The 115,343-nt window shown below is 63.6% G+C and carries 88 protein-coding genes and 15 pseudogenes (1 of these 103 running past the window's edge); 55 read left to right on the forward strand and 48 right to left on the reverse strand.

What is annotated here, in order from left to right; genetic code table 11:
• Window positions 1–151: 151 nt before the first annotated feature.
• The 6 genes and pseudogenes from E8P82_RS11395 to E8P82_RS11415 form a co-directional block, all read right to left on the reverse strand.
• Window positions 152–778: pseudogene (locus E8P82_RS11395) on the reverse strand (DDE-type integrase/transposase/recombinase); the annotation flags it as partial.
• Entirely contained in the window at window positions 775–1,077 is a 303-nt protein-coding gene (locus tag E8P82_RS11400; protein WP_136455011.1) for a transposase, read from the reverse strand. The pseudogene E8P82_RS11395 and the gene E8P82_RS11400, both read right to left, overlap by 4 nt.
• 31 nt (window positions 1,078–1,108) lie before the next feature.
• Window positions 1,109–2,044, reverse strand: a pseudogene (locus E8P82_RS11405) (IS1380 family transposase); the annotation flags it as partial.
• A gap of 122 nt (window positions 2,045–2,166) precedes the next feature.
• A pseudogene (locus E8P82_RS11410) lies at window positions 2,167–2,526 on the reverse strand (IS1380 family transposase); the annotation flags it as partial.
• Window positions 2,527–2,879: 353 nt separating this feature from the next.
• Window positions 2,880–3,024: pseudogene (locus E8P82_RS15505) on the reverse strand (IS256 family transposase); the annotation flags it as partial.
• Between the two features lie 6 nt (window positions 3,025–3,030).
• A pseudogene (locus E8P82_RS11415) lies at window positions 3,031–4,194 on the reverse strand (IS256 family transposase).
• A 372-nt stretch (window positions 4,195–4,566) separates the two neighbouring features.
• Between E8P82_RS11415 and E8P82_RS11420 the strand changes: the two are divergent.
• From E8P82_RS11420 to E8P82_RS11455, 8 genes are all read left to right on the forward strand, one after another.
• Entirely contained in the window at window positions 4,567–6,795 is a 2,229-nt protein-coding gene (locus tag E8P82_RS11420; RefSeq protein WP_211096865.1) for a bifunctional lysylphosphatidylglycerol flippase/synthetase MprF, read from the forward strand.
• Complete coding sequence (locus E8P82_RS11425) at window positions 6,792–8,099, forward strand: alpha/beta hydrolase (RefSeq protein WP_136455015.1); 1,308 nt, start codon at window positions 6,792–6,794, stop codon at window positions 8,097–8,099. The genes E8P82_RS11420 and E8P82_RS11425 overlap by 4 nt, the downstream gene beginning before the upstream one ends.
• 46 nt (window positions 8,100–8,145) lie before the next feature.
• Window positions 8,146–9,960 carry a bifunctional lysylphosphatidylglycerol flippase/synthetase MprF gene (locus E8P82_RS11430; RefSeq protein ID WP_168796559.1) on the forward strand — a complete coding sequence of 605 codons (1,815 nt, stop codon included), beginning with the start codon at window positions 8,146–8,148 and terminating at the stop codon, window positions 9,958–9,960.
• A gap of 61 nt (window positions 9,961–10,021) precedes the next feature.
• Window positions 10,022–10,840, forward strand: a complete 819-nt coding sequence (locus tag E8P82_RS11435; RefSeq protein WP_136455018.1) for a hypothetical protein — start codon at window positions 10,022–10,024, stop codon at window positions 10,838–10,840.
• Between the two features lie 745 nt (window positions 10,841–11,585).
• Window positions 11,586–12,350, forward strand: coding sequence for a PepSY domain-containing protein (locus tag E8P82_RS11440; RefSeq protein WP_136455020.1), 765 nt, complete (start codon window positions 11,586–11,588; stop codon window positions 12,348–12,350).
• Between the two features lie 591 nt (window positions 12,351–12,941).
• Window positions 12,942–13,568, forward strand: a complete 627-nt coding sequence (locus E8P82_RS11445; protein WP_246021294.1) for a DedA family protein — start codon at window positions 12,942–12,944, stop codon at window positions 13,566–13,568.
• Between the two features lie 164 nt (window positions 13,569–13,732).
• Window positions 13,733–14,359, forward strand: coding sequence for a phosphatase PAP2 family protein (locus E8P82_RS11450; RefSeq protein ID WP_136455023.1), 627 nt, complete (start codon window positions 13,733–13,735; stop codon window positions 14,357–14,359).
• Entirely contained in the window at window positions 14,359–15,036 is a 678-nt protein-coding gene (locus E8P82_RS11455; RefSeq protein WP_136455024.1) for a response regulator transcription factor, read from the forward strand. The genes E8P82_RS11450 and E8P82_RS11455 overlap by 1 nt, the downstream gene beginning before the upstream one ends.
• A gap of 175 nt (window positions 15,037–15,211) precedes the next feature.
• Here E8P82_RS11455 and E8P82_RS15045 read toward each other — a convergent pair whose 3' ends face one another.
• On the reverse strand, window positions 15,212–15,520 hold the full coding sequence (locus E8P82_RS15045) for a hypothetical protein (protein WP_168796560.1): 309 nt from the start codon (window positions 15,518–15,520) through the stop codon (window positions 15,212–15,214).
• A gap of 108 nt (window positions 15,521–15,628) precedes the next feature.
• Here E8P82_RS15045 and E8P82_RS15050 point away from each other — a divergent pair, with 108 nt between their 5' ends.
• The 3 genes and pseudogenes from E8P82_RS15050 (at window position 15,629) to E8P82_RS11470 (ending at window position 19,184) form a co-directional block, all read left to right on the forward strand.
• Entirely contained in the window at window positions 15,629–16,654 is a 1,026-nt protein-coding gene (locus tag E8P82_RS15050; RefSeq protein ID WP_281275797.1) for a sensor histidine kinase, read from the forward strand.
• Window positions 16,655–16,747: 93 nt separating this feature from the next.
• Window positions 16,748–18,002, forward strand: a pseudogene (locus E8P82_RS11465) (IS256 family transposase).
• 204 nt (window positions 18,003–18,206) lie between these two features.
• On the forward strand, window positions 18,207–19,184 hold the full coding sequence (locus E8P82_RS11470) for a cytochrome c oxidase assembly protein (protein ID WP_136455028.1): 978 nt from the start codon (window positions 18,207–18,209) through the stop codon (window positions 19,182–19,184).
• Window positions 19,185–19,278: 94 nt separating this feature from the next.
• On the opposite strand, the gene E8P82_RS15180 is transcribed toward E8P82_RS11470, so the two are convergent.
• Window positions 19,279–19,752: a DsbA family protein gene (locus E8P82_RS15180; RefSeq protein ID WP_187393387.1), complete on the reverse strand. Its 474-nt coding sequence runs from the start codon at window positions 19,750–19,752 to the stop codon at window positions 19,279–19,281.
• A 755-nt stretch (window positions 19,753–20,507) separates the two neighbouring features.
• Here E8P82_RS15180 and E8P82_RS15510 point away from each other — a divergent pair.
• Window positions 20,508–20,937: pseudogene (locus E8P82_RS15510) on the forward strand (IS1634 family transposase); the annotation flags it as partial.
• A gap of 107 nt (window positions 20,938–21,044) precedes the next feature.
• Here the strand turns inward: E8P82_RS15510 and E8P82_RS11485 are convergent.
• Genes E8P82_RS11485 through istA form a run of 3 tightly spaced genes read right to left on the reverse strand, consistent with a single transcriptional unit; the run spans window position 21,045 to window position 23,655 of the window.
• Window positions 21,045–21,326, reverse strand: coding sequence for a hypothetical protein (locus E8P82_RS11485; protein WP_136455031.1), 282 nt, complete (start codon window positions 21,324–21,326; stop codon window positions 21,045–21,047).
• The gene (istB, locus tag E8P82_RS11490; RefSeq protein ID WP_136455032.1) at window positions 21,323–22,108 is read right to left on the reverse strand and encodes an IS21-like element helper ATPase IstB; all 786 of its coding nucleotides are present in this window, start codon (window positions 22,106–22,108) and stop codon (window positions 21,323–21,325) included. The genes E8P82_RS11485 and istB overlap by 4 nt, the downstream gene beginning before the upstream one ends.
• Complete coding sequence (istA, locus tag E8P82_RS11495; protein ID WP_262364477.1) at window positions 22,105–23,655, reverse strand: IS21 family transposase; 1,551 nt, start codon at window positions 23,653–23,655, stop codon at window positions 22,105–22,107. Before istA ends, istB begins: the two co-directional genes overlap by 4 nt.
• 137 nt (window positions 23,656–23,792) lie before the next feature.
• Between istA and E8P82_RS11500 the strand changes: the two are divergent.
• From E8P82_RS11500 to E8P82_RS11520, 5 genes and pseudogenes are all read left to right on the forward strand, one after another.
• Window positions 23,793–24,160, forward strand: a pseudogene (locus tag E8P82_RS11500) (IS1634 family transposase); the annotation flags it as partial.
• Window positions 24,161–24,409: 249 nt separating this feature from the next.
• Window positions 24,410–25,993, forward strand: a complete 1,584-nt coding sequence (locus E8P82_RS11505) for a cytochrome ubiquinol oxidase subunit I (protein ID WP_136455139.1) — start codon at window positions 24,410–24,412, stop codon at window positions 25,991–25,993.
• Window positions 25,994–26,046: 53 nt separating this feature from the next.
• On the forward strand, window positions 26,047–27,066 hold the full coding sequence (gene cydB, locus E8P82_RS11510) for a cytochrome d ubiquinol oxidase subunit II (RefSeq protein WP_136455036.1): 1,020 nt from the start codon (window positions 26,047–26,049) through the stop codon (window positions 27,064–27,066).
• Window positions 27,063–30,392 (forward strand): thiol reductant ABC exporter subunit CydD, encoded by a 3,330-nt coding sequence (gene cydD / locus E8P82_RS11515; protein WP_246021297.1) that lies wholly within the window; start codon window positions 27,063–27,065, stop codon window positions 30,390–30,392. Before cydB ends, cydD begins: the two co-directional genes overlap by 4 nt.
• A 90-nt stretch (window positions 30,393–30,482) precedes the next feature.
• Window positions 30,483–31,791 (forward strand): annotated as a pseudogene (locus E8P82_RS11520) (IS256 family transposase).
• Window positions 31,792–32,297: 506 nt separating this feature from the next.
• Here the strand turns inward: E8P82_RS11520 and E8P82_RS15515 are convergent.
• From E8P82_RS15515 to E8P82_RS11550, 6 genes and pseudogenes are all read right to left on the reverse strand, one after another.
• Window positions 32,298–32,606: pseudogene (locus tag E8P82_RS15515) on the reverse strand (transposase); the annotation flags it as partial.
• A 237-nt stretch (window positions 32,607–32,843) separates the two neighbouring features.
• Window positions 32,844–33,722 (reverse strand): cation diffusion facilitator family transporter, encoded by an 879-nt coding sequence (locus tag E8P82_RS11530; protein ID WP_262364486.1) that lies wholly within the window; start codon window positions 33,720–33,722, stop codon window positions 32,844–32,846.
• Window positions 33,723–33,829: 107 nt separating this feature from the next.
• On the reverse strand, window positions 33,830–34,249 hold the full coding sequence (locus tag E8P82_RS11535; protein ID WP_136455039.1) for an ArsR/SmtB family transcription factor: 420 nt from the start codon (window positions 34,247–34,249) through the stop codon (window positions 33,830–33,832).
• 46 nt (window positions 34,250–34,295) lie between these two features.
• Window positions 34,296–35,066, reverse strand: coding sequence for a hypothetical protein (locus E8P82_RS11540; RefSeq protein WP_136455040.1), 771 nt, complete (start codon window positions 35,064–35,066; stop codon window positions 34,296–34,298).
• Between the two features lie 143 nt (window positions 35,067–35,209).
• The gene (locus E8P82_RS11545; RefSeq protein WP_136455042.1) at window positions 35,210–35,836 is read right to left on the reverse strand and encodes a copper resistance CopC family protein; all 627 of its coding nucleotides are present in this window, start codon (window positions 35,834–35,836) and stop codon (window positions 35,210–35,212) included.
• 69 nt (window positions 35,837–35,905) lie between these two features.
• The gene (locus E8P82_RS11550; RefSeq protein ID WP_136455044.1) at window positions 35,906–36,757 is read right to left on the reverse strand and encodes a YcnI family copper-binding membrane protein; all 852 of its coding nucleotides are present in this window, start codon (window positions 36,755–36,757) and stop codon (window positions 35,906–35,908) included.
• Between the two features lie 1,022 nt (window positions 36,758–37,779).
• Here E8P82_RS11550 and E8P82_RS11555 point away from each other — a divergent pair.
• From E8P82_RS11555 to E8P82_RS11570, 4 genes are all read left to right on the forward strand, one after another.
• Complete coding sequence (locus tag E8P82_RS11555; RefSeq protein WP_136455045.1) at window positions 37,780–38,124, forward strand: ArsR/SmtB family transcription factor; 345 nt, start codon at window positions 37,780–37,782, stop codon at window positions 38,122–38,124.
• The gene (locus E8P82_RS11560; RefSeq protein ID WP_211096866.1) at window positions 38,124–39,032 is read left to right on the forward strand and encodes a cation efflux transmembrane domain-containing protein; all 909 of its coding nucleotides are present in this window, start codon (window positions 38,124–38,126) and stop codon (window positions 39,030–39,032) included. Before E8P82_RS11555 ends, E8P82_RS11560 begins: the two co-directional genes overlap by 1 nt.
• Before the next feature lie 112 nt (window positions 39,033–39,144).
• Window positions 39,145–39,852, forward strand: coding sequence for a DsbA family protein (locus E8P82_RS11565; RefSeq protein ID WP_246021303.1), 708 nt, complete (start codon window positions 39,145–39,147; stop codon window positions 39,850–39,852).
• Between the two features lie 134 nt (window positions 39,853–39,986).
• Window positions 39,987–40,523, forward strand: a complete 537-nt coding sequence (locus E8P82_RS11570; protein WP_316245936.1) for a vitamin K epoxide reductase family protein — start codon at window positions 39,987–39,989, stop codon at window positions 40,521–40,523.
• A 20-nt stretch (window positions 40,524–40,543) separates the two neighbouring features.
• Here E8P82_RS11570 and E8P82_RS11575 read toward each other — a convergent pair whose 3' ends face one another.
• Complete coding sequence (locus E8P82_RS11575; protein ID WP_425456031.1) at window positions 40,544–41,830, reverse strand: ISL3 family transposase; 1,287 nt, start codon at window positions 41,828–41,830, stop codon at window positions 40,544–40,546.
• Window positions 41,831–43,178: 1,348 nt separating this feature from the next.
• Here E8P82_RS11575 and E8P82_RS11580 point away from each other — a divergent pair.
• The 4 genes from E8P82_RS11580 to E8P82_RS11595 all read left to right on the forward strand — a co-directional run bounded on the left by E8P82_RS11580 (window position 43,179) and on the right by E8P82_RS11595 (window position 47,184).
• Entirely contained in the window at window positions 43,179–43,928 is a 750-nt protein-coding gene (locus E8P82_RS11580; protein WP_136455048.1) for a cytochrome c biogenesis CcdA family protein, read from the forward strand.
• 175 nt (window positions 43,929–44,103) lie between these two features.
• Window positions 44,104–44,736 (forward strand): TlpA family protein disulfide reductase, encoded by a 633-nt coding sequence (locus E8P82_RS11585; protein WP_136455050.1) that lies wholly within the window; start codon window positions 44,104–44,106, stop codon window positions 44,734–44,736.
• A 139-nt stretch (window positions 44,737–44,875) separates the two neighbouring features.
• Window positions 44,876–46,480 carry a cytochrome c biogenesis protein ResB gene (gene resB, locus E8P82_RS11590; RefSeq protein WP_246021306.1) on the forward strand — a complete coding sequence of 535 codons (1,605 nt, stop codon included), beginning with the start codon at window positions 44,876–44,878 and terminating at the stop codon, window positions 46,478–46,480.
• 170 nt (window positions 46,481–46,650) lie between these two features.
• The gene (locus E8P82_RS11595; RefSeq protein WP_136455053.1) at window positions 46,651–47,184 is read left to right on the forward strand and encodes a DUF3093 domain-containing protein; all 534 of its coding nucleotides are present in this window, start codon (window positions 46,651–46,653) and stop codon (window positions 47,182–47,184) included.
• A gap of 21 nt (window positions 47,185–47,205) precedes the next feature.
• On the opposite strand, the pseudogene E8P82_RS11600 reads toward E8P82_RS11595, so the two are convergent.
• Together E8P82_RS11600 and E8P82_RS15310 are read right to left on the reverse strand one after the other, a co-directional pair.
• Window positions 47,206–47,779: pseudogene (locus E8P82_RS11600) on the reverse strand (IS256 family transposase); the annotation flags it as partial.
• A 50-nt stretch (window positions 47,780–47,829) separates the two neighbouring features.
• Window positions 47,830–48,225, reverse strand: a pseudogene (locus tag E8P82_RS15310) (class I SAM-dependent methyltransferase); the annotation flags it as partial.
• A 744-nt stretch (window positions 48,226–48,969) separates the two neighbouring features.
• Between E8P82_RS15310 and E8P82_RS11610 the strand changes: the two are divergent.
• From E8P82_RS11610 to E8P82_RS11625, 3 genes are all read left to right on the forward strand, one after another.
• A complete protein-coding gene (locus E8P82_RS11610) occupies window positions 48,970–50,226 on the forward strand; it encodes an IS256 family transposase (RefSeq protein WP_136455145.1) in 1,257 nt (418 codons plus the stop codon).
• A gap of 225 nt (window positions 50,227–50,451) precedes the next feature.
• Complete coding sequence (locus E8P82_RS11620) at window positions 50,452–51,678, forward strand: TniQ family protein (RefSeq protein WP_136455056.1); 1,227 nt, start codon at window positions 50,452–50,454, stop codon at window positions 51,676–51,678.
• 492 nt (window positions 51,679–52,170) lie between these two features.
• Complete coding sequence (locus E8P82_RS11625; protein WP_136455057.1) at window positions 52,171–52,764, forward strand: recombinase family protein; 594 nt, start codon at window positions 52,171–52,173, stop codon at window positions 52,762–52,764.
• Window positions 52,765–52,840: 76 nt separating this feature from the next.
• On the opposite strand, the gene E8P82_RS11630 is transcribed toward E8P82_RS11625, so the two are convergent.
• The gene (locus E8P82_RS11630; protein ID WP_136455058.1) at window positions 52,841–53,203 is read right to left on the reverse strand and encodes a hypothetical protein; all 363 of its coding nucleotides are present in this window, start codon (window positions 53,201–53,203) and stop codon (window positions 52,841–52,843) included.
• 239 nt (window positions 53,204–53,442) lie between these two features.
• Here E8P82_RS11630 and E8P82_RS11635 point away from each other — a divergent pair, with 239 nt between their 5' ends.
• The 12 genes from E8P82_RS11635 to E8P82_RS11690 all read left to right on the forward strand — a co-directional run bounded on the left by E8P82_RS11635 (window position 53,443) and on the right by E8P82_RS11690 (window position 62,927).
• Window positions 53,443–53,928, forward strand: a complete 486-nt coding sequence (locus E8P82_RS11635; protein WP_136455059.1) for a hypothetical protein — start codon at window positions 53,443–53,445, stop codon at window positions 53,926–53,928.
• 110 nt (window positions 53,929–54,038) lie between these two features.
• Complete coding sequence (locus E8P82_RS11640) at window positions 54,039–54,983, forward strand: oxygenase MpaB family protein (RefSeq protein ID WP_246021307.1); 945 nt, start codon at window positions 54,039–54,041, stop codon at window positions 54,981–54,983.
• Window positions 54,984–55,509: 526 nt separating this feature from the next.
• Window positions 55,510–55,980, forward strand: a complete 471-nt coding sequence (locus E8P82_RS11645) for a hypothetical protein (RefSeq protein ID WP_136455060.1) — start codon at window positions 55,510–55,512, stop codon at window positions 55,978–55,980.
• 229 nt (window positions 55,981–56,209) lie between these two features.
• Window positions 56,210–56,467 (forward strand): glutaredoxin family protein, encoded by a 258-nt coding sequence (locus E8P82_RS11650; RefSeq protein ID WP_136455061.1) that lies wholly within the window; start codon window positions 56,210–56,212, stop codon window positions 56,465–56,467.
• A gap of 70 nt (window positions 56,468–56,537) precedes the next feature.
• On the forward strand, window positions 56,538–57,077 hold the full coding sequence (locus tag E8P82_RS11655; RefSeq protein ID WP_136455148.1) for a single-stranded DNA-binding protein: 540 nt from the start codon (window positions 56,538–56,540) through the stop codon (window positions 57,075–57,077).
• 223 nt (window positions 57,078–57,300) lie between these two features.
• Window positions 57,301–57,867: a DNA-binding protein gene (locus E8P82_RS11660; RefSeq protein WP_246021308.1), complete on the forward strand. Its 567-nt coding sequence runs from the start codon at window positions 57,301–57,303 to the stop codon at window positions 57,865–57,867.
• A gap of 64 nt (window positions 57,868–57,931) precedes the next feature.
• On the forward strand, window positions 57,932–58,360 hold the full coding sequence (locus tag E8P82_RS11665; RefSeq protein WP_136455064.1) for a hypothetical protein: 429 nt from the start codon (window positions 57,932–57,934) through the stop codon (window positions 58,358–58,360).
• Window positions 58,357–58,614 (forward strand): ParB family protein, encoded by a 258-nt coding sequence (locus E8P82_RS11670; protein WP_136455066.1) that lies wholly within the window; start codon window positions 58,357–58,359, stop codon window positions 58,612–58,614. Before E8P82_RS11665 ends, E8P82_RS11670 begins: the two co-directional genes overlap by 4 nt.
• 494 nt (window positions 58,615–59,108) lie before the next feature.
• Window positions 59,109–60,194, forward strand: a complete 1,086-nt coding sequence (locus E8P82_RS11675; protein ID WP_168796564.1) for a DUF4192 domain-containing protein — start codon at window positions 59,109–59,111, stop codon at window positions 60,192–60,194.
• 356 nt (window positions 60,195–60,550) lie between these two features.
• Window positions 60,551–60,784 (forward strand): hypothetical protein, encoded by a 234-nt coding sequence (locus tag E8P82_RS11680; protein WP_136455069.1) that lies wholly within the window; start codon window positions 60,551–60,553, stop codon window positions 60,782–60,784.
• A 10-nt stretch (window positions 60,785–60,794) separates the two neighbouring features.
• The gene (locus E8P82_RS11685) at window positions 60,795–60,980 is read left to right on the forward strand and encodes a hypothetical protein (RefSeq protein WP_136455070.1); all 186 of its coding nucleotides are present in this window, start codon (window positions 60,795–60,797) and stop codon (window positions 60,978–60,980) included.
• A gap of 435 nt (window positions 60,981–61,415) precedes the next feature.
• Complete coding sequence (locus tag E8P82_RS11690; RefSeq protein WP_136455072.1) at window positions 61,416–62,927, forward strand: ParB/RepB/Spo0J family partition protein; 1,512 nt, start codon at window positions 61,416–61,418, stop codon at window positions 62,925–62,927.
• A gap of 276 nt (window positions 62,928–63,203) precedes the next feature.
• Here the strand turns inward: E8P82_RS11690 and E8P82_RS11695 are convergent, their stop codons facing one another.
• Complete coding sequence (locus E8P82_RS11695; RefSeq protein WP_136455073.1) at window positions 63,204–63,641, reverse strand: hypothetical protein; 438 nt, start codon at window positions 63,639–63,641, stop codon at window positions 63,204–63,206.
• A gap of 714 nt (window positions 63,642–64,355) precedes the next feature.
• Here E8P82_RS11695 and mobF point away from each other — a divergent pair.
• Together mobF and E8P82_RS11705 are read left to right on the forward strand one after the other, a co-directional pair.
• A complete protein-coding gene (gene mobF / locus E8P82_RS11700; RefSeq protein WP_168796565.1) occupies window positions 64,356–69,101 on the forward strand; it encodes a MobF family relaxase in 4,746 nt (1,581 codons plus the stop codon).
• A 160-nt stretch (window positions 69,102–69,261) separates the two neighbouring features.
• Window positions 69,262–71,616 (forward strand): AAA family ATPase, encoded by a 2,355-nt coding sequence (locus tag E8P82_RS11705; RefSeq protein ID WP_136455076.1) that lies wholly within the window; start codon window positions 69,262–69,264, stop codon window positions 71,614–71,616.
• 93 nt (window positions 71,617–71,709) lie between these two features.
• Here the strand turns inward: E8P82_RS11705 and E8P82_RS11710 are convergent, their stop codons facing one another.
• From E8P82_RS11710 to E8P82_RS11720, 3 genes are all read right to left on the reverse strand, one after another.
• Complete coding sequence (locus E8P82_RS11710; RefSeq protein ID WP_136455078.1) at window positions 71,710–72,612, reverse strand: hypothetical protein; 903 nt, start codon at window positions 72,610–72,612, stop codon at window positions 71,710–71,712.
• A 551-nt stretch (window positions 72,613–73,163) separates the two neighbouring features.
• Window positions 73,164–73,496 (reverse strand): helix-turn-helix domain-containing protein, encoded by a 333-nt coding sequence (locus E8P82_RS11715; protein ID WP_136455080.1) that lies wholly within the window; start codon window positions 73,494–73,496, stop codon window positions 73,164–73,166.
• A 1-nt stretch (window position 73,497) separates the two neighbouring features.
• Window positions 73,498–74,658 carry a tyrosine-type recombinase/integrase gene (locus E8P82_RS11720; protein ID WP_246021316.1) on the reverse strand — a complete coding sequence of 387 codons (1,161 nt, stop codon included), beginning with the start codon at window positions 74,656–74,658 and terminating at the stop codon, window positions 73,498–73,500.
• Between the two features lie 266 nt (window positions 74,659–74,924).
• On the opposite strand from E8P82_RS11720, the gene E8P82_RS11725 reads away from it, so the two are divergent.
• From E8P82_RS11725 to E8P82_RS11740, 4 genes are all read left to right on the forward strand, one after another.
• A complete protein-coding gene (locus E8P82_RS11725; protein ID WP_136455082.1) occupies window positions 74,925–75,317 on the forward strand; it encodes a hypothetical protein in 393 nt (130 codons plus the stop codon).
• Window positions 75,318–75,510: 193 nt separating this feature from the next.
• Window positions 75,511–75,894 carry a hypothetical protein gene (locus tag E8P82_RS11730; protein WP_136455084.1) on the forward strand — a complete coding sequence of 128 codons (384 nt, stop codon included), beginning with the start codon at window positions 75,511–75,513 and terminating at the stop codon, window positions 75,892–75,894.
• Complete coding sequence (locus E8P82_RS11735; protein WP_136455086.1) at window positions 75,891–76,667, forward strand: hypothetical protein; 777 nt, start codon at window positions 75,891–75,893, stop codon at window positions 76,665–76,667. Before E8P82_RS11730 ends, E8P82_RS11735 begins: the two co-directional genes overlap by 4 nt.
• A 185-nt stretch (window positions 76,668–76,852) precedes the next feature.
• Complete coding sequence (locus tag E8P82_RS11740; protein WP_246021309.1) at window positions 76,853–78,319, forward strand: plasmid pRiA4b ORF-3 family protein; 1,467 nt, start codon at window positions 76,853–76,855, stop codon at window positions 78,317–78,319.
• Window positions 78,320–78,940: 621 nt separating this feature from the next.
• On the opposite strand, the gene E8P82_RS11745 is transcribed toward E8P82_RS11740, so the two are convergent.
• From E8P82_RS11745 to E8P82_RS11805, 13 genes are all read right to left on the reverse strand, one after another.
• Entirely contained in the window at window positions 78,941–79,198 is a 258-nt protein-coding gene (locus E8P82_RS11745) for a hypothetical protein (RefSeq protein ID WP_136455089.1), read from the reverse strand.
• 152 nt (window positions 79,199–79,350) lie between these two features.
• Window positions 79,351–79,746 (reverse strand): DUF4913 domain-containing protein, encoded by a 396-nt coding sequence (locus tag E8P82_RS11750; protein WP_136455090.1) that lies wholly within the window; start codon window positions 79,744–79,746, stop codon window positions 79,351–79,353.
• Entirely contained in the window at window positions 79,743–81,431 is a 1,689-nt protein-coding gene (locus tag E8P82_RS11755; protein ID WP_136455092.1) for a type IV secretory system conjugative DNA transfer family protein, read from the reverse strand. Before E8P82_RS11755 ends, E8P82_RS11750 begins: the two co-directional genes overlap by 4 nt.
• Complete coding sequence (locus E8P82_RS11760) at window positions 81,428–82,969, reverse strand: hypothetical protein (protein ID WP_136455093.1); 1,542 nt, start codon at window positions 82,967–82,969, stop codon at window positions 81,428–81,430. Before E8P82_RS11760 ends, E8P82_RS11755 begins: the two co-directional genes overlap by 4 nt.
• Window positions 82,969–84,501: an SCO6880 family protein gene (locus E8P82_RS11765; protein WP_136455095.1), complete on the reverse strand. Its 1,533-nt coding sequence runs from the start codon at window positions 84,499–84,501 to the stop codon at window positions 82,969–82,971. Before E8P82_RS11765 ends, E8P82_RS11760 begins: the two co-directional genes overlap by 1 nt.
• Before the next feature lie 5 nt (window positions 84,502–84,506).
• On the reverse strand, window positions 84,507–86,285 hold the full coding sequence (locus E8P82_RS11770) for a hypothetical protein (RefSeq protein ID WP_136455097.1): 1,779 nt from the start codon (window positions 86,283–86,285) through the stop codon (window positions 84,507–84,509).
• Window positions 86,267–87,082 (reverse strand): DUF8175 domain-containg protein, encoded by an 816-nt coding sequence (locus tag E8P82_RS11775; protein WP_136455099.1) that lies wholly within the window; start codon window positions 87,080–87,082, stop codon window positions 86,267–86,269. Before E8P82_RS11775 ends, E8P82_RS11770 begins: the two co-directional genes overlap by 19 nt.
• Before the next feature lie 40 nt (window positions 87,083–87,122).
• Window positions 87,123–87,428: a hypothetical protein gene (locus tag E8P82_RS11780; protein ID WP_136455100.1), complete on the reverse strand. Its 306-nt coding sequence runs from the start codon at window positions 87,426–87,428 to the stop codon at window positions 87,123–87,125.
• Window positions 87,429–87,442: 14 nt separating this feature from the next.
• Window positions 87,443–88,051, reverse strand: a complete 609-nt coding sequence (locus tag E8P82_RS11785; protein ID WP_211096868.1) for a DUF6668 family protein — start codon at window positions 88,049–88,051, stop codon at window positions 87,443–87,445.
• On the reverse strand, window positions 88,048–89,490 hold the full coding sequence (locus tag E8P82_RS11790; RefSeq protein WP_136455104.1) for a MinD/ParA family ATP-binding protein: 1,443 nt from the start codon (window positions 89,488–89,490) through the stop codon (window positions 88,048–88,050). Before E8P82_RS11790 ends, E8P82_RS11785 begins: the two co-directional genes overlap by 4 nt.
• A complete protein-coding gene (locus E8P82_RS11795; RefSeq protein ID WP_136455105.1) occupies window positions 89,490–91,070 on the reverse strand; it encodes a hypothetical protein in 1,581 nt (526 codons plus the stop codon). The genes E8P82_RS11790 and E8P82_RS11795 overlap by 1 nt, the downstream gene beginning before the upstream one ends.
• A complete protein-coding gene (locus E8P82_RS11800; RefSeq protein WP_136455107.1) occupies window positions 91,067–91,723 on the reverse strand; it encodes a hypothetical protein in 657 nt (218 codons plus the stop codon). Before E8P82_RS11800 ends, E8P82_RS11795 begins: the two co-directional genes overlap by 4 nt.
• Window positions 91,720–92,838, reverse strand: a complete 1,119-nt coding sequence (locus tag E8P82_RS11805) for a transglycosylase SLT domain-containing protein (RefSeq protein WP_136455109.1) — start codon at window positions 92,836–92,838, stop codon at window positions 91,720–91,722. The genes E8P82_RS11800 and E8P82_RS11805 overlap by 4 nt, the downstream gene beginning before the upstream one ends.
• Before the next feature lie 174 nt (window positions 92,839–93,012).
• Between E8P82_RS11805 and E8P82_RS11810 the strand changes: the two genes are divergently transcribed.
• From E8P82_RS11810 to E8P82_RS11830, 5 genes are all read left to right on the forward strand, one after another.
• On the forward strand, window positions 93,013–93,741 hold the full coding sequence (locus tag E8P82_RS11810) for a hypothetical protein (RefSeq protein ID WP_136455110.1): 729 nt from the start codon (window positions 93,013–93,015) through the stop codon (window positions 93,739–93,741).
• On the forward strand, window positions 93,738–94,508 hold the full coding sequence (locus E8P82_RS11815; RefSeq protein WP_136455112.1) for a hypothetical protein: 771 nt from the start codon (window positions 93,738–93,740) through the stop codon (window positions 94,506–94,508). Before E8P82_RS11810 ends, E8P82_RS11815 begins: the two co-directional genes overlap by 4 nt.
• 10 nt (window positions 94,509–94,518) lie before the next feature.
• Window positions 94,519–94,827 carry a hypothetical protein gene (locus E8P82_RS11820; protein ID WP_136455114.1) on the forward strand — a complete coding sequence of 103 codons (309 nt, stop codon included), beginning with the start codon at window positions 94,519–94,521 and terminating at the stop codon, window positions 94,825–94,827.
• A gap of 333 nt (window positions 94,828–95,160) precedes the next feature.
• Window positions 95,161–95,400 carry a hypothetical protein gene (locus E8P82_RS11825; RefSeq protein ID WP_136455115.1) on the forward strand — a complete coding sequence of 80 codons (240 nt, stop codon included), beginning with the start codon at window positions 95,161–95,163 and terminating at the stop codon, window positions 95,398–95,400.
• Between the two features lie 268 nt (window positions 95,401–95,668).
• Window positions 95,669–97,417 (forward strand): MarR family transcriptional regulator, encoded by a 1,749-nt coding sequence (locus E8P82_RS11830; protein ID WP_246021310.1) that lies wholly within the window; start codon window positions 95,669–95,671, stop codon window positions 97,415–97,417.
• A 91-nt stretch (window positions 97,418–97,508) separates the two neighbouring features.
• On the opposite strand, the gene E8P82_RS15195 is transcribed toward E8P82_RS11830, so the two are convergent.
• From E8P82_RS15195 to E8P82_RS11855, 5 genes and pseudogenes are all read right to left on the reverse strand, one after another.
• Window positions 97,509–98,096 (reverse strand): hypothetical protein, encoded by a 588-nt coding sequence (locus tag E8P82_RS15195; protein ID WP_211096869.1) that lies wholly within the window; start codon window positions 98,094–98,096, stop codon window positions 97,509–97,511.
• A 3-nt stretch (window positions 98,097–98,099) separates the two neighbouring features.
• Window positions 98,100–98,759: a ParA family protein gene (locus E8P82_RS11840; RefSeq protein WP_136455117.1), complete on the reverse strand. Its 660-nt coding sequence runs from the start codon at window positions 98,757–98,759 to the stop codon at window positions 98,100–98,102.
• A 1,419-nt stretch (window positions 98,760–100,178) separates the two neighbouring features.
• Window positions 100,179–100,745 (reverse strand): annotated as a pseudogene (locus E8P82_RS11845) (DDE-type integrase/transposase/recombinase); the annotation flags it as partial.
• 50 nt (window positions 100,746–100,795) lie between these two features.
• Complete coding sequence (locus E8P82_RS11850; RefSeq protein WP_136455120.1) at window positions 100,796–102,043, reverse strand: IS256 family transposase; 1,248 nt, start codon at window positions 102,041–102,043, stop codon at window positions 100,796–100,798.
• Between the two features lie 120 nt (window positions 102,044–102,163).
• Window positions 102,164–102,546, reverse strand: a pseudogene (locus E8P82_RS11855) (transposase); the annotation flags it as partial.
• Between the two features lie 702 nt (window positions 102,547–103,248).
• Here E8P82_RS11855 and E8P82_RS11860 point away from each other — a divergent pair.
• Complete coding sequence (locus tag E8P82_RS11860; RefSeq protein ID WP_136455122.1) at window positions 103,249–103,959, forward strand: helicase associated domain-containing protein; 711 nt, start codon at window positions 103,249–103,251, stop codon at window positions 103,957–103,959.
• Between the two features lie 48 nt (window positions 103,960–104,007).
• Here E8P82_RS11860 and E8P82_RS11865 read toward each other — a convergent pair whose 3' ends face one another.
• The 4 genes from E8P82_RS11865 to E8P82_RS11880 form a co-directional block, all read right to left on the reverse strand.
• Entirely contained in the window at window positions 104,008–104,355 is a 348-nt protein-coding gene (locus tag E8P82_RS11865; RefSeq protein ID WP_136455123.1) for a histone-like nucleoid-structuring protein Lsr2, read from the reverse strand.
• A 204-nt stretch (window positions 104,356–104,559) separates the two neighbouring features.
• Window positions 104,560–105,021, reverse strand: coding sequence for an HD domain-containing protein (locus E8P82_RS11870; protein ID WP_136455125.1), 462 nt, complete (start codon window positions 105,019–105,021; stop codon window positions 104,560–104,562).
• Between the two features lie 264 nt (window positions 105,022–105,285).
• Entirely contained in the window at window positions 105,286–108,975 is a 3,690-nt protein-coding gene (locus tag E8P82_RS11875; protein ID WP_136455127.1) for an AAA family ATPase, read from the reverse strand.
• The gene (locus tag E8P82_RS11880) at window positions 108,975–110,195 is read right to left on the reverse strand and encodes a metallophosphoesterase family protein (RefSeq protein WP_136455128.1); all 1,221 of its coding nucleotides are present in this window, start codon (window positions 110,193–110,195) and stop codon (window positions 108,975–108,977) included. Before E8P82_RS11880 ends, E8P82_RS11875 begins: the two co-directional genes overlap by 1 nt.
• A 500-nt stretch (window positions 110,196–110,695) precedes the next feature.
• Here E8P82_RS11880 and E8P82_RS11885 point away from each other — a divergent pair, with 500 nt between their 5' ends.
• Window positions 110,696–111,019: a DUF6221 family protein gene (locus tag E8P82_RS11885; protein WP_136455130.1), complete on the forward strand. Its 324-nt coding sequence runs from the start codon at window positions 110,696–110,698 to the stop codon at window positions 111,017–111,019.
• An 88-nt stretch (window positions 111,020–111,107) separates the two neighbouring features.
• Entirely contained in the window at window positions 111,108–111,644 is a 537-nt protein-coding gene (locus tag E8P82_RS11890; RefSeq protein WP_168796566.1) for a helicase associated domain-containing protein, read from the forward strand.
• On the opposite strand, the pseudogene E8P82_RS11895 reads toward E8P82_RS11890, so the two are convergent.
• Window positions 111,561–112,762, reverse strand: a pseudogene (locus E8P82_RS11895) (IS110 family RNA-guided transposase). The gene E8P82_RS11890 and the pseudogene E8P82_RS11895 overlap by 84 nt on opposite strands.
• Window positions 112,763–113,409: 647 nt before the next feature.
• Between E8P82_RS11895 and E8P82_RS11900 the strand changes: the two are divergent.
• Window positions 113,410–115,343, forward strand: partial view of a tellurite resistance TerB family protein gene (locus tag E8P82_RS11900; RefSeq protein ID WP_168796567.1) — the 5' portion only. Its footprint extends 361 nt past the window's final position; 1,934 of the gene's 2,295 nt are visible here — the first part of the coding sequence; it begins with the start codon at window positions 113,410–113,412; the stop codon falls past the right edge of the window.

Consider the following 115,343-nt stretch of genomic DNA (forward strand, 5'->3'; position numbering starts at 1 on the left):
ACCCCACCGGCCAGGTGAACGCATCTTCGGACGCTGCGCACGATCTGCAGCTTGCTGTCGTCTTACCATCAAACACCTTCCGCTTGAGGTGTTGCGACAACCGATTGAATCCGCCTTGAGCGCCGCGATCCGAGTGAAACACCACGCCGGGCTTCTCGCTGCCTGGCTCTTCAATGTCCGCCTTCTGGCGGTCGGCGAGGTATCCGTGGTCCCGGGCCATGGTCAGGGCGCTGGTGCACAGGCTCGCGCGCATGTGCTCGGCCATGGCCCAGCCGATCACCATGCCCGTGCAGAGGTCGATCACGGTTGCCAGATACAGCCATCCTTCCCCGGTGCGCAGGTAGGTGATGTCCCCGACGAGCCGGGTCCCGGGCACCTTCGAGGTGAAGTCCCGGGCACCGTGGTCGTCGAGCATGTGGTTGCTGATATGCGCTGTCTTGGCCTGCGGGTCCTGCACGGTGGTCTTCTTCCACGCGGTGATGCGCACCGCGCGCAGCCCTTGTTGGCGCATGATCGCGCCCACCGTCGGGGCCGACACGGAGATGCCGGCAGTGTTGAGCATCAGCGTCAGCTGATCCCGGCCGGCACGGCCCTTCTCCTTGGTGTAGAGCTCGTTGATAGCGGTCGTGAGTTTGTCGTGGCGCACCATCCGCGGTGAAGGGCCGGCAGGGTTCCGCCACCGGTAGAACGAGGCCCGCGACACTTTCAGGACCCGGCACAGCCACGCGATCGGGTAGGTCGCCTTCTCTACTTCGATGAACGCGTAGAACTCTTCTATCGTTGCTTCGCTGCAAAGAAGGCGCTGACTTTTCCCAGGAACTCGACCTCAGCCTTGAGCTTCGCGTTCTCCGCCAACGCCTTCTGGTGCTCCTGCCACGACACCGGGTCACGGGCCCCGGCCGGGTCCGGTACGGCAGGATGCTTCGCCCGGTAGGTGCGCAACCAGTTCCCCAGGGTGCTTTCCTTCACCCCGATTTCCACCGCGATCTGCTTCACGGGTCGTCCTGAGGTCAGGACAAGCTGCACGGAATCTTCACGGAACGCGGGGGCGTACGTCTTCTTACTACGAGTAGTCATCTGAAACGGAGGCTCCAATCAAGCTGTCTCACAAAACCATACGGCCGCAGACGTGCTCGTTCTTCTTCCGGGAGGAGAACGCGGTGAACGGTGTTTCGGCGACCTCGGCCTTCGAGATCCAGGTGTCAGTAGTTTCGTCGAAGACCGCGTCGGTGTAGTCGATGGTCCTCCATTGTGTTTCCTCGATGCCAGCGATGGCGCGTTTGACTGCCGGGTTCATGCGCACCGTCACCGAGACCTCCGCCCCGCCAGCAAGAGCCGCGCTCACCGGGGCGTGACCGTAGTAGGCCGAATCGAACCGGCACAATACCGGCGAACCGGCATGAACCCGTCCCAGGGTTGCTAGGGAATCGGCGACCAGGCGTGTGGCGCCGCGCGCCGAGTTCGCCGCTCCCTTGCGTAGGCGTTGGGCAAGGATCACCGGAGCGGTGTCCTTCGTGGAAGCGATGGCCAGCAGGGCGTTGAGCCCACGGACCCCCGAATACCCGTACCCGGAGCCCTGCTTCTGATACCCATGGACCTCGATGATCGTGTCGTCGATATCCACGAACACGAACCCCTCCGCCCCGGGGCCACGCAGCAGGGGTGCCTGCTTGGCGAGGTTTCCTAAGAAGCGGGACGCGACGGCGTCGAGTTGGCGGACATGCCCGAAAGTGAAGGCTCGCAGGAACGACCCCAAGGTGGAGGGGGCGTAGCAGGAGGAGAAGAGCCGCTTCATCCCGCCGTGGCGCAACACTGCCATGTCATCAATCGAGTCCGCCCCGGCGGCCATTCCGGCAACCAGGGCTGCGATCTTCAACCCGGCGTTGGCACCCTTGTCAGTCGGTACGCTCAACCAGGAATCGGCCAGTTCACGCAAGCCAGCGGTGCGGGCAAGATCCATGATCGGGGCCAGCCCCGCGGAAGCGATCAGGTTGGGCTCATCGAACGAGACTGACATGGCTCTTGGACTGTGGGAAACTTGCATCTGCGAGATGCCCTCTCACCGAGTTGAATTTGAACCTTAGACAGTCCTATTCTTCCCGGTCAGGCGGGCATTTCGTCTTTAATGACGTGCTATCTCGCCGATACTCATCGGTGGATCAAGGCTAAGAAGCGGGACGCGACGGCGTCGAGTTGGCGGACATGCCCGAAAGTGAAGGCTCGCAGGAACGACCCCAAGGTGGAGGGGGCGTAGCAGGAGGAGAAGAGCCGCTTCATCCCGCCGTGGCGCAACACTGCCATGTCATCAATCGAGTCCGCCCCGGCGGCCATTCCGGCAACCAGGGCTGCGATCTTCAACCCGGCGTTGGCACCCTTGTCAGTCGGTACGCTCAACCAGGAATCGGCCAGTTCACGCAGGCCAGCGGTGCGGGCAAGATCCATGATCGGGGCCAGCCCCGCGGAAGCGATCAGGTTGGGCTCATCGAACGAGACTGACATGGCTCTTGGACTGTGGGAAACTTGCATCTGCGAGATGCCCTCTCACCGAGTTGAATTTGAACCTTAGACAGTCCTATTCTTCCCGGTCAGGCGGGCATTTCGTCTTTAATGACGTGCTATCTCGCCGATACTCATCGGTGGATCAAGGCTTAGGCCTCTAACGAGTCGAGTCAAAGACGTCCATATGGAACACTCGCACCGGGGCGTTCCAGGTAAGAACCTAAGGAACCTTCAACGCGGTGGTGCCTCCGGTTCCATTCAGGCCATGGATCGCCACGACATGGAATGATCGCAGCAGCAGGAATACCACACGTGCAGACGTGCGGACATGGCCATGTGAAAGGGGCCTGTCTCAGTAACGGTGTTTCTGGCGTTTTCATTTAGTAGGTCTCCGCGGCCGGCCAGCGGTCGGCGAAGGGGAAGAGCGAATGCGTTCAGCGCGGGCTTCCAGCGGATCGTCCATCGGGCTCATCCCACGCCCGTCGGGTTGAGGGATCTGGTGACAAGGTACAGGCATTTCAGCGCGGGCTTCTAGCGGATCGTCCATCGGGCTCGTCCCGCGCCTGTCGGGTTGAGGGATCTGGTGACAAGGTACAGGCATTTCAGCGCGGCCTGCTCTGTCGGGAAGTGTCCGCGCGCCCGGACGGCTCGGCGGTATCGGGCGTTCAACGACTCGATCGCGTTGGTGGAGCAAATCACTCTGCGGATCTCGAGGTCGTAGTCCAGGAACGGAATGAACTCCTCCCTCGCGATCTCCCACAGCCTCACGATCGCCCCGTATCTGGTGCCCCACAGCTCGGTGAACTCATCAAGGGCGGCCCTCGCGGCCGTCGGGTTAGGCGCCGAGTGGATCGGTTTGATCGCACGTTTAGTCCCGTCACAGTGTTGCTTGGAGGCAAGTTTGAAGGTGTTCCGGATCAGGTGGATCACACATGTCTGCACTGTTGCCAGCGACCAGACGTTCGACATCATCTCGGGCTGCCACTTCGGCCCGTCGCAGACCAGGAAGAGCGAGTCTTTCACCCCGCGATTACGAATGTCAGTGAGGACGCTCATCCAGAATTTCGCGCCCACACCACAGGTGCCGGCCCAGAGGCCCAGGACGTCCTGCTCGCCTGCCAAGCTGACCCCGATCGCCGCGTGAATGGGCGGGTTCGCGACCTGCCCATCACGGATCTTCACCACGATCGATTGGGGCACCTCCCACGAAGTGGGGACGATGAAGATCGCGGCGTACACCTCATTCAGGGGCCGCGCGGACCACTCGTTCATCTCCTCGACGACCTTGTCCGTGACGCGGGAGATCGTCTACTTCGACACGGATGCACCGTAGATCTGCGCGAAATGCGCGCTGATCTCACCCGTCGTCAAGCCGTTGGCATACAACGACAAAACGACTTCCGCGACCCCGTTCAAACGACGTTGTCGCTTCTTCACGATCTGCGGTTCGAAAGAGCCATCCCGATCCCGAGGGACCTCGATCGTGACCTCCCCAGTCGCTTCCGTCAACACAGTCTTCGGGCGCTTCCCGTTACGGACATTGCCCGACGTGCGGTCACGGTCGGGACGATGCTTTTTGTGCCCGAGATGCTCGGTGAGCTCCTCGCTCAGGGCTGTCTCGAGCACGTTCTTCGTGAACAGCTTCAGCAGGCCATCAGGGCCGGTCAGCGCCAGGCCCTGTTCCTTAGCCTTGATCCACCACCCGCGGGTCGGTGGATCAAGGCTTAGGTCCGGCGGTTATTCTGTGCTGAGGATCGCAAACTGTGTTCCGAAGGCGAGGTTTTACGTATGGTTCGACCTGAATGGCCTCGGACGTTCGGGCGCATTATTGTGAGTCGGCCGGTAACGGCTGGGTATGTGGTGTTGTTCTGGGTGGTGGGGTTGACGACGGGAAGTTTGTTGTCCGGGCCCGCCGAACCGTTGGCTTCCGCCGTCCGTCTCTCGGTAGACTCCGCGGTGTCGAGTCCCTGGACCATAGGAACAGCCCTGTTCTGGGCGGACTCCCTCGGCGGATATCTGGTAGCGACCGTTTTGTTGATGCTGACGGGGTGGGCGTTTGAACGACGGATGGGAAGCGGCAGGTTCCTACTCGCTGCCCTGGCGGCACACGTCGTCGGAGTCTTTCTGACTGTTGGCTTCACCGGGCTGACGAGTGCCTTGGTCGGTGACTGGACGGCAGCCCTGGTATCCGAGTCCTTCGTGGGGGTGACGGGCCTGGTGTGTGGTGCTGCAGCCGCCGGATCGGCAGCGCTCGGAACCCTGTGGAGGCGGCGCCTGCGGGTCGGCCTGTTCACCGTTGTGGTCTTGCTGGCGCTGTTCAGCGGGACCTTCCAGGACATGCTTAACCTGTTCGCTGCGGTGGTCGGCGCGATCATCGGTCCTTGGCTGAAGGGCCGCCGTATTCATCGGCCGCGTTTCGCCGTGAGCCGGAGGGAGGCGCGGGTCCTGATCGCGCTCCTGGTGGCGGCGTGTGCGGCCGGTCCGGTGATCGCCGCGCTGAATACGCAGGCGGCGGGTCCGCTGGCTGTCCTCGAGTATCTGTTCACCGAGGTCCAGCCCACCGATCCGGCGACTGTCACCGCGGTGTGTGCGGATTCGGCGCAGGTGGAGGACTGCGCAGCCGCGAGGCTGCAATTGCGTGCCGGCGCAGGTGCGGTATTCATGGCTGTCCTGCCGTCGTTCCTCCTGGTGGTCCTCGCCGACGGACTCCGCCGAGGTCGCAGATTCGCGTGGTGGGCGGCGCTGATCATCCAGACACTCGCAACGATCCGGGCGGCAGCAGAGGTTTTCTCGCTCTCTGCCGGTTCGTCAGGGATCGTCGGTCTGCCCTTGGTTGAAGCAGCGTACGCCGGCCGGCTCGTAAGCGTGGCCGTAGCGTTGATCGTGCCCTTGGTGGTGATCGTTGTCCTCCTGATGAGTAGATCTCTATTCACTGTTTCCGCCCCACCTGGCACTTACAGGCGGCTCGTCGTGGTGCTGGCTGTGGCAGGAATTATGTTGAGCGCGCTGTATGTGGTAATCGGTCTGTTGTTGAGTGACGGGTTCACTCCGGAGCCGGGATTCAGGCAGCTGTTGTTCGACGCGCCCGACCGTCTCCTCCCGCTGAGTCAGTTTCTTGAACAGGTTCCGGCGATCGTGCCGCAGAGCCCGGCTGCCGTGTTGCTCTACGAGGGTGTCGGCGTCGTGTTCTGGCTACTTGCCGCTGTCCTGATGATCCTGTCGTTCCTCCGTCCAGCTCATTACGGTGCCGGGACCGATGAGGACCGGGCCCGCGAGCTGTTGCACCTCCACGGTGGGAGCACGCTGGGCTGGATGACGACCTGGCCCGGTAATTCGTACTGGTTCTCCTCCTCCGGGTCCAGCTACGTCGCCTTTCGGGTCCTGTCAGGGGTGGCACTGACCCTCGGTGAGCCGGTTGGACCGCGTGAGGAGCTCGCGGCGACGATCGACGAGTTCAGCGAGTTCTGCTCGATGAACGGGTGGGCTCCGTGCCTGTACTCCGTGGGGGGCCGGGTCAGTGACCTGACCGACGCCACCGGGTGGAACAGCGTCCAAGTCGCGGAGGAGACGATCCTGCCGCTGGGCTCGATCGCCTTTACCGGTAAAAAGTTCCAGGACATCCGCACTGCTCTGAACAAGGCAGGGAAAGAGGGCATCCGGGCGGAGTGGGTGAGATATCCTTCTGCGCCACGAGCTGTGGTTGATCAGATCAACGCGATCTCCGAGGAGTGGGTGGCAGACAAAAGCATGCCGGAAATGGGGTTCACCCTTGGGTCGCTGGACCAGGTCGATGATCCGGAGGTGCGCTGTCTGATCGCCGTCGACGCTGATCGGACTGTTCACGCCGTGACCTCCTGGTTGCCGGTGTACGAAGATGGTCAAGTGGTCGGGTGGACCCTGGACTTCATGCGCCGACGTGGGACAGGGTTCCGGGCCTCGATCGAGTTCCTGATCGCCTCGGCCGCCCTGACCCTCGAGCAGGAGGGATTCGGGTTCATCAGCCTCTCGGGGGCGCCGCTGGCGCGCCTTGATCCCACCGACTCCCCGGACGCGGTGAAGGTCCTCGACCGGGTTCTTGCCGGGCTGGGCGCCCTGCTCGAACCGGTGTACGGCTTCAGATCCCTCCTGGCCTTCAAAGCCAAATTCCAACCGACATACGAGGCACTGCACATGGTGTATCCGGACGCTTCGGCGTTACCCGCGATAGCGAACGCCGTAGGCCGGGCCTATCTACCCGAAGTCTCCCTCGGACAGGGCCTGAACCTCGCCCGCAAGGTCCTGGTACGCAGCGCATGAGTACCATCTCCCTGATCTCCGGACCCGTCCCGGTCCTTGCCCTCGCCGCGGGCGCAGCAGGGCTCGGATGGTTGGTGGTGAAATCCCGCCGCTACCTGGTCCGCGTGGTGCCCGTGGCGCTGATCGCCGCAGGAGGACTCACCCTGGTCCTGGTATATGTCGCGGAGAACATCTTCCACTGGTGGGACGACACCCTCCCCCCGATCCTGTACATCCCGGCGGGCCTCACCTTCCTCGCCCTGCTCCTGATCGTCCCGCGGATCCGCGCCAGGTCGGGTTCGAGGCTGGTCGCGGTGGTGGCCGGGGTGGTAAGCGTGGTCCTGGTCGCCGTGGCCTCGGCATCATTCGTCAACGTGCATTTCGGGCAGTATCCGACCCTCGCCAGTGCCCTGGGAGATACCGGCGTGTCGGATCAACCCATCAGCTCCGTCGCCGCCGGACCCAACACCCCCGGAACACCGGCCACATCGCAGAGTACGTGGACCGCGCCGCCGACCATGCCCACCGGCGGGACGATCTACTCGGTGACTATTCCCGGCCCAGTCTCCGGATACGCATCAGCACCGGCACTGGTCTATCTACCGCCGGCCTACCTCGCCGCACCTAAAGCATCGAATCTGCCCGTCCTGGTCCTCTTCCACGGGCTGCCCGGAAGCCCCGTGGACTGGGTGAACGGGGGGCAGATCGCCCAGGTCATGGATACCTTCGCCGCCGCTCACGACGGCCTGGCACCGGTCGTGATCATCCCGGACATCACCAACAACGGTGCCAGTGACCCGCCCCTGTGCATGGATACCAAGGTCAGTAAATCCGACACGTACCTCTCCGTGGATCTACCGGCCTGGGTGGAATCCACCCTCGGCGCTGGAACCGCAAGCGCCCGGCAATGGGCTATCGCCGGATACTCCTACGGCGGAACCTGCACCATGCAGCTGGCCACCAATGACTCTGAGGTCTACCCGACATTCATCGACATCGCGGGTGAGACCGAGCCGACCGTGGAGGGCGGGCGCTCGGCAGTCATCAGCACCTACTTCGCAGGAGACGCGTCCGCGTTCACCGACCAGAACGCCCTCGACCGGCTGACCAACCACTCATTCCCGGACTCGGCCGGCATCGTCGTCGTCGGGGCCACGGACACCACCTACAGATCCCAGGGCCAGCAGGTGTTCGACGTCGCCCACGCCTCCGGCATGGACGTCACCGAGCAGGTACTGCCCGGCGGCCACTCCTGGCAGGTCTGGAAACCGGGCCTGGTCAACAACCTGGATTGGCTCGCGCAAAGGATGGGTCTCATCAAATAATCGACCGCGAAAAGCCTGGAAACATTGTGGAGTTCTGATGCCTGACATGAGCGACGACGTTGCCCCCATCGATCGTTCGTCCGCAGGTGGTGCCGGGCCAGGTAGTGAAGATTCCACATCTGCGGTCGGGGCTGATTATGAAGCGACGCCCGAGTCGAGGCCGGACGAGACAGACGAGGTATCAGCTCGAGCGCAGATGGTCGGGGTCCGCCGGAATCGGCGTATCCGGCGGTGGACGGCTGTGTTGACGGTGCTGTTGGCGGTGTTGACGGTGGCGTCTGCGCTGTCGCCGCCGTTACGTGTGCGGATGGAAGTGTTGCTGGAAGTACTACCATTTCCCGCTTTGCACACCGCTGCCGCATCGACGGTGTTCGTGGGCTTTGTACTGGGGCTGTGTGCTCGTGGGTTGTTGCACGGTCAGCGGATCGCGTGGGTGGTGGCGGTTGCTCTAATGGTGACGGCGGTTGTGCTCAACCTCATCAAGGGCCTCGATGTCGAGGAAGGAGTAATCAGTCTCGTCCTGGTCGGATGGTTGGTTCTGGTCCGGCGGGCTTTCACCGTGGTGCCTGCCCGGGCTCAGCTGCGGCGGGCTGTGAATGTGGCGGTGGGGGCCACAGTGTTCGTGATCGTGGTGTCGACGGTGCTCGCTCTGACACTGGGGCGCCGTCATCACCCGCGGGCCGGTGAGACGATCCGTGCCGCTGCGGAGCGGCTCGGAGGTGACACACGTCTGCCCATCGTGGGGTTGGGGCCAGCAGGTACACCGTTGTTGGCAGCGGCTGGGATTGCTGTGGTGGTGGCGGCACTGTGGATACTTCTGTCACCTCGGCGATCGTTGCCGCGCACACCGGCGGATCACCTCGTCGACCGCGAACGTGCCAGGGCTATCGTTGCTCTCTATGGTGGGGGAACGTTGGACTACTTCGCGCTACGCGATGACAAGGAATGGTTCTTCACGAACGACGCGGTAGTGGCCTACGCGGTGCGAGGCGGCGTCTGTTTGGTCTCACCGGATCCGATAGGCCCTCATGGAAGCCAGTACCAGGTGTGGGCAGATTTCATGGATTTTGCTGCCACACGTGGCTGGACGCCGATGGTTGTGGCAGCCTCCGCAGACCGCCTCGAGATGTATGGTCATGCGGGCCTGAAACCCATGTATCTCGGCGACGAAGCCGTCGTCGACGTGGCTTCCTTCACCCTGACCGGGCGGGCTGTGAAGGGGTTGCGGCAATCAGTGAACCGGGTCGAGCGTGCAGGAGTGAACGCCGTTTTCATCGATCCAGCCACGGCACCGGACGAAGTGCGGGAGAAGGTGCTCGCTATCGCCGATAAATCGCGTCAGGGTGAGACGGAGCGGGGCTTCTCGATGACGCTGTCCCGAATGTTCGATCCTGCCGATACCGGCTTGTTGATGGTGCTGGCCACCGATGAGAGGGGCCGTGTGCTCGGATTCATCCAGTGGGTTCCTGCCACCGATCTGCCCGGCTGGTCGCTGGACGTGATGCGCCGCGACACTGCCACGGATGTCCCCAACGGGTTGACCGACTTCATGATCGTCAAGACGATCGAGCGCATCGCCGCTGAGGGGGGCAAGGGTCTGGGCCTGAACTTCGCGGTCATGAGGGACTTCATGACGAAGCCGCCCGAGAGTGTCGCCGAGCAGATCCGACGTCGCATCCTCGACATCGTCGCCAAGCACTCGCAACTGGAATCGCTGGGCAAGTTCAACGAGAAGTACGACCCCACATGGGTTCCGCGGTACGTGATGCGCGGCAGCGGGGATGAACTCCTGAAACAGGGACTGGCGGTTGCCCAGGCTGAAGGAGTGATCGACACCCCGGGCAGGGCGGCGCGGTCATGACACCGGGCAGGAACTCCTCATCTGCTTCGTCCTCGTTCGATCGGGAAGCGAGGTTCTGCTGATGGGCGTTTCCCTGGCCGCGGCCGTGGTGGCTTCCGTGTTGATGGGAAGCGCCGCGATCTTGCAGTCACTGGCGACTCGCCGTGCAGTCGGCCTCCTGGTCTTGAAGCACCCGCTGTATGTAGCCGGGACGGTGTTGGACCTTATCGGGTGGGGACTGTCGGTAGTGGCGATGCGCCATCTGCCCCTCCTGGCGGTGCAGACGATTCTGGCCGCGTCGCTGGCGGTCACCGTGATCCTGGCAGCACGAATACTTCGGGTGAAGCCAAGTCGTAGTGTCTGGGTTGCCGTCATCGTGGTGTGTTTGGCGTGCGGTGTCGTTGTAGTCGCCGCACAGCCGGGCCCACCGGCACCCGCCCCTGCACAGTTCAGCCTGGTCCTCACCTTTTCGCTGATCCTGCTGGTAGCTGTGGCCGCGCTGTCCTACAGGCATCCGCGAACACCCGTATGCGCGGTAGTGGCCGGCATGGGGTACTCGGGTGCCGCTGTTGCGGCCCGGGCGATACATGGCTCCTCCATCGATGCGCTTTTGAAGGAGCCACTGGTATGGCTGATCGTAGGCTTCGCCATTGTGGGAGCCGTGATGTTTTCCCGGGCGCTGGAGACCCGCGCCGACGCAGTCAATGAAGCATCAGCCTGGTTGTGGGTGATCGAGATCGTCGTACCGTCCATCGTCGGTGTCATGGCTCTCGGGGACCAGGTACGTCCTGGATGGGCCATTCCCACCGTGGTGGCCATGATCGCCGCCATCGTGGCGACGATGAGGATCTCGACCTCCAACACCCTGCTCGAACACCTAGTCAGTCCCCAGGCGTCGTAGTACTCAGTAGTCCCGCTGCGCTGCCGGACCGAAAACGGACGATACCCAAGGTGGATGGACCACGACAAGCAAGGGCGTCCCGGGCCGTCACTGATCGGTTCCCTGCGAATGGCCTGTGCACTCCTCGCCGCAGCAATGACCGCTGGGGTGACTGACGGCTGGACCCGTTCGTGCTGGTGCTAGGTGACCCATGGAGTCCTGACGCTATCGACGCTGTGGACAATTGTTGTCGTGGGTGCTGCGGTCTGCGATGACGTGACGGTGCTGCCCACGGCCGCTGTCACCACCAGTAGTGCACCCAGCAGGAAACTCCCTCCTGCCATCATCGCCGCCCGACGTTGCTCGCGTCCTGTCCGGTACATGGTGTCCTCCTCAGAGCATCTAAGTCTGGTCAGAATCGGCCATCAGTAGGTGAAAGCTCGACAACCACAGTGTTCACCGAGGACCTTGAACAGATGCTGAGGATCTGCAGCCGGCGACACCGACCGAAGAACACCACCCAGCAACTTCGGGGCACCGCGCAAGGAAGCGATCAATGCGATTGACCAGCGATTCTGACCCTCGAAGACGAAGACGAAGACGAAGACGAAGACGAGGGCGAGGGCGGCCCCCTGCTCTCTCAGCATTCTCTAAGTGAACGGGGGTGAGAGTTGTATCAGGCAGCCAAAGCGGCGCCGGACCCGACGCACCAGCTAGAGAGCAGTATTCAAGGGTTCACATGCGTTGATTGAAAGGTAGTAGTGCCATGAACACCTCCCAGAAGAAGAAGGCCGTCGTCGGCTCGATCGCAGGTCTGGTTCTGGTCGGCGGAACCGCTCTCGGCGGTATCGCCGTCGCCAACGCCAACACCACCGGCACTGACTCGATGGGAACCAGTGACGTTGCACAGGATGAGAGGGGCGAATCGAACGAGGCGAAGGTGAAGGGGTCGATCTCGGTCCCGGAGTCCGCGACCGAAGTCTCCGACGCCGAGGAAAGCGCCCAGCTGGCCAAGCTCGCGACGATCGACACCAGCGCAGCCGAGAAGGCTGCCGCAGCGTCGGTGCCCGGCAGCACGGTCGTCAGTTCGGAACTCGGTGACGAGGACGGGTTCGTGGTGTACGAGGTGGACGTCAAGGATGATGCGGGAACGGTCACCGAAGTCACCGTCGACGCCGGCGACGCAAGCATCCTGGCCTCCGAAACCGGCGATGATGATGACGACCAGGAGGATGGCAATGAGGCGAAGGTGAAGGGGTCGATCTCGGTCCCGGAGTCCGCGACCGAGGTCTCCGACGCCGAGGAAAGCGCCCAGCTGGCCAAGCTCGCGACGATCGACGCCAGCGCAGCCGAGAAGGCTGCCACAGCGTCGGTGCCCGGCAGCACGGTCGTCAGTTCGGAACTCGATGAAGAAGACGGGTTCGTGGTGTACGAGGTGGACGTCAAGGATGGTGCGGGAACGGTCACCGAAGTCACCGTCGATGCCGGCGACGCCGGCATCCTGGCCTCCGAAACCGGCGATGACGACTAAGGAGCTGGAGGCCCCTGTATCGGGCTGACCATGACGGTGATCCTGACATCAACACCATCCAGGTAGCCTCCGGGTAATTCGCCAGCGACCGTCAACCGTACAAGAGCTCCTTCTGGCAGTTTCAGCGTGAGTGAGACCCCAGGACCCCGACCGCGTACCGCTCCCCACAGCGGTACGCGGTCGGTCCTGCGCCAAACCCGTACTCCGCGACTGGCTCACACCCAGGCACGCTGACGGAATTCATAGATGAGCCACGTGGCCCCTCGCCTGCAAGAAAAAGGTGGGCGGATACGCTCCGGAACCTTTCAGTTCCCGCTTGGGAGGGTGGCCAAGCAATCAAGTAGCTAATGCCCAAACGCTCGGTCGTGGTCGTCAGCGACTACACCGAGTACTCGGAGGCGTCAGTGGTTTCCAGTGGTTGGCACTACATAGGTTCTCCAGTGAAGTGACCGACCGGCTATCAGCACAAAGTGTGAGAGGGAAAAGTACATGATGCATCTTATGGCTGGGTCTCTACCGGCTGGACTATCCCTGGGGAGCGTTGCGGACCCGGCAGCGCTGCTCGATAGCGCCGGAGGATGGGTTTTGCTGGTGGTCGCCGCGATTGTCTTCATCGAATCCGGGGCACTGTTTCCCTTCCTGCCGGGGGACTCCCTGATCTTCACCGCGGGCCTTCTTCACGCTCAGCTAGGCATCAATCTGGTGGTCCTCATGGCGGTCATCGTGGGCGCTGCTATCGCAGGAGATCAGGCAGGATACTGGTTGGGTCGCCGCTTCGGACGGCGCCTGTTCACAGAGGATGCCCAGGTACTGAACACTCGATACTTGACCGGTGCGGAGAACTTCTTCACCCGGTACGGGGGACGATCGCTTTTCCTGGCACGGTTCGTGCCATTCGCCAGGACCTTCGTTCCACTGGCAGCCGGCACTGCGCAGTACCGCTACCGCTCGTTCCTCCTGTGGAATGTCATCGGGGCGGTCCTCTGGGGTGTCGGTCTGACCCTCGCGGGCTCGCTGCTGGGTGGGGTGCCCTTCGTCACTGATCATATCGATCTCATCGCCGTGGTCATCGTGACGTTGTCCGTCGTCCCCACTGTCGTCGAGATCATGCGTCACATCACGAAGAATAGAGCGAGCAGGGCAGCTCCTTCACCGCTGGTCGAAGAACAGAAGCATGATGAACCCGTGCTCCCTCATCGTGAGGTTGAAGTACCGTGACAGCGTCGTCGCAGCGAGACAGCTCGCACGCTGCCCGGTCATCGCAGGTCGGGCGTGGACCAGGAGCGGATACCAAGCAGCATGAGTCCGGACACGGCAGGGCTCGTCCCTCGTTCCTGCTACGGCACTGGGTGGTCGGTCCCTTCGTGGTCGGAGTTCTCGTCATGGCCGCCGGCCTAATCCTGAAGACCAATCTTTTCCTCGCCGCGTTCGATCTTCGGTTGTTGCAAGACGTCAGCCACCTCCATAGCGGAGTGGGAAACGCTGTCGCGCTGGCACTTCACGCCGGCCTTCGTGGGCTATCGGCAGTGGTGGTACTCGCCCTCGTGGTGGGTGCGATGATGGCTCTCACCCGGTCCGTCCGGAACGGGTTGACCATTTTCGTCCTGACCACGGGTGGGTGGGCTGCAACCGCGGTCATGAAAATACTTGTTAGCAGATCACGTCCTGATCAGTCGTTGTTGGCCGACTCGCTTCTCCCGGGCGTCCAAGGTGCGACGTCGTTCCCGTCCGGTCACACAGCGTTTGCTGCGTCCTTGGGGATCGCGGTAGCGCTCGTGATGTGGCGGACCCGATGGAGGACTCCCGCCATCGTCTCTGCCGCCGTATTCGCTGGGCTTGTCGGGGCGTCTCGAATCTATCTTGGCGTTCACTACGTCTCCGATGTCGTGGCATCCTTCGTCCTCTCCGCAGCGGTGATCGTCCTGCTGACTGGCGCGACCGGCTTCTTCCAGCGGTACCGAGCGAGTCTCATTAGGATTGGATCACCTGAAGGTGGAAGGAACCCCTGATGCGCGTGCTGCTGGTCGAGGACGAACAAGACCTTGCCGAGTCAGTTCGTCGTGGTCTGACGAACGAGGGGTTCGTGGTCGATGTAGCCCACGATGGTGTCACCGGCGCGTGGATGGCCGTGGAGAATCCGTACGACGCCGCGATTCTGGACATCATGCTTCCGGGCAAGCACGGTTACCAGATCCTCAAGGAGATCCGCGAGGCGAAGATCTGGACCCCGGTGTTGATGCTGACAGCCAAAGATGGCGAGTACGACCAGACGGATGCCTTCGACCTCGGTGCCGACGACTACCTGACGAAACCGTTCAGCTTCATCGTCCTGGTCGCCCACCTGCGAGCACTGATCCGTAGGGGAGCTCCGGAGCGCCCAGTTGCCCTGACGGTCGGCTCTCTCGTGCTGGATCCGGTACGACGCATGGTGACACGACGAGGATCGCCTGTACCTCTGACGCCGAAAGAGTACGCCATCGTCCATTTCCTGATGCGCCACCACGACCAGGTGGTGTCGAAAGCGGAGATCCTCGACAACGTGTGGGATCCAGCCTATGAAGGCAGCGACAACGTGGTCGAGGTCTACATCGGGTACCTCCGCAAGAAACTGGACCTGCCCTTCGACACCACAACACTGACCACTGTCCGGGGTATGGGATACTGCCTGGTCTCTGATGAGCCGTGAACCCGGCCCAACGGTAGCTTCTCCGCCGGGTGGGACACCACGCCGCACTTCCCGCCGTGGCGCCCCACGCCTATCGGGGTGGGGTGTTCGTCGGCAAGCAGTCCTGGCCGCTGTCATGACCATGGCCGTCGTTCTGATCCTGGCCGGAGTAGTACTGCTCCTGGTCCTACGATCATCACTGCTCGACAACGCCCGGGACCTGGCAGTACAACACCGCGACAGCATCATCGAACAAAACCAGGAAAACGACTCCGAGGACCTTCCCGGCAATCTCATCCCTGACCCCGGGGGTGTCGGCGGCACCTCGGGTGCACAGGTCACACAAATCATCGACGCACGTGGCACCGTCATCGCCACGACAGACCCATCCGTCGACGATGCGCTCTACGACGACGATTTCCTTGACCCTGGACAATCTTTCGTATCCGGCAACCCAGGGCTCAGCGGCATCATCGACGTCGATGACTACGTTGTCGCAGCCCAAGGCGTCCGAACTCCCGACGGTGACAGGATCGTCGCGGTCGGAGTGCCGACCGACATTGAACGCGATGCCATCAGCACGGTCGGCTGGTTCCTCCTGGCAGGTGTCCCAGTGCTACTTGCTCTAGCGGGGACGCTCATCTGGTTCCTCGTCGGACGGGCATTGCGACCTGTGGAACGCATCCGCGCAACCGTGGCCGGTATCTCCCAGCAGCACCTCGACGAGCGGGTGGAGGTCCCTCCCACCCGCGACGAGATCGAACGCCTCGCTTCCACCATGAACGACATGCTGACCAGGCTGCAGAGCGCCGACGCCGCGCAGCGCCGATTCGTCACCGACGCCAGCCACGAACTGCGCAGCCCTCTGGCCACCCTGACCACCGGACTGGAGATCGCGGCCGCCGACCCCTCCGTAACGACCTGGCGCGAGACGTCCGGCATGCTGCAGACCCAGGCCAACAGGATGGGATACCTCGTCGAAGACCTGCTGACCCTGGCCAAGATCGACGATGCCGGGCTCAGGTTCGTGATGCAGGACGTCGACCTCGATGATCTGCTCCTCGAGGAACTGGCCCGGCTGAAAGGCGTTTCCCAACACGCCATCCGTACACATATCGAACCGGCGCGGATCACAGCCGACCCCCAACGCATCACCCAGGTCATCAGGAATCTCCTCAACAACGCCGACCGACACGCGGCCACAACCATCACCATGAACCTCACGACCGAACCAGGACCTACCACCGTCACCAACCCAGCCGATAAGAGTCACGATCACGGCCTCGAAGCCGCAGGAAGGACAGTGATCCTGACGGTCGACAACGACGGTGACAGAATCCCCGCAGCACAACGCCAGCGAGTGTTCGACCGGTTCGTACGCCTCGACGCGAGCCGAACCCGGGAAAGCGGCGGCAGCGGTCTCGGTCTGGCCATCAGCCAAGAAATCATCAGGGCGCACTCCGGCACCATCGTCACGACCGAAACACCAGCCGGTCACACACGCTTCGAAGTGATCCTCCCACTGCAAAATACTCACCCGGCGACGGTCGACGCCAGCACGAAAAAAGCAGCTCCCGATAGCGATCCGGCACGCAGCTCCCCCGACGAAATACTCAAAACGCGTCGAGGGCGTCAATGAAGACGGGACTGTCAGAAAAACGGTGTGTGGGAGTCCGGCCTGATCCGAGAGGAGATGGCCGTGAACGACTTCACGACCGAAGTATTAGAGGCGATGATCGATCCTGTGACGGGAGAGATCATTGATCAGAAGGTCCTTGCCGAACGGCTGCTGGCCCAGGCCAAGGAGCAGGGCGTGAGCCTTGTCGGTCCGGGTGGCTTGCTGAGTCAGCTGACGAAGAGCGTGCTGGAGACCGCGCTGGAGGCGGAGCTGACCGAGCATCTCGGGCACGACCACGGGCAGACGCCCATTGCGGCGAACATGCGCAACGGGACGAGATCGAAAACGGTGTTGACGGAGATCGGCCCGGTCGAGATCGAAGTGCCCAGGGACCGCGACGGATCCTTCGAGCCGGTCATCGTGCCCAAACGGAAGCGTCGTCTGGATGGCATCGATGAGATCGTGCTCTCGCTGTCCGCCCGCGGACTGACCACGGGAGAAGTAGCGGCGCATTTCGAGGAGGTCTACGGCGCCAGGGCCTCCAAGGACACCATCTCGAAGATCACGTCAGAAGGTCGCAGGTGAGCTCGCGGAGTGGTCTTCTCGTCCGCTGGACCCGCTCTACCCTGTGCTCTTCGTGGACGCGATCGTCGTGAAAATCCGGGACGGGCAGGTACGGAACACACCGTTCTACGTCGTCATGGGCGTCACCGTGAATGGGGAGCGTGACATTCTGGGGATCTGGGCCGGCGACGGGGGTGAAGGTGCCCGGTTCTGGTTGCAGGTCTTCTCCGAGCTAAAGAACCGCGGCGTCGAGGACGTGCTCATCGCCGTCTGCGACGGGCTCAAAGGGCTTACCCGAGGCGATCAACACGACGTGGGAGCGCACGGTGGTGCAGCAGTGCGTCGTGCACCTGATCCGCAACAGCTTCCGCTACGCTGGCCGGCAGCACCGCGACGGGATCGTCAGGGCCCTCAAACCGGTCTATACGGCCCCGTCCGAAGCCGCTGCGAAGGACCGGTTCGAGGAGTTCGCTGCGGAGTGGGGTAAAAGGTATCCAGCGATCGTGAAGCTCTGGGAATCCGCGTGGGCTTCAGTTTGTGCCGTTCCTCGAGTACGACGTGGAGATTCGCTTAGGTGATCTGCACGACGAACGCTATCGAGTCGATCAACGCCCGCTACCGGCGGGCTGTCAGAGCCAGGGGCCATTTCCCAAATGAGGCCGCGGCGCTGAAGTGTCTGTATCTCGTGACCCGGTCTCTTGACCCGACCGGCGGTGGCAGAGCACGCTGGGTCATCAGGTGGAAACCAGCGCTCAACGCGTTCGCGATCACCTTCGCAAGTCGGTTCGAGAAAACCATCCACTAATGAAAACCGCCGGACCCCACACACCGTTTATCGGACAGACCCTGCTATGACAGGCGGGGACTATACATGGGCTGCGGGTATCGTTTGCTGCATGCGTGCTTCCGCGGTTGGGTACCGCCGTAAGCGCCGACCTCTGCACAGGGTCTCTTAAAATTGGTGAGCTAGACATTGGAGAGAGTGTGATGTTGGGATGGTTGTACAGCAGTGAATGATCAGTGGGTCAGTGGGCCAGTATGGATACCGGAGGCCCCGCCATCGTGGGCGACCTACTTGGCACCAACCTTGCAACCGATTCCGCTTATCCCCGCGATCGCGGTGGTGTTGGGTGCGCTCTATCTGGCCGCCGCGATCCGTCTGTGGTCGATGGGGCGATCATGGTCTGTATGGCGAACAGCGGTTTTTCTGTTGGGCTGCATCATCATCATGATCACGATGGGTGCGGGAGTTGAGGGCTACGGGCTGCGTATGTTCTCCGTCTTCATGTTCCAGCAACTGACTCTCATGATGGCTGTTCCTCCGCTGCTGGTCCTCGGCCGGCCTGGCACCCTGTTGCTCCGTGCAACGCCTCACCGTGGACTCGGGCGCTTGGTCCTCAGGCTCGCCCATGCGGGTCTGCGATCAAGGGCCGCCCGGATCGTTCTTCATCCGGCCTTCATGATTCCGGTGTTCCTTGTCAGCTTCTATGGTGTCTATCTCAGCGGTATCGCTGACGCTATGCTTCCCTCCTGGTATGGGCATGTCACCTTGGAACTGCTGTTCCTGATTTCCGGGGTGCTCTTCACCGTGCCTGTGCTATCAACCGATCCGCTGCCGGTGAAGCAGTCCCACCTCGGCCGGCTCCTCGACATCTTCGCCGAAATGCCGCTCCACGCGTTCTTCGGTGTGGTCCTAATGATGGCGACCACCCCTGTCGTCGACTTCTTCGGCACGTTGCCCGTGGCGTGGGATGTTGATCCGATTACTGATCAGGGTATTGCCGGCGGTTTAGCCTGGTCGTACGGGGAACTGCCGTCGGTGCTGATGCTGCTGATCATCATGGTGCGCTGGCAGCGCGACGATACGTTGACTTCGCGGGCAGCCGACCGGAGACACAATCGGGAGGGAACGCCGGAGCTTGACGCGTACAACGCCTACCTCGAGCAGCTCCGGCAACGCTCCGAGCGCCATGATCGGCAACGATAGGGAGCCTCTGGCCTGCATCAGTCTAGATAGTGCACCGTTCCCCGTTCTAGGTCCTATACGGGGATTTTTGAGAAGAACTCGGTACTGGCACCATTTAACTTGTCACGAGTCGGACAGCTTCGCGGAAGTCTTCGAGCGAGGTCAGTGTGTTGCGGTTCTGGTCATCGAGGAGGATCAAGGCGGGGGCTCGGGTAATGCCGACGCGCGTGGCTTCAATCCGGTCGGAGTCGATGAGGGCGAACACCTCGGAGCTCTGCATGTCGGCTTCGAACTGTTCGCTGTCGAGGCCTAGCTCGTGGGCAACAGCCAGATAGGTATCCATGGTGATGTGGCTGTGCAGCCGGGGCAATTCCTGGGCGTCTGGACCCAGTGTGATTGCTTCCAGGAAGGAAAGAAAACACCCCTGGCGGTCGGCGGCCTCAAGTGCGGTTGCACCTAGGTATGCCTGATCGTTCGTGGGAAGGTGTCGCGCGACGAAGGTGACGCGGCGGGAGTAGTCCGCTCGGAGGTTGGAGAGAAATTCCTGGGTAGAGATGGTGCCGGGGGTGTATAGGTCGATGAATTGCACCAGGATGGTCCGCTCGTGGGAGGCACGCGAGATCAGACGGTCGCTGGGAGCAAGGGTGGCACGCAAGGCGGCCTGCTGGCTTGTATGGACAGTCGAACTCGTAGTGGAACCCGCCCGAGGAGCAGGAGAATCCCTTGAGGTCGCAGGGGACGGGTCGGAGTCGAGGTCAGGCTCGTCGGGACTGTTTGACAGGTACCCTTTGAATCCGATGAGAAAGGCGATGGAACCGAGTATCAGGATGATAGCCAGGGGAATCATTGCTGCTAACCAGGGGTTCATGAAAAGGTGCCAGTCCTGTCACGTCCGACGACATCGAACAGGTTTATAAGTTCGCGTGTGCCCGACGAGTCGTCGATCGGAACGTTTCGCCCCGAGATACTGCCATCGCGGCATATCAAATACATCCTACCGTGAACCATTCCACGCACCTTCGTGTCTCACCTGGGCAGCACAGCGAGGTGAGCCACGACGTTCATAGCTAGACCGGCGGCTGAGTGTTCGGTGTCATTGTGGTATCACCAGCTCATCACAGAGCGGCGACGGCGACCTGATCATCACACCCCACAGTGTGTTGAACGTTGCGGTGCGGGCTTTGACTGCACTCGTCCTAGTGGCGTGCAGCGTCCGGATTACCTCGATAGGGCCGGACATCGCTTTCAGGATCGCAGTTGAGGTCTGGGCAAGGACAGCTTGTGCAACCTGCTCAGCGCCCAAACGGTCGGACTTGCCGTCCATCCGCCGCGCGATCCTGTTGGGCAGGGTTAAGGTTCATTGTCGGCTCCCGCGTGGTCAAGGTACCAGAAGATCTGGACGGTCACTTTCGCTGGCATGGCGATGCCTTCTGTGACGGGCAGGTCATCGACACCATAACCGCGCTACCGCGCGCGAGTGGCTATCCCCACGGCACAGGACGTCAACGATGCGAGCAAGCGGGCCGAATCGGTGTGGGACCGGCAGGTGCACGATCAATCGTGGCGGGCGGTGTGGGCTTACTTTGCCAAGCGAGCCTGACGTGACCACCGCACGCTCACAGCGCAGGAGGACAAGGCCAAGGCCGTCGTTGCCGGCGAATAGGCCCCCAGGAAGCCACGATTCGTCAAGACCGCCAACGGCGCCACTGGCGTGGACGATGCCGCGCTGGAGCGTGCTCGGCGTCTGGTTGGGCTGAAGGGTGAGTATGACAACCCCATTTGGCCCCACTGTGATGGTCTGATTTGGCCCCACCCCCGGGTGGGGTCGTGCTGGCCGTCGTCGGGTGACGGCGGCCTGGTGCCGGCCTGGTGGGCCGGGGTCTAGAAGTCGGTGTTGGTCGCCAGGGGTGGCGGCTGATGGTCGTGGCGCGCCTGCCCGGGGGTGGTGCCCAGGGCGTCGGCGATCTGGTTCCAGTCGCGCTGGTCGGGGTCCATCTGGGCGATGGTGGTGGTGATCATCGCTTCGGCGGTGGCTGCGAGGCCGGACATGGCCTGGATGTAGGTCAGGTCGGTGTAGTCCCAGTCGCGGTCCTGGGCCAGCTGTTCGGCGGCGGTGATGATCGCGGCCAGGGCGTGTTCGTCGGTGAGAGGGTTGGGTCTCATGAGCGTTGCTCCTGGGTGGTGCGTAGTCGGTAGGAGGCGGTGCCGGTGTTGATGATGTGGGCGTTGAACGTCAGGCGGTCCACGACGGCCGCGGCCAGGCGGGGGTCGGTGAAGGTGGCACCCCATTCGGAGAAGGGAGCGTTGGTCGCGCAGGCGATCGAGGCGCGTTCCTCTCGTTCGGTGATGATCTGGAACAGCAGCTCGGCCCCGCGCGCGTCGAGGCTGACGTAGCCCAGCTCGTCCAAGCAGAGCAGGTCCAGGCGGGCGTAGCGTCCGATCAGGCGGGAGAGCTGGTTGGTGTCAGCGGCTTCGGTGAGTTCGTTGACCAGGGCCGCGGTGGTGATGTAGCGCACTCGTCGGCCTTGCTCGGCCGCAGCGGTGCCCAGGCCGATCAGGAGGTGACTCTTGCCGGTGCCGGAGTCTCCGAGCAGGACCAGGGGCTGACCGGCATCGATCCAAGTCCCGGTGGCCAGGTGAGCCAGTGTCGCCGGCGGCAGATCGGGCATGACGGTGGTATCGAAGTCCTCCAGTCGTTTGGTGCGGGGGAACTTGGCCTCCTTGACTCGCCGGGCCCGGCGGCGACTCTCACGGTCGTCGCACTCGACGGCCAGGACCTCGGCAAGGTAGGCGGTGTGGGTCAACCGTTCCCGGGCCGCGGCCTGGGCCAGCTCGGTGGCCTGGGTACGGATCGTGGGCAGGAACAGTGTCTTGCAGGCCGCGGTGATCGCTGCCTGAGCGGCGGCCTCGCTCATGGCCGTGACGGCCGGCGCCGGGGCGCTCATCCTCGCACTCCGGCCAGGAGCGTGTCGTAGAGGGCCAGCGAAGGCGCCGGACGGTCATCCAGGAGCGCGGCGGGTGGAGCGCTGGCGGGAAGCGCCACCGCCGCCGCGGCCGGAGCCTGGGCCTGGGTCAGGCGGCGGGCCTCGACGGCGACCAGGTCGGGGTCGTAGCGGCCCATAGCCACCGCGCCCTCCAGTGCCGCGATGATGCCCGCGGCCCGCTGGGTGCGGTGCAGCAGCAACACCCCCACCAGTGCTCGAGTCCCTGCCCCGTCGCCTAGGTCCTTGCGGGCCGCGTCCCAGAAGCGTTGATGGGACGCGGTGAATCCGCCACCGGCTCTGGCGGCGGCCAGCGCCGTGGATCCGGCCAGCGCCCCGGGCTTACGGGCCAGAACCTCCAGATAGTGGTCCAGGACCAGGTCCTCACTGAACTTGTGGATCGATCTGACGTGACGAGCGACCACGACCCCGTCGGCCACAGCGACCACGGTGGTGGCACCGAGCTTGACCCGCAAGCGCCGACCGGCGAAACGCGCTGGCACCGAGTAGTAGGACTGGCGCACGCAGACCCGCGCCCTGGCATCGACCCGGCAGGACAGCGAGGCTGCCGGGTCGAAGACCTCCTGCGGCAACGCCCGCAGCCCGGGCAGCTCGCGCGCGGCCGCCGCACCGACGGTCTCGATCCGCCCGGTGATCCGTCGCGCGTCGTCCTTCGCGTCGGCGAGAGCCATATACGAGTTGAGCTCGGCGAGGTCGGCGAAGTCGGGGACCGGGACCAGGTGACGACGCCGGAACCGGCCCACCTCGCCCTCGACCCCACCCTTCTCATGGGCGCCCTCCAGGCCCGGCAGACAGAAGAAGGAATCGAACCCGTAGGTCGAGCGCAACGCGATGAATCGCGGATTCTCGATCCGTTCACGGCCCAGCACCACCCTAATCACCGCCGCGGTCAGGTTGTCATACCGGATCATCCCAGTCGGGATCCCGCCCAGACGCTCGAATGCTTGCACGTGACCATCGAGGAAGGATTCCTGAGCCTGATTCGCGTAGGCGATATGGACGGCCTTGCCCGAGTGGGACAGGCGCAGCACGAACATCCACAACTTCATCACCACCCCACCGATCATGGCCTGGAACTCCCCGAAATCGACCTCGGCCTCCTCGGCCGGGCCATGGGCCTGGGGCACCTTGACCTGCAGCGACTGATCGAAGATCTCCCGCCGCAACTCACCGACCAGGGCCCGCACGCTGGACTCCGCCACCTCCGCCCCTTCCTCCTCGACCAGCCGCTGCCACACCCGACGAGCGGTATGACGCTGCTTACGGTGGACCTCCTCGTCCGCGACCAACCAGCCGCGCACCGTGGCCACGTGCTCGCCCAGGACCGGCGCCTCTCGGTCGGGAACCTTGCGCGGCGGTGGTGTCGCATCGGCCAGTGCCTGACGCACCGTTCGCCGGTGGACCTTGTACTTCTCGGACAACGCCCGGATCGACATGTCTTCATCCCTCCGGTCTCGCCGGATACTCTCGAACTGCTCCACTCTCGACAACTCCTTCAATCGCCTCCACCGCTTCCGTGATCGTCTTGGTCGACATCACGAACGGTAGGGCTGGTAGGTCGAGGGTGGGGCCAAATCAGAGCATCAAAACCGCTCCAGGTGGGGCCACTTCAGAGTGGCACACTCAGAAGGGGTACGTCACGAACATGCCGGTCACGGTGATGCCCGCGCGTGAGGTCATCGCCTCCTACCACTGGCCGCGGCAAGTCGAAGCGTCCTTCCGGGTGAGCAAAACCGGCCTACGCGCCAGGCCGATGTTCCACCACGCCCTCGAGACCATCGAAGCCCACCTGTGCGTGGTCATCACGGCCCTAACGTCATCCCGCCACCTGCAAAACGTCACCGGAAGGAGTATCCGCAAGATCGTCCAGACACTCCGGCCGCTGCAGCAGATACTGTGAGCATCGCCGGACACCAGCAGACCGCCCCTGACCCTCTCACCAACCCGGCCCGCGAGATCCTCACCGCAACCGACACCGCGTGGCAGGCACACTAAACCGGCACGAGTCGGGACAGGAGCGCCCTGCCATCCCTCCGAACTGGACGTGCGGCTTCTAGCGCATCCGGCTCTCCGCATGCTCATGCCGTGGCTGCTTGTCCCCTGAGGTCCGAAGAGCTGATTATCGGGTTGCCAAAGCTTTGTTCTACGATGTGTAGAAGTACAACTTCTACACATCGTAGAAACCAAGATGCCGGCCTGAGTACCATGTATTTTCTTCTGCGCCGGCTTGATGAGGGGCTGCTGATGGAAGCGTTGGAACTTGCCCGCTGGCAATTCGGTATCACCACGGTGTACCACTTTCTGATGGTGCCGTTGACGATCGGGCTTGGCCTGGTGGTAGCGATTATGCAGACGATGTGGGTGCGCACGGGAAAAGCGCAGTATCTGCGAATGACCAAGTTTTGGGGCAAGCTGTTTCTGATTAATTTCATCGTGGGTGTCGCGACGGGCCTGGTTCAGGAGTTTCAGTTCGGCATGGCCTGGAGTGAGTATTCCCGTTTCGTCGGCGATGTTTTTGGAGCACCGCTGGCGATGGAGTCGCTCCTTGCGTTCTTCGTGGAGTCGATTTTCTTGGGTCTGTGGATTTTCGGTTGGGATCGGTTGCCGAAGAAGCTCCACCTGGCGACGATCTGGGCCGCTAGCAGCGCGTCCATCATGTCGGCGTATTTCATCCTTGCCGCCAATTCGTGGATGCAGCATCCGGTTGGCGTTGAGATGATTGAGGGACGCCCGGTTCTGGTTGATATTTGGGCCGTGCTGACGAACAACACCCTGCTGGTGGCCTTTCCACACACTATTTTCGGCGCTTTCTCAGTCTCGGGCGGTTTCCTGCTCGGCATCAGTTGGTACCACTTGTGGAAACGCCGTCGTGATGGGATCGACACGGTTGAAGCCGACGGCAAGGTCCTTGTGGGCGACGTCGAAAGTACCGGCCGGGACAGGACGGACTATCAGGTCTGGCTCCAGTCGCTACGAATCGGCGCTGTCATTGCCATCTTTTCCTTCGCCGGTGTGGCTGTCACCGGTGATCTGCAGGCCAAGCTGATGTTCGAACAGCAGCCGATGAAGATGGCCGCCGCGGAAGCTGCCTGCCACGACGGCACCGGATTCTCCGTCCTGTCGCTGGGTAATCCGGGCTCCCAGGACTGCGATGACATCGTCGCCGTCGTCGAGGTTCCCGGCATGCTCTCGTTCATGGCCAACGGTGACTTCAACACCGAGGTCAAGGGCGTCAATTCTCTGCTTCCCGAGTATCAGGAAAAGTTCGGCACCAACCTGCCCGATGATCCGATCTACGGCGAACGTGCCGGCAGCGAGATTGACTACGTTCCGGTCATGGAGGTCACCTATTGGGGTTTCCGGATCATGATTACCTTCGGTGTACTGGCTGCCTGCGCCGCCGCCGTCGCATTGTTGATCGTGCGCAAGGGAGCGGTGCCGGAGTCGAAGTGGCTGATGCGCCTGGCCGTCTTCGGCATCCTGGCTCCGTTCGGCGCGAACGCCGCCGGCTGGATCTTCACGGAAATGGGCCGCCAGCCCTTCGTGGTCGCTCCGAACCCGGATCCGAACGGCATCGACAACGTTTTCATGTTCACGGCCGCCGCGGTGTCTCCGGGCGTCTCGGTGGGCGAACTGGCGGCATCGCTGATCACTTTCACCGCCATCTACGGAATCCTGCTGGTGGTAGAGGTCAGGATGCTGTTCACCTATGTCCGCGGCGGGGTGCCCTCGGCCATGCCCGAACTGCTGCATAACCACAACGGCAGGGACGACGACGGTGCTTCCGACGGGAAGGATGAGGGCGATGTGCTGGCCTTCGCCTACTGAGATGAGAACACCCGCAGCGACCGCTACGCACCTCGAACACCGGGAGAACTGAGTTGGAATTCCTGCCCACGCTGTGGTTTGTGATTATTGCCTACCTATGGACCGGCTACCTGATGCTGGAAGGTTTCGACCTCGGCGTCGGCATGCTGATGAAGTTGACAGCCCGGAGCAATCAGGAACGGCGGGTACTGCTCAACACTGTCGGACCCGTGTGGGACGGTAACGAGGTGTGGCTAATCACTGCCGGGGCCGCGACGTTCGCGGCCTTTCCGCTCTGGTACGCGTCCCTGTTCTCCACGTTGTACCTGCCCCTGCTGCTGGTGTTGGTCGGGCTGATATTCCGGGCCGTCGCGTTCGAGTATCGCGGGAAGGTGGACTCTGATTCCTGGCGGAATCGTTGGGATTGGGCCATCGCGCTGGGGTCCTTCGTCTCCGCTTTCGGCGTCGGTGCTACCCTCGCGCTGACCACGACCGGCCTGCCGATCAACGCCAACGGCGACCGGGAAGGCGGTGCCTTTGCCTGGCTGAACGGCTACGCGTTGCTGGGCGGCTCCGCCGTCGTACTGTTCTGCCTCATTCACGCCTCGGCGTTTTTGGTGCTCAAGACCGACGGTGACATCCGTGCCCGTTACCGAGGGCTGCTGCTGCAGTACCTACCGGTGGGGCTGTTGCCCATGGGGGGCTGGGCCATCACAGTGCACCTGAGCGGTGGCAAGCCGCTCACCTGGCTGACCCTGGCAATTGCGGTCGCGGGTGCTATTTTTGCGTGGGTGATGGCCGCCCGGGAACGGGACGGGCTGAGCTTCCTTGGGATGGCCGTTTTCCTCACTGCGGGCACCACCACCATCTTCACTTCCATTTTTCCGGTGGTGTTGCCCTCGACGCTGGACCCCGCGTTCAACCTGACCGCAGCAAACGCATCCTCGTCGGATTACACGCTTTCGGTGATGAGCGTGGTCGGGTTGATCGGCCTGCCGGCAGTACTTCTTTATCAGGGCTGGACCTATTGGGTTTTCCGCCAGCGCGTGCGCGGTGATCGGATTCCCCAGGCCCACTCGGTGACCATCCAGTGAAACCCGCCCTGCCGGTCAGCATGGCCAGCAAGCGCGCCCTGTATCTCCTCGGCCTGCTCGTCGCCGGTAAGGCCGTCGGACTTGTCCTGATAGCCCAGGCCGTCGCATCCGGGATCGCGTCGCTGGCTGCCGGGCAGCTGGACTGGCCGTCGCTACTGGTTGAAGGTGTCGGAGGGGCGGTCCTTCGCTCGGTGGCCATCTGGGGCCAGGAATCTGTTGCGCAACGGGCAGCGGCTGGAGTGAAGGAGGAACTGCGCGGTTCTGTCGTTACCCGGGTCATGGACGACGGCGGCACGGCGGCCGGTCACGGTACCGGTGCCTTGAGCGTGCTGGTCACCCGGGGGCTGGACGGGCTGGATAATTACTACTCGAAATACCTTCCGGCGCTGGTGTCCTGCGCTGTCGTTCCGTTGCTGGTTGGTGTTCGCATCCTGGCCGCGGATTGGATCACGGCATTGATTATCGTGCTGACCGTGCCGCTGGTGCCGGTGTTCATGATCCTCATCGGGCTCCATACCCAGGACAAGGCGCGGCAGGCATCGGCGTCGTTGAACCGGCTGTCCGACCATCTGCTCGAGCTGGCCCGCGGGCTGCCGGTGCTGGTGGGGCTGGGCCGGGCCAGCGCCCAGACCCGAGCGCTGCGCGACGTCGCGGAACAGTACCGTTCCCGCACCATGGAGACACTGAAAGTGGCGTTCTTATCCTCACTGGCGTTGGAATTGATCGCCACCATTTCGATTGCTGTCGTGGCAGTGTTCATCGGCATCCGGCTGCTCAACGGTGACATGAGCCTGGAACTCGGACTGCTGGCGTTGATCCTGGCACCGGAGTGCTACCAGCCGCTGCGCGATCTGGGAGCGGCCCACCACGCCAGTGAAGACGGCCTGGATGCGCTGGAACGGGCCCGCCAGGTGACCAGCGCGCCCCCGGTGCGCAGACTGCTGGCCGATGAAGGCCGGACAGAGCAGAGACGGACGATGGCCGTCCGCGGATTAACAATCGGTTATGAGGGTCGCGACGGCGACGTCGTGGAGAATCTGGACTTTACCGTCGCGGCGGGAACAATTGCCGCCCTGTCCGGGCCGAGCGGCAGCGGTAAAACCTCAGTGCTAGAAGTACTGGCCGGGCTCCGGGGCCATGGATCGGCCACCCGCGCCCGCGGCACCATCACCGGGATCGATTCGAGCACGATCGCCTGGATTCCCCAGCATCCTGTTCTTACTGCCGAAACGGTGGCCGAAGAGATTGGACTTTACTCGGGATTGGGGAGTGGCGCCGAGCGCCGGGACGCTGCCCGGCGGGCGCTGGCACAGGTGGAATCGGCCCATCTGCTCGATGCGAACAGTGGAGAGCTTAGTCCCGGCGAGCTGCGCCGTGTTGCCGTGGCCAGGGCGCTGGCCAGAATTGAAAACACGGAGGTGACACTGCTCCTGGCCGACGAGCCGACCACGCACCTGGATGACTTCAGTGCCCGCGCCATTGAAGCAGCGCTCTCGCGACTGCGCGGGCGCGTCACGGTGGTGCTCGTGGCCCATAATCCCGAAACTGCGGCCCTGGCCGACCAGGTCATTAAGGCCAACGGACGCTCCGTTGATGCATCGGACAATATGTTACTGACAGCCGCGCCAGCGCACAGCGGAACGATTGCCGCCACCGGGGACCCTGGACCCGGCGATGCCGGGCAACCGATGTCTCCAGGGGACAAGGGAGAGCCGTCCGTCCGGCAGTCTTTGGGGCGGAACGTGGCCATGTTGCGGCCGTGGAGCACGCGGTTCATGGCCGCATTGTTCCTAGGCACCGGTGCCGCCCTGTTCGCTGCGGCATTGACCGCACTGTCGGGTTGGCTGATTGTGCGGGCTGCTGAGCAGATTCCGATTCTGTACCTGTTGACCGCGATTGTGGGGGTGCGCTTCTTCGGTGTTGGCCGCTCGGTGCTGCGCTACTGTGAGCGGCTGCGCCTGCACGAGGCCGTCTTTGAAAGCACCAACGCATTGCGCTTGAGGCTGTGGAATGGGCTGCTGCAGCGTCCGGCCGCCTGGCGGAGGCTGGCCCGCGGCGGCGGGGTGCTGGAGAAGTTGGTGGGTGACGTCGATGAACTGCGCGACCTCGCTCCACGGGCCGTATTTGCCCCGCTGGTTGGCATCCTGACCGCTATTGCAGCTTTAGTCACCACGGCGCTGTTGCTTCCTGCAGGATTCCTTTGGCAACTGGCGGTGGCTGCGGTGTGCCTGGTGGCGGCCCCCGGGCTTGCCCTGGCCGCCGATAGGACGGCCCGGCGCAGCAGCGTGGGCTTGAAAGCGCGAATGTTGAACGCTACGTCGCGGATGTTGACGGCGGCTCGGGACCTGACCGCCAATAGGGCAGCAGAGGCCGTCCGTGCCGACGTCGGCCGGCTCGACGAAGCCATGACCGCCAGATTGCAGCGCAGTGCGTGGGCACAAGGACTGGCCAACGCACTGACCGCTCTGGCATGCTCGCTGGGCGCCCTCGTGATGCTCGCTTCCGCTGACGGGGTGCGTCCCGCTGTGGCCGCCGTCGTCATCCTTCTGCAGCTGGCCCTGATTGAGCCATTTACCGCCGTCAATACAGCCGTGCAGCAGTTCTCGGCCTGGAGAGCTCTCGGGGATCGGGTACTACCGGAACTGGGCACCCCCGGTCTCCACTCGGAAGAGGCACCATCTTCGACACCGGTCGAGACCATAGAGCTCCGCGACGCCAGTTACAGCTATCCGGGACAAAGCTCCACGGTGTTTTCCTCGCTCTCGCTACAGCTCAGACGTGGAGAATGGCTGGCCGTGACCGGGCCCTCCGGCAGTGGAAAATCCACCCTGCTCGGTGTCCTGCTCGGCTTCCTGCCTCTCGTGCATGGGAACTACCTCATCAACGGCCAACCGGCAGAAACCGGCGTAGCTCCACGGATCGCATGGTGCCCGCAGGAGGCGCACCTATTCCAGTCCAGCATCCGTGCCAATCTGGTCCTGGCCCGCAGTGCGGAAGATCCACCGAAGGACTACGAACTCCACCTCGCGCTGGAGCGGGCAGGCCTCGGAAACTTTGTCCGAGCGCTCCCTGATGGCCTGGAAACAAAAATCGGGCCCGGCGGAACCCGGCTCTCCGGAGGCCAGCGCCAGCGGCTCGCTGTGGCCCGAGCACTGCTCACAGAGGCCGACGTCGTACTCCTTGACGAGCCAACCGCCCACCTTGACCGAGTGGCCGCACAACAACTGCTCACCGATCTGCGCCACGGCCTAACCAGCAAACTGGTAGTGGTGGTGACCCACAACCCCGATGATGCCACCGTGTGCGATTTCCAACTGGAACTTTGACGGCTCTTCACGAACGAGGGATGGGGGACTGTCCTGAATTCGGTGTTTCTGGCCTGACACGTCGGGCGTGAGTCTGGCGGGGAAGGTGCCGTGATGACGACACTGGATGCTGTGAAGAGAAACAAGCCGGAGCTCTCTGCGGAGGAGCTAGCTGCTAAGGAACTGGTCCGGATGGCGGCCGAGCGGGGCCTGTCCCTGACCGGTCCCGATGGGCTGTTAAAGCAGTTCACGAAAACGGTCCTCGAGACGGCGCTGAACGAGGAAATGACCGAGCATGTCGGTCATGAGAAACACCACGCTGAACCCGATCGTGGGACCTCGAATGTCCGGAACGGGTCCCGGTCGAAAACGGTCCTGACCGAGGCGACGGGGCATGTCGAGATTGACGTTCCGAGGGACCGGGATGGGACGTTTGAGCCGGTTATCGTGAAGAAGCATCAACGCCGCCTCACCGGCGTCGATGAGATGGTCCTGTCCCTCTATGCCCACGGGCTGACGACCGGGGAGATCAGTGCGCACTTCGCGCAGATCTATGGAGCGCAGGTCTCAAAGGAGACGATCTCGAGGATCACCGACAAGGTATCCGAGGAGATGGCGAGCTGGGCGAATCGTCCTCTCGATAGCGTCTACGCGGCGATCTTCATCGTCCCCCACTTCGTGGGAGGTGCCCCCATCGATCGTGGTCAAGATCCGCGACGGTCAGGTCGCGAATCGACCCATCTATGCCGCGATCGGGGTCTCCCTGGAGGGCGAGAAGGACGTGCTGGGCTTGTGGGCTGGGACCGGTGGTGAGGGGGCGAAGTTCTGGATGGGCGTCCTGACTGACATCAAAAACCGCGGTGTTCAGGACACGTTCTTCCTCGTCTGCGATGGCCTCAAAGGTCTGCCGGAAGTCGTGTCGAACGTGTGGCCCCTCACCACCGTTCAAACCTGCATCATCCATCTGATCCGCAACACGTTCCGGCTCGCGTCGAAGAAGGACTGGGACGCCCTCAAGAAAGACGTCCGCCCGATCTACACGGCCCCGAACGCGGCCGCAGCAGAAATGGCACTGGAGGAGCTCAAGGAGAAATGGGGCCGGCAGTACGGGGCGATCATCCGGTTGTGGGAGAACGCGTGGGAAGAGTTCACACCCTTCCTCTCCTACGACGTTGAGATCCGTACCGTGATCTGCTCCACGAACGCGATCGAGTCCCTCAACGCGCGCTACCGGTGGGCCGTGAGAGCCAGGGGACACTTTCCAACCGAGGCCGCCGCGCTCAAGTGCCTCTACCTGGTGACCCGGTCCCTTGACCCGACAGGTGCGGGCAGGACACGCTGGACAGTGCGGTGGAAGCCGGCCTTGAACGCGTTCGCGATCACCTTCGCCGACCGCTGGCCAGCAGCCGAAACCTACTAACCAAAAATGCCGGAAACACCGAAAACGTTACAGACCCAGGGATGCTCCTATATTCGTCAAGCGGCGGATTGAACCGTTGCCTGCTGTTCGAGGAGGGCCCGGTAGACGCTTAGGAACTCGCGATCGTTGAGGAGGCTTCTCTCGGCGCAGGAGCGCTTGGCGATGCTGCATCCCATGGTGTCTGCGGCTTGGGTGAGTGTGTAACCGGATTGGAGCCGCAACTGGCGCAGCTGGGCGGGGTCGATGTATGCAGGAGGGGTTGTGAGCAGGTGGTAGATCTCTCGGGCGATTGCTCGTTTGAGGCACCGCAGGATGTCTTTGGGTGATTTGCCTTCGCTCCTGCGCTTGGCTGCGTACGCACGAGTCCTCGGGCAGACGTGGAGGCGCACGAGTTGCGTCCCGCATAGTGGTGTAGCGGTTGCTGGGTTCGTCGTGGTGGTGGACATGAAAGCGGTCACCGCGTGATCCTTCGAGGACACTCTCACATCACACTCGAAAGGCATCATCACGATGACCGGTTCGAAGGACCCCTCACGGTCTCGGAGCACCTCGATCCCCACGGGGCCGATCTCGGTGAGCGCGGTCTTCGGTCTCGTGCCGTTACGCACGTTCTCCGCGATCGGCACCTCAACATGCTCATAGCCCAGGTGCTCCGTCGGTTCCGCCTCGAGCGCTGTCCCCAGCACATTCTTCGTCAGCTGGTTCAGCAGCCCACCGGGGCCGAGCAGGCTCACAACCCGTTCCCTGTCCTGGACGAGCTGTCGCTCGGCGAGTTGTTTCTGATCAATGATCTTCCCGGTCACAGAATCAATCATCGCCTCTGTTACCTCGGTCGTGTCAGTCACGGCCGTCCTCCTTTCGGATCGGACCGGACGCTCACACACCGTTTTTCTTACAGTACCGAACGGAGCGATCAGGACCTGTCCGTTTCTGCCGAACCGTTCGGCACCCATCCTGCGCTGCGCCTGAGTATCTCGGATGCGCAACGGATCTGGGTCCGACGGCCCTTAGATGCGGTCGCCTGCTGAACAAGACCGCTGCCTGTCCTGCGCTTAGCAGTGGTCGTGGCGGCCTGTGGCTGGCTCGAGTTGCAGGGTGGAGTGTCGGATGTCGAAATGCTCGCTGATACAGGAGTTGAGCTCGGCGAGGATTTTTTCGGCGCGGCCGCTGGAGAAGGCATCAGTGTCGAGCTGTACGTGCGCGGTCAGTGCCGGCAGGCCCGAGGTGATCGTCCAGGCGTGCAGGTCGTCCACGAGGACGACCCCGGGTACTTCCTCCATATGGCGGCGTACCTCGGCGAGATCGGTTTCCTCCGGCGTCGACTCCAGGAGCACCAGAACGACCGCCTTGAGGAGGCTGTAAGCGCGGGGGAGGATCAGGATTCCGATAGCGATGCTTGCCAGGCCGTCGGCGCGTGCGAACCCGGTGAACTGGATGACGAGTGCTGCGACGATCACAGCAATCGATCCGAGCATGTCGCCCAGGACCTCGAGGTACGCGCCACGGACGTTGAGGCTTTCCTTCTGCCCGCCCATGAGCAGCCGCAGGGCAACGAAGTTCGCGATCAGCCCCAGAGCCGCCGCGATCAGCATGATGGGGGCTTCGACCTCAACCGGTGCAAGGAAGCGCTTCGTTCCTTCGACCAGCATCAGGACGCCGATGACACCGACGACGAGGCCGTTGAGGAGGGCGGCGAGGACCTCCACCCTCTTCCACCCGAAGGTGCGGCGTTCCGTTGCCGGACGCGCCGATAGCCAGGTGGCGAAGATGGCGATAGCGAGGCCGAAGGAGTCGCTGAGCATGTGACCGGCGTCAGCTAACAGGGCCAGGGACCCGGACACCACGGCGCCGATCACCTCGATCAGCATGACCGAAAGAGTGATGGCCAAGGCAGCTACGAGCCGGCCCCGATGGGCGCCTCCCGCTGTCAGGCCATGGGAGTGTCCATGCCCGCCGCCGGCACTCTTACCGCCGCTGCCAGCAACACCCCGGTCATCGTCGTCACCGGCATGGCCGGACTGACTGCCATGTCCGGCGCTCACGCCGACACCACAGGACCCTTGAGAGCGGCTTCTCCTGTCGAACGGCGCCCCATGGACCCCGTATCCCCGATAGGTGTCAGCGGGGTGTCGTTGTGGTGACCCTGGTGGGCGGGGTCCTGCTCTCCCGGGGTGACGAGGCGTTCACCGGCGTGCAGGAGATCATCGAGGCCGGGGTGGGCCAGCCGGTACAGGGTTGCTCGCCCGTCGGGAGTCGCCGCGACCAACCCCGCGACTTTGAGCAGTGCCAGATGTGCCGAAACGGTCGATTGAGATAGACCGAGATGCGCCGAAAGCTCACCGACCCGATGCGGGCCGTCGGCTAGGCAGTGGATCAGTGTCAGCCGGGAAGGCTCTGACAGGGCCCGGAAGATGCGGGCTACATCCTCGTGTTGGTGCAGCTCATAATTGATCGCCATATAACGTTTATATCGTTAAGCGACGATGATAACAAACTAGGTTCCGTTATCCTGCAGGTTTCGCCCGAGCTGGGTCGGCGATCTGTTGTAGCAGTCGGTCCTTGAGCTTTCGTCGCAAGCGCCGGCGGGCCAGAAGCGCGGTGAGGGCGGCCGCCCAGTCGATGCCCAAGCATGCCAATGCGGCATTGAAAAGGGTGGGAGCGGGAGAAGTCGCGGAGTTCATGTCGCTAAGGAGCAGTGGTCCGAAGTACCACAGGAGGAGAACGGCGCTGGCGAACGCTGCTGCGGCGGCGGTGAGCATCAGTGGCTGCCGGCGGGACCGCGTTCCATTGCTCGCCAGCCCGATGGGCAGCATAAGCAGGCCAATGAACGTGAGCACTGGGCCGAGCGCAAGGAAGGGGGAGGACAGTGCGCCGGTGAGCATCAGCAGCAGTGCGATGCCCACGATCCGGCGGTGGACCAAAGGCAGCCTTATAGCCCTCGGACCGGCAGTGAGCAGCGCCTGGGTAAGATGCGCGGTGATCTGGTGCTGACTCGGTAGTGGATGTGCGGAGGTGGGGGTGTTTTGTTTCGATGAGCTCCCAACGGCTAGACCTTTGGGAGGAAACGCCTGTGGAGGATCTGCCGGAACGATGGTGTCTTCGATGACGAGTGCGGGCAGGTTCTGGGGCACAGGCCTGGACGGGGTCTGCCGGGCGCCGATCTTCACGAGGGTGATATTGGCGTAGGGCGCCAAATCTGTCAGAGACCGTTCGGTCCGTTGTTGGAGCTCCGCCATTGCGGGGTCGGTGTGGGAGAAGAGGAGTTCAATGTTCACGGGGTGAGTGACCTTCAGGCAGTGATGCGGGTGGGGGAGCGCTGCGCGCTGATCGTCAGGGGAGGGGACTCTGACGCCGGCTTCGCGCTTCCGTAAAGGGGCGAAGCGAGAGGCAGGCGCCAGAGATCAATTGAGTGGGCTTCCTAGCGTTTGTTCAGCTGGTGTCGGGCGAGTAGCGCCAGGATGACAGCGATGAGGACGCCGCCGATGGCCAGGTAGATGACGAAGTCCGGCAACCTGGTGGAGGAACCGGCAGGGTCGTCGGCCTGTGGTGACGAGGAAAGAACATCTTCGGTCGCTGCGCCTGGGGTACTTGGTTCACCTGTAGGTGATTCGACACTGCCACTGGATCCGGTTTGAGCGGCATTGCTTGTAAAGGAGTAGGTCCCTTCGATGGGGTGGTCATCGGAGGACACCACCCGCCATCGCACGGTGTAGGTGTCAGCTGGCGCACCTGCTCTCAGGGGTTGAATCGCCGTGTTGTTCACCACCCGAGCGGAACCTTCTGACCAGTTGTTGCCGGAGCTATCAGAGACGATGATGTCTACTCCGATACCAGAGGGCGGATTGGTGAAGGTGAGGACCACTTCAGCGGGCGCCACCTCGACGGTCGAGTCGGCCGCGGGGGAGCTGGTGGCGAGCCCATCGTGCGCCTTCGCTGCGCTGACCGGCCCCAGCAGCAGCAGGGTAGAGGCCAGGACGAGAGCTGCCATCCGTGCGAAGAATCCCGGTCGAGGGGCAGGGGCGGTGGTACGTGGTCGTGGTGTCATGACTGTTCCTTCCGTGCAGGATCAGGGTGGCTGCCGTTCTCGCGGCACCCACCCTGTTCTTGTGCGTCGTTAGTTCTGGCGCTGACCGCGGGTACGGGCAAGGGCCAGGGCGCCGACCAGGAGTCCCAGGACGCCGGCGCTTAGTCCGATCCAACCGAGGACGGTGCCCGAGGCGTCGGTCGTCGTGGCTGCCTGTTCAGGCTCGAGCTCGCTGGTGCCTGCCGCCGCTTCGTCGGTGGCTTCGGCGCTGGCCGCACCGTGGGAGTCTGTGCCCTCGGACGCAGTCGTGATGAAGGAGGGCGCCGGGTTCTCTGGTTCCTCCTCGCCTTCGATGGCCGGTTCGTCCCAGGCGCGTACGGTCCCATCTGCGTAGGACTGGGTGACGGGGAGCTCGACCGTGGTGCCGGCCTCCGGCAGTGTTCCTACGGAGAGCGAGAACGTCTGGTACTGCTGGGCGGTGAGCTGGTGCTCCTCGTCGTCGGCCGTCCAGATCACGGTCAACGGCGCTTCGGTCAGTGTCGCCCCGTCAACCTCGATCGACTCGGGCAGGTCACCCCGAATCACCTCGGAGGTCCACCCCTCGACGGGCTTCACACGCACGGAGGTGAAGGGTGTTTCGGTGGGAAGTGCGACCTCGATTTTGTTCGTGGTGGTGTCGGTCGACTCGCTGGGGACGCTGAACGTCAACTGCGAGTAGCCGCCTTCCGTCGTCGACGCCGGGTCGACGCTTACGTGGGCGGAAGCGGCGCCGGCGCCAGCGAGCAGCAGGCCCGACGTCGCAGCGAGTGCGGAGATACCGCGCAGAGTCCTGCGGGCCGGACGGCTAGCAGGCCCCGTCCAGTGCGCGGTGCCAGTGCCGGTAAAAGCAGCATCGTTGGAGGACGGGCCGGTGGGCAAGGGGGTGGTGCGTGAAGCGTGCATGGTGGTGTGCCTTTCGTGGGCCTCTGCGACAGGTCGGGTCGCGGGCGCTGAGCAGTGATGGTTGAAGGGGTTGCGCAGGCAACCGACCGATCACGTGTATGCGCGAACGATCAGCCGAGTGCCACTCTCCGGGGCGGGGAATGGTGGGGGGCCTCGTCGCACATCGCTCGGCACATTCCGTCGGGCGGGGGGAGCGACAGGCCGTTCGGCGTATTCGGCCAACTGTGGATACCCAATCACTGGCGCCGTTATGGGCAGCCCGATGGGGGGGCGCAGCCAGGCCAGGAGAGACCAGAAAGCGTCCTCACCGCGGGAGAGGACCCAGACCATCACGACGACGGCCAGCAGGTGTCCAATCACCATGACCGGAGTCGCACCACTGTCGACCAGGTGCGGGACAAGATGCCCGGACGTCGACTCGATGGGTGAGCACTGCATTACGGCGGCTGCATGATTCGCCACAACACCATGCACGCCCTGTGGTGCACAAGATGCCCGGCTCGAGAGCATCTCGAATGCATGATGCAACAGGATTTGACCGCCCCCAAGCAGACCACTTAGAACCGGGAGGGAAAGCCGGCGTCCTGCCAGAAAGGCAACTGGCATCAGGGCGAACAGTGCCAGCCCAACGAGCAGGGGCCACGCGGGCAAAGAACCTCGACCTGTTACATGCGCGCCGAGCGCGAGGGATGTCATACAGGACGTCACGATCATGGACCGGACAAAGCGTGCTGGAGCAGTGACCTGCATGCCGCCTTTCCTCCTCGTCCCCATCGCTCATTTTTGCCCTGTTGACACTACCGTCGCACCATTGCTGACCGGTGCTTTCTCTTCGTTCTCAACCGCGCCGCGGACCGTCCCTCAACGGCATAATCCAACCAGAAGCTGACGGTACCGGTGTGACCGGTATCGGCGTCTCGACGCCCCATCGACGCCCCATCGACGCGTCGACAGGTCAAGTATGTTCCTGACCCATGTGTCCCACCCACCATCGATACACATGACAATGTATTATTGGTGGTGTGAAAACCTTGCTGCAGTCGGCCGTACTCGCGAAGTTCGGCTACGCCCTGTCGGATCCGACCCGTGCGCAGGTGCTCTTAACCCTTCGGAAGGGGCCCGCCTACCCCAGCGACCTAGCCGAATTGGCTGGGGTGAGTCGGCAGAACCTATCCAACCATCTGACCTGCTTGCGCGGCTGTGGCCTGGTCGTCGCAGTTCCTGAAGGTCGGCGGGTCCGCTACGAGCTTGCCGACAGGAAACTCGGTGACGCCCTGACTGCCCTCTTGGACGTCGTCGCGGTTACTGATATCGAGTGCTGCTGCACCACTACAACGAATCACATCAATGAAAAGGCCTGCTGCTGATGAGCGCCCACACTCCATCCACCTCGGCGCACCCAGCACCCCCAGCGCCGACAGTGCAGCGGCGTGCGGTCCTGTCCCGGCGGATCCGACTCTTCGTCGCCGCGACCATCACCTATAACGTTATCGAAGCAATTGTCGCCATAAGCGCCGGCACTGTTGCGTCCTCGAGCGCTCTGATTGGGTTCGGTCTGGACTCCATCGTGGAGGTCCTCTCCGCGGCGGCCGTGGCTTGGCAGTTCGCCGGCCGCGACCCCGAAGCCCGAGAGAAGACTGCGCTGCGCCTGATCGCGTTCTCGTTCTTCGGGCTCGCCGCGTTCGTGACCCTCGATGCCATCCGGACCCTGCTCGGCGCATCCGATGTCCAGCACTCGTCGGTGGGGATCGTCCTCGCCGCGGTGAGCCTTGCCGTGATGCCGTTCCTGTCGTGGGCGCAGCGCCGGGCCGGACGGGAGCTCGGTTCACGCTCGGCTGTCGCAGACTCGAAGCAGACCCTGCTGTGCACCTATCTATCCGGGGTCCTGCTGGTGGGTCTGCTGCTCAACAGCATCCTCGGCTGGTCCTGGGCCGATCCGATCGCAGCCCTGGTTATTGCCGCCGTCGCCATCAAGGAAGGCCTTGAGGCGTGGAAGGGCGACTCCTGCTGCGCGCCGTCCTTTGAAACCCTCGACGACGAAAGCAGTGATACCCATGGGGGCACCCCAGACGGCGGTACGGACTCGTGCCGTAGCACCGACACCTCGACGGACTCAATCGCTGCGATGACGGGCACTTCCCTGGGGCTCTCACCGTTGATACTGGGAGTACGACCCGCAGAACCCGTTGCCATGGGAAGCCTTCCGGCAGGCACACCAGCAAACATGCCGTCAACGCCTGCGAAGGCATCCTGTACTTGCTGCACGCACGATTAGAACACGAAGCAAGCCCCGATTTACCCGGATCCACCCGGGTTCACCATGAGTTCCCCTGCATTCGGCGGGGAATGAGCAGGACCACGCAGTTCCATGACGAGGAGACACCATCGTGCCGACCCCTGCCCCCGCTCCAGTTAAGGCCCCTGACGCGAAAAGGGGCCTGAGCCTGCAGAACCGGATCGTGATCGGCCTACTCGCTGCCGTCGCCCTCGTCGTCGGTCTGCTGGTCCTGTTCAATGCTCTCAGTAAGGACAAGGGGCAGGCCTCGGGCACGATCACCGCAACGGCCGAGGTCGTCCGTGAGGACAGCCACCGGCTGTCCCAGGCACCGGAGGAGAAGGCCGTCCTGGTCGAGTTCCTCGACTTCGAATGCGAAGCCTGCCTCGCCGCGTACCCGGTCGTGGACGACCTCTCCGAGGAGTACGGGGAAAACCTGACCGTCGTCGCGCGATACTTCCCGTTGCCCGGGCACCGGAACTCTGAAACCGCGGCTGTCGCTGTCGAAGCCGCCGCGCAGCAGGGCAAGTTCAAGGAGATGCACGCCCGCATGTATGAGACGCAGAGCGAGTGGGGTGAAACCGATGAGGATCGGTCGCCGCTCTTCAGGGGCTACGCCGAGGACCTGGGCCTGGACATGGCCGCCTACGACGCGGCCATCGCTGATCCCGCAACGACGAAGCGCGTAACCATCGACAAGAACGACGGCATGGCCCTAAACGTCGAGGGAACCCCGACCTTTTTCCTCGACGGACGGAAAATCCAGCCTGCCACGATCGAAGAATTCCGCAGCCTCATCGAAACCGCCATCGCGGATTGACCTACCCTCACCGGCGAAAGACCGCTATGGCGCACCCAACAATCAATAACGCTCCATCAGACCAGAGATCTGCACGCGACGACGACGAATCGCTACCCGGCTTCACACGCAGGGTCCCGTTCGGAATCATACTCGTGGCCACCGGCGTCACCGGCTGGGTTGCTGCCGGCATCCTGATCCTCGAAAAGCTCGAGCTGTATCGGAACCCGGACCACGTCACGAGCTGCGACATCAACCCCTGGGTATCCTGCGGGCAGGTCATGGAAACCTGGCAATCCGAGCTCTTCGGCTTTCCCAACCCCTTCATCGGACTCGTCGGCTTCACGATCATCATCACCACCGGTATGGCCTTATTCGCCGGCGCCCAATTAAACCGCTGGTACTGGGCAGGCCTGCAGGTCGGCGTCACCCTCGGGGCGGTGTTCGCGACCTGGCTGTGGAGCCAAGCCCTGTTCGACATCTACATCCTCTGCCTCTACTGCATGATCGTGTGGGCGGCGATGATCCCCTTGTTCATCCTCACCACCGTTCGCAACCTAGTTCACGGCATCATTCCCGCACCGGTCTCATTCACCCGCGGGCTCGCGGCATGGACCGGACCGATCATTGTTCTCACCTACATTGCCGTCACCGCATCCGTGTTTTTCCGCTTCCTCCACGTCTTCACCTAGGTTTCTATAACCGGCTCTTCTTACTTGAGGTGGGGGTGGGCGAGTCCGCTGCCGATGAGGAGCATCCGCAACCGGTAGTTGTCGCGGTTGCGGAAGCCACGGGCGACGCGGCGGTGGAGCTCAATGAGTCCGTTCACGGCCTCTGTCCCGCCGTTGTTGGAGCGGTTGGTGGTGAAGTACGCCAGGAACGCCTCCCGCCACCGTTTCAAGGTCCTGCCGAGACGGGCGATCTCCGGGATCGGGCAGCTCGGGAAGGAGTCGAGGATCTGCTCGGCGATTCTTCGCCCTTGGTGCGGGTTGGGGTGCCGGTAGGCGGAGCGGAGCTGCTGGGCGCAGGACCAGGCGATATAGACGGGCAGGTGCGCGTCCTCGTTGGATGCGATCGCGGTATCGAACCTTGCGTTCTGTTTGTCGGTGAGCTTCTCGGCCCCAGCACGCAGGAGGTTCTGGATCCCGTAGAGCGGGTCGCCTTTCCTGCCCCGGTGTCCCAGGGTCTCTTGCTGGATCCGGCGCCGGCACTCGTCGACCGCAGCGGTCCCGAGTTTTACGACATGGAAAGCGTCCAGGACCGCGACAGCATCCTCGAGCTGGTCATCGATCGCACTCTTATAACCCTGGAACGGATCCAAAGCAGCGATCTTCACCCCCGCCCGGAAGACCTCGCCGCGCTCCGTGAGCCAGTCCGCGTAGGCCTTCCCCGAGCGGCCCGGCACCAGGTCCAGCAGCCTCGCGCGGACGCGACCACGCGCGTCACGGGTCAGATCGACCATGCCTGTGAGTTCTTTCGGGCCGCGCCCGCCCGCACTGACCGGCTTGGTGGAAACGTGGTGCCAGATGTGCTCATCGACCCCGAGGGTGGTGACGTTCTCGAACCTGGCCGGGTCAGCAGCCATCGCCTCGAGCAGCCCTCTGATGGAACGCCAGATGGTGCGCCATGTGGTCCCGAGCTGCCGTGCGAGGCCGGCCACGGAGGCGTGTTCGCGGCGTAGCTGGCCGATCGCCCACCAACACGCCCGCCTCGTGAGCAACGCCCGCGGGCCGGCGAGGTCCTCGTGCTGCTCGGTGAACGACCGCGTCGAGCACTGCTCTTGGGCGCATCGCCAGGTGCGTTTGCGCCAGATCAGCCGGACCGGCCGCCCGAAACACGGGACGTCGATCAGGCTGACATCGCGTCTGCCGTGGCTGTTCGCCACAACACCACACCCATGACAACCCACCGGGCTGACGGGTGATTCAACGATCGCCCGGACGACGCTGGCGTGCTCGCTGACGTCGATGACGTGGAACCCTTTAAGGCCCACCAGCAGATCACACCGCGAGCAGTAAAACGGCGAGGTAGGAGGCGATGCAGAAGATGGGCATGCTCGGTCGCACGCCGTAGGCTCGGACATTGTCGAGGCCTTTCCGGTCGGTCAGCTTAGTCACTGCCGATATTGGAAGGTCTCGACCTTTTCCGCCACTCACGCACTCACGCCGTGCCACCCGGCCACACCCACCTCAAGTAAGAAGAGCCCTATAACCGCTCCGGTACCACCCAGATCGCTCTCAGCCCAATAGTTGATGGAATTGAAAATAAACATGTCAGTACAGACAGCATCACTCCTCTGCGCAGCACTTCGTTCATAACCACTTATAACCAGCAATCACCCACCCGTGCGGCAACCCACGTCCTTGGAGCACCTGTATTCGCAGGTCCCGAACACTTTGTCTCACCCGCTAAGTTGACGAACAGATGGGGTCCTCCTTGGGGGACGCGGTCTAATCAGTGGCTCTCCGAACTGCTTCGGGTGCTGCCAGATTCATGGTCCGTGGCTGAAGGTGATGTGCCGCTTCATTGAGGTCGGCCGGGCTCGGGGCTGAGAGGCACCTCCTGGATCAGGGACGTTACTGTCCACCGGTAGAATGGGGGGAGACCAGCTCGTTAAAGACGAACGATGTAGCAGGAGCATTGGGAGAGCCATGCATCGGATGATGTTCTTGAACCCCTCTGCCGTTTCCTCGCCGGCCCGGTGGCACCTGCGGGTCCTCGTTCTCCTGCTGGGCATCACCATCCTGCACGTGTGGGCCGGCCCCGCGCTTTCCGACAGCAGTGGCGTACCCGTACAGCCTGCCTCCATGACGGCCATCTTGCAGCAGGAACCTTCCGCCCCCGCAGCCCCGATGCCTGCCGACGTCCTTCACCAGAGCCCGTCCCCTCTTACAGGGCAAAACTTGGGTCAGGACGCTCTCTTGGGAGATCTGTATGCTGCCGCTTGTCCCGAGGGGCATGTGGTTGCGACCACCTTGTGTTCGATGGTGCTCATAGTTGCTGGTCTTCTTGGCCTTTATTGTTTTCGCGCCATGTTCTTCCTACCCGGTAGTGACAGGCCGCGCGAGGTACAACCTTCGATTCCGGCCCCTCGGCACTCGGACGGCGTCTCCTTATTGCAACTGTCGATCAGCCGCATCTAGGATTCAGCGCTCCCCTCAAGCACACCCCACTCCTTCGCCACGGTTCACGACTGCCGGACGACTCCTATCTACTTCTCGCGCAGCGCTCTCACGCTTTCCTGCTGTGTGCTGTTGCGTTCCAAGGACCATAACTATGACCTCCACGCATCACCCTGAAACTCTCATCTGCCCGGCAATCACCACGGCCTGGCCGGTACATCACCGATGACCATCGGCGAATACTTCGCGGACGGCGTCCAGTCCGGGGCGCTGCTGGCCGCGATACCGCTGGCGATGATCGCAGGGCTCGTGTCCTTCCTCTCCCCCTGCATCCTGCCGCTCATCCCCGGCTATCTGGGCTACGTGTCTGGCCTGGCAGAACCAAGCCGACCGGACAACCGGCGCAGACTGCTGACCGGGGTGGCCCTGTTCATCCTCGGCTTCGCCCTCGTGTTCACCCTCTACGGTGCTGCGTTCGGTGTCATCGGTTCCTGGCTACTCCGCTGGCAGGACCCCCTGATCCGGGTTCTCGGCGTGTTCGTCATCGTGATGGGACTGGCTCTGATCGGCCAGCTATCATTCCTCCAGCGGACCGCCAAAATGTCGTGGCGGCCTCGCACCGGCGTCGCCGGTGCACCCCTGCTCGGTGTGGTCTTCGGTCTGGGCTGGACGCCCTGCATGGGCCCCACCCTGAGCGCAGTCCTGGCACTGAGCACCACCACCGGCACGGCGTGGCGTGGCGCGCTCCTCGGTTTCGTCTACTGCCTCGGCCTAGGCATACCGTTCATCCTCGTTGCGCTCGGAGTGCAATGGGTTACCACCGCGCTGTCTTTCGTTCGACGCCACATCCGCGTCTTCAACCTCATCGGCGGAGCCCTGCTCATCGCGGTTGGAGTCCTCATGGTGACCGGCCTCTGGATGCTGTGGATCTACCAGCTCCAGAACCTCGCAGGAACCTTCCTCACCCCCGTCTGATGCTTCCGCCGAACGCATCCCACCACCGCGCACACCACGATCGAGAAGAGATCTCCTCATGAGTGTTCCCACGTATACCGCCCGAAATTTACCCTTCGCACCAGGAGCTCCGTGTGCGCCGCGTGTGCGCCTAGGGGAAGCCTCGGCGCCGCGAAGGTCGCGCCTCCACGCGCGCATGTCCAGCCTCGTAGCTCTGCTGGTGGCGACATTGCTCGTCACTGGATGCTCGGCGCAGAACAACTCCCTTGCCGAGCAGGCCGCCGCCGGCGACGAAAAAAACTATATTGCCGGTGATGGGTCAGTCGCCGAGTACGCTCCCGGTTCCCGGAGCGAACCCGTGGACGTCTCAGGTGAGCTCTTCGACGGAACGACCGTCGACTCCGGCCAATGGGCAGGCGACGTCGTCGTCCTGAATGTCTGGTACGCGGCCTGCGCTCCCTGCCGGGTCGAAGCGCCCATGCTGCAGACACTGAACACCTTCTTCGCGCCCGAAGGCGTCCGGTTCTATGGCATCAACGTCCGCGACGAAAAACCTACGGCTGAGGCATTCGAACGGAATTTCGGCATCACTTATCCCAGTTTCGTAGACCGCGATGGGAAGCTACTTCTTAGCCTCACCCGGTATGTTCCACCGCAGGCCGTACCCACAACCCTGGTCCTCGACCGGCAGGGGCACGTCAGCGCCCGTATCCTCGGAATCGCCGACGAAAGCACCTTGAGGACCCTGATCGCAGACACACTCGCTGAAGGCAACCCCGCCACACCACCTGCACCGCCGACGACAGCAGGAGCCGACGATGCCAGCTAATCCCACACCCCAACAAGCACCCGACCAAGCACCCGACCAAGCACCCGACCAAGCACCCGACCAAGCGTCCGAGCGCGGTCTCGATCCGAGGCCTGGACAGATAGACGAGATCTCGGTTTCCAGTCTGAGCGCCGGTGAAATGCTCCGCTGGGTGTGGCGGCAGCTCACCAGCATGAGGACGGCCCTGCAGTTGTTACTGCTGCTGGCCGTGGCCGCCGTCCCCGGCTCACTGTTCCCGCAACGCCGAGCCAATCCTGCGGTCGTCACCCAGTACTTGAAGGACAACCCCGATACCGGTCTCTGGCTTGACCGCCTGCAGATGTTCGATGTCTTCTCCTCGGTCTGGTTCTCGGCGATCTACCTCCTTCTCTTCACCTCTCTCGTCGGATGCGTCCTCCCTCGCACCAAAGCTCACCTGAAAGCACTGCGATCAGCACCTCCGCGCACACCCCGAGGGTTCTCGCGACTCCCTCAGCACGGGAGCATCGTCCTGAACAGTGACGGCGCGCAAACGCCTGCCCCCGACCCGGCCACGGCAGTCAGGGACGCCGCAGCGATCCTACGCAAGCTCCGGTACAGGGTCGACATCCGCGACGCAGACACGGCCACACCGTCGGTGGGTGCAGAGCGGGGTTTCATGAAGGAAGCAGGGAACCTGCTGTTCCACACCGCTCTCATCGGCGTGCTGATATCCGCTGCTATCGGCGGGATGTTCGGCTACAGGGGACAGAAACTCATCGTCGAGGGGGAAGGTTTCACCAACGCCCTCGTCGGTTATGACTCCTTTTCCCCCGGCACCAACTTCGACCCCGGCACCCTCACTCCCTTCGCGTTAACCCTGAACGACTTCGATGTCCGCTTCAACCGGGACGAGCAAGGTACCTACGGACAGCCCTTGGACTTCACCGCGCGAATGACCGTGCAGGAAAGCCCGGACCAACCTGCTGAGGACCGGGTTCTGAAGGTCAACGCCCCCATCGGCATCGGCGGCACGAATGTATATCTCGTCGGGAATGGATATGCACCCGTCATTGAGGTCCGCGACGGGGAAGGAAATATCGCCTTCTCTGGCCCCGTTCCGTCCCAACCGACGGACTCTGCCTACACATCGACCATTGTCATCAAGGCTCCTGACTCAAATCCTGACCAGCTGGGATTCGTCGGTTTCTTTCTTCCCACTGCTGTTGTTGACAGCGAAGGTCTGGCTTTTGGATCCGACCCGGATCCTTTCAACCCGCGGCTGAACCTTAACTCCTACTATGGCGATCTCGGCCTAGACGATGGAACGCCGCGATCGGTGTATCAACTGGACACCACGGACCTGATTCAACTCAACGGGCGGGACCTGGACGGAGGCGGCATCGTGCTCGAGCCCGGGCAAACCTACGATTTACCCGAGGGGCGAGGGTCGATCACGTTCGACGATTTGAAACGTTTCGTCGCCCTCGACATCACCTACGATCCGGGCAAGATCGGTGCTCTGGTCTTCTCCTCCCTCGCCCTGACCGGCCTCATCCTCTCGCTCATCACCACGCGTCGGCGCGCATGGATCAAAGCGAGTGCAACACCGGAGGCAGGCACGATCCTCGAGTACGGACTCCTCGCGCGGGGAGAAGACCCGGGTCTACGGAATGAGGCCACTCGACTCGAGCAGGCACTGTCGTCCTACTGGGGCGTCACCCCAGCCCACGAGCCCGAGACACTCGTACGTCCATCTGATGACCCTCGGGTTCGTGACCGGTGACGTGCACCTACTCATTGATTCGCCACAGCGCTAACCCCACATGCCTGCCCTATGGGATGAATCCACCAGTGACCCGGCCGCCGCCCTGCTGCTCATTGTCGACATCATCCTCACCAATAACTTCCCAGGCACCAGTCACCACCATCCATTACGCAGATCGGACTTCACCCATGGATCAGCCACACGAAATCCCGAACCGCACTCCACTCACCACGAAGCCCCCGGCTCAGGGGGGCAGTTTCCTGTACGAAGAGCGCCTTTATCCGAGCGTCGGGATCTGGGTCGTCACCATCGGCCTATCCATCGTGCCCGCTGTCATCTTCGCGCCGATCAATATGCTGATCGGCGTCGTCGCAGCCGCCATCACCTTGGCTGTTTTGGTCTTCGCGCTCATCGTCTCAACGCCCACGATCCGCGTAACAAACGCAGAAGTACGTGTGGGACGAGCGACCATCGAGCGACAGTATCTAGGCCGAGCCCAAGGTTTCATCGGTGAGAATGCCACAGCACAACGGGGTAATCGCTTGCATGGTCTGGCCTACCTCTGCATCCGCGGATGGATCGACGGAGTGGTCCGCGTTGAAGTGTTAGACGAGGAGGACAAGGCACCCTACTGGCTCTTCTCTTCCCGGCGGCCGCAGGTACTTAGCCGAACCCTGAACGACACCCGTTTTCAATCTAAACAGGAGGGACTATCTCATTAACGGTGTTTCCGGCGGTTTTCATTAGTAGGTTTCTGCTGCCGGCCAGCGGTCGGCGAAGGTGATGGCGAAGGCGTTGAGAGCGGGCTTCCACCGTACTGTCCATCGGGTGCGGCCCTGACCGGTGGGGTCCAGGCTACGAGTGACAAGATACAGGCACTTCAACGCAGCCTGCTCTGTCGGGAAGTGTCCACGGGCCCTCACAGCACGCCGGTAGCGGGCGTTGAGAGGCTCGATCGCATTTGGTCGAGCAGATCACCTTGCGGATCTCGACGTCGTAGTCCAGGAACGGGATGAACTCTTCCCACGCGCTGTTCCAGAGCCGGGTGATCGCTGCGTACTTTTTGCCCCATTTCTCGTCGAGGTCCTCTAGCGCCGCCCTCGCGGCGATGTGGTTCGGGGCGGTGTAGATCGGTTTCACATCTCGCTTGAGCGCGTCCCAGTCCTTCTTCGACGCCAAGCGGAACGTGTTGCGAATCAAATGGATGATGCATGTCTGGACCGTCGTGCGGGGCCAGACGTTGCCCACCACCTCTGGAAGGCCCTTGAGCCCGTCGCAGACGAGGAAGAACGTGTCCGTGACGCCGCGTGCGCGAACTCTTCAATGACGGCGCTTTCGAAGAAGCCGAGGAGCAGCGCGCCGCCGGGGCGAAGCGCGCGGGCGAACTCCAGGAGGGGGATCCTGATCGTGCTGGGCTCGTGGTGGATGAGTGAGTACCACGACAGAATCCCGCTCACCGTTCCTGGTGCGGCATCAAAGGTCTCGAGGCTGTTGACACTGAACGGCACACCGGGATATGCGCTGCGCGCTCTGTCGACGAATTCGGGTACCAGATCCACACCATGTGCGGCAGCTCCGCGCTCACGAAGGAAGTTCGTCCAGTGGCCTGGCCCGCAGCCCGCGTCGATTATCTGGCCATCAATAGCATCAGCCCAAGAGGAAACGAGCTGACGGTCCAAGGGGTGCACTACATCCATCGAACCGAGGATCTCGGTGTACTCGGTTGCACGACGTGAGTATGCGTTGCCGACATCATCAAGCATGCATCCGAGTCTAGGCGGGGGCTACAGCTGACATCGCCGCCATGATCCCTATTGCCACTATTAGTTTTTTTAGTTCTAGGAGGACCAGTTCATGGTGTGCGCGACCACGTCGATGAGGAGGCTGTGCACATCCACCGTTCGCTCGAGGTGAGTGTTCCCGCGTTGGTGAGGTAGGTGGGTGTGTGCAGGCGGTCCGTTGGTTCCTGCTGTCCAGGTGTGTGCGGGACAAGCAGCGGAGCGTGGGGAGCTTGTGCCGTGCACAGGTGGGCAGGAGGCGAGCCTCTCTAGCGACCAGTGATTAACCCCGATCCTTTGAGCACCACTTAGTTCTGCTGTCATTTTCAGTAGTAGTGCCCCTTAGAGTGGTGTAGCGCATGGTGGCTGGGCTCGTCGATTGAGACGTGGACGCGGTCACCGTGTGGTCCTTCGAGAAAACTCTCACATCCACTCGAAAGGCATCTTCACGATGACCGCTCCTCATATTGTTGACAGTGATGATGGAGGTGGCATCCCCAGGAGGGGGTCTGACTCGATTGTCGACGGGCGTCGTTGACTGCCTTTGCATGGGATTTGTCGATCTTCGCCCTGGGGATGCCATGCACGTGACCGGTCGAACTGCGTGACCTCATAGGAGCGCGAGCAGAAGCCCTCATCACTGTCCTGTCCGCCAGCTCGGACCGGTACGTGCCAGTCCGCACGGTTGGCATTGAAAGGCAGGGATAGAGACGGATGACAAATGACCTTATGGCACTGGATGTGTTCGGCGGCGTGGATACTCACTCGCGAACTCATCATGTGGCAGTTGTTGATGGGCTCGGTCGGGAATTGGGAGATCGCGAATTTCCTGCAACGCCTGCTGGCTATGACGCACTGCATTCGTGGTTGGTGGGCTTCGGTCAGCTCGTGCTCGTCGGGGTTGAGGGCACAGGCTCGTACGGGGCGGGCTTGATGCGTACGCTCACCAGGGCCGGCACGATCGATGTCGCTGTTCCGAAGCTACGCTCTGGCACCTATTTCCCGGAGTGGTTGCTCGAGCGCCGCAAACGGGCCGAGACTGCGCTGATCACCGTCGTGGCGGACTGCTACCTCGCCGGCGGCAGCACCCGCCGGATGGACAAGCTCGTCAAAACCTTGGGCATCAACTCCCTGTCGAAGTCCCAGGTCTCCAGGATGGCGGCGGAGCTCGATGAGCAGGTCGATCAGTTCCGTCACCGCCCCCTCGGGGACGCCGGCCCGTTCACATTCGTTGCCGCGGACGCACTGACGATGAAGGTCCGCGAAGGCGGGCGGGTCATCAACGCCGTCATCCTGATTGCGACTGGCGTCAACGCCGACGGGCGCCGCGAAGTCCTCGGCCTACGCGTGGCGACCTCCGAGACCGGGTCCGCGTGGAACACGTTCTTCGCGGACCTCGTCGCACGCGGTCTGACCGGGGTCCGCCTGGTCACCTCGGACGCCCACCGCGGGCTGGTCGAGGCCATCAACGCGAACCTGCCCGGAGCTTCCTGGCAGCGCTGCCGCACCCACTACGCGGCGAACCTGATGTCGGTGACCCCGAAGAGCCTGTGGCCGGCCGTCAAAGCGATGCTGCACTCGGTGTATGACCAGCCCGACGCCGCTGCCGTGCACGCCCAGTTCGACCGGCTCCTGGACTACGTCCAGGACAAGCTCCCCGCCGCCCACGAACACCTCGATGGTGCCCGTGCGGACATCCTTGCCTTCACCGGCTTCCCCGAAGGGCTCTGGCAACAGATCTGGTCCAACAACCCCAACGAACGACTCAACAGGGAGATCCGCCGTCGCACTGACAGCGTCGGGATCTTCCCCAACCGGGACGCGATCATCCGCCTCGTCGGGGCGGTCCTCGCCGAGCAAACCGACGAATGGGCCGAAGGCCGCCGCTACCTCGGCCTCGACATCCTCGCCAAGAGCCGCCTCACCCTCGTACCCGACACCGGGAACGAGGTGACCGACCAGCCCGCCCTCGAACTCAGCGCCTAACCGAAACCAAGACCAGAAGGATCACCAACCGCTACACCACCTCCAGGGACTTGACCATCTGCTGACCCGAAGTGAGGGAACCATCGGGGAACTCACCCGCCTGCTGACCGCTGCGGCGATCGCCGCCGTGGAAAGCGGAGAAGAATCAATCAACCGCCGCACGCTGAACTTGGCTGGCTATGACGGTCCCAGTGCCCGGCGCCAGAAGTTTGAACGTGATCTGAAGTGAAGCCCACGCACTGGCCCCTCCACCCCGCTCCGGTCCAGGCCGAGGCTCTCTCCTCCTGGCTGCGCCGGCTCGCTAGCGCTTACGGAATGGAAGCCTCCGAACTACTGGCGCACGGGCTGGGTCACGGAAACCTTCAGGACCAGGAGCTCGACCATAATCCGCCAGCCACTCTGTTGACGGAACTAAGCCGGCGCAGCGGTGTCAGCCGAGACCGGGTGGCCGTAATGAGCATGATCGGCTGGACACCATGGCTGTTCGACAGCATGAACCCGGATCCCGAGGCCTATCGCGCCTATGTCCACCAGTTCTCAGTGCTGCTGCCGCACAGACGACGCAAACTTCACGATCCCGCTCAGTGGCTACCTTGGCTGCCAAAGCACAGGATTCACAAGGCCTGCCGTGAATGCCTGACATCTACCGAACCCGTGGCGCTTGTCCTTTTCTGGCAGCTGCCGCTCATGCTGAGCTGTCCGAGTCATCGCCGCCGCCTCGAAACCTACGCGGGCCAGGCGCCGGAATACCGGCGGTGGACCTTTGTTGCCGCTGCTCCATCGCAGGTATCGGACTCCGTCGCACTTATGGATCAGCGCACCTGGCAGGCGATAACGACAGGATCGGTCAACCTACCCCGGCGTCGTGTCCACGCAGGCATCTGGTTTCGGCTGCTGCGGACCCTTCTGGATGAGCTTTCGGCCGTCGAAGCACAATGTGGGCGGCGACAGCTGGAGGAGATCCGCCTTCTCTGGGAGCACTGTGGATACCCGTTCCGGGCCGGACTACTCCTCTGGCGCCCGTTCGAAAGTTTACCGTGGTCGATTCAACAGCAGCTACTCGAGGCCGCCGCCCTAGCCATGGAACACATCGAAACCGGCACGCTCACCGCGTCGGGAACCCTCGCTCACCTCCTGTCGCCCGAACCTGACCGCAGGATCAACGACGGAACCCCGCCGCGTCCTTCAGGAAGGCAGCCAGCTAGGAAACAGGCCAGCGCGCCAGCTGTGCGGGCTCTGGACGACCTGTGGAAACAAGCGGTCGATGCACAAGAGGCCGCCGTTAATGCAGCCAGAGGAAACTCCGCAAGCGCCCAGCAGCTCTACAACTTCGCACTGTACGGCCGCAGGACTGAACGATCCGTGCGCAGACTCCAGGACGACTTTGTCCAGCTTCAGATACCTACCGACTTCCTGTCGGACACTAACAAGGGCTGTGCAGACGAGTACTGAAATCTGTGCAGACGCGTACTGAAAATGACAGTTTTTGTCATTTTCAGTACGCGTCTGCACAGCGAGCCGCGTGTTTTCGGGGTTGTGCAGGCGAGTGTTGAGCACTGATTTTTCCGTACTCCTCTGCACAAATGTCGTTCTCGCTTACTACTCCTCTGCACAATAGGGAGGTAGCGGGGTGAATAGGGGAATCTGTACGTATTGGTGAGTCCGGCACGTTGACCATTCCGAAGGTCACCTGTGATCGCGCCGTTGGCAACGCAGACGATCGTCGGCGGGCCTGAGGCTAATGTGGCTGCACCGTCCCACAGATCGTTCCCCTTCCTGTGACACGGGAGGGCTGTGCGGACGAGTACTGAAATTTGTGCAGACGTGTACTGAAAATGACAAACTTCCGCTAGAACTCAAGATCCTGACTGTCTCGTAAAGTCGTCTCGCTGAAATGTGTCTCAGCGGCCGTGTCCTGAGGGCTTTGTGAGGCAGACTGTTGGAATGAGGCAGCTTGGATACACCCGTGTGAGTACATCGGCCCAGGATGCGAAGCTGCAGCTCGACGCTCTCGTCGCCTCCGGGGTGCAAAAGCGCGATGTTTTCGCTGATGTCACTTCGGGTAGCAGGACCGCGGTGGAGCGGCCCGGAATGAAGAAGCTCCTCGAGTACGCCAACGAAGGGGACACCGTGGTGGTGTGGCGCGTCGACCGGTTGGGTCGGTCCCTCATGGATGTGCTGAACACGGTGAACCTGCTGCGCGAGCGGGGGGTCCTGGTCCGGTCCCTCTCGGATGGCATCGATCCGGAAACCTCGACGGGACGGCTGATGCTGAACATGATGGCCACCTTGGCGGAGTACGAGCGTGAACTCATCGTCGAGCGCGTCAATGCCGGCCTCGTTGCGGCCAGAGAGAACGGGACCCGCTTCGGCCGGCCACCATCGAACCCGAAGGTCATCGCCGCGAAGCTCGACGTCGTTACCGACGCCCGCAAGAAGGGAAAGACCGCAGCAGAAGCCGCGCACCTCGTCGGCTGGAGCCGCGCAACCCTGTACAGGCACCAGCAAACCCATGCTGGTCAAAGCCATGAGGGCTGAGCCCTTTCGACATGACCAGCAAAAATGCGAGCTCGCCACGGTGATGCTGGTACCCGTCCCGAACCCTTGCCGGTAGCTAGTTGATCGTGACTGTTAACCTGCGACCACCGGCTCCACTGACGGTGACGGTGACTGTGTCATCCGACGTGCTTCCCCCGCCGCCCCCGCCGTCATCGTCGCCACCCACGATCTTGTCGTACACCGAGATTGCCAGGTCGACGACGTCCTTGAGGCTTATCGAAGCCACCTGGCCTGGAGGCTGGTCTTCGTTGCTCGGAGGTCGTTCGTCTCCGTCTCCTACCACGGGCTTTGTTTTGAGGTTCCCCTGCACTGTGACGATTTCGCCGGTGTCGAGCACGATCCTTTGAACCATGGGTCGCATCCGGCCTCGACGGCCTGAGCCGAGGACAATTTTTGTTTCTGGGAGTTCGATTGACATGGCAATTTCCTTCGGTTGATTGCACCTGAAACCACTTTCCCCAGTAGCTCAATCTTCCGCTTCTTGGCTTGTCAAGCCAAGAACTATAGTCCAACCATCTGATTAAGATCGTGGAGAAGGGGTCGCCGCCGCTGCTGTCCTGATCATTGCCGGGACTGTGCGCATGGAAGGGCGCAGACCGATCTCGCAGCGCCGGCGGCTTGGTCCGGTCCGGTGACGTCGTGGTAGGGGAGCGGGTAGTGAGGCAGTCCAGGGCAGTAGAGGACCGGTTCTGGGAGAAGGTCGTCAAAGGCCCGGAGCCCAATGATTGCTGGGTTTGGATCGGGGCGATCGCCGACGACGGGTACGGCCGGTTCTGGGTCACCCGCGAGGGAGGTCAGCGGGCTTTGCGCCCGCAACGCTATGCCTACGAAAAGCTCACCGGGCAGACCCTGCACCCGGGCATCATCTTGTTGCACGCGTGTGATGTGCCTTTGTGTGTCCACGCCAGCACAGGGCCAGACACGCATCTGGTACCAGGGACCCAGGCGCTGAACATGCTGGACAGGTCCCGGAAAGGCCGGCACGCCAACGCTTCGACCTTCCGGTGGCGCGGCGTCGGCCGCGCCCAGTTCCGCGCCCAGTCCCTCACACTGCGCACAGCCCTCCTCGAGCACGGATGGAACGAAACGATCATCCGGCCCTTGCTCACTGGCATCGACCCCGAAGCGCCGACCCTTTTCTGACAATGCGAGGGCGCCGCAGTCATCGGCGTGTCAGGGCAGTGTTCTACGCTTCGTAGTGGAGTCCTGTCCTTGGGTGTCCGTCGTACCCGACCTACCGTCGTTGGAGCATCATGCCTGTGAGCTCGATCCCGCGCCCCGCCGAGCTGGGCCACCGCGTCCGCAGCGCCTTCCGCGCCCGGGTCTCCGGTGACCCCACCGGGGCACCTGACTGGGTCCGCGACATCGCCCTGGTAGGGGAGGGACCAGGCTTGTTCGAACCCGATGGCGTCGTCTGGCAGGTCCACGGCGGCCTTTCCACTCTGGTCGGCGGCGTCGCGGCCCTCCTCGGCCAAGGCGCACACCCCCTCGCCATGGCCGGGGTCGCACGGCACTCCTCCTACCGCAGCGACCCCTGGGCCCGCCTCGCCGGGACCGCGCGCTGGCTCACCATTACCACCTTCGGCTCCGCGGAACTCGCCGAGCGGGACTCGTCACGGGTCCGCCGCATGCACGGGCGGGTCCAAGGCACCACCGAGGACGGCCGCGCCTACTCCGCCTCCGACCCCGCACTGCTGCGCTGGGTGCACCTGGCCTTCACCGATGCCTTCCTCGGAGCCCACGAGGCCGTCGGCCACGACCTTGCCCCACGGTTCGGCCGCAACTGGGCTGATACCTACGTCGCCGACTGGTCCCGCAGCGCCCGGACCCTCGGAGCCGAAGACCTCCCGCTCAACCGCCAGGAACTCGCCGAGGCACTGCGCGCGCTTGAGCCTGACCTGGAACCCGTCCCCGCCGAGCTCCTGACGTTCCTCTCCGCACCGGACGGACTGAACCGGGCCGAGCGGATCTTCTACAGCGGCATCGCAAGCGCCGGAGCGTTGGTCATCTCTCCGTCCGTGGCTCCCCTCGCCGGGGTGCCCGGCCGCGGCGACCGCTCACTCGCAAACCGCCTCCGGTTGCAGCGCACCCGACTGCAGTTGCGGACCTTCCAGCTGGCCCTCGGACCACATAGCCCCTCCGTGGATGCGGCGCGCTACCGGCTCGGCCTCGCCGGCCCCCCGGACTGGCTCGACTAAACCTCGGTCGCTGCTACTGCCCCGACCACGCTCACTACGCGTGGCCGACGCCGATGAGTGAATGAGTATTTGAGTAAGAGGCGGTACCGATGGGTGCCGGCCCTTCATCGTTGCTGGGGTTCCCGGTCGGCGGCCGTCGTTGTCTTGCCTGTAGTGCTTCCCTGTTCTCCGCCAGGGCTCCGAGCAGGGCAATGGTCCTGCGCTTCGCTCCGGCCTGATGAGGTCCGGGCGCTCCTTCGTCGCACCCGACCCTGACGTTTTTGCTGCTGTCCTACGGATTGTGCGCCCCCGCTCCACAGCGTCAACCGGCTCCGCCGGCAGCGGGCACACCCATCCTGTCCGGCGCTCCTGCCTCGCTTATTTCCTCCCAGAAAGGGCGCACCCTTGCACCTACGGCGTTGAGCACTGCTCCGTCGGGAGCGAGCGAGCGAGCTCGCCAGCAGGCAAAAAACATGAGGGGAAGGGCAAGTACCAGCTGGCTCACCACAGGCCCTCACCCCACCTCGTGACCGAAGGAGCACCGATCATGAACGCTGACTACATCACCACCGATACCGGCGAGGCCGTGGACGCCCCGACCCTGCCGTCCTACTGGGGACCCGATAATTGGCAGACTGAGGACGACGGATACGAATGGTTCCGTTGCCTGGACGGCACACCGTGGACCGTCGTCACCCGGTGGGGGACCGAAGGGCACCCGCTCGGAAACTTGTACTCGATGATGGTCGCTACCGCCGTTCACGAGGATGAGCGCGGCACCCTCTATGGGTACGGCAGCTACGCACAGGGTCGCACCTACGCTCTGTGGTTCCGCTGCGAGGCCGCATTGCACGCGGAGATCACCGAGACGGCGTTCTTCTTCTGGAAGGACGGTCAGAGCCAGGGACCGGAAAAGCTCCCAGCGACCGCCGGAGAGCTTCCCGCCGAGTACACGGTGCCCTACCAGGCACCGGCACCGGTCAAGGACACGCCACGAGCAGACGGCGCACCCTTCTAGCTGGCAGGCCGGCACCGGTGGCCGTGTGTGCCCTGTCCCTTACACGGGTAGGGCACACGCCCCACCACCTGCCAGAACAGCCGTAGAAGAGCAGGAAACAGCACTAAGAAACATTGAATAGACGCGGTAGAAGCCTGTTTATTCAGATGAATAAAAGCTAGAATTGTTAGTAGCAGCGCAGCAGTCGACTCCCACTAGAACCCGCCACGTAACCCAAGGACTGAGAGCTATGACCGTCACCGTCTTCGAGAAGCCAACGGGATGCTTCGGATGCAAGAAGACCAAGGAACTGTTCGACGCCGCTGGCGTCGAGTTCGTGGCCGTGGACATCACCACCGATGACCAGGCCCTGACCTATATCACCGAGGAACTCGGGTACAGCCAGGCGCCGGTCGTGGTGTACGAGAAGGACGGCAGCGAAGACCACTGGTCCGGACTGAACCCGGCCAAGATCGCCCAGGTCATCGCCCTCGACACCACGCCATAGCCCACTCACTCATCTACTCATTCACTCATCGCTGGCAGCAGCGCACCCATAGAGAAGGCAGTTGAGCATCATGGCCGGAGACACCATCATCACCGTCGTCGGGAACCTCACCGCGGATCCCGAACTCCGCTTCACCCCCTCCGGGGCAGCGGTCGCGAACTTCACGATCGCCTCCACCCCGCGGACCTTCGACCGGCAGGCCAATGACTGGAAGGACGGAGACACCCTGTTCCTGCGCGCCTCGATCTGGCGTGAGGCGGCCGAGAATATCGCCGAGACCCTCACCAAGGGCACCCGCGTCGTCGCCCAGGGCCGGCTGAAGTCCCGCAGCTACGACACCAAGGAAGGCGAGAAGCGCACCGTCATGGAACTCGAGGTCGACGAGGTCGGACCGAGCCTGCGCTACGCATCCGCGAAAGTCACCCGCACCCAGCGCAACAACAACGCCAGCGGCACCGGGGGAGGGAACAACCAGGGCGGGGGCGGCCAGTCCCGGGACCAGGCATGGCAGTCACAGCAGCCTGCCGATGATCCCTGGGCAGCCCCAGCGAACACCGGGACCAACGCCGGCGGGTGGGGCAACGGCCCCGACACCGAACCACCGTTCTAAACACTGCGCATCCACGGCGTCACGCGTGGCCGCCCCAGAAGGGCGGCCACCTGCGGGCCCCACACCAGGATCGTGGAACACACAAACTACAAGCGTAGTAGTATTACTAGTACTATTACTACTACTACGGCTTTAGGGGTCATCAATGACTGAAGAGCTTGTTCCTACCGGACCATCAGCGGGGGTTGGTCCTGTTGACGCGGGGGCTCCGGTGAAGGAGCGGGTGTATGCAGCGGCGGAGACGATCAGTGCCGAACGCAATCCGACGGTCTCCAGTGTTCGGGAAGCCGCCGGGGTCAGCAACGCGGACGCGACCCGGTACCTGAGGGAGTGGCGTGAGGAGAAAGCAGCCGCGGGTTCGCGCATCGTGGCCACGCCGCAGGCAGTGCTGGAACAGGCCGCGAGACTGGCCGGCTCTGTCTGGGCCGACGCCGTGGCCCTGGCCACGGAGCAGCACGCCGCCGTGGAAGCCCAATGGGCCAGGGACAGCCAGGACAAGGACACCGAACTGGCCGAACTCGTCGCGGACCTGGACAAGGTCACCACCGAGCACACCACCGAGACCGCGGGATTGCGGGCCGAGCTCGTAGCAGCCACCGATCGAGCCGGCGCCGCTGAGTCCAGGGCAACCCAGGCAGAGGAAGCAGCCGCTACCTCTAACGCCGAGATCAGCACCCTCACCCGTGACCTCGCCGCAGCCCAGACACGCGCCGAGACCCTGCAGCACGCCCACGACGCCCTGATCCAACGCATCACCCCGGAGAACACGGCACAACAACCACGCCAGTAACCCATAGTGTGAACGCGCAGAACCTCCACAAAGAGCAGGGCCAAGGCAACCGTCAGGAGCAACCATGACCCACATCTCGAATGATCACTACAAGGCATCCCTGGTGTTCGCTGCGGCCGCCCGGGAGCTGGAGACCTCAGCCAGACATCACACCGACCCGACCCAGAGCACCGAGGCGATCCGGGAACTCCACGGCGCGCACGAGCACATCGTGCAAGCATTGAAGCGCTTGCACGACTGGCACACCGCTGCACGCCCAGGTGAAGAGTATGAGGCCGGGGACCAGGAGAGCGCCCGGGCGCTGGGGGAGACCGCGGCCGAGCTCGCCGCCGCGGCAACAGCCGCCCAGGCCGTGGTCGGCGCCCTGCACCGGGCGCAGCAGGCCAGCTCACGGGTCCGGTACATTGAACGCCCCGCACAGCCGGCGGAGGCCAGTAGTGCCTCCAGTGCCGGCAGTGGTGGCGGTGATGGTGTGTCTGGCGGTAGGGGATGAGTAAGCGGAAACCGGCGTCGTTCACGCCGTACTTCACCCAGGCCGACGCGGACCAGGTCAGGGCCGCGTTCCTGGCCACAGGGCAGGCAGAGGGCCACCGGTCTGTGACAGACTTGATCGAGGCGGCTGTGCTGCGTGAAGTGAAGCGCTTGCAGCGCAAGCACAACCAGGGCAGGCAGTGGGACCCGGTACCACCGGGGGAGCTGCGCCCAGGCCGACGGACTCTCGCAGAAGAGAAGAACCGGGCCCCATAGATTTCCCTTGTTGTGGGAAAGTGCAAGACAGCAGTACGGAAGCGGGAGCTGGTGGTGCAGCTCCCGCTTCCACCATTTAAGCCACCGGTTCCGCCCGGGTCGGCGCCTGTGGGTGTCTTACCTTGTAGTGTTTCCCTGCTCTGCGCTGGCGCTCCGAGCAGGGCTGTGGTCCTGCGCTTCGCTCCGGCCTGTGATGGCCCCGGTCACTCCTTCGTCGCGCCCGGGTCCAGATGTTTTTTGCTGCTGTCCTTCGGATTATCCGTCCCCGCTCCACACCGTCAATCGGCTGCGCCGACAGCACCGGCCAGAAACCTCTACGGCGCTCCTACGTCGCTTACTTCCTCCGAGATTTCTCACCGGCCCTGCCCTACGGGTTGACAGTGCTCCGTCGGGAACGAGCGAGCGAGCTCGCCAGCAGGCAAAAAACGCACGGGGAAGGGATCCACTGCTGGTCACCAAGGGTCCCGACGCCACCACAACAAAGGAGCACAACCATGAACGAGAACCAGCCTTTCAAGGTCACGACCACCGCTGACATCCTCGCCTACGTCCCGCGCACGCTCGGCTTCCAGCCGCGCGAGTCCCTCGCCGTTATCACCATGCGCGGGAAGCAGCTTTCCCTGAGCCTCCGGGTGGACCTCCCGGCCGAGACCGCCACCCCGGCCGACTACGCGCAGGGCATCATGGACTACATCCTCGCCGACACCGCCGCCGACGGCGCCCTGATCTTCGTCTACACCGACGAGGTAGCCGACGCAGCCAAGACCGGCACCAACCACTACGCCAAGCCCTACATGGCCCATGTGCAGGCCCTCGAAACCGAGATGGAACGCGCAGGCTGGCAGGTACGCGGCGGCTGGCTGATCACCAATCTCGGCTGGATGCCGTTCTTCTGCGAAGAAGAAGGGTGCTGCATCCTGCAGCAGCACGAAGAGATCCGCGACAGTGCCCTGAACGCGCACATGGTCGTTACCGGGCACACCGTGGATGAGGACCCGGCCCGGTCCCTGATCGACCCGGCGTTCATCGGCAGCGACACCGCGCACACCACGATCGAGAATGCAGCGTACTGGCTGAACCGGCTGGACCCGCAGGACTTCACCCACCCGGCCATGAGCGAAGCCCGCGCCGCGTGGTCGTCGGCGCTGGGCACCACGCCCACCGAGGCCGAGGCATGCGAGTTGGTGGCATACCTGAAGAACCCGGCGATCCGTGACCGTATCCTCGTGGACATCCTCAGCACCACCGACGACCACGGCGCATTCCTCCAGATCATCGCCGGACGGTACGAGAGCACCCCGGACTGGAGCCGCGTCGAAGCCATGCAGACCCTGCTGGCGCATCTCCTGCCCTACACCCCGACCGAGGACCGGGCACCGCTGTTCACGCTCCTGGGCTGGATCACCTGGCACCAAGGATCATCCTCCATCGCCACCGCCTACATGGAGAAGGCACTCGACATCAGTTCGCAGTACCGGCTGGCACGGCTGATGAAGGAACTCATCCGCAGGGGAGGCGTGCCACTGACAGCGATGAACGAGCGCACCAGCTACGGCGCGTACTGGAGGAACAAGCACTAACCCGCTAGGACACCCCTAGCAGCACAGGCCGGGCCGGACACCCACCCCCACGGGAGTCCGGCCCTCTCTGCCGTCCCACCCCGAACACAGACACACGCGCACGAACACACAGGCACAGACGAGCAAGTAAGCGCGCATTCTCGCCCAGGTGAGCGGGCGGCGGCCTCCGCCGCACGCTCCCCCGGCCGCCGCCAGACACGCTGACGCGACCACACCACACAGCCACGAGCTACACCTGCCTGCCGGCCCCCGAGCAGGCAGGCGCACACGCAGGAGAGCAAGCAGGACGATACACCGCGAAGTGACAGGACCAGCACGTACAGTGAACCCACTCCATCAACCAGGAAGAGATAATCATGGGACCCGTGGACTTCATCGAACACCCCGCACCACTCCTGGCCATGAGCCCGGGCCTCGAGGCGAGCATGCAGCTGCACCTACCCGAACTCCAGGCCCCCGGCCTCGAGGACATCCTCGAGGACCGACTCGAGGCCGGCAACCCCTCCACGAACGGGACCACCGGGCACAGCTTCGGCCCCGTCGACGTCGCCGGCCCCTCCGAAGCGGCTCAGCGCTTCTTCGAGGACTAACCCCGGCCCGGTGGCACCCCGAACGCCACGCGCACCGCAGACGCCGGGAACCCCTGCCCTGGCTCAATGCTGGATCTGCCGTGCCACCACGAAGATCCTCGATGAGAGCAGGCCCCTACCCGAGGGCTGGCTGTACCGGATGATCACCGTCGACGTCGGCCGCTACTACTGCCCCCGCCACGCACATAAAGCCTGACCAACCAGAACCCACCACGCAGTCAGCTCCGTGCGTGTTGTGATCCGTTGCCGGCTGGCGGTTGTAGTGTTTCCCTGCTCTGCGCTGGCGCTCCGAGCAGGGCTGTGGTCCTGCGCTTCGCTCCGGCCTGTGATGGCCCCGGTCACTCCTTCGTCGCGCCCGGGTCCAGATGTTTTTTGCTGCTGTCCTTCGGATTATCCGTCCCCGCTCCACACCGTCAATCGGCTGCGCCGACAGCACCGGCCAGAAACCTCTACGGCGCTCCTACGTCGCTTACTTCCTCCGAGATTTCTCACCGGCCCTGCCCTACGGGTTGACAGTGCTCCGTCGGGAACGAGCGAGCGAGCTCGCCAGCAGGCAAAAAACGCACGGGGAAGGGATCCACTGCTGGTCACCAAGGGTCCCGACGCCACCACAACAAAGGAGCACAACCCCATGTCTGTTCTGGAACAGATCAATCCCGCCACCCTGACCATCGACGCGAACGTGCGCGCCGAAGCGCAGCTCGACAAGGCGTTCCTGTCCTCCGTCAAGGAGCACGGAGTCATTCAGCCCGTCGTTGCTCACCGCATCGAGGACGGCACCGTGCACGTCCTGTACGGGCAGCGGCGTACCCTCGCCGCTGTGGAGAACAACCTCGATACCATCCCGGTGTACGTGGTCGATTCCCTCACCGAAGCCGACCGGCTCGCCAAGCAGATCGTGGAGAACGACCAGCGCCGCGAACTGACGGACAACGACCGGGCCGAAGCCTTCCACCAGCTGTCCCTGCTCGGTGTATCGGCAACACAGATCGCCCGCAAAACCGGGGCGAAGAAGACCGTCGTGGACGCGGCCCTGAAAGTCCGTTCCGACGACACCGCGACCGCGTTCCTCGCCGCAGGGATGACGCTGGACATGGCCGCAGTGATCGAGGAATTCGCCGGAGACACCGAAGCAATCGAGAAGCTGGAAGCCGCTGCGAAGCAGGCCCCGCAGAGCTTCGACCACACCGCCCAGCGCCTCCGCGACGACCGGAAGCGGGAGGCAGCGATAGCGGCAGCCAAGGCCGAGGCCGAAGCCGCAGGGTTGGCGATCATCGAGGATTCAGCATTCACGCACTACGACTACAAGGGTCCGATTGCTGACATCACCGACCTGCGCACCGCCACGGGGGAGCGGCTGACGGCCGAGGACGCGAACGCCGCCTACGTCCGGTCAACCTACTCAGGAGTCGCGACCGCTTACGTCAACACCGATTGGAAGGCAGCAGGGCTCACCAAGCCCGGAGCGCCGCGTGCCGGGAAGATGACCGAGGAAGAGAAAGCCGAACGCCGGACCGTGATCGAGAACAACAAGGCATGGGACGCCGCTGAGGTGGTGCGCATCGAGTTCGTGAAGGGACTGCTCAAAGCCAAGACCGCGCCGAAGAACGCGCTGCGGTTCGTCGTGCAGGCCATGGCCTCCCACTCCTACACCGTGGCGAAGGGACTGAACGACGAGAGCGACTTCGCCGCCGAACTGCTCACCGGCAAGGCGACGGAGACTCGTTTCGGTGGGAGCCGGGAACTGGTGAAGATCGCCAGCCGCCCGACCGCACGGCATGAAACGAATATCCTCGCCATGGTTCTCGCCGGTTTCGAGAAGGGCACCTATCGCCAGTCATGGCGCGACGGTGGGGCCTCCACGAAGTTCTACCTGACCCAGCTCGCCACGTGGGGATACAACCTCAGCGACGTGGAACGCCTGATCACTCACCCAGCCCCCAAGGTTGCACCCGAAGCCGCACCCGAAGAAGCTCCTGCCCCCGAGGACGCGCCCGAGGACGGCACGAGTGAACCAGACACCGAGCAGGCCGACACCGAGGACATCTACCCCGCCGACGAAGCGGAGGAAGCCGAAGCCTTCGAGGACATCCGAGAAATGGAAGAGGGGATGATCGCGGAAGAGTACGCGGCCGCCGAGTAGCCCCGGACACCGGTGGTGCAGGGAGATAGACGGCCCTGCACCACCGGCCCCGGCCACGGGGGGAGGATCGGGCGGTCAGCTCACCGAAGGTGGGCGGGGCGGTTCGCCGCCGCTACGGGCACCTCGAGCTGTGGTCGCCGGCGACGAACCGCCGTCCTCGCACTCACGCCCACCCCGGCCCCCGTGCCGCGCACCATGAACGCGCACCCCGGCCGCGCCACACACCAACACAACCCGGAACAAGAACCACGCACATGCCCGCTGGAGCTTCGCCCGCTACGCGGCCTTCGTCTCAGCAGAGACCTCTTCCGCGATCTCATCCGCTGTCCCCGCCAGCGGTGAGGCAGTCTCCGCGTCCCCGGAATCCGCGGATGAAGTGCTCACGACTGCACCCTCAAGAGCCCGCCTCATCTCGGCGGGGCTGAGCCCGAGCCGGGCCGCAACCGCCGCCCGACTCTCGCCGGTGTCGAGCATCGCCTGAACCTTCGCACCGGCTCCGGTCGCGGCCGCCTCGGCGTCCTGCTCCGCTTTGGCCAAGATCGCGTCGGCACGCTCGCGCGCCTCGGCGCGGATCTGCTCGGCGCGTTCCTCGTGCTCGAAGAACCCCGCCGCCAGGTCGATCAACCGCTCGTGCCGATCGGTGATCTCCTTGGCCTGCTCGCGTGCTCTCTCACGTGCCGCGAGCTGCTGCGCCGACTTCCGTGGTGCCGCCATGATCTTCGATCCCTTCCATTCATCCGTCCCAACGTCGGGACTTGCATTTCGGGTAAAAATCCCACCACCAACCTAACGGTCAGCGCCCCTCAACTCCCGACCACCGCGCCGCGCCCCGACAGCGGGGCACACCGCACCGATGCCGGCGCCGCCGACACCCGCCGCTCACGCTGCGGGCGCCGGCGGGTGCTCGTCGTTCCGGTGCCGGCCTCCGGCCTGGGCACCGTCACCGAGCTACCCTCACCGACGCCCGACGCCGGTCAGCAGCATCGCGCGACATCAGGGTTGGTGGGTGTTTTGCTCGTGGTCGCCGGCGATGTTATCCACACGTGGACAGCCCTGAGAGTGCACCGGGTCTCTGCCCTGCCCACCCGTGGATAACATCTCATGTGCCTGCACACAATTGCGAAGCCCCTGGATAACGGTGAAGCGTGTTATCCACCGCCTTCCCTCATGTGCACACCCACACCCAACCCGATAACACTGAGCACGCTTGCACACAGTCGAACGGACCGTGGACAACGAAAACCGTGTTATCCACCGCCCATTCTCATGTGCACAACCGCGTCACATCCGTGACGGACATTCCTGGCGAAATCGTGGACGACTCGCTCGCTCGCATCCCCTCTTCCACCCTTTTAGAATCGTCACACCTCATGCATCCTGATGAATGAGGTCGACCGCGCGCCGATTCTGCGCGAGAATGAGCCTGTGATGACCGTCCATAAGCTCAGTGCTGGGGATGGTTACGCCTACTACACCTCCGAGGTCGCCAGCGCCGACGAGCTCCGCGCGGGCGACCGTGAGCTGGGCGACTACTACACCGTTGAGGGCATGCCACCGGGCCAGTGGGTCGGACACTCCGAACAGCTGCTGAGCGTCTCCGGTGAGGTCAGCGAAGCTCAGATGAAAGCCCTTTTCGGTGAGGGCCTGCACCCTGAAGCCGCGAGCATTCTTGCCGCCGGCGGCACGACCGCGCAGATCAAACTGGGTCAGAAGTACCACCAGTACGGAGCTGCCAATACAGAAATGACCCGCCGGATCGACGAGGAAGTGGCCCGGTTCCGGCGCACCAGCGGACCCGCGTGGAGCGGCCCGGAGAACGCCGAGAAGGTTCTGCCGACCGAGGTCATGCACGAGATTCGGTTCCGCGTCGGTGGCGAGCTGTTCCGTGAGTCACACGGTCGGAACGCCCGCAGCAACGAAGAACTTGCCCGCTACGTCACCGCGCAAACGACGCCGTCGAAGCAGACCGTCGCAGGGTATGACCTGGTGTTCTCGCCCGCCAAATCGGTGTCCCTGCTGTGCGCACTCGGTGGCGACGAAGCCCGGAAGGCCATCGAGACCGCACACAACGAAGCGATCGCCGAGACGATCACTTTCCTCGAGAAGAACGCCACCTACACGCGGCGTGGGAAGAACGGGGTCCGTCAGATCGACGTCGACGGCGGGCTGGTCGCTACCCAGTTCCGGCACTACGACTCCCGCGCCGGGGATCCCCAGCTGCACGACCATGTCGTCATCGCCAATAAGGTGCGAGGCGTCGACGGGAAGTGGTCCTCCCTCGACGGGCGCACCCTCTACAAGATGAACGTCGCCGCGTCCGAGACCTACAACGCGAAGGTCATCGAGAAAGTCTGCGCCTCCCTCGGCGTCAGCACAGTGGCCCGCACAGCCGGAGGCGGAGAGCCTATCTACGAGGTCGCCGGCATCGACCTGGACACCATCCACCGGGCATCGTCACGACGGTCAGACATCGCCGGAACCATCGGCAGACTCGAAGCCGAGTTCGCTGACAAGCATGGGTACGCGCCCAGCGACAAGCAGAAGATCGCCCTCGCGCAGCAAGCGACCCTGGAGACACGACCGGAGAAGAAGAGTGCCCGCCGGCTGTCGGAGCTGGTCGAGGGATGGCAACAGGACTACAGCTCGAGCACGAACATGCCGGTCGGACCTGACCTGCTCGAGCACGTCCGCAACGCGAGCACAGGAACGGCCGTAGGTACACTGGTCAATGACCTCGACGTCCACGAACACGCACGCCTGGTCGTCCACGAGCTGGCGGCGAAGCGAGCTGTGTGGGGACGGAACCACGTCATCGCCCAGACCCGCAGGCACCTCAAAGAAGCCTTCCCGGGACAGACCATCACCGACGAAACCGTGGAGAACGTCACCCGGGAAGCCACCCGAACGCACAGCCTCCAGGTCACCCCGGACACGATCACCCCGAAGCTGGCCGAGTTCCTGCGCGCCGATGGCACCAGTCAGTTCCAGCAGGCCGACGTCGCGCTGTTCACGTCGCAGGAGGTGTTGAACGCCGAGCACCGGGTCCTGGCTGCAGGGCAGAGAATCGTCATTCCGGCCGTGGCAGCTGAACGCTTTGACACCCTGTTGTCACAGCACGTCGAAGCCACCGCCGCCAGTGGGGGGCCGGTGTTGTCGCAGGGGCAGATCGACCTCGCGCGCGCGTTCGCGACCGACGAGAAGCTGCTGACCCTCGGCATCGGACCCGCCGGCGCGGGCAAGACCACGAGCCTGTCTCTGGCCGCTGACGCCGTCCGTGACAGCGGTGGGAAGGTCATCGGACTGGCACCAACCGCAGCGGCCGCAGCGGTGATGTCCAAGGACATCGGGGCGGACGCGACGACGATCGACGCGTTCCTCATCTCCCACCGGAACCAGCAGGGCCAGCAGAACACCACGGCCAAGGACGGCCACGACAATGGCGGGTCCGCGTTCGCTCTCGGTGCCGGTGACGTGATCATTGTCGATGAGGCAGGGATGGTCACCACCCCGAAACTCGCCGAGGTCGTCGCGGTCGCCGCCCGCAACGGTGCTGTGGTGCGTGCGATCGGTGATGACCGGCAGCTCGGAGCCATAGGCTCCGGCGGCGCGCTGCGCCTGCTGAACAACGAGGTCGGAGCGGTTCGCCTGGAGGAGGTCCACCGCTTCCACACGGACGGTGAAGCAGACGCATCGCTGGCCCTCCGGGAACCGGCAACCGTCGGAGCTGACACCCCCTTCCAGTGGTACCTCGAGAACAACCGCGTCACCGCCGGCACGACCGAAGCCATGACCCAGGACGCTTTCACCGCGTGGATGACCGACACCGCAGCAGGCAAGACGTCGCTGATGATCGCCACCGACAACGCCACCGTCACCGACCTCAACGCCCGCGCCCAGGCGGCCCGCATCGCTACCGGTGACCTTACTGACGGGGCAGGCCCGATCACGGAGGTGACGCCGTCCGTGGTCCTCCGGGACGGGCTCCGCGCCTACCCCGGCGACACCGTCGTCACCCGCAGGAACGACCGGACGTTACAGCTGAACCAGGGCAAGGACTTCGTTAAGAACAACGACGTCTGGACCGTGGAACAGGTCACCGCCAACCCCACCACCGACCACGCAGCAGCACAGCCGGAGACACAAGACCGGCAGCGTATAACCCTTCGGCACTCCGGCCACAGGGGACGTATCACCGTCGACGCCGACTACCTGAACGAGCACGGACAGCTCGGCTACGCCGCGACCGTGCACCGCGCCCAGGGCGCCACCGTGGATACCGCGCACGCGATCCTCGACGAGCGGACCGACCGCGCCGGCGTCTACGTCGCCGCCACCCGCGGACGCGAGACGAACAAGCTCTACGTCGCTCTTGGCGACGACAACGACCAGACCGTCACCCGTGACAGCGTCCTCGCGTCGATCACCGCGAGCCACGACCGGACCCTGTCCGCCCACGAAACAGTCCGCGCCGAAGCCGTCCGCACCGGTGACGTCGCCACCCTCGCCGGCGTCTACAACGAGGTCGAGGCAGCAGCATGGACCGCGAAGACCCGGGGCATCGCACAGGACGTCATGGGGCCGGAAGCCGCCGCTGCGTTCACCTCGCACGAATCATGGGGGGCCGTGGCCACGCACCTGCGGCGGGCTAAGAACGAGGGCCTGGACGCGTCCACGGTCCTCGCTCAGGCGTACCGGGAACGAGGGTTCGCAGGCGCCGACGACGCAACCGCCGTCCTCGCTTTCCGGGTGGAGAATCGGATCGACACCGCGCAGCAGATCCGGGCGAACACCGGACAGCGACCGCTTGGTGCCCTCACCGACGATCATCTCGACCGCCTCGCGCAGCAGGCCGAGAAGCACGCCGAGGGCGCTGCCGCCGGTCAGTTCCGCCGGACGCCCGGTGAGATTCCCATGGACACCGAATGGGCTGCCCGGCCGTTCGCGCTCCTGCACACCAGCAGACTCACCGAGACACGCGACAACGTTGTGGAGCGGTTGCAGTCCCTCGATCCGACTGCCTCACTCAGTGCTGCGACGAGGAAAGAGCAGTGGATGGTGAAGACCATGATTCTGGAGCTCGAGCGCCGCCAGGATCTCTCCCCGACGCAGATAGCGATCGAACGCACCGCCCGTGGTGAGGATCCTCGCAGCGCCCACCAGGTCACGATCGTCGAGGCAATCCGCCAGGAACGCCATCTACGCGAGGCCGGTATCCCCAGCACCAGCACGCCGGCGTCCACCGACCGCATCAGAATCACCACCGACACGAGCACGGGAGGGTTCGGCCGATCCACCATCAGCGAGGACATCGCACCGTCCGTTCTCCTGCAGGACGCCCGGGTACCGGTCGAGTACCGGGATGAACTTGACCGGCTCCGGGCACACCTCGGACAGCGGGTCGCCGTCCGCGGAGCTCAGCTCGCCGAGGAACAACCGGCGTGGGCGGCCGCGCTCGGACCGGTGCCGGCGAAGGAGTCCAAGGCCGCCGAATGGCATGGCATCGCGGCCGAGACCGAGGCGTATAGGAATCGGTACAACATCGGTACTCACGAGACGGCGATGATTCCGAAGCAGTACCAGGACGACCCTGTCGCGCAACGGTTGGTCGAACGTGCCACGGCCCTGCACAAGCACAGTGCCCTCACGCAGGTCCCGCCGCGCAGCGCCGCCCAGGTGCAGCAGAGCGCCGACGAAGCAGCGATTACTGACCGCATGACCGCGAATCAGGCCGCTGCGCGCAGGGCTATCGGACGCCTCCAGGCCGAACGTGCTGCTGCCAGCGATCCGCTACCAACATCCCAGCAGCGCGAAGCACGCATCGTGGATGCAGTGCAGAAAGAGCCGGTACAGCCGCAGGGTGACGAGATGTCGGCTGCCGTGGCCCGCGCGATCGCCCGGCACCGCGCGGCAGCTGAGGGCGCTGCAGGCGGACCATCGTCTGTAACGAAGGACCAGAACCAGAAGGAGACAGCCGCGAGCGAGAAAAACAGTCCTGCTGCACGTCGTACCGATGGTCGTGGAGGATTCAGCCAGCGACAAACTGAGCTCATTGAGAGCAGGAAGGCGGCCGCCGTCGAGCAGCAGGCGCACCAGGCTGCGGCAAGTAAGAATGATGCTGCCGTAGCAAGCCGTCGAGCAGATCAGGCGAAAAAAGACGGCGGGCGCTCACTGTAGGTTCGTAGGACTGGCTAGCGGTTGCGGCAGCGCCGCTTGAAGAAGCAACCCTCGGCGCCATCCTGACGCCATGTGTCACACCTTGCATTGTCAGTAGTTCCGAATACTGTGAAAGGAGAAATTTCTCACAGCCACGATCGCGGCCAGCGCTAGGACGACTATGTATCTGAAGGTGCTCTACATTCGCTTCTACAAGTCGTTCAACTACGACTACCTGCGCAAGAGTCATCCGAAGGCGGAGGCAGACAAATGGGACCTCCTAAGTGATGGCAAGTTCTACCCTTTTGTTCGTATTCCGCTGGAATCAGACATCACAACTGTGGTTGGCGCCAACGAATCTGGGAAGAGCCAGACCCTTTCGGCGGTCAAGTGCCTTTTAACCGGTGAGGGTATCGAGCGGAAGGATTTCTGCCGATACTCGACATTCTTCTCAGTGGGCAAGGACATGGCCACGCCTGAGTTTGGTGGCGAGTTCGCTGGCCTCACAAGTGACGAGATGGCGACTATCCGTTCCATTGCCGGGCTGAGCACCGAAGCTTCTGTTGATTCATTCTGCTTCTTCCGGTTCAACAAGCGCACGACGCTCTACGTGCAAAATGGCGGTAGCTGGTCCGAGCACGACCTGAAGACCGCCGACATCAAGCGAATTGCTTTGCCTACTTACTTCGAGATCAACGCCCGTATTCCACTACCTGATAGCGTGCCCATCGACTACTTGGTCGACACTCGGGTTAACAAGACCGGTAAGCCGCGCAAGCAAACGCTTGCTTGGTACGAACGGGTCCGGGACAACCTTGACTGGTTCTCTCCCGAAGGGATTGCTAAGTCTTCAGCCAAGATAACGGCGGCGTTCGCCGCCGCCTCCAGCGGCGAGAGTGACGAGCACCTAGCAGCTCGCCTTGGCTTGGCTGAAGATCTTCTTATAGACGTTGCCGGTATCGACCGCTCCGCATTCGAGGAACTTCGCAAAGCAGTCAGGCAATCGGAAGGATACGCCAACGGCCTAGTCGCTAAAATGAATGCGCAGCTCGCCGAGGCCCTCAACTTCCCGAAGTGGTGGACCCAAGACACCGAGTTCTCGCTTTACCTCACCTTGCGCGACTTCGACTTGGTTTTCACTGTCCGAGACCGCACCGGTAGTGACTACTCTTTCAGTGAGCGCTCAGGCGGCATGAGCTATTTTCTGTCCTACTTCGTTCAATACCTTTCACATGTGCATCCTGGCAGCCAGGAAATCCTGCTCATGGACGAGCCGGACGCCTACCTCTCAACGCTGGGGCAGCAGGATTTGCTACGAATCTTCGACTCTTTCGCCAGCCCTGAAGATACTGCGGTACCAACAGTGCAGGTGGTGTACGTTACTCACTCACCTTTCCTGATCGATAAGAACCACGGGGAACGGATTCGGGTACTGGAGAAGGGCGATGGGGAGGAGGGGACTCGTGTCGTGAGTAACGCCGCTCGGAACCACTACGAACCTCTCCGCTCCGCGTTCGGGGCGTTTGTTGCTGAGACTACGTTCATCAGCAACTGCAATTTGATGCTCGAAGGACCCGCCGATCAGGTGTTGCTTGCAGGACTTAGCTCACTAGCACGGCGGCTGAGGCGTCCGGGGGAGAGTCTAGATTTGAACTCATTGAGTCTTGTACCTTCGGGAGGTGCTGAGCACATTCCGTACATGGTTTACCTAGCTACCGGGCGCGACGTCGATAGGCCCGCCGTGGCCGTCCTCCTCGACAGTGACGGGGAGGGGGAGAAGATCGTCGCGGAACTCAAGCGCGGTTATCGCGATCGAAAACTGCTCGATGACGAATTTATCGTCCAAGTGGGAAGCATCGATCCCGACACGGTCATGGTCGACGTAAGTTCTCTGCAGGAGACCGAGGACCTCATTCCGGCCGCAGTAGCAGAACTCGCGCTGAAGCAGGTTGCCCGGGAGGTCCTGTCCAATTCGGAAGCGCAAACTTTCATTCAAGCGCTGCCAGAGCTGAGCATTCCGACGGGGCAAAAGGTGTTTAGGGCAGCGGAAATGGCGGCCAAGGAACATACCAAGGATGCTGCTCACGAGATCCGATTGGACAAGGTCGCTTTCGCCCGAGCAGTCCTTGAAGTCATTCAGGAGCAAGGAAACGAATCCCTCCGAGATCAGACCCTCTCGAACTTCGAGGTGCTTTATGGTTTGATCAACGCAGCCAAACGCGCGGCCGAGCGTAAGAACACGCGTGAGCGTACCTCCAAGACTATGAACCGGCTGAGAAAGAACTTCTCAAAAGACCACCCGACGAGTGCAACCCGACGGGATGCCCAAACTCTCTTGGAAGACGTTCTGGCACAACTCACTGACACGAGCCCGGAGGCAGAAAAAATTCGTGACGATGTGCGGTTGATCCGTGCCGATTTCCTGATCGATAGTGATGTCGCGCTTCCCGTAAGCGAGTACGAAACCTTTAAGCAGCGACTAGAAGCCTTAACTTACGGACCAGTTCACCAGGTGCAGGACTCGCCAACTATTTAGTCTAGCGAGGAGACGGAACATGTAGGTAGGAGCAGCATCAGTCGTCAACATTAGTGCTGGACCTGCGTGTTGGTGACCGGCGTATTTGAGCTGTCAGCTGCGGTGGTTGATGTAGTCGATGAAGGTGGCGCCTGAGTTCCGGCGGTGCTTGTCGGTGATCTGGTAGCTGTATCCGAGCGTGTTCGCGACGATCGCTGCGGGAATGTCGAGGACGAGGGCGCGCAGAGCCGCGTTGTGAGCGGCGCGGATTTCGATGCCCGCGTCTCGCAGTCGCGTCATGAGGGTGTTGTGATTTATGGGCTGTCCGGGGCGGGCGCCGGGGAAGAGCCAGCGCGGGTCGCCGCGATGCGCGGTCGTGTTCTGGTGAGGAAGCCGTTCGAGGTGTTGTGTCAGAACGTTGTCGAAGGGCGATGGTACGAGGATCTCGTCGTCGGTGACGCGCAGGATCGTGGCGTTGTGGCGGCGTTCGATCTGGTCGCGCGTCATGCGTGAGATGCGGGTGAGCGGTTGTCCGAAGACGAGGAAGAGCACCGCGGCGGCGCGGTCCGCGTCAGTGAGGTCGGTATGTTCGTCAAGGGCGAGCTGGATCGACGCGAGGCGCTGCGGCTGGCTGAGGATGGGTTCGGTCTTCGCTACCCGATAGGGGAAGTCGACGTGCGGTGCGTGATGGTGCTCGATGGCCCAGCGGACGAACCCGCGGGACAAGCTGTGGGTGGTGGGGCCGTCGGCGAGCCACTGATCGATGTCGGTCTGTGTGCATTGTGCGAGGGTGCTGTCGCGGCCCGCGAGGAAGGCGAGGAAGCCGAGCGCGACGGTGGTTGACTGCCGTGCGGAGAGGATCGTCCCTTTGGTCAGCATGCCGGTTTCGGCGAGGCGGTGCATCCGGTTGAGGTGGACCCAGCGTGCGTATTGCGTGATGATTCGCGCGTCCGTTTCGGGGGCGAAGGAGAGCTTGGCGGTAAGCCAGGTCTGGAACCGTTCGATGTCGAGGTTCATTGGGCCCAGCAGCTGATGCTCAATGAACAGCTCATGCAGGAAGGCGACTTTCCTCGGGTGTGGGTGGCTGGTGAAGGTGCTGTGCTCCAGCGGTTGAGTTCCTCTCGCGAGGTCGCCCAGGAGCGCGGTGGCGTCCGGGTTGGTGATGAGCCAGATAGTTGCGCTGCGAGCATGCCTCTGCTCGGTGAGCGCGGTGTGGAGGGGGAGCAGCGCCGGAGCGATCTGGCCGGTGCCGTCGTCGAGGAGAACGGTGAGGTCGTCGTTTAGAGCGCAGTGGGCGCAAAGTCCGATGCGGACGGGTTCGTCTTCGCGTCCGCATCGACTGCAGTGAAAGTCTTTCGGGATGCCGGCGCAATCCGTGCAGACGTTCGCGTCGCCGATGCGACCGGGTAGCAGTCGTTGGGTGAGACAGGCCGGGCAGATACCGTGGCGTCGGGTGGCCTGCTGGTAGCAGCGTCGGCAAATACTCCCTTCTGGCCAGGTTGTCGCGAACTTAACCCCTGTCGCCGCGCAGCGAACGCAGCAGCGCCGACCTGGTGTTCGCGGACCGGTCATTCCGGTCGGCGGATCCGGGCGCGCGCCGGTCGAATCGAGCCGTCCGGGGAGGGTCCGTCTCCAACGGCCTTCTTCGTGGTCCTCGAGCTCTCCGCCTCAATAGTGGTTGGGCAGAGTTCTTCGAAGCTGCAGTCGAGGGTGTCCAGGAGCGCGCCCAGCAGGGTCAGGTTCATTCGTTCCGGTTTGGAGCCGACGAGACGATAGATCTGCGAGGCGGAGAGTTCGATGCCCCGGTCTGCGAGGTGGGGGAGCAGGTCCGAGATGGTGTTCATTCCGCGCGCAGCCATCAGCTCGCGTAGTCGCCAGGTGTATTCGATTCGACGTCTCATGTCAGTCCTTCGCTGCGGTGGGAATCATCGTCGTGGCCATTCGAGCGATCGCATCGCTGACGACGCGGGCGCGATAGTCGGGGGAGACGCCGGTGTAGATCGACGTCGTGGATGCGTGCTCGTGGCCTACCTGTTGCTGGATGAAGAACGCGTCGTAACCGTCCTCGAGCAGGTGCGTGACATAGGAGCGTCGCAGCGAGTGGAAATCGAGCTCGTCATCCAGACCGGCCTCTCGCTTGACCTCATTGAATGCCCGGCTGACCGCATCGGCGGTGATCATGCCGCCGCGCTCCGAGGGCCAAAGACAACTCGCCCTCGGGCGGGCGATTAACGGGCGGACCTCCTCAACCCACTGCCGCATGATCTCGGTCGACCAGTCCATCTCGGGCAAGCTCAACACACTGCGTCGTTTCGGCGGGGATCCGCGCATTGCCTTCCCGAAGCGGACGTAGATGATCCCGAAATCGCCGAACTGCCGTGCCGCCGGGTTCGAAGCGCAGTCGACGAGATCAAGGGAGCGGACCTCGTTGCGGCGCAGGCCCCAGGCGTAGGCAGCCTTCATCATCGTCGCGGTTCGGAACGCGGTAACCCAGCCTTTGCTACCCTTCTGGCGGATCCGGACGACACGCTCGTCGGCGCAGTCGAACAGGTCCTGCAGCTCATCGCGGGTGTAGGGGCGCTTGCCTGGCTGCGCTATCCCGTTCTGCGCGTGACGAGCGGTATTCCACTCGTGGAACACCTGCGCCGGATGATCCCCGAAACGCTGCCAGCACTGCTCGACCCAGCCGTAGCGCGGATCACAGACGTACTCGAGGAACATCCGCAGCGCGCCCTGATAACCCAGAATCGTGGACTGCGCGGCGCCCCCGACCGCGCGCAACTCGAGGAAGAACTCGTCCACCGCGCCGACCGTCCACGACCACGGATAAGCGTCAGCGCAGACGCGAAACCGCGTCACCAACTCCCGTCGGCGATCAACCGTCGACGGCGCCAAATTCCGGGCGAACTGCTGCGCCCGCCACCCGCTGAGCATCGCCTCCCAGACCGTTTCCTCCTCATTGAGCACCGCGACGGCACCCTGCAAGTGAACGGGCACCGACCCCGGACCCACCTCAATGACACTTCGCATGATGCGCGAAATATTCGCATTAACCGCGAACACCGTCAAGCACGCCGTAAACGCCCCAGTCACAAGCCATTCCCGCTGGTCTAATGCATTACCCACGCGTCAAGGCAGCGCCGACTGGCCGGCAACCCGGCCCTCCGAAACCCGCGGCAGCGCGGAGGTCGAGGGAACCGGCCAATACGCACCTGATGCGAACATGCCAGGCTCTGGTTGACATAAGGTAAATTATCGGTGATTCAGGGTGTGATCGAGAGTGTGATCTAGGCGTGGATTCTCGAGTTCATTCATGAGATGCTGAGCGCATGGCAGCTGTTACGGGAGCACCCACTGACCTTCAGGCCCACCGGGACTCGATCCGACTTCGGGAGGACCGGCTCGTGTATGAGCTACGGGAAATCCTGGGCGCCAAATTGGTGGCCTATCTGGGGTCCGTGAAGGAGACCCGTGCTGTCCGGCAGTGGGCCGATGGTGAGCGCAAACCGTCTGCGGAGGTCATGCAACGCCTACGCGATGCCTACCATGTAGCAGCGTTGCTGCATCAGCATGAGACGGCACCCGTCGTTCAGGCCTGGTTCATGGGCATGAACCCCCAGCTCGATGACGTGCCGCCGGCGCGACTGCTGCGTGAAGGGCGGCTCGAGGACGCCGGACCAGCAGTATTGGCCACGGCCCGCGCCTTCGCAGCCGCCGGCTAGCCCGAGCCACCCTGAACACTGCCGACGATCACCACAGCTCCAGTGGTTTGGCGGATCGGCTTCACCCCTGGGGTGGAACGCTAGCCGTACGCCACTGACAACCGATTCCCTTCACGAGATTTGGTAGATTTTTGGTCGCTTTATCGAGGTTCAAGGAGTAGATTTGGGTGTTATTAGTGAGGAGTTCGACGTCATGAGCATTGCGACCACCACGGGCTCGGCCCACGCCCGCACCGCCCGCCTGGGTATCCGGGAAATCGTCCGTCGCCTCAACGCCGCCCTGGGCGCGACGCTTGTGGCAGCTCTGGCAGGGAGCAAGGACCGGAAGATCAGCTACAAATGGGCTCAGCAGGATGGCCCTACTCCCCATCAGGTGGCCGTGAAACGCCTGCAGTTCGCCTACGCGCAGTGGCTCGTCGTCTCCGAGGCCGAGGGAGAGCATGTGGCACGGCTCTGGTTCATCGGTGCGAACCCATGGCTGGATCACGACTCGCCGATCGACGCGATCCGGGACGACCGGTTCAAGGAGATCGCGGCCGCCGCCAGCGCGATGATCGACGATGGGTTCACCGGTTGAGGCGGACCTGCCGCACGACCGGACTCGCCCTGGTCAGCGGGCCCACCCAGGCGTATCGCGTCGCGAAAGAGTCCTACGGGCCCCTGAATCCCCAGGAGCGTGGGCTGCTCAGCAGCGATCGTTCCGCTTGGTACCGGTTCGACACGCCGGGGCGGACGATCTACGCGGCCGAGGACAAGAAGACGGCTTTCCTCGAAGCTCTCTCATGGGCGCGCATGAGAGCCGCCCACGCCTCCTACCTCGAGAAAACTGCGGCGTTCTTCGGCGCGCCCGTCGACACCATCCGGCACGAGGTGCAGGAGCAATGGCATGCCAACGGCCATATGGCGCCGGGGTGGATCCCGGCCAACTGGCGTGATGGGCGGCTGCTCTTCGAGCTCACCTTCGAACCCGGCTTATGGGTGGACATCGCCCACGCAGATACGATGCACGCACTGAACGGCGCGTTGAGCAGCCTCCTGTACGAGATCGACGTCGAGGAAACCCTCACGCTGTCCGAGGTCACCAGCGGCCGACGGGAGATCACGACCGTCCTTGCGGCCTGGATCAAGGATCAGGTTCTCGACGACGGGTCCTACCCCATGGGGATCAGGTTCCTCTCGAAGCACGGCGCAACCGACACCGGCTCCGGGTACTGCTGGGCGTTCTGGCTTCGCCGCGCCGACATAGGCCTCAACGACGACCCCGTCGCCGCGAGCACAGGTGTGGAGATCCCGGAGAACGATCCCGCCTATGCCTTCGCTCTCTCCCGACACGACATAAAATCGCGCTGATCAGCCCTCGCCCACAACCCCACCTCCGAACACGCCCTGACCGACCCGCCCACCGCCAGGAGTAGAACCTGACGACCTCACGTCAACGGAATCATCACCGGTTCAGCTGACGCTCTCAGGAGAATTTCCCGCGTGTTGTCGGCGTGACTCGGGGCATGACGCCTCGGAACTGGACGTGACCGGAGGTGCACGCTGACTCCCTGGAGGTGGTGGGCTGGCAGGATGGTGGCGTGATGATGAGCTCCGTACCCGAAGAGCCGCGGCCGATGATCCTGCGGGTGATGGTCTCCCTCGAGGGCAGCGAGCCTGCGATCTGGCGGCTCCTGGACCTCGATGCCTCCCTGACCCTGGACAGGGTGCACGAGGTCCTCCAGGTGGCCGTCGGCTGGCGGGACGCGCATCTGCATTCCTTTACCGACACGGACCCCTATCAGCGGGTGCGGCCCGTCAACGGGATCTCGCCGGCATCCCGGCGCTGGGTGTCCCAGGACCTGCTCGAGGACAGCGACGGGGCGCTGCCGGAGCGGGACTTCACTATCGGCGCGGTTCTCACCCCCGGGTCCGGGCCCGTGTTCTACGAATACGACTTCGGTGACAGCTGGACCCACCGCCTCGATCTCATCGAGGCCCTTCCCGCGCCCGCCGGCGCCCCGCGGGCGCGGCTCGTGGACGGGGCACGCCGTGCACCGCTGGAGGACTCCGGCGGCATCGATGGCTACCACAAACTACTCGACGCCCTCACGGACCCCGGCCACGACGACCACGACGACCTGACAGCATGGGTCGCCTGGACAGCCGGACCGTGGCAGGACTTCGCCCCCGACCAACTGGACGCCGATGGCGTGAACACCGAACTGACACGACTATTCACCGTCAGCGACACCGTCGGTAACACGGTCGGTGAGACCGACGACCAGCCCGGGGCAGAGCGCCAACCACTGGTCCAGGACATCACCGATCGGTTGCCTGCTGGGATGCGCCGCGAGTTTCGGTCTTACCTGAACACCGCGGACCTGGATGAGCCCGCGCTGGTGGACGCGGGCTTCGCCGAAGCGATGACCGCCCCCTATTCCTGGCTTATCCGCCGGATCGGCCTCGACGGCCTGAATCTCACCGCCGCCGGCTGGCTTCCGCCCGCGGTGGTCCATCAGGCAATGGTCGAGCTCGGCTGGGCTGAGCACTGGCCCGGTAGGGCCAACCGTGAGGACCAGACCCTGCCTATCCTCCGGCTGCGCAAGAGCGCACAACGCCTGCGACTGATCCGCAGGATCAAAGGCCGGCTCGTCCTTGGAGCTGCCGCCAAGCGGCTGCTCGAGGATCCCGTCGGGCTGTGGCACTTCCTCGCCCACGCCCTGACAAATCGGACTCGGCATGACGCGGAGCGGGATGCGACCGTCCTGCTGCTCATCGAGATCGCCGTCGGAATACACGCCGACTGGGATGACTGCCTCGATGCCGTCGCCTTCGGGCTCGGCGCCCTCGGTTGGCGGACCCGCGCAGGCACCGAACTAGAGGCCGGAGACGTCCACGGACTGCTCAGCGAATCCCGGGAGGCGCTCCGAAGCCTAGGCATTCACACAGGCTACGGACGGACAACAAGCACGGTCACCCCGCAAGGATGCACCTTCGTCCGCGCAGCCCTCCACCCCTAACCACCCCAGAACCCATCGAGGATCCGATCCTTCAGGGCCGGGACCTGTACCCCAGACTGACGTTCACAACTTCGGGGTACTCCGTTCCGCCCTGAAGGATGCTCGTCCACGGCGGCTCACCCAGAGCGTCGCGACGTGGCTGTATGAAAACACTGATGTCAGTGGTGTCCACTTCAGCTCCAGGCATCGCGATGACCTCACCCTGTGGGCTGTCTTCGAAAGACCCGAGGACGGCCCAATGCCGACGTGCATTACCGACGCAGAGCATCACTCCTTCACCGGTACGGAGCCTGAACTGATCCGCGCTCTCCAGCTCCTCGATCTGCAATGGAGCTGAGCTCAAGCCCGAGCTGACGTGCGCCGGATCGTTGCACGTGATTGTCCAACAGCCCGTTGGACAATCACTTCTCGACCACCAGCGTCAGCTCTGAAGTAATTGCGAGACAGGTCCTGGTGCATTCCGGGGGCGCCGCAGGGAATCAGTACTTCTGTGTATCTGTGCCGCATCGATCCTCGGTGCACCTCCCCATGGTGCTCAATGTAGGCGCGCGAGGCTGTGATAATCCTCAAGCGGATAGAACGATAACTTCCGACGAACCGGACAGGCTCAGGTTTAAGGGTCTACATCTTCATCTGGATCTTTGTGCCGTCACTGATGTGTTGGGCATAGGTAGTCAGTTCAGGATCAGTGATGTCACCGCCGATTTTCTGCCAGTTTCGGCGCAGGATCGGTTTGATCGTCGATACGGGACGGCCCTTATAGGTGCGCAGCATCCCGTCGAACATCCGCTGGTATTCTGCCGCGACCTTTTTCACTCCGCCCTGCACAGCACGATTGACCTCGCGCTCGAAGTTACCGCTGAACTTGAAACCCTCCATGCCTGATGCCCCCTGCTCGATGAGGCGGCTCTTCCAGCCGCTGAATCGATCTTAAGGCGGGGTGGCGACACTCTCGGTGTCAGGCCGAAGCAGGGCTCGTATCGACCGGGCACGGGGCCCTCACCTGAACTCGTCAGATCTTTTTAGCGAAGCTACCAGGACCAGTTCATAGGGGGTTGTTCAGTACCGAGGATGCGTCGGGCAGTTTTCTCGGTATGTGTGGTGCCGCATTCGCCGAAGGGGCCGCGTTTGGCGAATAGGATCGTGGCGTGGCGGTCGAAGTGGTCGATCCACCAGGACGACATTCCACCCTCTGCTTGGGCCCCTAGCCATTGCTCATACAGGGCGCGGAGCCTGTCGACGGCTTCAGGGTGGTTCCACCACTGGAAGCACCAGTACTGGTTCTGTGACCGGTCGACCGACTCAAGGATCGCGACAAGGCTTTCCACCCAGTCCACGAGATCCTCCGGGGTGTAAGCCAGGTCCTCTCCATCGTCCTGACCGTTAGGTTCGGTACCACCTAAGGAACTATTGGCGGTTTCGGTCATGACGGCGTCCCTGAGTGCTGACCTTTGATGCGGTCGACGGTTTCCCCGATGCGGGCGTTAATCGTCCTGTCGCGGAACCAGGGCACGGTACGGATGATGGCCCCTCCGCCGTTGGAGGTCTTCACCCATGCCCGGTTGGCCGGGAGCTCGGAGAGCTCGGAGACAGGCATGATGTCGCGCCGCTGGGTTTGCACGGATCGGGAGGAGCCGTTCCTCGAGGTCGAGGAGCTGCGGACTTTCGCGTCGTACTGCCCGATGGTCTTGGATAGGGATTCGAGGAATTGTGTGTCGTCGGACCCGCCGCCGTAGACCTTGATCGCGGCCGCGGACCAGAGCGTGTCCCACCCGGTGCGTTCGAGCATCGCCATGCCCTGCCCGCGGGTCTGGAAATACGCGCTGACGACGATGCCCATGGACCCGAAGAACGAATACCACTCGGGTAGCTGCTTGAGTTGGACGACGTTCCCGACCTCGTCCAGGTCAGCGACCAACGGCACCGGCAGGCGGCCGCCGGCGCGGCGTGCGGCCTGCTGGGCGGCGGTGAACACCGCATAGACCAGGGTGGACACGAACGCGGCCCCGGAGCCGGCTGCGTCCTGGGAGAGCAGGATGAGGGTGTCTTTGCTGGTCACGAACCGGGTCGGGTCGAACACCGGCACCCCAGGTGTCGGCGTCGACCAGGCCACGAGCTCGTCGTGCACGAGGGCCGAGGCCATGCGCTGGGCGCTGGCGGCCACGGACCCGCGGGTGTCCTCCGGCTGGGCGCTCATCCCCTTCAACGCCGACGCTGGACCTTTATGCCCGGCCCGTTCTAGCACCTCGGCGGGTTCCATGAAGTCCGCCGACGATACCCATCGCAGCACGTCCTTCATGGTGCCGTCACTCTTGGCGGCGGCGAGGAGGCACCAGGCAAGGAAGTCGCGGCCTTGGGAGTCGAACTGGGCATCTCCCTTGCCCTGACCGGCGCTGGGAGCCGAGGAGGTTTCGAAGATCGAGGCGACCTCGCCTGCGCTCACCGTGTCCGTGACGACCGTGAGCGGGTTGAAGACCATCGCGGGCCGGTGGCTGTTGCGCCAGATCCGTTGCGGGTCGAACAGCCACACCGTTCCGGTCTCGGAGCGGGCGGCCAGGACTTCTGCGACGCCGTCGACCTTATTACTGGTCATGATGTACGCACCCGGGGCCTCCAGTGCGTGGCGGACGACCTGTGTCGTGGTCTTACCCCGCCCGGTCCCCCACACATGGGTCGAGCACTCACGCCAGCCCTGGATCACTGCTTTTGTGCCGGAGTCACCGGCGTACCCGATTGTCAGCCCTGGGCCGATGTCGCCTGCCTCCGGGTGGAGCCGGGCCGCTTCGGTAAGGCGGGCGTCCACCATTGCCGGGCGCATCTTCCCGCCAGGACTCATCCGACGGGACGCCTCGGCGGTCCTGGACACAGGCCGGGTGCTCCACCACGCGAAGGCCGCGATGACCACGACCGCTTCCGCGCCGAGCAACCAGGACGCGGCCGCCGGCCACGGATCCCCTGTGGCAAGACCAATCGCCAGGATGATCGGGTTCCACGACAGCTCCGTGGGAACCGGAGTGAAGGCTCCGGCGAGGTGGATCAGGGCGACCGCGACGAACGCCGCTAAAGCCACGGACGAGAACGCGATGATGGGGCCGTTCTCCTCGTTCCTCATCGGTTGATCTTGGCTTGGGCGGCAGCCCATGCCTGGTTCGTGTTGTGGGCGCGGTGTTCCCCGGCGGTGAGGTTCACCCGGAACGGCACTCCGGGTTCGGACCCGGTTTTCAGCATGAACCGTCCCCGCCCGGGGGGCGGGGATACCTGATTGGTGTTGGGGTTCATCGACCCTTCGGCCGACCATCCGACCAGCATCGCCTTCTCCCGCTCGGAGACGGGGAACACCGTTTCCAGCAGGCCCATCTCGTTCTGCGCCAGCCCACCGAGGATCTTCACGGAGGAGCGTTCCACGAAGCCGGTCGCGATTTTCGTCAGCTCGTCCGTGGACAGCTGCAGGTCCTTCATCGAGTGCGTGATCATCAGCTGACCCAGGCCCTTGGTCCGGTTCAGGCGGGTGATCGAGTCGATCTGATGCACCAGCAGCTCGCTCGCGCGCAGGGACTGCCACAGCTCGTCCATGATCATCAGGTGATGGCGTTCCTCCATCAGCCCAGCATCGGCCAGGGTTTTCGCGGCCGAGATGCCGGCCTGCCCGTAGGACCAGCACACCGTCTGCACCGCGGCGCGGAGCGTCAGCTGGGACTCGTCGATGAGGGAAATATCGAAGTCCACGCAAGCGTCGATCTTCATCTCCTTCGTGGTCTGCTGGCAGAACACATCACCGAACGGTCCGTGCTCCCCGAGGGCGTTCAAGCCGGCGAGGAGGTTCTTGACCTGCGGCAGGTACTCGGCGGACTCCTCGATGAGCAGCGCCGACTGGATCTGAGGTGGCGCGGACTTGATCGCGGCGACGACGTCGCCGACCAAAGGCTGCCGGCCCTCAGCTTCGGCCTTTTCGGCGGCCATGGCGATACCCATGGATAGCACCGTCTGTTCCTGCTTCTTCGCATCGAGGGGTTCCTTGAAGACCAGTTCGATGAGCCCGGTGAGGGTCATCAGGCGACGGGCGTGGATCTCGGCGCGCATCTGCCGTTGCATCGGGGCCGGAAGGCGTTCGAGTTCCCGCCAGAGCGGACCGGCATCGAGCGGGTTGATCGCCCCGACACCGGGGGCGACCTGCACGACCTGACCCTTGGTCTCCAGGATCACGCCGGCGAAGTCAGGTTTGAGGTCCCCTGCCACGAGGATCAGGAACCCCTGATCGATCAGGGCCAACGCCATACGGACGGCGACCGAGGACTTCCCCCGCCCGTTCAGGCCCAGGATGAACCCAGACGGTGAGGAGATGATGCCGTGCAGGAACAGGCTGATCGGGTCCCCGCACACCACGGAACTGTTGAGGAGGTTCCGGCCCAGGACCGCACCGACCAGCGGCGAGGACGTGCCGACGCAGAACGGCCACAGGCCCGCGGTCTGGTTCGAGGTGGCGGTGAACTCCGGTGGCGGTTCGACCCACGTCACCATGCCGCCCTCGCGGACCCGCATGCCCTTCTCCGTGAGCTGCGGGAACGACGCAGCAGTAACTGCGGCTGCTGTCTCGGAGCGGCCCAGGAACCGGTCCATGACCTTGTCGATGAGTTGGTCGAAGGCGGACATTAGAGGGCCTTCCTGACGTCGGAGGAGATGGTGGCCAGGTGCTCTGGCACGAGCCCGAGCCCGAGGTTGAAGGAGAACGCGGCGTCGTCGTTGTAGTCACACGACCTCATGCGGATCTGGATGCCGGTGGTCGCGTTGCGCATGATCTTCGCTTCCACGGCTTGGAGCTGCTCCGGTGTCTCGACCGTCGCGGTGACACCGATCGCGAACCGGACCAGCGCGGCCCCTTCTGCTTGCTCCCGCTCGGCCTTGCGTGCCTTCTCGAGGGCGATGATCTGCGAGCTGGTCGGACGCCGACCCTTCTGGTTCGTGGCGAACTGGGCGTTGGTGAGCGCTTGGGCGACCTGCTGCGCGGACTTCTCCGGCGGCTGAGGGCGGTAGAACACGGTGACGCGCTTTTGCAGCATGCTCGCATCAGGGCCCAGCAGGGCCACCAGGGCGTTCTCGCGGAACGTCCCGGCCGGCGGCCGGAACATCTGCCACGACTTACTCGCCACCCCGGCGTGGTCGTACCTGCCCGGGTACCCGATCATCCTCGCGGCAGAGGGTCCCACCTCGTGCCAGCCCAGGCCGGTCCCGGTACCGGAGAGACGGGCGCGCTCAACGGCGGCCGCGGCGTGCGGATTGAACGCGACGAACGTCTGGTCGGTGAGGTCAGCGGCCCGCATGAGGGACACGCTTCCCGCGCCGACGTCCTCGAGTTCTTCCTTGAAGCCCTGCAGGAGCGACGTCACATCGGCCACCAGCTCCGCAGCGGAGCGCTCCGGCGCCCGGTCCCCGTCGTTGGCCTTGCCGCTGAACGTCAGCGCCACCCACTGCTCGAGCTTGGGCACGTCGAGGTTGAGGTTGTTCACCACGTCATCCATCACCTGACGTGCGAAGGCGGGCACCTCATGGGACCCGGCCTGCTGCCGCGCCACCGCGATGGCGTCCGGCAGGCGTTCACCCGGATCGGTCGTCGACTGCGTCGTCACCGAAATCTGCTCGACCCGTGCGTTGGAACCGGCGTCACGCTGGAACGCAGCCCACGACCCGACAAGCCGGTTCACCCGGTCCTGATCCAGCAGGCCCAGGCCTGAGGAGTTCGTGGAGAAGAAGACGGTGCCGGTCCTTAGTTTCGGGTGCCACAGCATGACACCCTCGTTGCCGAACAGGTCCTGGAAGTCGATCAGCTCGGTCGCGGCCAACAGGCCAGGAGCCCGGAATGAACCGTCCGGGATCTGCGAGACGGGCCCGGACTTGTAGACGGTCTTCCCGGCCTTCGTGGCCTTGGAGTGCATGCTGCGCGCCAGCCACCGCTCAGGCTTGGACCGATTGTTGCGGTCCTTCGAGCCGAGGATCGTGGCGGCGACGAACGCGACCAGGGCGATGCCGACGGCCACCCAAATCTGGGCGGCCATGATCGCGATGAACACCCCAATGGCGCCCGCGCCCAGAACGACGGTCGAGGCCATCGAGAACCCCATCAGACCCGCCGTCCGGTCTTCTGCGATGTTGCCGTACTGCCGGACGATTGTCTGATCCGTACTCACTGAGCTCAACTGTCATCCCCACTTTCCACTGCGCGATCCATGTCCCTTGCTGCTTCCCTTAAGCCGAACTCGACCCGTTGTTTCGTCATCGCTGACTTGTCCGCCCCGGATGGCGCGCCGGACCGGAAACCCTCGGCTGTAGGGGACGCTGATGTGCCGCCTTGAATCTCGCCGTCCGACAGCGGCGGTGCTTTCGGCAGCTCAGCAGAACCGGCCGTGGGCTCTGCCCCGGATGGTCCACCAGCCGTCGACGCGTTTCCTGAGGTACCCCCTGCTGGATCGGCCGGTGCTTCCGTCGGTGCGCCGACCCGCTCTGCCTGAGGTTGGGCACCCATCGGCCCATCCGAGCCGGACCCGCTGTTACCGCCAGTACCACTGGCACCGCTGCCAAAAGTGCCTGCGCCAGTACCGGCATCACTGACCGGGGACGACTCTGCCCCGGACCGATCCGGGCGTTGCTCGGCACCCGTGGGACCACCAGAGGCAGCACCGGTGCTGCCACCATGTCCGGCGGATGATATACTGCCTGCAGCTGCTCCCGGTGTGGGCGGCTGCTCCGGCCTTTGTTCTGTCCCTGTCGAACCAGAGCTACCGGCTCCGCCGCCAGTACTACCCGCCGTGCCACCACCACTACTGGTGGCTCCGGTAGCTTCGCTGCCTGTTCCGGCGCTACCCGACAGGGCAGAAGTGCCCCCGGACGTTCCTGTGGCTGCTCCGCCAGCTGTCCCCGCAGCACCGGCTGCTTCGGAAGCACTTGCCGCGGTCGTTGCCGCGGCTCCTCCACCGGTAAATGCGGCGGCACTTCCACCGCTACCTGTAGCTGCGGCCCCGGCTGCAGCTCCGACCCCTCCGGTGATCGCTCCGAGGGCGACGGCCCCGCCGACCATGGCCAGGCCGGAGGCTCCCATGCCCTGCGGTCCGGCGCTAACGGCAGGGACCAAGACCTTCGCGAGTGCCGGCATCGCTACGCAGGCGCTGCAGATGATGACGAGCCCGGTGATCAGACCAATCGCGGTGTTCCCGAGCTCGTTGTCCGCGGTCCCGTTAATGCCTTTCAGGAGTGCCAGTCCCGCCCCGTACAGGATCGCCGCGGCGGGCTTGAAGAGGACGACGGCCGCCAGCCAGCCCACGGCCTTGTCGAAGGACTTCCGGCCCCGCTCGGTCTGCGACGCGGCAGCGAAGATCGGCAAGACCCCGCACAAGGCGATTGCCGCACCGTAGGAGAAGATCACGATGACCGCGTTGATGATCGCCCCGAGCAGGGCAAGGGGTGCGACGAACAGGATGATGCCGGCGAGCTGCATGGTCATCGTGGTTCCCGCGAGGGCTTCCAAACCCATCGCGGACCCGAGCCCGTCCTCCTGCGCGGACCCCGAAATGGTCCTCACCAGCCACGGCGCGACGACGTCGGTCACCCCAAACAGCAGGCCCACCATCGGCACGGCCAAGGCCGTGGTGAGGACGGTGCGGACCATGCCCATGACCAGGTTCTCGGTCGAGGCGCGGTCCTGGTCCCGGGCGAGCTTGATGAGCGCGAACGCGGTCCCGATGACACCGGCCATGCCAACGAAGACCAGCGTCGACTGCTGGATGCGGTCGGTAGCGGACCCTGAGCCCATATCCGGTGCGCCGATCTTCAACCACCACGTACCGACGAAGTTGATCATCTCCGTCAGGACCTGCACCACCCAGCTCGCGAGGAACTGGATCAGCTTCTGGATCGCGCTGCCCGCAACACCTTCTAGGAGGTCTCCAGCCCAGCCGATCACTGCTTGGGTCCCCACTGGACGTATGGCTGGCCTTGATAGCGACTGCCGGTTACCAATTCGGTGCCGGAGGCTGGATCGAGCTTCCAGTCGCCGTCCTCCCAGACCAGATCGACCTGCGCGATGAGTGTCTGTTCGAGACCGGAGGCATCGGGGGCCGAGTAGATCAGCCGGTAGGACGCTGCGTCATCGGTGTAGCTGTTCTGGATGTAGCCCAGCAGAGTCAGGCGAGTTATGGCAGAGGTGTCTTCGCTCTGCTCGAGCCCGTCCCGGATGCGCTGTGCTCGCTCTCCTAAGAGGACCCGGTTGGATCCTTCCGCTACCGCCACTTCGAGGTCCTGCGCTGCTTCATTACTGACAGAAGGATCGAGTGCGACGGAGTAGGTGGCAGCCGCCATGAGCGATCCGGTCTCAGTGTGCGGGTACCCGACCCTCAGCCCGGAGGGCTGCTTCTGGCATCCTCCGAACTCCGAGAACGGGATCACGTTGTATCCGCCCGCCACCCATTCCTCAACGGTGGGGGCACTGTCAGCCACAGATGCGTCGTCGTTGTTGAGGTCCACCTGGCAGTCCCACGCTGTGTTCGCGTCGGCGACGGCTGCTGCCGTCGCGGACGCGGACGCGGAGGCGGACGATGGTGCTGTCTGTGTTGCAGCGGTGGGTGGGTCTGCTGCCGGTTCGTCGTTACTGGGGAAGATCAATACCCGCACACCCCATGCGAGGAGGCCGACCAGTACCAGGGCCAGCAGCATCGCGGCAGCGCCGAACCACTTCGGGCGGGCCTTCGGTTCCTGGGTGGTGTCCTGTGTGCTCATCGTCTGTCCTTCTCTCGATCAAATGGGTTTCTGGTGTTGCTCAGGTGATTGCAGTCCACACTGCGCCCGAAGCGCCCAGTAGGCAGGCGGCGGCCATGGGCCAGATGGATGCCTCGATCTCGTTGCCCTGTCGGCGGTTCCTACCGGCCGAGACGAGGCCGAAGATGAAGAACACGAACAGGACGAGTGCTGCGCCCCAGAGAATCCAGTTGATGACGGTGGTCAGGCCCTCGGTGCCGGGAGGCTGCGTGGGGGTGAACGTCTGTGCCGAGAGCGATCCTTCACGAGGTGGGGTGAGCGCGTTGATGGTGGTCAGGGTGTGTGCTGCCAGAGTGTTTCCGAACATGGGAGTTCCTTTTCTCAGTGCCCGGAGCGGGCGATCTTTTCGATTTTCCGGAGCACACTTTTCAGCCGTGTCCCGGAAGCTTGTGGGCTGACACCAACTTCGCGCCACGAGGGTGCATACGGTGCTGTCATGGCGACCGGGAACATCCGCGCAACCCCGCGCGCGAAGTCCAGGGTCGGCTTCGTCAACCGGTTCTTGGGCCGGTCGTAGACGATCACGAGGCCGACCAGTTCATAGGGCAGCTGCCCGGACGCGGACTTACGGGCCAGCTGCTGTGCGGCCTCGAGCGAGGACGCACTGGTCGAGCAGACCAGCAGGGCCCGGCCTGCGTAGGTAGGGCGCCGCTCGGATTCATCGACGACGTTCTCCGAGCACAGGCCCGCGAGGGTGCTGGTGCCAACGCCACCGGAGGCACCGACCAGCCACAGGGTCGCGCTGGTCACCGCTACAGGGGCTGCTGGTGCGGTTTCCTCGACAGGCTCGGCGGCGAGGCTCTGCTGAATGTTCCGCGGGCCCCTCAGCGATTCGCGCTGCCCGAGGATCGGGTCATCGTCGATCGGGTCTTCCTGCGGTGTCACCTCCGGTTCGTTGACGAAGGGATTGCGCTGCGGGGTCACGGTCACAGTCCCTCCGCGATCTGCGCGGCTGCCCGGAGCCAGGCGCGGCGGGTCTGCGGGAGCATCGAGGAGAACCGGATCCTGCCCTCGATCAGCGATGGATCGTAGGGCACCGTGACGACAGACTTCACGAACGGGCGGAAAGACTCAGCGAGCTCGTTCAGCTTCGCCGGCCCGTGGGACGGGGTACACCCAAGGACGATCACCACGGCGCGGTCCGCCAGCGACTGCGCGTGCTCGTCGCCCGCCCGCAGGGCGCTGAGAACCCGGGACGCGCCTTCGGCGGCGTCGTCGACGGACTTCACCGGAATCACGACCTGGTCGGAGTGCCCGATCATGGCCTCCCAGTTATCCCCGCGTTCGGTGTTGCCCGAGTCCATGAGGATCAGCCGGTAATACTTCGCAGCCACAGAGTAGAGGCGGTGGACCTCGTCGCCGGTGACCTCGTGCCGCTTCTTCGCCCCCGACCGGTCATCGGAGCGAAGGACGTCGTACTGATCCGAGGGCTGGTGGTGGACGTAGGACGCCAGATCCCCGGCACGCGCGCCGGCGGTCATGAAGTAGTCGGTCTGCTCGAGGAGGTCGACCACCGTCGCCTCATGACCGGCGTCGAACGTCCGCCAGCCCAGCGAGCCGAGAGAGTTGTTGTTGTCCCACGCCAGGACACCGGAGCCGCCGAGGCGAGCAAATACAGCGGACAGGCAGATCACCGTCGGCGTCTTACCCGCCCCGCCCTTGGGATTCAGGACCGTGATCGTGCGGGGCCCGGCCCAATGCTGAGAGACAGTCTTCTCATCCCGGCGCTGCTCCAACTCACCTGGCGAGGCCGCGAGCTTCAACCCGAACTGATTCAGCACACCACGGACCCCGACCTGAGCGGGTGAGTCGGCGTCGGGCCGGTCGACGAACGACGGCATCGCCGTCCTGCGGGTCGGCAGCGGTCCCACCGTCTCAGCCGGTGCCCCTACCGGGATCACTGCGGGCGCCACAGCTGATGCAGCGACCGTTTCTGGTGCCGTCGCTTCCGTGGCCACGGAAGCGGAAACAGGAATGGGAGCAGGATCGGGAACGGGAGTGGCAACAGGTGCTGCTGCTTCCGCCGTGAACTCCACCGTGGCCTCCGGCGCGGTCGGCTCTTCTGGCGTGACGGGGGACGGCGCAGGTTCGGCTGCTTCGGCGGGCTGTACTGGCCCGCTGTCCGCCGGCTCACCGACGGCGTCATGCTCGATGACGGCGCCGTCGGTCTGGACGAGGATCGTGCGGGAGCCGGACGGGTCCTCGATGTGCAGTTCGGTGGCGGTGCTCGTCTCGGTCGCGAGGTCGGTCGCGGTGCTCATGACGGAGCGGCGGGCGTCCATGACCGACGGGTAGCCGGCGGTGGTTCTCTCGCCTCCCATGTCAAGCTCGAGGGTGCCGGCCGGGTCGATGACAGCGGTCATTCTCATCAGGGGTTCTCCTTCGGGGAAACAGTCGAGGTGGGGCTCGGGGCAGAAGTCGGGTCAGAGGTGAGGGCTGAGGTCGGGGTGGGTGTTGCTGTGGGTCGGGGTGCGACCTGCGTGAGCGCATACAGCAGGTCGGTAGGGGATCCTTCGGCCCGGGTGATTGCCTTGCCGTCGTCGGTGATGACGTCGGGGATCGCTGCCCGGGCGGTGTCGGTCGTGGTTTCGGTGACGCCGTGGGCGTTGATCCGCAGCTGCTCGGTGTTGGTGGTGACCCAGGCGTACCCGGCGGCGAGCTTCCCGGCCCCGGGCAGGCGGTGGGCCTGCTTCGCATCGACGTCGACCAGCAGGGTGCCGGCCATCAGCAGGCCGTTCTCCCGGTCCACCTGGATATCGGAGGTGGCGATATCGGTTCCTTCGACGTCGACGATGCCGACCTGGGTCGTCTCCGTCGCATCGGCGGCATCCCCAAGGGCGTAGAAGCCGATGGTGGTAGTGGTGTTGTTGTTGGTCTTCCATGCCGCGACGACCGTCCCGTTCACGGATCCGAGGACCGTGACCAGTTCCGCCCCTGCCGAGGGTGCAGGCAGCTTCGCCGGAGCTGGCAGGGCCGCCGAATCCTGCGTCACGCGCCAGATCCGGCCCGAGCGAGTGTCCGCTGCCACCAGATCATCGCCGAGGGCTTCGATGGGTTCCGCGGCCGCCGGGACCACCCGCACCGAAGTACTGCCGTCGGCTGCGACGATCAGTGTCCGCTTGTTCGGCAGGTCCACCCGCGGAGCCGTACCGCCGTCCAGGACGATCGAGCCGTCCTTCGGGACGTCGACGCGGATCGGGTCCGCCCCGTCGCCGAACAGCACCAGCTCCCGGGCGGCGGCGGCCGCGACCCTTGACTGCCCATCGAGGGTGAACAGGGCCAGCTGCGCGACCGTGAACGGTGCGGTACGCGTCCACCGCTCCACACCCGTCCGAGGATCATGACCGATCAGCTTCGAGCCGTCCACGCTCACCGGCTGCCCCGAAGGGTCCAGGACCGCTCGAACGGTCGAGCCTGTCATCGGCGTCGTCCAGTCACCGTAGGTATCCCACCCGGCAGGAGCAGGCACCGGCAGCTGCGCCGGAGGCGGCGTGAAGACCGTCGCCACCGGCTCGGCCGTGCTGTCCTGCAGTGTGGAGAAGGCGCTGAAACCGACCGTTGCCGCCAGGACCCCTGCACTCCCCCACAGCACAGCCTTCCGGCGCGCAGGGGTACGACGGCGGGCCGTCGTCGACCCAGTACGGGCAGCACCAGCACCCGTGCCGCCGGCAGTGCCGGTGGAAGTGGTGTTCTCTCGTTCCTCGAGGGTGCCCAGTTCGGCGTCGACGACCATTTCGTAGACCTCGCCGTCCTCGGTGAGCCCTTGCACCCGGCACGCGGTCAGACCCAGACGGCGGCACGCTTCCGCTGCTGCGTCGGCCGCGACGTCGGCTGCGGACGCCTCATCGAGCACCGGGTAGGTCAGGACGTCGCCGTTCGCGTCCGCGACGATTTCGCCCTCCCCGATGGTGAGGCGGATGACGGGCCAGGAATGCACTGCCGGGCTCACTTACCCTCCCCCGTCATCGAGCCGGGCATCGAGGCGGTCATGTCGCGGGTCTGGTGCCCGACGACGTCCCACCGGCTGTCCGTCTTCTCGAGGTACACGCTCACCTGCCGGTGACCGCCGCCCTCCAGCGGCGTCTCGTCACGGGCTACCCACCGCCACGTCACATCCAGGACCCGGATCGCCTTGTCCTCATCGATGTCCTGCGCGGCGTCACCGATCGCCGGAACCGCCCGGGGCACGCTGTAGGCACCGTGCACGGCTGGTTCTAACCATTCGCCCTGACTCGCGTTGCGCTCAGGCTCGACCTGATGCGCCGCCCACTCATCGCTCATCAGCGGCATGGCGCGCACCGCGGCCGCCGTTTCGGTGCGGTCCACCGTCGTGTCCCACGAATGCAGCATCAGCGCCGCGACCCGGGCGGTCGAGTCGACGTCGGACCGGTCGGCGTCCTCCGGGGAGGCGAACGTGTTGCCGCCCAGAATCTCCTCGGCAGGGGCCGAGGTGTAGGAGCCTTCGTAGATGGTGGTCGGCGCGGAGATAGGCGCGACATCGCTCTCGGAGGTCGGCACGTCGGCGGCGCAGCTGGTCAGAGCGATCATCGAGGCCGCCAGAGCGGCGGCCCGGTACAGGTTGGTGTGTGAGCGGCGGGTCATCGTACCCACGCTCCTTTCTGCTTCAGGATCGGCTCCGGGTCCAGGTTCCAGCCCTGATACGGGTAGACGACCTCCGGGGCCTCGGGCTTGTAGATCTCGACATGCAGGTGCGTGGCGACCGCGCCCAGACTGGCCCGGTTCCCTTCCGTACCGATGACATCCCCGCGCTTGAGCACGTCCCCCAAGATCACGTTGTAGGAGTTCATGTGGCAGAACGCGAACCCGAAATCCGGGTCGGGCCCGGCCTCCTTGGCGATCGCGCACCCGTCCGGATTGTTGAACCCGGTGATGCGCAGCGCGGTCGGGGCGATCACCGGTCCCCCGCTCCCGGACCCCGAGCCTGGGGTAGACAGGTCCACGCCGACGTGGTCCTGCGCCCAGGCGGGTAGGCCTGGGACATTGCGGTGCCCGTAGCCGGAGGTGAACACACCCCCGGGCAGAGGATTCGTCCACTCCCCGTCCCCCAGGTCACCGTCCCAAGCCGCCGCACCGGCAGGGGCCGCACAGTCCGCGGCGAACTCGCCCTGACCGGTGTCCAGGATCTTCTCCACGTACTGCTCGGTCTCCGCAAACGGCGGGACACCCTTGGCTTCCTGGACAGCACCCGAGCCAGCGTTGTAGGCAGCCAAGGTCAGCTGCACCAGCAGGTCGGGATCCCCGCCCGCCAGCGGCTCAACCTCGGACTTCAAGGCCGACATGTAGCGGCCGTAGGCAGGGATCGCGTCCTCAGCCGACAACGAGTCCCCACCCTTTCCGTACATGGCCCAAGTACCGGGCATGAACTGGGCCACCCCTTGCGCCCCCGCAGAACTCCGCGCGGTCTCGTGCCAACCCGATTCCTGCTTCAGCTGGGCCGCCACCACGCTCACCGGGAGGCCCGCCGTCGCTGCCGCACCCTCGACGAGGTCTGACCACCCATTCGGGATCGCCGGCGTCGAGGTAACGTCACCGACGGTTTCACCGACTGCCGAGACGACACACGCAGCGGGCTTCTCCTCTTTCTGCATGAGGATCGCAGCACCCGCAATGCCCACAACGGGCAGGCCAGCCAGCAGAGGTACAAGAATCACCAGGGCCAGAAGCGGTGACGCTCCACGCTTCTCGTCTTCGTCCACGACTACCTCCCCTGGGTGTTGTGGGCACAGACTGGTGAGGGCGCGCCCGCTAAAATTGGAACGGTGAGGAAGAAGGCTGATGCCAATTCCTTATTAATTAGAATAGCTTAGTTTTTGACATCATGGCTAGACGTGTATGCCGTGCGCATCTAGTGCTCTCTTGAAGGAGGTGCCGTGGCTGTTTCTGGTTCTGACTTCAAGCAATGGCTTGAACGACGCGGCATCACCACATCAGCGAGCGAGCTGGGCCGCGTGACCGGACTGCATCGCGTGACCGTGGGCAACCAGATCCGGCGTGGCAGCGTCCCCGAGACGACCGTTGTAGGGGTGGCCCGAGGCGTCGGTATCGACCCGATCACGGCATTGGCGGACTTCAAGGATTACGAAGACCTCGACAGCCGGCCCCGCACACCAACAGCCGCAGAAGTCCTCAGTCAGGTCTACCATGCCGACCTCATGGTCGAGCTGCAGCACCGCTTCCACGAAGACCTGTTCCCCCGGAACGACCAGGTTAAAATCGGCTTCCCCCACGATGGTTCTCATCGAGCGTGGATCGACGCCATCGACACCGGCGACGTCCGGCACGACGTGGCCGAAAAGACGGGAACGGCGATCACCTACCTGTTCAGCCAGCTTTCCGATAACAAGCTCACCCCCATCCAGGCGGTCACCGCTGCCCGGGTCAGCGGGACGTCGATGGTTGCGGGGCTTGTCGTCGTCGGACTCATCACCATGGAAGAGGGCGACTGGCCCGTGGACATTCGGGAGACGGCCCTGATGGTGATGAAGAACGAGGACCTGGTCGAACTCATCCAACAACGGCTCAACCTCCTCCAGCGCCGCCTTCGGCAGCGCAAGGAAGCCCTCGAATACGCGGAGAAACTCACGGATCTGATCGGATGAACGAAAGCATCTACGTCATTTCAGTCGGCTTCATGTTGATCTTCCTCGGCGGACTAACGTTCCACCGCATGACCTCCAAGCGCACACCCGAAGGGGCGCGGGCACTGCTGCGACCCAGTGGCCGGCTGGCTCTCATGGGAGTGCTGCTGACTGCCGCTTACGTGTTTTCCCTGCCGGGCGTCTATCACGTGCTGGAAGCCATCGTGCCTATCTCCAACGGCACCGACTTCATCGCCAAATGCTGCGCTATGACCGCTGTAGGGGTCCTCGGCGTGCACCTAGCCGTCGCCTACGGCTCAGAAACGGCTACCACCTGGATCATTGGAAAGCGCGGTCTGCTGGTGGGCGTGATCGCGGCCTCGGGGGTGCTCTTCACGCTTCTCGTGGCGGACACCCCCGAGGCGTCACCCCGCTTGGAGATGTACCAAGGTCAGCGCGCGGTGGAACTGAACGAGTGGATTGTCCTCGCCTACACCGCCTACGTACTGGCGCCGTTGCTGCTGCCGCTTTTACGTGATGGCCGCAGGAACCCCCTACGCCTCGGGCGTCTTGCCTCGAGGTTGATCTTCGCCGGTTTCATATTCTCGATTGCACGCGCCCTCGCCTACCCGCTGGAACTACACGCGGGACCCGAAGCGTTCTATATCTTCGAGCTGGTCACGCACGTATCGACGGCCTGCGTCGTTCTTGGACTGTGGGTCTTCGCCATCGCCAGGAGGCACCGGCTGGCACGCAAGACGCTAGACATCGGCCTGTCGATCAAGTGAGGAGTGGAACGTGAGTCAAACACCACCAGAGGCAAAGCAGGCTGTAGAGCGGATCCTGACCAAGGCCAACCCGGAGAATGAGGCGGCCCACGCCGTCATCTTCCGCGCAGTGAAAATCTGCATCGAAGCAGGGATGAACCGCCGGCAGACGGCCCGCTACCTCGGCGTCTCCGCCCGACGCATCGACAAGCACGGCCAGTACTTCCGCACCGCGAAGTCAGTCAGGACCATGTTCGGAGAAGCCTTCCACTCCACGTCGATCGACATCCCCGCAGAGGACGCTAAAGCGAAGCTGATCCAGTGGGCATGGAAGAGCTAAAAATGTTCTGATTGCTGTGGATCGAAGGACTGTGCCATATTGGTACAGTCCTTCGATCGTTAGGAAGCCAGATGCAGCCCACCGGCAGAAAGGGAGCGTGCCCCAAGACACGGCCACTCACGACTCGCCCCCGCAGGGCGACCGCAACACGACACAGAAACAGTTTTGCCATAATGCTTCGTGGTCACTGACCGTGGTGTTAGGTTCGGAGTGTCCGGAAAGAAAACTGTTTTCGCTCACGCGAGAATTGAGACCGCAAGGTCGCTGGACATCTGGAACTGATCACGAAGCGAAGGCCCCTGGGGCCAGCAGATTCAAAGGACAGTGGTAATCATGGCTGTGACAGCAGACGGTCGAGTTGGACCTGGCCGCAGGCACAAGGGTGACCGCAAGCTCATTGGCTTTCGCTTGGCGACGGAGAAGGCCAACACGGTGCGGGAGATTGCATCCGCTGAAGGCTTTGAGCACGTCAGCGACTGGGTAGCCTCCGTTGTCGAAGATCGCATCCAGCACACCGACCTCCCCAAGACCAACCAGCAGGAGGCTCTGCCTATCGGCCGCCTCGCCTCTTAACGAAGAGAAGGCCCGCCATAGGCGGGCCTTCGAAGACTTCGACTCACAACCTGTGTTTGCTTGCCGGCTGATCAGGAAGTAAGTCCAACAAACGCCTTTTCCCTTGGGAGGAGCGGACCTCTGTCATTCCTTCAGGAGGAATACCATCACTTTACCCCAGCATGACTGGGCCCTGCCAGACTTACAGAGTTCGGGCGTGTCGCTTGTCAAAGACGAGCCCTCGGTCGTATGGGCTGCACTAGCACCCCTCCTGGCAGGTCAGCCCCGTGTGAGGCTATCGCGAGACGCCGGTCGAAGTTACCCGCAGAAGTTCGAGCGGGATCTCACCGATGCCCTGCCGACCGTGCCCGCAGCTGTCCGCGTCTTCGGCAAGGACGGCTCCTGCCGCGCGCTCTTCTTCGACTTCGACGCCTCCAAGGGAGGCTTGGCCCAGGTCACAGCTGACGTCCGGGTCCTGCAGGAGTGGCTGCACCGCCTCGGCGCCCGCTGGATCGAGGACTTCTCTCCGAACGGCGGACGCCACGTCTACGTGCCGCTGGCCGACCCAGCGACCTTTACCGATGCTCGGGAGCTCGTTGAGGCGCTGGGCAACAGGCTTCCGAGCCTCGACAGGACGCCCCACCAGAACCTCCTCCACGGGTGCATGCGCGTACCCGGGAGCCGGCACAAGACAGGCGGCCACCAGCAGCTCGCCATGAGCCTGTCGATGGCCTACGACGTCGCACGCCGGCCCAATGCCTCGACCGTGTGGGCGGCGATGCGCCGTGACCTTCGGGACGAGATCCAGGCTGCCCGGGCCCTCCGCCTCGAAGCGGTGGCCCCCGTACTCGAAACGTCGGCAGCGAACACGATGAACGTCTCTTCGGCTTCCCGGATGTCCCAGGCCATGCAGAGCATCGCGCGCACAGGGCTGTACGACGCCAACCGCTACGGCAGCAACTCCGAGGCCCGTCAGGCAGTCATCACGGGAGCTGCTGCTGCCGGACTGAACGCCACCGACATCTACCGCCGCATGACCCAGGGAATCTGGCCCGGCCTCGCGTCCTTTTACGCCCGCTACAGCGCGGGCAACAGAGTCCAAGCACTTCAGCGCGACCTCGCTGCTTCACATCGGCACCTCAAATCGAAGGCCACGAACACCGCGAGGCAGAGCAGTAACCATAAAAACCCCACAAGCCGGCCAAATACACAGCCGCCTGTACTACACCGTGGTAATTCCACGCTCGTCGATTCCGCCGCCGAGCATCGATTCATCAGGACTTGGCGAAACGCCGCATCGCTGGTTGAGCAGACCATGGGTTCTTCCAGGGCTGACCTCGCACGAAGGATGGTGCTCAGGGCACTGGGAGCCGCGGCACACATGACCGGGGGATCGGTCGTCGAGTTCGGGGTCCGATCATTGGCTGTCGCGACAGGGCTCGATCACACCACTGTGGCCGGTCATCTGCGCGCGCTTCGATCGGCGTCCAACCCCCTTATCGCCATGCTCGAGAAGGCAAAGGGGACGCGGGGAGATCAGTACGAGCTCACCATCCCGGATCCGCTCAAAGAAAGTGCCGGGGACTTGGCCTGGAAGAAGGGCAAGCTGCACGCCCTCCGGCCTGCCTTCAGGGAGCTCGGCTTCCCTGCCGCATTCGTGTACGAGGCACTGGAGACATCGGCCACTCCCCTATCGACGGCTGAGCTCGTCCGCATCACAAGGCTCTCCCGCACCACTGTCAGCGAGTCCCTCGAGATCCTCGCAGCGTGGAACCTCGCGACTCGCGGCTGTGCAGGATGGACCATAGAGGCTTCCACCAGCCTGTCCACGGTCGCCGAGTGCCTGGGCGTCCTCGAGGACGTCGCAGCACAGGTGAAGCTCTACAGGGCGCAGCGCGCAGTCTGGCGGAAATGGCTTGCTGGGCGTGCTCCGGATGCGCTGCTCCCCTCCCCCGATGACGACTACCCGTGGGAGATCTACGAGGGGCCGCCCGACGACCTATCCCTTGCGGATTTGGCGTTCAGGTCGGCGGGCTAATGCCGAAATTACAGAGTCCGAAAGATGCGCAGTACCAGGCGCAAGAGTTACGTCCGAACTTCGGAAGTTCGGCACTCCGTAGTTTTGTAGGTCAATAGCGCGGGTCGAGGCCACAGGAAGCGCGGATCTCGTTCTCCGTCACTCCCCCGAGCTCGTCCTGGTGCTGCAACAGCAGGTCGATGGCGGTACGAATCAGGGTGTTGTCCGTGATGCGTTCCGGGCCCTTCTTCCCCTTGTTGATCTTCATGCGGAGCGTCGTCAGAGCGAGCACCTGGTCCCCATAGACACGGACTTCCTTGCGGTCCATTTCCTCCCAGGATGGCTTCTTCGCGGCTTTGGGCTCCGCCGCTGTGGTCCGCTCTCCCGCGCTCTTCTCGGGCTGCGGAGCCGCCTGCTTGGGCGCCGCCGGAACAGGCTCCTGCTGAGCGCGAGGAGCCGGCTCATGGGCGGGCTCAACGGGCTGGGGAACCGCCGGGGCCGCGGGTCGGGCTGCTAATGGCTCCTTGACCGCCGTAGCGACTGCTGACGATGGCCCTGCCGGCGCGGCTACGGGCAGAGTGGGCCCCACTCCCCTACCCGTGGCGCGATCCGCCTCGTCCTGCTGGTCGCGCTGCATGGCGGCAAGCATTTCCTGGCTGCCCTGGTTCAGCAGCCCCTTCAACCCCTTCTTGACCGCCATGATCTACCTCGTCTCCTGATTGGCCCAGATGCTCAAGAGCTCCCGGGCAACGTCCTTGTAGTCCGCGCCGGCCTTTTCGGCCGCCCGCGTCTTGTCATAAGTAGTCACGACCTGACCGGTAAGCGGCGCACGTTCGTGCACCTTGTAGGACCGCACATACGACTTGCAGACCTTCAGGCCGGCGTCGCGCAGCTCGTCCTGGGCATCCGTGGCATCGACCAGGGACCTCGAGTCGACCTTCGTGATGACGATCCGGTAGTCCACTCCCCCGGGCTCGACAATGCTTTTGAACGTGTTGACCAGAGGCAGCATGGCCAGTGCCGTTGGCTCGGTCGGCAGGATGACGAAGTCCGAATTGGCCACGACGGCCTTCAGGACCGCCATGTTCTCCAGGTTTCCGGGAGTGTCGACGAAGATCGTGTCGTAATCCGCACCGCGTAGCTGAGCGAGGACCTGCACGTTCGTCTCCGCGACGACGTCGAAAGGCAGCCGACGGTCATCAGGAAGTTCTTCCGCCGTGGTCGCCCACGAGGTGACGGACAGCTGCGGATCGACGTCTACGACGAGCACGCGTGAGTGCTCGGCGACCACCGACGCCAGGTTCATGACGGTCGTGGACTTACCGGCGCCGCCCTTTTGGTTGATGACAGAGACAACTCTCATGTCGCACGGATCCTTCGCTGCAATGACAAATGGTCCGGCTGCAGTAGGAATCTGCGTGCATTAGATGGAGTGGCCATAGGGCCACCCAAGGTACGGAACTTACAGAGTTCCAGCTGTCAGCCGGCAAGCTAACGGACCCAACCTACCAGTGGACCCCTCCCCCACCCCGGAAGAACCGTCGGTGAGTTCCGACGTACCGAAGTCTGTAGTTTTGTACTTACGGACTCCCGCAGTTCCGTGCTCTGGAACTACGGGAGTTTTGGGTGTTCATGCTTCTCGCGAGATCCTACGCGCGTGAGCCACCACCGCTAGCCCGAACTTACGAAGTTCGGCAAACGGGAAGAACGGTACTCCGGCGTTAGACCGGGCGCTGCACCGCCAGACTCCCGAGGTTCATAGCCTGGCGGCCAAGTGTCGCTGAAGGGGCGGGAGCACTGCCGAAGTTTCGGAGTTACTGAGTCTAGAAGCTCGGAAGGACAAGGCCCGGTCGATTCGTGGGTGGCTGCCTGGCGAGGTGCGTGAGCTTGGACAGCTGAGCTGTGGGCGGCCTCACTACTGCCGAACGCCCGAAGTCCGGAAGGATCGGACTTCGAGCGGGCTTCGGTGGTCATACTTTTGCGGTCTGGGGCTTTTCGCCGACACGTACTCGAGTGTCGCACTACCAAACTCAGGAAGTTCGAAAGGTCCGAGGCCCGGGCACGCCTGGTCTCGGTGGTGATGATCTGCTGAGCGCTGGTGTTCCGTTCGATTGGGTCCGTTGCTGCCCGTACTGCCAAAGTCCGGAAGTCCGGAAGTCCGAGAGGGCCAAGATTCGGAACTTCCCGATTCAGATGTTCACTGACTGCCAAGTTGAGGTCCGAGGCGGTTGCAGGTGCACAGTACCGAACTTCCGAAGTTCGGAAGCACAGATCCTCGGTACATTCTGACCCTGGCGGCTACGAACGGTCGAGGTCTGGTGTCTCGTGCCGGTACAGGGTCGAGCCGCCGGTTCGGCGGAACTTCCGAAGTCCGGAAAACACGGACCCCAAATCTCTCTGAGTCTGGAGGCTCCGACCTGCCGAGCTGCGGAAGGCTGCATGGGTACAAGAGTGGGACGTCGGTACTGCCAAACCTCCGAAGTCCGGAAGAACCAAACCCCGGTGCTGGTTGGGCCTGGCTAACCCCAAACGCGAGGGCCTGGAAGCTCGTCAGCCTGCAGACATCCGCGCCCTTACTGCCGAACTTCCGAAGTTTAGAAGACGATCGCGTCGGAAGTTACGAACTGCGGAAGTTTGCAAGTGCCTTCCAGTATCCGTGCCGCCGGTGGCCGCTGGTAGCACCGAACTTTTGAGGTTCGGAAGTGCGATGTTTCGGCTGCCTTTGAGGAGATGGACCGGTCGCGTGGGAGCGTTTGCTCGAAGCTGTGGGGGAGGGGTTGGAATGACTCGCTGTGGAGCGGCCTGCGGGCGCTGCGACTTGGCAGCGGAGCGCCATTCGCAGTGGAGTCATTACCAGCGAGGTGTGCTTGGTGTTCTGGGCGTGCCAGGCCACGATCCGCTGGGCGAACACGTCGACGATGAAGGCCACGTAGACGAACCCAGACCAGGTGCGTACGTAGGTGAAGTCGGTGACCCATACCGTGTTCGGTGCGACCGCGGTGAAATCACGGTTGAGCAGGGCCCCGGCCCGCACCCCGTCCTTACCAGCCACCGTGGTGCGCACCGGTCTGCCACGGCGCACCCCGCTCAAGCCCAGGGCGCGCATCGCCCGGTCAACGGATCCAGGGCTTGCCTGCGGGTGGCCGGTGCGGCGCAACAGCGCCAGCATCTTCGCCCGCCCATAAAGTCCTTCCGGGGCCAGCCGCACCCGACCCATCTGATCAGTGGTCCAGGCCGCGTCGCGGACCGCGTTCATGACAGCTGCATCGGTGAGCGTTCGGACCGCAACCTTCTGCGCACGCCAGGATCGGTAGGTGCGCGCAGCGATCCGACAGCCCTGCTCGCGCAGGGGTCAAGTCCCTGGTAGTGGTGTAGCTCGGTGTCCTTCTGGTTGGTGAGTTAGGCGCTGAGGGCGAGTGTTGGTTCGTTCACCTCGGCTCCGTCGGTGTCGTCGACGATGGTGAGTCGGCTCTTGGCGAGGATGTCGAGGCCGAGGTAGCGGCGACCTTCGGCCCATTCATCGGTTTGTTCGGCCAGGACGGCGCCGACGAGTCGGGTGATCGCGTCGCGGTTCGGGAAAATCCCGACGGAGTCGGTGCGGCGGCGGATCTCTCGGTTGAGGCGCTCGTTGGGGTTATTGGACCAAATTTGCTGCCAGAGGCCTTCGGGGAACCCCGCGAATGCGAGGATGTCATCCCGGGCGGCGTCGAGGTGTTCGTGGGCGTCGGGTAGCTTCCCGTCGACGTAGTCCAGCAAGCGGTCGAATTGGGCGTTCACCGCGGCGGCGTCGGGCTGATCATAGACACTGTGGAGCATCGCCTTCACTGCCGGCCACAGACTCTTCGGCGTCACACTCATCAGGTTCGCCGCATAGTGGGTCCGGCATCTCTGCCAGGCCGCGCCGGGCAGGTTCGCGGCGATCGCTTCGACCAGTCCCCTATGGGCGTCGGAGGTGACCAGGCGGACACCGGTGAGGCCGCGGGCGACGAGATCGGCGAGGAACGTGTTCCATGCCGCGCCTGTTTCCGACGTCGCGACGCGCAGGCCGAGAACCTCCCGGCGCCCATCGGCGTTGACGCCGGTGGCGACCATGACGACCGCGTTGATGACCCGACCGCCTTCGCGGACCTTCATCGTGAGAGCGTCGGCGGCGACGAACGTGAACGGGCCAGCATCGGTGAGGGGTCGGTGGCGGAACTGATCGACCTGCTCATCGAGCTCCGCAGCCATGCGGGAGACCTGCGACTTCGACAACGAGTGGACCCCGAGGGTCTTCACGAGCTTGTCCATCCGGCGGGTCGAGACGCCCGCGAGGTAACAGTCGGCCACGACGGTGATCAGGGCTGTCTCAGCTCGTTTGCGGCGTTCGAGGAGCCATTCCGGGAAGTACGTGCCCTGCCGCAGCTTCGGGATCTGAATGTCGATCGTGCCGGCCCTCGTGTCGAGGTCGCGGTGCCGGTAGCCATTGCGCTGCGTGGTGCGGCCGGGCGTGGGTTGACCCCATTCGGCGCCGATCACCGCGTCGGCATCAGCGGACAGAAGGGCGTTGATCATGGTCTGCAGAAGGGTGCGCATCAGATCTGGGGACGCGTCAGTCAGGGCTTCGCCGAGGAGGCGTGCAGGGTCGACAATATGAGGAGCGGTCATCGTGGAGATGCCTTTCGAGTGGGATGTGAGAGTTTCCTCGAAGGATCACACGGTGGCCGCGCCCACGTCCAAGACGAGAACACCCAGCCACCGGCAGCTACACCACTTTATGGGGCACTACTCGCGCAGAACCCGGCAGATCGACTCGACCACGTGCCCCTTGGACCTCATCTGATCGATGAATCCCATGATCAACGTTTGCGGGGGTCGAGTTCCCCCGCGAAGAAAGTCGTCGCGGCTTTCAAGATCGCCACGTCCTCACGCAACCGACGGTTCTCTGCTTTCAACCGTCTGATTTCCTCGTCCTCGGCCGTCGTGAGACCCTCGCGCTCCCCGGCGTCGATCTGGGCTCTTCGTACCCAATTCCGCAGTGTCTCCTTCCCCACGCCCAGGTTCGTTCCGACCGCTGCGCAGGCCTGGCTGATGGAGGCGTACTCCGGGAGCTGCTCGAGCACCATCCGCACGGCACGCTCCCTGATCGCGGGATCAATACTCTTTGGCATGACAACATCCTTCCTGACCAGAAAAGACGCGGCATCAAACCTAGGGGGATTCACTACTGACCCCCTGGGTCCCTCACCGAACAATCGTGCAAGAAATGCGCCTGACCCAGGAGTGGTATGGCCAATACCGCAAAGGCGGCCCTGTTGTAGATGCGTACACCGAGCTCGCAAAGAAGGTAATTCGATGACCGATAACCTGCCAGATCGCCCGCCTGCGCTCACTCGTCGTGGTCCTAGACCGGCTCCCGATGAAACCGTCGACCCCGTGCACTTCGTGCCGAGCCCGGTAAAGGACCAATCGTCCGCACTTGCTGAGCACCAGCCGCAAGCGTTACCAAAGGTCGCAAAGCGGAGGCGCGAACTAACTTTCCCCTTCAGTACGAGGCTCTCCCAGGATGTTCAAGAGACACTCGATCAAGCAGTGGAGGCTGAAGGCATCACGGTTCGTGAGGCTGTTGAGCAGGCAATACGTAGTCGCTGGGGATCCAAGGGCTAGGAATTCACAGCTATGCGTGTCGGCGCTGAGGACGCCAGAAGCTACGGGCTTTCGCTCAAGGACCGTGGTGCCGATCGGGTGATGTGCCCGAAACGGTGACTGCTCGATGATGTGAGAGCTGCTGGTGACCCGAAAGCTGCTGAATCGTATTGCGTCAGCGGATCCGGTGGCGGCCACCGCCTGCTACGTAAGAGGGAGGGTCGCGGGTGCGCTTCGATGAGTTGATCCTCGCTGAGCACGAGTACCCCCATGGTGTGTGTGAGAGCAGGCAGGAGTGGTTGCTGTTCTACTCCCGCGGTGTGTCGGTGGAGAGGATTACTGCCTGGTGCAGGGCCGATACGGCCATGGTGCGTAGGACCGTCCGTCGGGAAGCGGCCCGGAATCCTGGCTGGTTCGCCCGTCGCTGGTTCGTCCACGACCAGCCGGCACCAGCTAACCACCAGCAGCGGGGGAGGTGGAGCCGGGACCAGGTGTGGTGGGAGCACTACACCGAGCTCGTTGCCTATGTTGGTGCCCATGGTGGGTTACCGGCGCAGAACGACAGCACGGTGGCGCGGGTGTTGTACCGGTGGATTGAGAATCAGCGCCGGGTGTTCGATGCAGGCAACCTCGCCGCTGAGAAGATCGTCGCCTTGGACACGGTGGGGGAGTGGGTCGGTACCCGCAAAGGCAACCCGGAGGAGCTGTGGGAGCGACGCCTCGAGGAGTTACGGCTGTTCCGGGCCGAGCGGGGCCGGTTTCCCCGCCACGAGAAGGCCCGGTATCCGGAGGAGAAGATCTTGGCGGTGTGGCTCGGCCGGCAACGCACCTGGCACCGCAAAGGCAGGCTCCGCCCCGACAGGCTCCAACGCCTGAACCAGGTCGTGCCTGGCTGGAACGAGGTGGTTTTGGGAAGAGCGCGGTCAGTAGAACGTTGATGAGTGAGCCGGCTGTGCGGCAGGTGCCTGGTCCTGACCCTGGGGGTGTTAGTGGGCTTCGTTGTAGGCGTCGACGATGGATTGGGAGACCCGGCCCCTCGAGCTGGTGGTGTGCCCGTTGTCCTTGGCCCATTGGCGGATCCGCTGCGTTTCCTCGCGCTTGGCTTTATCTAATGCTGTCCCGGAGGAGGCGGGGGATTTACTGCCCTGCCCGCGCCGGCCGCTGGCTTTCCGGCCTTTGTCCGCGTATTCGGTGAGGGTGGTACGGAGTTTGTCCGCGTTCTCGGTGGTCAGGTCGATCTCGTACTCGGTGCCATCGACACCGAAACGGATGGTTTCCTGGGCCACGTCACCGGTGAGGTCATCGACCAATTCGATCTGTACACGCTGTGCCATAGTTTCTGTCACTCCTGAAATCGTTGTCGGGTATTTTGGCCCCATTACCTTCAGCCTATCGCGATATCAATGTGTGGCGCACACCACGCAATACGCAAGAATGATCGGCCGCTACTCGGGTTCGCTTGTTCGCGCATATGTACGAGAGCGTGAGGAGACGATTCGTGAGCAATGCGACGCACCACGGGGGAATCCGCCGTGGCCTTATTGGTCGGCGCCGTCCAGTGCGAGGAGTGTGCGGGCGCGCTGGTATTTCGTGGCGAGTCGTGCCCGGGTGGGAGCATCAAGTTGTCCGAGGCGTTCGGGGTTGGTGTTGTCGTCGAGGTCGGCTTTCTTCACGATGCACGCCAGCGCGTTGGCCCTGACCCGGGTGAAGTATTCCTCGACCGTTTCGCTGTGGCGTTTGGTCATCGCGTCGACGCCGGCGAGGACCGGTTCGGGGAAGCCCAGGGCGCGGAGCTGCTCGATCGTGACGCTGGCGTCCTCGACGACGTCGTGCAGCCACCCTACGGCCTCAGCCTGCTCCGCCAGGTGGGCCGGGGCGGCGTGCCGGGCGGCGGCGGCGACCCGTGCCGGGTGCGTGATGTAGGGGGCGCCGGCCTTATCTGTCTGCTCGTCATGGGCGGTCGCAGCGATGATGTTCGCGGGCGTGGCTATATCCTTCACGGTTCCTCCTGGGCCGGGGCACACGTGCACTGTCCAAGATGTCCTGGATGTTCGTGGCGGTTTCGGGGCTCTCTTGTGACTGTATCGGGCAGCAAATGCGGGACGCCCACCACCGGCTGCCCATGGATGGCTTGTGGGCTGCAACGTGCATGGCGCGCCAGAACGGAATCCGCGGAATCCGCGGGTCAGTTACGAGGTAACGACTGATTCGCCAACGACATTGTTGGTCCTTGCTAGTTCGTCAGGGCTGGCTCGGCGTGCTGTTTAGGCGAGGTGGTCGAGTCCAGCGTGAGCTTTGTTGTAGTCGGCGGTGATGTTGGCGGGGATGCGGCCGCGGTTGCCGAGACTGTGTCCTTGCCGTCGAGCCCATTCTCGAATGGCGCCAGGATCAGAGTTTGGTTCTGCACCTGTCTTCATTTTGCGCGCTGATGGTGACCGGGTAGGGGCGTGTTGCTGAACGGGCGTGTGGGCTCGCTCGCGTACTTCCGATGCGGCCCGGGACGCCGTGATGTGGGGTGGATGATCGAGGCGGGACACGTGCGCGGTCGGTATTTTGTTGGTGGCAAGGTCGGCGAGGTGGCTGTGGTGGCTGAACACAATAATCTGCCACTTGTCGGCGAGCTCGGCCATGACTTGCAGGGCGGCTGTCGCTCGGGCGTCGTCGAAGGTCATGAGGATGTCGTCGAGGACGACGGGGAGGGTAGGTGCTCCTTCGTTCGCTCGTTCGGCTTGCAGGGAGGCGATACCAGCAAGGCGGAGGGCGAGGTACACCTGGTCGGCGGTGCCTTCCGACAGGTCTTGTGGCCCGTGGCGCTCTTCGTCTGCCCCAATGATTTCGAGGCTTCGGCCGGTGGGGAGGTCTCGGGCAGCGAATGCGACATAGCGCCCGCCGGTGAGGCGTTCGAGGAAGGTTCCTGCCCCATCGAGCAGTGGTGAGGCATGTTTGCGTTCGTAGGCGTCAAGTTCGCGCTCGAGCACGGTTGCTTGAATATGCGCCACGAGGAACTGTTCGGCGTAGTCGGCGACGGCCGCGAGTGACTCTTGTGCGCGTGCGTGCTGTTCTGCTGCACCGGGCGCATTGATGAGCTTCCGCTCGTATTCCATGGCGGTGGCGTTCGCGGCGATGCTCTCGCGAAGAGCTTCTTCCGCTTCGGTCACCTTGGTGTGGGCGGCGTCGACAGCTGCGTGGAGAACTTCGTCGAGTTCCTCAATGGTGTCGTCGGCCTGGTGGTCGTGCAGCGCGGTCCTGACAAGCGCCCGCCGTGCAGCGATCTCTGTTGCCAACTTCTGACTTTCCTTGGTCCGGCTCGCCGCCTCGTTGAGGGCGTCCAAGGTCTTCAGCCCGACGTCGGACAGAAGAGCCTGCAGCTCGTCGTGCGCTAGCGTCCGGATGCCCTGCTGTTTCTCGATAACAGCAGTCAGCTTCCCCGCCTCGCTGTCGAGTCGTTTCGCTTCGTCGCGGGCAGCACGTGCAGCCTCGAATCGAGTGGATAGCGTCGCGATCGCATCTTCGGGTGGATTGGCCACGACGTTGTGGCGTTGAGCGAGATGGGCGACTGCCTGTGCCCACTCTTCGTGGAGGTCTCTCGCGTCGTTGCCGGTTTGGCGGTGGTCTTCGGCCTTGTCTCGGCTCTCCTGGGCTGAATGAAGGATGTCGCGCCGTCGTGACCACGCCGCACTGCTGAGGTCGTCGGGAAGGTTGCAGGTGCGCAGTAGGTCCCGCCAAGCGCGGTGAACGTTCTCGAGTTCGGTCGCGGCCGTGTCGCGTTCGGTGAGCGCGTCGGCGTTCTGCAGAGCCAGCTGGCGCCTTATCGCTCGTGTCTCTCGAGCCTTGTCGTCTTCCTGGAGCAACATCTCAGCCGTTTCTAGGAGTGCGTCCAGATTGAAGTCGGGACGGGATCGTTCCGCCGTCGCGAGTACTTTGCGGAGGGACGTAGCTTGACCCGTGACCTGCTCGCCGAGCGAGGCTGCAAGGTCTCTTGCTTCAACCATTTCTTCTTCGGCTTCGCGTGCGTCGATGAGGTGCTGGTGGACCAGAAGCGCGGTGTCGGGTTCTGGTGCCGTGGCCCCCAACGCCGACCACATGAGGTGCCATGCGCCCTCGGCAACTGCAACCGCCTCGGACCGATTGGCGAGAAGACCGGTGGTTTCATCGAGATCGGCCCGGTGGAGCGCAATTCGTGTCGTCACCTCGGCAAGACGCGCAGCATCATCGGCATAACGGCGGAGCGCGTCGGCCATATCGTCCGCCTGTGCGATGGTGCCCTGGAGGTGCGTGCGAAGCGCAGGGACATCTTCTGGTGTCCGCCCGTCCTCCAGATCCGAGAAGACCTGAGTTACAGCATGGTCGCGTTCGGAGCGAACGTTCTGCAGCGCCCGCTCATCGGGAACACCCTCGACCGTCACCCCACCGAGTTCTTCTTCGGCCGACGCAAGTGTCTGCTGAATCCCTTCGAGCCGTCTTGCGGTATCGGTTTCGTCCGAACGCGTAGATTTCAAGCGTTCCGATGCGCTGCGGAGAGCTTTCTCGGATGGGATGGAAGCCGGCGTTCCGAACCCGACGGGCAGGCCTGCTCTTCTCAAGGCTTCATCTCGACGTCGTCCCGCCTCCGCCTTCTTGGTAAAAGCGTCCCGCTGCCGGTTCGTCGCCGACCCGTCGGCGTGAATAGCGTTGACGGCTTCGCGAACCGCCTGAGCGGCCTCCATAGGAATACCCGTATCCGCAGCCTCTGCGTCACGGAGCCGTTTTCCGCCCTCCCTCACCGCTTGCTCCTTGACCGTATGCTTCTTGTTCGCCTCGTCCAGGCCGGCACCCAGCGCGTCCAAGTGGTTCACCCGTTCGGCGGGGACGTGAAGGTCCGCGATGAGTTGCGTTAACGTTCGTTCCGTCGGGCCCGTGATGTCCTGCAGTTCTTTCAGGGCGACTCGGTCGAGATGCTCCGCCTCGTCCAGTAGTTCGGCTGCCCGCTGTCCACCCGCAAGCTGAGCCCCCGCATTGAGATGCAACTCGCGGATCGTCTCCCCGTCGGCCAGCACCGCCTCGTCCACGACGATGTCTGCCCGGGCACTCGTCACCGATTCGAGCTCTGTCATCTTTGTCTCGAGGATGCCGTCCGCAGCTGCTGTCCGATGAAGTGCGTTAGCGTGCGTCTCGACTTGGTCTTCGGACAGGGTGGGACCGGCGGAGATGATGTCGCGCTCTTGGTTGAGGGCGTCGGCCAGATTGCGAGCGTGGGGTGCCGCGGAGAGCCGACGCTTAGCCGTTTCCTCCTCGGTTCGTGCTGCTGTGGTTCGCTGAGTCGCTCGTTCAACGTCAGCGGCTGAGCGGAGGACAGCCTCGCGCGCGGACTGGACCTGCGCACTGTTCGCCGTCGCTTGTTTCTCCGCGTCGACGGCCTGTTCGTACTGCAGGTGGGTGCTTCGCACCCGGACGGACTTGTTGCCGCGGTGGGGTTTGTAAAGATCGTCCGCAACCGAGCGAACGTTGACGAGTAGATCTCGGATTCTTCTGCCGCTGCGGGCCGCGAACACGAGTTCGGCGAGGTCGCCTTCGCCGCGGCAGAGTTGTTCGCCGCCTGTACGGAGGTCCTTGTGGGCGAGGCCAAATGAGTCTCTCCATCGGCTTCGCGTGCCTCCGGAAGCCGTCCAGGTGGGTTCGGCGTCGCCTCCAGTGTGCTCATCGGTAAGTCCTGCACTTCGCCGGACCAGGTTTACGGTTGTGTCGTTCTGGTCATCGAGTTGCACAGTTGCGCGGATGGCGAGGGCTTGACGTCCGTACAAGAATGTCTGCGGAGACGACGACGGGATGCCCCAGAGGAAGTCGGTGAGGGCGTCGAGGGCCGTTGACTTGCCGGCCTCGTTGACGCCGACGATGAGGTTCAGGCCCGGCTCGAGAGTGATGGAACGTTCCGTGAACGCGCCATACGGTTTCATGGACAACGACCGAATGCGCATCAGTTGCCTTCCCCTGCGAGACGCGCCACCAGGTCGTCGATCGCATTTTTCGCGAGCTCCTGAAGGAAAATATCGTCGTCGAGGTTTATACCCGGACCGGCTCGAAGCGATCGGCCGACTTCCGTGGCGAGGGGCTTGGCCATGTCTCGCAATTCCGCCAGCGAGGGCGCGGAATTCTGCAGCGCAACGAGCAGTTCGGGGTCCACCGACTGCTGGTCGCTTGGGGCTGTCGCGCGGGAACGGACTCGTTCAATGGTCACTCGATGGCGAGCCGCGAGGTTGGCGACGTTCTCGTAGACATCCTCCCGATGCGTTAGAGCCCCCGCCGCCTGTGTTTCGCCAGCAATTTCCACGCGAGCCACCAAAAGCCGTCTCTCTGTCGTCGTCGCAGCGTCGGCGAGTTTCTGGTCGATGTCCTCGAGGACGTCATCAAAGGTCGCGAAACCGGTAACATCCACATCGATAGTCATCCATCGGGCGACGTCCAGGGGCACGTGTCGAAGCTGCGCTCGACCGTCGGGTTCCACGTCTATGACTAAGGCTCCTTTCGCACCTGTCTCCTTGGGGTGCCGGCCTTGCAGGTTACCGGAGAAGGCAGCGACGTGATGGCCGTTGTTGATGACGCCTCCTTGGTGCACGTGCCCGAGTGCGAAGTAGTCGTACTCCGCGCGCTCGAGGTCTTCCGGCGTGCACGGAGCGTATGTCTCGTGACCCTCAGCCCCAGCTACGGCGGTGTGGAGGATACCGACATTCACCAAATTGGGAACACGCTGCGGGTACGCCCGGGCCAGATTCTGCGTCACCGCACGTGTCGCGTACCCCTGCCCGTGAATGGCGAGCCCGAGATCATCAAGGCAGACCGTCTCCGGAGCATCGGTAGAAAGAACATTAACATTCGGGGGGAGCCGCAACGTCCTCGTGATCTGACTTTCCGCGTCGTGATTCCCGGAAGCCATGAACACGGGGATTCCGTGCGCCTCTAGGACTGCCATTTGTTCGGAGAAGAACCGGCCTGTCGCGTAGTCCTGCCAGTCTCCGTCATAGGTGTCACCTGCGATGACGAGGGCCTGTGCGCCCTCGGTGACGACCATGGCCACTAAGTTTTCTAACGCCCGCCGCGACGCTAGCCGCAACTGCCGAGCGACATCCTCGTCACCGAGCCTCATCAGGCCGCGCAACGGGCTGTCTAGATGAATGTCAGCTGCGTGAACAATACGCATGTTCCCCCAAAGAGTTCTGATAGTGGCGATTCGGCCACAACGATAAGTCAGTAAATGATGATCCGACAGAGCCTACGCGGCTCTTCCCATTTGAAGGCGCAGGCAGGTGGGCGGATCGGTGCCTCAATAGACATCAAGCTCTCACGAAAATGATGTTTCTTACGCCAGCTATCCGAAATACCTTGACGTGCACGACGCTCCTTGCGTTCGTCCTGACCCAACTGCGCGTGAGTGTGTCTATCCTGTCCTGCTCGCCGTCCCTTAAACACTGTCCTTAAAATAGAACACAGGTTTGAATACTTGGGAAGCGACCTGAACAGCAGAGCCTGGTTACTGACATACGGGGGTGGGGCATCCATGTGTGGGCGGGTGGAGCCCGAAAGGTAGAGCTCAAAGCCGTCTCCAGGTGGGAGCGCCGCACCCCGCCCCGCGGGTCCTCTGGTTACCCTCGACACCATGCTCGTACGAACAGCACGAGCCAGACAGGCCAGACAGCCCGGATGGACCAGGCGGACCGGATAGGCTGGATGGGCGAACCGGGATCCGCCGGCGAGGTTGATCCGATGGATGAGTTGGCCGCGTTCATCCTCGCGCGTGTCACTCACGATCTGAAAGTCCTCGCCGGGGCCGGGGTAATGCCAGCCCAAGTGGGGGAGCGGCTGCTGACCGAGTGTGAGGTCAAACGCCACCTGGTCGCACGCGTCCAGAGCATCGACTGGGCGTATGCGCCGGCCGGGAACCAGGACTACAGAGGCAAGATCCCCGAGCTGCTCGCCCTGCCCTGGGCCGCACACCCCGCCTACAACCCGGACTGGGCGCCTTGACACCTATGCAAACCCCATCCAAGCCCCTACTGACCCGATGGGGACGCCGTCAGAACGACGTGACGACGTGACGACGGTTACTGTGTGCGTGGATGAGCCGACTTCGTCCGAGGATGAGGGCCTGTGTGGGCCGCGTGAGAGCAAGCAGGAGTGGCTGCTCATGTACTCCTGCGGCGTGCCCGTACCGGTAATCGCCGCCTGGTGCCGGGTCAGTGTGAAGCGCGTGGTCCGCGCCGCCGACCGGCAAATCGAACGGGACCCAGCATGGTTTGACCGGTGTTGGATGATCCATGATCAGCCCGCGTGGCCGGCGAACAAGAAACACCGCCGGCGGACCCGGGAGCAGGCGTGGTGGGAACACTACGCCCACCTCACAGCCCACGTGCGCGAGCACGGGAAGATCCCGGCGCAGAACGATAGCCATGAGGCCCGGGTGTTGTATCGGTGGGTGGAGAACCAGCGCAGGAACCACGACGCCGGTACCCTAACCCCCGACGGGCTTGAGGCCCTCAACGGAGTGGGGGTGCCCCTATGTGGTTCGTCAAGCGGCTACGGCATAATCGGCTTGGTAAAGAGAGCCGTCGCGGAGCATCGCGAACAGGACGTCGCAGCGGCGGCGGGATAGGGCTATGAGGGCTTGATTGTGGCGCTTGCCTTGAGCGATCTTCCGGTCGTAGTAGGTTCTCGAGATCGGGTCGCGCAGGGCGGCGAAAGCTGACAGGAACATGGCCCGTTTGAGGATCTTGTTACCCCGTCGGGAGGGATGCTCGCCCCGGATAGAGGAGCCCGATCGTCGGGTTACCGGTGCGAGGCCGGCATAGGCGGCGAGGTGGCCTGCGGTCTCGAAGTGCTTCCCTGCGACTTCGGTGAGGAGCCTGGCTGCGGTCCTGACCCCGACTCCGGGCATGCTGGTCAGGAGTCGGGTGAAAGAGGGTGGGCTTCGACCAGTTCCTCCACCACGACCGCGATCTCGGACCGCTGCCGACGCAGCGCTGCCAACTGCTCCGCCAGGCGCGGTAGCACCGTCGCGGCGGCGTTGGTGCCCACGACCACGACGGTCTGCTCGCTCAACGCCTGAGTGATTTCCTCGGCCAGCCGGCGCCCCATTCGCGGGGCGAGTTTTGACAGCCGAGTCGCTATCCGGCTGGTGCCAGCTGACTTCATCGCTGCCGGTGATGGGTAGCGCTGGAGTAGGTCCAGCATCGCTGGGTGGTCAAGGTGCGGGCCGACAACCCGCTCCAACGCAGGGTGGATCTGGGTGAGCAGGCCGCGGATGCGGTTACTGGTAGCGGTCATCTGCTGCAAGATGTCGTCGTCGAAACCACACAGCATCGACAGCTCAGCAATGGACTCATCAGCGAGCTGGATCGACCGGAGCGCGTGCGGCAAGGTCCTCGCAGCCTGAGCGATGATCGCAGCGTCGCGGGCATCGGTCTTCGCTTCTCCCGCGTGGAGGTCGGCGATACGGCGCATCGCCAGCCCCGGAAGGTATCCGACGAGAACTTCTTCGGCCTGCGCGACGGCGATCGGGAGGGCTCCGATTGTGGCGGGCTGATCGACGACGACCAAGACGGTTCCGTGCTGTTTGAGTTTCTTCAGCACCGCCCGCATCTTCGCCTCGTCGTTGGGCAGAGCTTTGTCGAGAACGACTTTGCCCGCCCTGGTGAGGGCGACGGCGTGGTGTTCGCCCTTGCCCACGTCGACGCCAACGAACACGTCGACGCTGTCGTAGTTCTCGATCATGACTGCTCCGTCCACTCGAGGTTTCCGGCCTGGTCCACAGCGTCGAGTTCGGCATCCACGTTACGAACGGCCAAGGAAACAAGTCCCGGTCGAGCCCCTATTAGCGATCACCCGACGCCAATCAGGTCCGGTGACAACACCCCCCGGATCATGAACGACTGGGGGCAAGAATCATGCCGAACCTGACAGGCCAACACCCTCACAGTTCACACCGTTTGGGCTTACGAAGAAAGTAACGGGGCACCCGGAGAGGCAACGCCGACGCACTGTGGGAGCGGCGCCTCGACGACGTCCGCCAGTTTCAGGTTGAGATGGGCCGGTTCCCGATCTATGACCGCGTCCGGTACCCGGAAGGGCCGGCTATGCCCCGACCGCCTCCAGCGACTCAATCAGGCTTTGCCCGGCTGGTACCCGCCCACCCGCAGCTGACCACTGCTGCGAGTCATGACGTTGGGCCAGAACTGTATGCGTTCATCAGGACTGCGACGTACGGAGGGTGAGTCTAGTTGCGCGTGGAGAACTGCCTTGGCTGACAGCCGACAGCGACACGCTGTAGGCGGGGGCTGGAGAATAACTGTGGCTCTAGTATTTACAGGGAATTGACTGGCTGCACGATAAATTTCATCTGCACAGGAACCGGGGGTCTCGTGGGTTTTTTGAGTTGGTTGCGGTCTTTATCGGGCGAGGCTGAGCGGACGAAGGTGTTCTCCTCTCCGGCGGTTCCGCCGGTTGTGGATCGCCCTCTTCCAGTACGTCGTGCACCGAATGCCCCTCCCTCAGCTCAGAAGTCTAGCCATTTATCGGGTAAGACGCGCTGGTACGGATACGGCGAGGCGGTACCGGTCGGCGGCTACCTGATCATGGGTGGCCTGATCTATGTCGGCACAGCCCTGACCTCTCCCAACGGCGGGACAGAATCATCCCTGATCAATCCCGCACTCAGGATCAATTCGCAGAACCCGGACTGGGCAGGGCAGTCGCTGGACTACTGGCCCTCCTATGAATCGATCACACCAGCCGCGCGGGCTGCGTATCTCACCTGGCTGGCGGACGGACGACGCTATCCCGAGGTGCCGATCGGTTATGTCTTCCTGTTCATGTACGGGCTCGAGCATCGCGTCCTGGTGGACATCGGAAGGGACCCCTCCCTGGCGGGCGAGCTGGTCCCGATCAGGGCTGAAATGCTGTCCCTGCTCAACCTGCACGGGGACCGTAGCAGTTCGTTTTCCGGATATGCGTCCCGATTCTTGAATCTAATCGACTTCATGTTGATGCAGGGCCCGGCCTCGGCGGGAGGCGAACCGCCGGCCCTGACCGAGTCGCGGTGGCTGGTTCCGATCAGTCTCAAAGTCGGGCTGGGCGACCTAGCAGCGAACGCTAACCCGATTCCTGCGCGATGGGCTCTGGCTTGGGCATGGTTCCACCCCGAAATCCCCGTACGCACCCCTGCTTCCCGGTGCACTGAGGAATTCGCCCGGCTCTTCACGCTCAGGTACCAGCAAAAATTCGGGGACGGGTTCACCGTGCGCCCGGGCAAGACCACAATCAGAACCAGCTATCACACGGCCAGCTCCCAGATCGGCCAGGCCGATCTGGAAATGGACAACATTCCGGATGTGTTCGCCCAGCAGGCGCCCCTTCGGAAGCTCGCAGAAGTCTTCGACGGTGTGAGCGCTGAGCTGGAACCCTACAGCCGGTGGCTCGGGCGCAATCCGGACAAGGCAGGAACCCTGGCCGCTGCCGCACTTCTACCGAGGGATCTGATCGACGGCAGCACTGGGTCCGTCCGGGACTTCCAGGATTGGCTGACGGAAAAACTGGCAGCTTCGGGAACCGCGCTGATTTCCGGAGCAGAGCTGTTCAACCACTGGCCCGCCGGTGCGACCGGCAAACTCAGCAAGCCCGAAACCGTCAATCTCGTAACCCTGCTGGACAGTCTGGGCGCCGCCCTCGAACCCGATGTCCGCTTCGGAGGTGCTGCGGTCAGCGAGCTGACCCCAGTGGTGCTCTTCCGGGTTCAACCCGGCAGCCCACACTCCCCAACCCCTGCCTACAGCACCGCCCTGACGATGATGCACCTCGCCGCTGCCGTCACCGCGGCCGACGGCCATATCCTGCCGGCCGAACTCGATCACCTCACCGCCCACCTGGAATCATCCCTGCAGCTGACCACACCCGAACGCACCCGGCTCCAGGCGCATTTGCAGTGGCTCGGTGCCACCGAAGTGAAACTGACCGGACTCACCAAACGCCTGGAAAGCCTTTCAGGTGCACAAAAGGCCGCAGTGGGCGACATGCTCGTCACAGTAGCCGCAGCCGACGGACACATCGCACCGGCCGAAGTCACCACCTTGCAAAAGATATACAAACTGCTGGGCCTAGAAGCATCAACGGTATCTAGCAGGCTCCACGCCGCCATGACGGGATCCCTTGCCCCGGCCCGGGGGCCGGTGACGGTCCGTCCGGCAGGGGAGCCGGATCCCGGCTACCCCATTCCCGTACCTCCGACCACCGCCCCGGCCGAAACAGGATTCGTGCTGGACCCGACGATCATTCAGGCCAAGATGAGCGAAACAGCCGC

The organism is Arthrobacter echini (genome assembly GCF_004803505.1).
Classification (GTDB): domain Bacteria; phylum Actinomycetota; class Actinomycetes; order Actinomycetales; family Micrococcaceae; genus Arthrobacter_D; species Arthrobacter_D echini.

What these genes read in the sequence shown, in the direction of transcription:
- E8P82_RS11400 (WP_136455011.1), bottom strand. Translation starts at nt 1,077, where the DNA reads ATGACTACTCGTAGTAAGAAGACGTACGCCCCCGCGTTCCGTGAAGAT.
- E8P82_RS11420 (WP_211096865.1), top strand. Translation starts at nt 4,567, where the DNA reads ATGGGAAGCGGCAGGTTCCTACTCGCTGCCCTGGCGGCACACGTCGTC.
- E8P82_RS11425 (WP_136455015.1), top strand. Translation starts at nt 6,792, where the DNA reads ATGAGTACCATCTCCCTGATCTCCGGACCCGTCCCGGTCCTTGCCCTC.
- E8P82_RS11430 (WP_168796559.1), top strand. Translation starts at nt 8,146, where the DNA reads ATGAGCGACGACGTTGCCCCCATCGATCGTTCGTCCGCAGGTGGTGCC.
- E8P82_RS11435 (WP_136455018.1), top strand. Translation starts at nt 10,022, where the DNA reads ATGGGCGTTTCCCTGGCCGCGGCCGTGGTGGCTTCCGTGTTGATGGGA.
- E8P82_RS11440 (WP_136455020.1), top strand. Translation starts at nt 11,586, where the DNA reads ATGAACACCTCCCAGAAGAAGAAGGCCGTCGTCGGCTCGATCGCAGGT.
- E8P82_RS11450 (WP_136455023.1), top strand. Translation starts at nt 13,733, where the DNA reads ATGGCCGCCGGCCTAATCCTGAAGACCAATCTTTTCCTCGCCGCGTTC.
- E8P82_RS11455 (WP_136455024.1), top strand. Translation starts at nt 14,359, where the DNA reads ATGCGCGTGCTGCTGGTCGAGGACGAACAAGACCTTGCCGAGTCAGTT.
- E8P82_RS11485 (WP_136455031.1), bottom strand. Translation starts at nt 21,326, where the DNA reads ATGAGACCCAACCCTCTCACCGACGAACACGCCCTGGCCGCGATCATC.
- istB (WP_136455032.1), bottom strand. Translation starts at nt 22,108, where the DNA reads ATGAGCGCCCCGGCGCCGGCCGTCACGGCCATGAGCGAGGCCGCCGCT.
- E8P82_RS11505 (WP_136455139.1), top strand. Translation starts at nt 24,410, where the DNA reads ATGGAAGCGTTGGAACTTGCCCGCTGGCAATTCGGTATCACCACGGTG.
- E8P82_RS11535 (WP_136455039.1), bottom strand. Translation starts at nt 34,249, where the DNA reads ATGGCGATCAATTATGAGCTGCACCAACACGAGGATGTAGCCCGCATC.
- E8P82_RS11545 (WP_136455042.1), bottom strand. Translation starts at nt 35,836, where the DNA reads ATGACACCACGACCACGTACCACCGCCCCTGCCCCTCGACCGGGATTC.
- E8P82_RS11550 (WP_136455044.1), bottom strand. Translation starts at nt 36,757, where the DNA reads ATGCACGCTTCACGCACCACCCCCTTGCCCACCGGCCCGTCCTCCAAC.
- E8P82_RS11560 (WP_211096866.1), top strand. Translation starts at nt 38,124, where the DNA reads ATGAGCGCCCACACTCCATCCACCTCGGCGCACCCAGCACCCCCAGCG.
- E8P82_RS11580 (WP_136455048.1), top strand. Translation starts at nt 43,179, where the DNA reads ATGACCATCGGCGAATACTTCGCGGACGGCGTCCAGTCCGGGGCGCTG.
- E8P82_RS11585 (WP_136455050.1), top strand. Translation starts at nt 44,104, where the DNA reads ATGTCCAGCCTCGTAGCTCTGCTGGTGGCGACATTGCTCGTCACTGGA.
- resB (WP_246021306.1), top strand. Translation starts at nt 44,876, where the DNA reads ATGCTCCGCTGGGTGTGGCGGCAGCTCACCAGCATGAGGACGGCCCTG.
- E8P82_RS11595 (WP_136455053.1), top strand. Translation starts at nt 46,651, where the DNA reads ATGGATCAGCCACACGAAATCCCGAACCGCACTCCACTCACCACGAAG.
- E8P82_RS11610 (WP_136455145.1), top strand. Translation starts at nt 48,970, where the DNA reads ATGGCACTGGATGTGTTCGGCGGCGTGGATACTCACTCGCGAACTCAT.
- E8P82_RS11625 (WP_136455057.1), top strand. Translation starts at nt 52,171, where the DNA reads ATGAGGCAGCTTGGATACACCCGTGTGAGTACATCGGCCCAGGATGCG.
- E8P82_RS11630 (WP_136455058.1), bottom strand. Translation starts at nt 53,203, where the DNA reads ATGTCAATCGAACTCCCAGAAACAAAAATTGTCCTCGGCTCAGGCCGT.
- E8P82_RS11640 (WP_246021307.1), top strand. Translation starts at nt 54,039, where the DNA reads ATGCCTGTGAGCTCGATCCCGCGCCCCGCCGAGCTGGGCCACCGCGTC.
- E8P82_RS11645 (WP_136455060.1), top strand. Translation starts at nt 55,510, where the DNA reads ATGAACGCTGACTACATCACCACCGATACCGGCGAGGCCGTGGACGCC.
- E8P82_RS11650 (WP_136455061.1), top strand. Translation starts at nt 56,210, where the DNA reads ATGACCGTCACCGTCTTCGAGAAGCCAACGGGATGCTTCGGATGCAAG.
- E8P82_RS11655 (WP_136455148.1), top strand. Translation starts at nt 56,538, where the DNA reads ATGGCCGGAGACACCATCATCACCGTCGTCGGGAACCTCACCGCGGAT.
- E8P82_RS11665 (WP_136455064.1), top strand. Translation starts at nt 57,932, where the DNA reads ATGACCCACATCTCGAATGATCACTACAAGGCATCCCTGGTGTTCGCT.
- E8P82_RS11670 (WP_136455066.1), top strand. Translation starts at nt 58,357, where the DNA reads ATGAGTAAGCGGAAACCGGCGTCGTTCACGCCGTACTTCACCCAGGCC.
- E8P82_RS11675 (WP_168796564.1), top strand. Translation starts at nt 59,109, where the DNA reads ATGAACGAGAACCAGCCTTTCAAGGTCACGACCACCGCTGACATCCTC.
- E8P82_RS11680 (WP_136455069.1), top strand. Translation starts at nt 60,551, where the DNA reads ATGGGACCCGTGGACTTCATCGAACACCCCGCACCACTCCTGGCCATG.
- E8P82_RS11690 (WP_136455072.1), top strand. Translation starts at nt 61,416, where the DNA reads ATGTCTGTTCTGGAACAGATCAATCCCGCCACCCTGACCATCGACGCG.
- E8P82_RS11695 (WP_136455073.1), bottom strand. Translation starts at nt 63,641, where the DNA reads ATGGCGGCACCACGGAAGTCGGCGCAGCAGCTCGCGGCACGTGAGAGA.
- mobF (WP_168796565.1), top strand. Translation starts at nt 64,356, where the DNA reads ATGACCGTCCATAAGCTCAGTGCTGGGGATGGTTACGCCTACTACACC.
- E8P82_RS11705 (WP_136455076.1), top strand. Translation starts at nt 69,262, where the DNA reads ATGTATCTGAAGGTGCTCTACATTCGCTTCTACAAGTCGTTCAACTAC.
- E8P82_RS11710 (WP_136455078.1), bottom strand. Translation starts at nt 72,612, where the DNA reads ATGAACCTCGACATCGAACGGTTCCAGACCTGGCTTACCGCCAAGCTC.
- E8P82_RS11715 (WP_136455080.1), bottom strand. Translation starts at nt 73,496, where the DNA reads ATGAGACGTCGAATCGAATACACCTGGCGACTACGCGAGCTGATGGCT.
- E8P82_RS11725 (WP_136455082.1), top strand. Translation starts at nt 74,925, where the DNA reads ATGGCAGCTGTTACGGGAGCACCCACTGACCTTCAGGCCCACCGGGAC.
- E8P82_RS11730 (WP_136455084.1), top strand. Translation starts at nt 75,511, where the DNA reads ATGAGCATTGCGACCACCACGGGCTCGGCCCACGCCCGCACCGCCCGC.
- E8P82_RS11745 (WP_136455089.1), bottom strand. Translation starts at nt 79,198, where the DNA reads ATGGAGGGTTTCAAGTTCAGCGGTAACTTCGAGCGCGAGGTCAATCGT.
- E8P82_RS11750 (WP_136455090.1), bottom strand. Translation starts at nt 79,746, where the DNA reads ATGACCGAAACCGCCAATAGTTCCTTAGGTGGTACCGAACCTAACGGT.
- E8P82_RS11755 (WP_136455092.1), bottom strand. Translation starts at nt 81,431, where the DNA reads ATGAGGAACGAGGAGAACGGCCCCATCATCGCGTTCTCGTCCGTGGCT.
- E8P82_RS11760 (WP_136455093.1), bottom strand. Translation starts at nt 82,969, where the DNA reads ATGTCCGCCTTCGACCAACTCATCGACAAGGTCATGGACCGGTTCCTG.
- E8P82_RS11775 (WP_136455099.1), bottom strand. Translation starts at nt 87,082, where the DNA reads ATGAGCACACAGGACACCACCCAGGAACCGAAGGCCCGCCCGAAGTGG.
- E8P82_RS11780 (WP_136455100.1), bottom strand. Translation starts at nt 87,428, where the DNA reads ATGTTCGGAAACACTCTGGCAGCACACACCCTGACCACCATCAACGCG.
- E8P82_RS11790 (WP_136455104.1), bottom strand. Translation starts at nt 89,490, where the DNA reads ATGAGAATGACCGCTGTCATCGACCCGGCCGGCACCCTCGAGCTTGAC.
- E8P82_RS11800 (WP_136455107.1), bottom strand. Translation starts at nt 91,723, where the DNA reads ATGACCCGCCGCTCACACACCAACCTGTACCGGGCCGCCGCTCTGGCG.
- E8P82_RS11815 (WP_136455112.1), top strand. Translation starts at nt 93,738, where the DNA reads ATGAACGAAAGCATCTACGTCATTTCAGTCGGCTTCATGTTGATCTTC.
- E8P82_RS11825 (WP_136455115.1), top strand. Translation starts at nt 95,161, where the DNA reads ATGGCTGTGACAGCAGACGGTCGAGTTGGACCTGGCCGCAGGCACAAG.
- E8P82_RS15195 (WP_211096869.1), bottom strand. Translation starts at nt 98,096, where the DNA reads ATGGCGGTCAAGAAGGGGTTGAAGGGGCTGCTGAACCAGGGCAGCCAG.
- E8P82_RS11840 (WP_136455117.1), bottom strand. Translation starts at nt 98,759, where the DNA reads ATGAGAGTTGTCTCTGTCATCAACCAAAAGGGCGGCGCCGGTAAGTCC.
- E8P82_RS11850 (WP_136455120.1), bottom strand. Translation starts at nt 102,043, where the DNA reads ATGACCGCTCCTCATATTGTCGACCCTGCACGCCTCCTCGGCGAAGCC.
- E8P82_RS11865 (WP_136455123.1), bottom strand. Translation starts at nt 104,355, where the DNA reads ATGGCACAGCGTGTACAGATCGAATTGGTCGATGACCTCACCGGTGAC.
- E8P82_RS11875 (WP_136455127.1), bottom strand. Translation starts at nt 108,975, where the DNA reads ATGCGCATTCGGTCGTTGTCCATGAAACCGTATGGCGCGTTCACGGAA.
- E8P82_RS11880 (WP_136455128.1), bottom strand. Translation starts at nt 110,195, where the DNA reads ATGCGTATTGTTCACGCAGCTGACATTCATCTAGACAGCCCGTTGCGC.
- E8P82_RS11885 (WP_136455130.1), top strand. Translation starts at nt 110,696, where the DNA reads ATGGACCAGGCGGACCGGATAGGCTGGATGGGCGAACCGGGATCCGCC.